This window comes from Nocardia sp. NPDC051052, assembly GCF_044456045.1.
Classification (GTDB): Bacteria; Actinomycetota; Actinomycetes; order Mycobacteriales; family Mycobacteriaceae; genus Nocardia.
In genome coordinates, this window is sequence record NZ_JBITFL010000020.1 from 1 (window position 1) to 115343 (window position 115343).

Here is a 115343-nt window from a genome sequence, read left to right on the forward strand (position 1 = left end):
ACTGCAGGTGGGCAGCCGATTTGGGAGCTTCTCACTGGGCACCTGGACCCGATCCTGGCCGGGATCGAGTCCTACCGCCAGTGTTAAGTAGCCGATTTACAGGATTTCGCTGCGGATGGACTGCGCGGTAGCGTCGCCCGCGGAGAGGTCGGTCAGATAGGGCGGAGGCATGATGGTGTCGCTGAGGCGGTGGTGGCGCTCCGTCACCTGCTGGCGCGTGTTGACCCTGGTCCTGGTCGCATTACCGCAGGTGCTCAATACGAACTTCCCGGAGCTGCCGGGCAGTGACGCGGGGGCGATCCACAGCGAGGCCACGGGGTTCGAAGTGGCGGCGGTCTCGCTGCCGTCGCCGCCGCTGCTCGAGCAATGGCTCGAATATGTCGCAGATTCCGGCCTCGTGGTGCTGCTGCCCGCAGTCGTATTCGTGCTGCCGCGCAGCTATGCACGGCTCGGAACGCGCTGGGCCGCAAGTATTCTGGCCGCCCTCGGCGCAGTAGGCGGGATGTCGGTGCTCGAGCACAGCGCCACTGAGGTATCGGGTTTGCTGTTCATGTCGCCGTTCTACCTGCTGGCGGCGGGCGCGCTCGTGCTGAGTGCACGGCAGCGCCGGCCCGAGACGAAGTGAAGCCCGCGACGGGCTAGCGTTGCAATGACTGAACACGCGGATATCCCGTCTTCGTCGGCCAGCACGCCACCGCGACATGCTGTCGCACCTGTCGCGCGCGCTGGCACGGCATTTCCGCCGAGCACGCCCTCGATGACGCCGAGCGAGCCTACGTCGTGGAGCGATCTGGCGGTGGATCGTCACGCAGTACGCACCTGCCCAACCGCCTCCGTGACGACACGGCGGGTCAGTTATTCGACTGTCTCGGTGGACATTCGCCGATCCAGGTGCCAGAGGCGGCCGCGGATCCACGGATTGGCACGCCGGAAGCGATCCTGCTTAGGATGCGCTGCCAGGTCGTCGCGCAGTTCCCGGCCGTAGCCGAGGCAGACCGCGACGCGATCGGCGACGATAACGCTGTACAGCCCCAGAAACTCCTTCCCGTAGGAGTCCAGCACACACACGATCGTGATCACCACGGCACCTGGCAGGCCGACCACGAGCAGCAACGCCCCGGCGATGGCCCCGACCGTCAGGGTTTGCGCAACCACGAAGTGCACTTTGGACACGCCGCCCTCCATGTTGGCCCTGCCACGAGCTGTCACGGCCGAGGCCACGACTGTCACCGCCGCTACCACCGCCGCGACCAACCACGCCATGACCGAGGCAGGCCTGCTATACAGGGCCGGCAGCCGACGGGTGAACCACGGGCCGATCAGGAGCAGGCCCAGTCCCCAGGCACATCGCATGGACAGGCCACGAGGCGCCGGTTCGATCAAGTCCCTGCCGGGCACTTCGATCTCCGCCCGCGGGCGAAAAACCGGACCCAGTCTCATGAAATCGCTCAGCACCACCAACGGATACTTCGCGCCGTCCACCCCAGCCGCACGCGCGACGGTCGTCCATACCGGAGTGAGCAACGCGGCCTCCTCGGCTGTCGGTGAGCGCATCCGCGAGACGAACCGAACCCGGACAGGCCGGTAGCGGGCGATGAGGCACCAGATCAGCCAGGCCGCCGGAAGGATCCACTGCGGCCACCCCAACTTTCGGTCGAGCCACCCCAGCAGCAGTACCGTCACCACCACCAGCGGCAGGCTGACCAGCAGTTGCGCCACGAAGATCACGCTGCGCGATCGCCGCAGCCACGACAGGTCCGCCGGCGTGGCAACCCCTCCCTCTGTGCTCACCCGTCGATCATCCGGCGAACACGCGCGCGCCGCAACACTTTTCGCTGATCAATCCTCCGATTTCGTACCTGTTCGGATACGAGCTGCCGAGGAAATGACGAGTAGGTCATCTCCTCGGCAGCGCCCATTCCACACCATCAACCACCACGCGATGACGCCGTGAACGCTGTTCCAGCTAGCGCCGAGCCGGTGCGGGGCGGGACAGGAGCAGATCCGCGGGACGCCAACGCACGAAAATCAGCGTAAGTCGTTTGGTGTCAAGCAATTCGGTCGGTGCCGACGAGTGAGCGGACGTGGGTGACGGCCGCTTGACGGGTGGTCGGGCCGGGAGATCCCCGGCCTGGGGCTTGCGCAGGTCGAGGATCCTGCTGGCGGGCGGCTGTCTGGAGAAACCCCACCACTGTGCGCCGCCCGTCTCCGCTCAGACTGGGGACCGTTTGGGGACCAAACGCTACGTGGGCACGAACACCGTCATACCGCGGCCCTGGCGGTCGGCCCCCGATCGCGGCTGGCGTTCATGAGGCGTCGAACAGCTGGCGGACGTCGGTTACCTCCCCTGCCTCGGGGCCGCTGATCTCGAAATATTCGGCGGGCGAAACATGGTGCAAAGAAGCGACGGCGGCGGCGGGCACGGATCCGATCTTTGTGTTCAACGCCCGCACATTGCCGTTGTACAACCGCCGCGCCGCGGCGATCCGGTCTTCGATATCGGCCAGGTCGCTTTGCAACGCTCGGTAGTTTCGCACGGTGCCCATGGTGGGGTACTGCTCGGCGAGTGCCCGCAAGCTGCCCAATGCCGTGGTGAGAGCGTTTTCCGCAGTCGCAACCTCCGACACGTCCGCGGCGCGGTGTGCCTGGGCGGGCGTCGATGTCGAAGTGCCGGCGACGTGTGCACGATTGCGCGCCTCGACTACTGCTTTCAAACTTCCGCGTTCGAAGGCCGCTGCCTGCTCGACTGTTGCGACCAAATTCGGCACCAGGTCGTGGCGGCGTTGCAATTCGACTCCGACCTGCTGCCAAGATTCGGCCACCAGGTTCCGCAACCGCACAAAATCGTTGTAGATCGAGAAGTACCAGAGAATCAGGATCAGCGTTCCCGCCAGGGCTACGAGGATGCCGACGGTGCTGCTCATGCCACGTTCCTTTCCGGAGTGGTCGCTGTCGTAGTGCTGTCGGACCACACAAACCGCGGGATGCCTTCGGCGATTATCCGCATCGCGTCGAAGACCGAGGTGATCTCCCAGGGACGATTGCCGAGTGTGGTTACGCCGACCAAGCGATTCCCGGTGATCTCGAATTTGGTCAGCCGCACCGCTGGTTCGCGTCGGCCGAGGTCGATCAGCCGGTCGATGGTGCGCGGGGTGAAAACCGCATGCGCGAAAGCCGGATCCGAGGAGTACACCGCGAATTTGTCGTTGAAGTCGGCGGATTCGAACTCCACCTGAGTCCCGGCGGTGGTGTCGAGGTTGGGGCCCATCGTCAACCGGGGCAGTGCCGTGGGAAGTTCCAGAACGAAAACATTCCGGTAATGGGTGCTCACGTTGATTTTGTTGTTGTTGAGCCAGGTGAGGTGGAAGAAGCTCGCCGGGTAGGCGCCGACTCTGCCTTGCATAGCGTCCCGAACCCGCATGCGTCGCGCCCGGCGGATGGTGAACGGCGGGAAGTCCCAGGCCGGTACCGCCCAGCCGGCAGCACGGTGATAGCTGAACCCGTGTTGCTCGGCCCACCGCGCGGTCCACCGTTTCCGGAACGACTTGACGATCAGCCCCGAGGGCAGGAAGGCCAGCAACGGCGTGGCGGGCAACAGTATCCACGAGAACGGTTTCCCATGATCGCGCCACCAGATGCCCTGCACGATCACCAGGGCCAAGAACGTAATGAACGTCAACGTGTTGAGAAAGCGAGGCCGCGCCCAGATCGGACCCCTCGCACTCTGATCATCGGCCATGCCACCCACTGCTTCTCCTTGTGTCACACCGCGGGCGCGGATGCCTCAATGATCTTCACGAGCCTTGCGATGTTCTTACAAACGGCTGATGGTCGGGGCCGAAGCAATCCAAGGCCCTGTTCGAGGGGGCGCGAGAGGGGACTCGATCGAGTCATCGACCGCTCGCCGTTCCGGGCGTTCGATCGCCCACAACCGTCGTCTCGCAGGCGATCTCGCAAACACGCCGCAATGCCGAATTATGTGATGTGTGCGTGATCTGATGTACCGGGACCCATCCGTATTCCCGTCCGGTACGAATCGGTGTGGTGGTCCGATAGCGGTTCTTGGAGGAGGAAGTGTGAACGCTTCACGTAGCTTCAAGGCTCTTGCTCTGGCCGGCGCGTGCGGGGCTGGGCTGGCCCTCGCCCTCGGCGCACCGCAGGCGCAAGCTGGTCCGTCAGATGCCTGGTCCCAGGTCGATCCCGCCGACGACCATGTCCAAGAGCTAGCGCGCTTCGCGATGGACTATTTCAACCAACGCTCCAACGACTCTATGCAGCACAGGCTGATCAAAGTCCTCGATGCCAGAACGCGGGTACTCGCCGGGATCGCCTACAAGATCGACCTCCTCGAGGGCGAGACCGAGTGCGGCAAGAACACGACAACCAAGGAGGAAAGCCGACGATGCCCGTTGAAGGAGGGAGGCACAAGGCGTCGGTGTACTGCGGAGGTGTGGGAAAGGAGTTGGGAGAACTTCACGGAGGTACGGTCGTTCGACTGTTAGTAAGCCTGCTTGCCGCGGGCGCAAACGGTTGAACAGCCGGTAAGGCAGCTGCGCGGAGGCGAGTTGTGTGCAGTCGATCTCGCGCACGTCAGTAGCTGTCAGTGACGGATGGCTAGACGTGCCGGCTCGATATTCTGGTGCGCGGGTCAAGAGCATATGGCAGGTTTGCCCCATGTCTCACGGGCAGGTCGCAGCGGATAAACGGCGTTCTTTGCCGAATGTGCACATAACGCACTTGAACCGCCAAACCTTCGAAGCGCTCGCGGCAGGCGATCTTGCGGCGGCGAATGCGGCCAGCCCGGTCCCTCTGACGGCTCACTTCGCGGGCCCCGCGTGGCGACGGCTGTGGCTGATGCGTAGCGCACAAGTCGAGAAGGAACCGGCCAGCGCGGGATGGGTCACCGGTGTCATCTGGGACGAACAAGAGCAACTTGCGGTGGGCAGGGCAGGCTTTCACGGGCTTCCCGACGCATCGGGGATGGTGGAGATCGGGTATGCCGTCGACCCGGCGTACCGGCGACGCGGCTACGCCCGCGCCGCACTCGAGTGCTTGTTGCGGCGCGCTGCTCGCGAGCCCCACGTGAGAACCGTTCGAGTCACCATCAGCCCCGACAACCTAGCTTCGTATCGGTTGGCATCTCAGTACGGCTTCGTCGAGGTCGGAGAGCAATGCGACGACGAGGACGGCCTCGAGATCATCTATGAAATCGCCGCAGACAAGTTGTGAGTCCTCGCAAGACTCGCTCATGGTCGAATTGAGGACAGTTTTGGTCGGCCCAGCCTGTGCGGCGACCGCTGACTCAGGGATGCATCTGAACGACAGACAAGCTCTCCGTGGATTGACCGAACTCGCATCCGTGAACGACAACCCCGACATCAGAGAAGTTGGCGAAAACTACTCGGATTGAACCAGGCGGGCTTCGGAACGAGTCGCGCCAATGGTGTGCAGTAGCTCCGCCGCGCGGGTTGGGGCGCTGTCGCACATCGGATGCAGTGGTGCCAGCTGATAGTCGTGCAGCGTCAGTTGCGAATTGCCCCTTGCCAATTCGACTTTCCCCGGTCGGCCGTCTGGATCGAAGACATGAGCGTCCTTGGCGCGCCGTCGCATCTGATCGCTTCGACCATTCTAGTGCGGTGCGGGGCAGGCGGCCCGCGACGGAGCTGGTGGTCTGATGTTGGACATCTGTGGCCGATAGCAGGGCAGCGAGTCCGTCGCGCGGTGCTCGAAAATTCGATCATGAGTGACGCACTGACCACGATCGGTACCGCACCCGTACCCGGACCAACTGCTCATCGCCACCAAAGTCGGACAGGTGCAACCGCGGCCGATCGAATGGGTGCCGATCGGCCACCCGGCCTTCCTGCGCCACCAGTGCGAGATGAGCCTGCGTCGGCTGGGCGTGGACCGGATCGACTGATCGCGATAGCTTGACACGAACTAAGTTCGTTCTATAGAACTTAGTTCGTCATGAAGAACTGAGTTATTTCGATGTCGTGGAGGTCAGTGATGCGAGTTTCCATTGCCGGAGCCGGTCTGGGAGGTCTGGCTCTCGCGCAGGGCCTGCGCGGTGCCGGGATCGAGGCCGACGTATTCGAGCGCGACCCGGGGATCGTCGCACGATTTCAGGGCTACCGGCTGGTGCTGAACCCGACCGGTTTCGAGGCGGTGCGCAACTGCTTGCCGGCCCGATGGCACCCGCTGCTGGACGAGATCGTCATGGATGCCTCCGCCGAGCAGTTGATCCTGGATCCGCAGCTCAACGAGATCGGCAAGCTCGGCGCGAGCCGGACCGGCATCGTGGTCGACCGCCAAGTGCTCCGACACCTGCTGCTGACCGGCCTCACCGTGCACACCGACGCCGCACTCACCGGCTACGACGTCCTGGCCGACGGCCAAGTCCGAGCCCAGTTCGCCCACCGCGACTCGGCCACCGCCGACCTGCTCGTCGGCGCGGACGGCGTCACTTCGGCGGTCCGCGGATTGCTGTCGCCGCAGACCACCCCGACCGACACCGGCGTCCGGTTCGTCATCGGCCGCACCCCGCTGACCGACGAGTTCGCGGGCCTGTCCAAGGCATACGGCTCGAAGATCGCCGGCGACGGCGTCAGCCTGCTGCTCGGCGCGATGCGCTTCCGCACCCCGCCGAAGCAGGCCGCCGAACAACTGGCCCCCGAAGTCGTGCTGCCCGGCACCGGTGACTACGTGCGCTGGGCCATGATCTTGCCGCCGAACGGTTCGCTCGCGGACCTGACCGCGCAGGATGCCGTGCTGTCCAGGGTGCAAGGTTGGCACCCGCTACTGCGCGCGCTGATCGAGCAAGCCGACCCGGACAACAGCGCACTGCTGTCCATCCGGGTAGTCGAGCCGGGTGAGCGTTGGACGCCAGGTCCGGTCACCCTGCTCGGCGACGCGATCCACGCCACCTCGCCGACCGGCGGCAACGGCGCGAACACCGCGCTGCGCGACGCCGACCTGCTGCGCCACTGCCTGATCGAGGCCAACGAAGGCCGCCAAGATCTGCTTGGCGCGGTCGACGAGTACGAGCGGCAGATGTTCGACTACGGCGCCGAAGCCGTGCGCAGCAGTCTCGAAAAACTGCCCGCCTTCGCCCCCACCGCGAAACTGTCCTGACGCCAGGCGGAGGACTTCAGCGCGTGGGCCGGGCACGCGGGATCCCCCCGCGTCCCTGGGTTGTGATCCAACCGTTGTCTTCGGCGTAGCGGTAGACACAGCGCTGCGCGCTGATGACGTGCTCGACGGCGCTCGTGCCGCCACGGAGGCGCGGTTGACCCGGGCGCCGGACTGAATGGCAAGCCGGCCGCGAGAAGCTCATCGACGGCTGCCGGGGGATATGCGAGAAGTCGGCGGTGCTGCGTCGCCCGAGCAGCAGGCACCGGAATTGGTGGTGGCTACTTCCAGGCGAATGCAGGGGCGGCACCATAGCGTGGTCGGTAGATGCTTGTCAGCGATTCGGCCACCATCGATCACCGACGACACGCCGTAGATGAGATCGCCGTCAGCTACCCGGACAATCTGGTCAGTAGGTACTGGACCATGGATCAACTCTTGGAGATGACCTTGGGGTGGGATGAGTGCGGGGATCGTGCGCACCCGATCCAGCAAACCCCTCGCGTGCCATCGATCGGGTTGATTGTGGCCGATAGGCCAAATATATGCGCAGGTCAGAATGGATTGTCACAGCTCGCCCGCCAGGTGCTCGAGAGCGCTTGGACACCCGGTGTGACGATCCGGCAGATATGCCGGTCAAAGGTGCGCGAGAGGGGACTTGAACCCCTACGTCCGTGGACACCAGAACCTAAATCTGGCGCGTCTGCCAATTTCGCCACTCGCGCGTGATGGTACGACCGTGCAAACTCTACCGGGCTTGACCGACTTCGCGAAGCTTCGGGCGGGCGTGGCGTACTGGTGGGTAACCCTACCAGGGATTATAACGATTAGATAACCATCAACATGAGGAGCGCTCATGTTTCCTACGTGTTAGTAACCCGATGGACCAGCGTGTTCAAACATGAGGAAGGGTCATGTTTGGCATGATTCTGGTACGGACGTACATGAATACTCGGCAGTATGCGGTCTAGCCGCCGAGTAAACGTGAGGATTTCCTCATGATTTTGGCTATCCTCGCCGGTATCAGGCCCCAACGCTGAGGAACACCTGCGCACCGGAGGGAGCGGCGTGTCTTGCCAGGGCGCGTCGCCAAGAGAAGGAAGTCGAATCGTCTTGACGATCAACGAGAGCACCGAGACCGGTACCGGACAGAGCGCGAAGGTCGGCGCGGCCAAGGGGGCTGGGACCCGATCGCCACTGCTGGATCGCCTGCTGAGCGGGACGCCGTACGCGCTCGCCTTCGGCGGGCAGGGCGCCCAGTGGCTCGATGAACTGGAAGAGATCGGCCGCGACAGCGCGCTGGAGCCCGAATTGACCGCATTGGTCAACGAGGCGGAAGCGCTGCTGGAACCCGTTGCGGCACAGTTGCTTGTGGTCCGTCCCGTCGGCTTCGACCCGATCGGGTGGATGCTCGAGGACGAACTGGTCGACACCGACCAGGGTGAGGTTTCCGAGGCGCCGTCGGCGCAGGAGTTGCGTTCGGCGGCCGTGTCGATGCCCGGCGTGCTGCTCTCTCAGGTGGCCGCGATGCGCGCGCTGCGACTGCAGGGACTCGATCCCACCGAACAGGCGCCGGTGGCGATCGTGGGCCACTCGCAGGGCCGCCTGGCGGCGACCGCGGTGGAGTCCGGCGGGCAGCGCGACGCCGAGATCCTGGCGCTGGCGCAATTGATCGGCGCGGCCGCCGGTTTGGTGGCCCGGCGGCGTGGGCTGATGCCGGTCGGCGAGCGCTCGCCGATGGTCGCGGTGTCCAATGTCGATCCCGAGCAGCTGCGCGATGTGGTTGCCCAGGTGGCCGAGGGCGTCGACCCGGCGGCGGCCGCGGTGGTGTCCATTCGCAACGGGCGCAGGCGCGCGGTGCTCTCCGGCACGCCGGCGCAGCTGGAGCGAGTTCGCCAGCGCTGCGCGCAGATTCACAACGAGCAGTCGCGTGAGCGCGACACCAAGGTTCGCGGCGGCGCCATCTTCGCGCCGGTCTTCGAGGACGTGGCCGTCGATGTCGCGTTCCATCACCCGGCGCTGGCCGACACGGTGGATCTGGTGACCTCGTGGGCCAACCAGTGCGGATTGGACGCGGCGCTGGCCGGTTCGCTCGCGCAGGAGATCCTGGTCGATCCGATCGACTGGGTGGAGATCGTCGACGGCGTGGTTGCCGCTGGCGCGCAATGGATTCTGGATCTCGGCCCCGGCGATCTGCTGTCCAGGGTGACTGGCGGTTCGCTGAAGGGCACCGGCGTCGGTATGGTCGCCGCCGCGACACGGGCGGGGCAGCGCAGCCTGCTCACCCCGGGTGCCGCGCCGGAGACGGCCGCACCGTGGACGGCGTTCGCGCCGCGTCCGGTTCGGCTGCCGAACGGCCGGATCGTGGTGGAGACCGCGTTCACCAAGCTGACCGGCCGGTCGCCAATTCTGTTGGCGGGCATGACACCTACCACCGTCGACGCGAAAATCGTTGCGGCGGCGGCGAATGCGGGGCACTGGGCGGAGCTGGCCGGTGGCGGCCAGGTGACCGAGCAGATCTTCGCCGATCGAGTGGCCGAGCTGAAGACGCTGCTGCAGCCCGGTCGCACGGTGCAGTTCAACTCGCTGTTCCTCGACCCGTACCTGTGGAAGCTGCAGCTGGGTGGCAAGCGACTGGTGCAGAAGGCACGCACCGCGGGCGCCCCGTTCGACGGCGTGATCGTCACGGCGGGCATCCCCGAGCTCGACGAATCCGTCGCGCTCATCAAGGAACTCACCGAGGTCGGCATCTCCCATGTCGCGTTCAAGCCGGGCACCGTCGCGCAGATCCGCGCGGTGCTGCGGATCGCGGCCGAGGTGCCGGATTACCCGGTGATCATGCACATCGAGGGCGGCCGGGCCGGTGGCCACCACTCCTGGGAAGACCTCGACGACCTGCTGCTGGAGACCTACGCCGAGCTGCGCGCCCACGAGAACGTGGTGGTCTGCGTCGGTGGCGGCATCGGAACCCCCGAGCGCGCAACGGAATACCTGACCGGTGAGTGGGCGACCCCGCACGGCTACCCGGTGATGCCGCTGGACGGCGTGCTGGTCGGCACGGCCGCCATGGCCACGCTGGAGGCGACCACCGCGCCTGAGGTCAAGCAGCTGCTCGTCGACACACCCGGCACCCCCGACTGGGTCGGCGCGGGCACCGCGTCCGGCGGAATGGCCTCGGGCCGTAGCCAATTGGGCGCCGACATCCACGAGATCGACAACGCCGCCTCGCGCACCGGGCGCCTGCTCGACGAGGTCGCCGGTGACGCCGACGCCGTCGCCGCCCGCCGCGAGGAGATCATCGAGGCGCTGAACGCCACGGCCAAGCCGTATTTCGGCGATGTGGCCTCGATGACCTACCTGGACTGGCTGGAGCGCTACGTCGAGCTCGCCGTCGGGCTGGACCGCCGCAAGGACTTCGACTGCGGCAGCGACATCGGTGACGCGATCACCGACGCCACCCGCTCGGTGTGGCTCGACATCACCTGGCGTGACCGTTTCGCGGAAATGATGCGGCGCACCGAGTCTCGGCTCAACGCGGCCGATCGTGGCGAGATCCCGACGCTGTTCGCCTCCGACGCGGAATTCGAGAATCCGGTCGGCGCGCTGTGCGCGCTCAAAGCGCGGTACCCCGTCGCCGAGCAGACGCTGCTGCACCCGGCCGACGTCCCGTTCTTCGTGACGCTGTGCAAGACCCCGGGCAAGCCGGTCAACTTCGTGCCGGTCGTCGATGGCGACGTGCGTCGCTGGTGGCGCTCGGATTCCCTGTGGCAGGCCCATGATCCGCGCTACTCGGCCGACCAGGTGTGCGTCATCCCCGGCACCGTCGCCGTCGCGGGCATCACCCGCGTCGACGAGCCGGTCGGCGAACTGCTCGACAGGTTCGAGCAGGACACGGCGTACTCGCTGGTGCGCGCCGGTGTGGTGCCGGTCGCCATCGACGCGCGCCGCGTCGCGAGCGTCACCACCGGCCCGATCGACACGGTGCTCGCCGCGCCGGACATCGAATGGTCCGGCCGCACCACCGTCAACCCGGTACACCGGCTCGGCGATCTCGCCGACTGGACCGTGGACGGCAAGGGCGCCGTGCACCCGCCGAGCGGTGCCACGCTCACCGAGACCACCGGACCCGAGGCCGACAGCTCCTATGTCGAGCTGACCGTTCCGCTGTCGGGCGGCAAGGCGGTTCGCATCCGCGTCACCGTGCCGGCCACCACCTACAACGGTGGCGCTCCGGTCGTCACCGAGGCCGACGCGCACGAGGCCATGGCCGCACTGCTCGCCGTCGCCGCCGGGCAGGAGCTGCCCGAGGTGAAGGGCAAGGTCGCCCATCTCAACATCGCGTGGTCGCCGGACCTGGTCGCCGACCATGCCGGGGTGACCGGTTCGGGTCTGCCCTCGGCACTGAGCACGCTCGGCCGCACTGTTCCCGACGTGCTGGTCGGTGCTTGCTGGCCCGCCGTGTTCGCCGTGCTCGGCTCGTCGCGTGCCGCTGATGGCGCGAGCGTTATCGAAGGCATGCTGGACCTGGTTCACCTGGACCACCAGATCGAGCTGGCGGGCGAACTGCCCAGCAGCCCAAGCGTTCTCGCGGTGCGGGCGGAGGCGGGCGAGACGCTCGACACCGACCTCGGCCGCGTCGTCGAGGTTAGGGTGCACATCGCGGGCCTGCTGGACCGGCCGGAAACCGGGCTGTCCATGCCGACCGTCGCCACCCTCACCGAGCGGTTCGCCATCCGCGGCCGCAACGGGGCGGGCGAACTCACCGATCCGCCGCGCGCGGCGGGCACGGTGTCCGACGAGGCCACCGACACCCCGCGCCGCCGACGCCGTGATGTCACGGTCGTCGCGCCGCGCACCATGCACGCGTTCGCCGCCGTTTCCGGCGACCACAACCCCATCCACACCAGCGATTCCGCCGCGAAGCTCGCCGGTCTCGGCAGCCCGATCGTGCACGGCATGTGGCTCTCGGCCGCCGCGCAGCACGCGGTCTCGGCGGTCGACCCGGAGAGTGCGATTCCGGCCCGCACCGTGACGGCGTGGACCACCCGTTTCCTCGGCATGGTCCGCCCGGGCGCGGAGATCGACGTGCGCGTCGAGCGGGTCGCGGTCGACGCGGGCAGCGAGATCGTCGAGGTGTCCTGCCGGGCCGCGGGCGATCTGGTGATGACCGCGACCGGTCGCACCGCCGCGCCGAAGACCGTCTACGCGTTCCCGGGCCAGGGTATTCAGCGCAAGGGCATGGGCCTGGACGCGCGTACCCGCTCGAAGGCCGCCAAGGCGATCTGGGACCGTGCCGACAAGCACACCCGCGACGCGCTCGGCTTCTCGATTCTCGCTGTGGTGCGCGACAACCCGACCTTCCTCAAGGCGCGCGGTGTCGAACACCGGCACCCGGACGGCGTGCTGCATCTGACCCAGTTCACTCAGGTCGCCATGGCGGTCCTCGGTGTCGCCCAGGTGGCCGAGCTGCGCGAGGCCGGTGCGTTCGTCGAGGGCGCGATGCTGGCCGGCCACTCGGTCGGTGAGTACAACGCGCTCGCCGCGGCGGCCGGGGTGCTGCCGCTGGAGGCGGTGCTCGAGGTGGTGTTCCAGCGCGGATCGGCGATGCACGAGCTGGTGCCGCGTGATGCCCAGGGCCGCAGCGACTACCGGTTGGCGGCTATCCGCCCCTCGCAGATCGGGCTGCCCGACGACGAGGTGATCGACTTCGTCACCGGCATCGGCGCGGCGACGGGCGAGTTCCTCGAGGTCGTCAACCTGAACCTGCGCGGTTCGCAGTACGCCATCGCGGGCACGGTCGCCGGACTGGAGGCACTCGAGACCGAGATCGACCGACGCCGTGCGGAATTCGGTGGCAAGCGGGCGTTCATCGTGGTGCCCGGCATCGACGTGCCGTTCCACTCCACCGTGCTGCGCAAGGGCGTGCCGGAGTTCCGGCACAAGCTCGAGCAGCTGCTGCCCGCGGACCTGCACCCGGAAATCCTGATCGGCCGCTACATCCCGAACTTGGTGCCGAAGCCGTTCTCGCTGGAACGTGAATTCGTCCAGGAGATCGCGGATCTGGTGCCCTCGGAGCCGCTCGCCGCGGTCCTCGCCGACTTCGAGGGTTGGTCGGCACGACCCGTCGAGCTGTGCCGCGTCGTGCTGGTCGAGCTGCTCGCGTGGCAGTTCGCCAGCCCGGTGCGCTGGATCGAGACCCAGGACCTGCTGTTCACCGACACCGCGCACGGCGGCCTCGGTGTCGAGCGGTTCGTCGAAATCGGTTTGGGCGCAACGCCTACCGTGGCGAACCTGGCCACCCAGACGCTGAAGCTGCCCGCGTTCAGCGGCGCGACGGTGGAGGTGCTCAACATCGAGCGCGAGGCCGGGGTTGTCTACTCGACCGACACCGATCCCGCGCCGGTCGACGAGGCCGCCGACGAGACCGTCGAAACCGCTTCCGCCGCAACGCCCGCCGCGGCTCCCGCGGTGGCCGCCGCACCGGTGGCCAGCTCGGGCGGACCGCGTCCGGACGACATCACGTTCACCGCCGCCGACGCCACCCGCGTGCTCATCGCGCTGTGGACCAAGCTTCGGCTGGACCAGATCGGTCCGGTCGACACCATCGAGGGCCTGTGCGACGGCGTCTCCTCGCGCCGCAACCAGCTGCTGGTCGACCTCGGTTCCGAGCTCTCGCTCGGCGCCATCGACGGCGCCGCCGACGCGGACATGGGTGCGCTGTCGGTCACCGTCGAGCGGCTCGCCCGCACATACCGTGCCTTCGGATCAGTATTGTCCGATTCGATCGGTGACCACCTGCGCAAGGTCTTCGGACCCTCGGGCAAGCGGCCTGCCGCGATCGCCGAGCGGGTGAAGAAGGTCTGGGAGCTCGGCGACGGCTGGGCCAACCATGTCACCGCCGAGGTCTCCCTCGGCACCAGGGAAGGCGCCAGCGTCCGCGGCGGCGACCTCGGCGGGCTGGTCTCCGGCGCGCTGGGCGATGCCGCCTCGGTAGACGCCGCGATCGACACCGCCGTGCAGGCGGTCGCCGCTCGCCGCGGCGTCGCGGTATCGCTGCCTTCCACCGGTGGCGGCGGCGGTGGCACCGTCGACGCGGCCGCGCTCGGTGAGTTCACCGAGCAGATCACCGGCCGCGACGGCGTGCTCGCCACGGCCGCCAGGGTGGTGCTCGAACAGCTCGGCCTGGCCGAGCAGGTGACCGCGCCGGAGGCAACCGACAACTCCCTCGTCGACCTGGTCTCGGCCGAATTGGGTTCGGACTGGCCGCGTTTGGTCGCGCCCGCCTTCGATCCCCGCAAGGCCGTACTGCTCGACGACCGATGGGCCACCGCCCGTGAGGATCTGGCTCGGCTCTGGCTCGGCGACGACGCCGAGACCGCGGAGCTGCCGGTCAACGGCTACCTCGGTGCGGGCGAAGCCGTTGCCGCGCAGGCCAACTGGTGGCGCGAGCGGGCCAAGCACGAGGCCCGTTCGGTGCTGGCCGGTGTGTACGAGCGCATCGCGCAGGCCGCGCTGAGCACCGATGACCGCGGCATCTGGTCCGCGGATATCGCGGTGATCACCGGTGCCAGCAAGGGTTCCATCGCGGCGGCGGTCACCGGGCGGCTGCTCGGCGGCGGCGCGACCGTGGTGGTCACCACGTCGAGCCTCAACGACGACCGCCTCAGCTTCTACCGGAAGCTGTACCGGGACAACGCCCGGCACGGTGCCGCCCTCTGGGTGGTCCCCGCGAACATGGCGTCGTACCAGGACATCGACGCGCTGATCGAGTGGGTCGGCACCGAGCAGGTCGACAACGCCGGTGGCGCGAAGATCAAGACCAAGGACGCGATGACGCCGACCCTGCTGCTGCCGTTCGCGGCGCCGCGGGTGGCCGGTGTCCTCGCCGACGCGGGTGCCCGCGCGGAAATGGAAATGCGCGTGCTGCTCTGGTCGGTGGAGCGGCTGATCGGTGGCCTGTCCACCGTCGGCGCCGATCACGACGTCGATGCGAAACTGCATGTGGTGCTGCCGGGTTCGCCCAACCGCGGACTCTTCGGCGGCGACGGTGCCTACGGCGAATCGAAGGCCGCGCTCGACGCGGTGGTCACCAAGTGGCGGGTCGAGAAGTCGTGGTCGACCCGGGTCACCCTGGTGCACGCGATGATCGGCTGGGTGCGTGGCACCGGGCTGATGGGCCACAACGACCCGATGGTCGAGGCCGTGGAGAAGGCGGGCGTGACCACCTGGTCCACCACCGAGATGGCCGACGAACTGCTCAAGTGGTGCACCTCGCGCGCTCGCCAGGTCACCGCGACCGGTCCGCAGCAGATCGACCTGACCGGCGGACTGGCCAGGGCCAAGCTCGATCTGCCCGCGCTGGCCAAGCAGGCCGCCGAGCGCGCCGCCGAGGATGACGTGGAAGCCGATGCGGCGGTCACGATTTCGGCCCTGCCCGGGCCGCCGACCATGTCCTCCGTGCTGCCGGTGCCCGAATGGGGCACGGTCACCACCGATCTCGCCGACATGGTGGTGATCGTCGGTGCCGGTGAGCTCGGCCCGTACGGCTCGGCGCGCACCCGGTTCGAGATGGAGGTCGAAGACCAGCTCTCGGCGGCGGGCGTGCTCGAGCTCGCCTGGACCACCGGCCTGGTCACCTGGGAGAACGACCCCAAGCCCGGCTGGTACGACGCCGAATCCGGTGACTACGTCGCCGAAGCCGAGCTGGCCGACAAGTACCACGACGCGGTGGTCGCCCGCTGTGGCGTGCGCCGCTACGGCGACGACGGCGCCATGGTGGATAACAGCGCGCCCCTGATGACCTCGGTGTTCCTCGATCAGGACCTGACGTTCACGGTCGGCGGCGAGACGGAGGCCCGCGCTTTCCACGCGGCCGACCCCGAACACACGGTCATTGTGCCGGTGGCGGATTCGGCCGACTGGACGGTGACGCGCAAGGCGGGCACCGAGATTCGGGTGCCGCGCCGGGCCAAGCTGTCGCGCACCGTTGGCGGCCAGATCCCGACCGGCTGGGATCCGACCATCTGGGGCATCTCCGCGGAGATGGCGAATTCCGTTGACCGCGTTGCCCTCTGGAACGTCGTCTGCACGGTGGACGCGTTCGTCAGCTCCGGCTTCAGTCCGGCCGAGCTGATGAGCTGGGTGCACCCGAGCCTGGTCGCCAACACCCAGGGCACCGGCATGGGCGGCATGTCCTCGATGCGCTCGCTCTACGTCGACAACCTGCTCGGCGAGTCGCGGGCCAACGACATCCTGCAGGAGGCGCTGCCGAACGTGGCGCTCGCCCACGTGGTGCAGTCCTACGTCGGCAGCTACGGCGCGATGGTGCATCCGGTGGCCGCCTGCGCCACCGCCGCGGTGTCGGTGGAAGAGGGCGTCGACAAGATCCGTCTCGGCAAGGCCGAGCTGGTCGTGGCCGGCGGCTTCGACGACCTCGGCATCGAGGGCATCGTCGGCTTCGGTGACATGTCGGCTACGGCGGACTCGGCGGCGATGAGCGCCAAGGGCATCAGCGACCGGTACTTCTCCCGCGCCAACGACCGCCGTCGCGGCGGATTCGTGGAGTCGCAGGGCGGCGGCACCGTGCTGCTGGCCCGCGGCGACGTGGCGGTGGAGATGGGCCTGCCGGTGCTCGGCGTGGTCGCTTTCGCGCAGTCCTTCGCCGACGGCGTGCACACCTCCATCCCGGCGCCCGGCCTCGGCGCGCTCGGTGCGGGACGCGGCGGGCGCGAATCCCGGTTCGCCGCCGAGCTGCGCAAGCTCGGTGTCGGCCCGGACGACATCGCGGTCGTCTCCAAGCACGACACGTCGACGGCGGCCAACGACCCGAACGAGTCCGAGCTGCACACCAGGCTGGCCACGGCCGTCGGCCGCTCCGACGGCGCGCCGCTGTTCGTCGTCTCGCAGAAGAGCCTGACCGGGCACGCCAAGGGCGGCGCGGCCGCGTTCCAGCTGATCGGCCTGTGCCAGGTGCTGGAAAACGGTGTGGTGCCGCCGAACCGGAGCCTGGACTGTGTCGACGAGAAGATGCAGGCGTACCCGCACCTGGTGTGGGCGCGCGAGCCGCTGCGCTTCGGCGAGAAGTTCTCGCTCAAGGCCGGCCTGCTGACCTCGCTCGGCTTCGGGCATGTCAACGGGCTGCTCGCGGTGGTGCATCCGGAGGCTTTCATCCAGGCGATCGACCCGGAGCGACGCGAGGCCTACCAGGAGCGGGCGCAGCAGCGTCAGCTCGCCGGGCGGCAGCGCTTCACCGAGGCGATGTGCGGCGGGGCACCGCTGTACGAGCGGCCGGCGGACCGGCGCATGGGTGGTGACGGCACGCCTGCCAAGCAGTCGCGTCAGCTGGAAGCGGACGTGCTGCTGTCGGCCGAGGCTCGCCTCGGTGGCGACGGCGCGTACCGGGCCGAGGGCTTCGGTTGCGGCGCTGGCCACACTGCGGACAGTTCGCGCACCGACCGCCAGACCAGGTCGTAGGCTCCCGGCCTATGACGATTCTCGGTATCGGCCTGGACTTGGTGACCATCTCCGAGTTCGCCGAACAGCTCGAACGCGCCGGAACAACCATGATCCGGGAGAGTTTCACCGCGGGCGAGCGACGCTACTGTCAGAGCAAGGCGACCGATCCGGCGCGCAGTTACGCGGTGCGGTGGGCGGCGAAGGAAGCGGTGATCAAGGCTTGGGCCTCATCTCGCTTCGCCCGCCGCCCGCAGATCGGCGACAATCCTTATCCGCTGATCGAGGTGGTCAACGACGCGTGGGGCAGGCCGAGCATCAAGCTGCACGGCCTCGCCGCCGAATTCCTGCCGCGGGTAAGGGTGCACCTGTCGTTGACGCACGACGGTGATACCGCCGCCGCCATGGTGGTCCTGGAAGATCCGGGCGAAATGGTCGACCTGATCGAGGGCCGCGAAGGGTAAGGCGGACAATCACTCTCGGTGCGCGCGCCGCAGCCGCCTGCGCTGCAGCGCCCACCACGCTTCCAGGGCGCGGTCGGGATCGGCGAGATCGATCCCGACCAGCTCTTGGTAGCGGCGCAGCCGGTAGCGCACCGTGTTGGTGTGCAACTGCATCGCCTCGGCGACATGGTCCACTCGCATGCCGTTACTCAAATACTGCTGGGCGGTATCGAGTAGCGCTGTGGCGCCGTCACTTTCGCCGAGCGGCGTGATGTAGCGGTGGAACAGCTCCTCGCCGACTTCGGTGTCGGCCAATACCGCGGGCAACAGGCCGAGGTCGGCCAGATCGTGCACGCCGGTCAGTTCGAAGGCGTCGGCGGTCGCCATCGCCCGGGTAGCGCGGCGGAACGACGGCTCCATCCGGTCCAGCCGGGCGGCCGGGCCGATGCCGACCGCCGTCTCCATGTCGGCCGATGGGACGGCGTCCACGATGCCCGCGACGTCGCCGTCGACGACCGCGAGCAGCCCGTGCGGCCGGTCGCCGCCGACCGGCTCGAGCAGCTTGGCCAGCGGGTCGGCGGGTAGGTCGGCGCTCGGCCTGGCCCGTACCGCGTGGAACTCCCGGTAGGAGTCCAAGCCGTAGCGTTCGACCTGCAGGCGGATCTCGCCGGGACCGAGCGTGCCGAACAGGATGCCGCGCACCAGGTCGGTGCGGTGCTGCTGGTCGTGCCTGGTCTGCTGGAATTCGGCGTCGAGGTGACCGCGAGCCACCGCCAGGATCGCGGTATCGGTGAGCGCGAGGATGTCGTTGGTCAGTTCCAGCAGTTCGCCGTCCGAGACGCCGAGGCGCCGGCCCGTCGTGACTACCTCGTCGATCGCGGTCCGGACCGCGAGCCGCCAGCCGCGCAACATCTCGGTCACCGGAATGCCTTGGCGGCCACGGGTTTCGCCGTGCGCGGTGAAGACGGCCAACTCGCTGTCGGTCAGATCGCGCTCCGCGGCGAGTGTCCGCAACAGCTGCTGGACGGTGCGAACCGCGTCCGGCAGCAGCACCGTCGGATCGATCCGCGCGTAGGTCGGAATCTCGGCACGCATCTTGTCGATCGTCCTGGCGGTCAGTTCGGTGGCGTGCGAGAACAACCGAGCCAACAGGGCACGGCGGTCGGCGGGTGGTGGGCGGCTGACCATTACTGAGCAGGGTAACTCCAGTTGGACTCAGCAACAAAAGACGTGCGAGTAATTCGACTGCCGCACTATAGCCGGCCAGCATTTTCCCGCGTAATACTGGAGAGTCGGCAACGATGCCTAGCCGTGCGGTTGTATTTTCGGACAAACGCGGCGGTCGTGGCCGAGTAGCGCAGGCGGATCGCGGCTTTGCCCGATCGCACGACGAAGGGGATTGCCGATGACCGAATGGAATCGCATCGAACGCGGCGAAGGCCGTCCGCTGGTGCTGCTGCACGGCGGCGGCGCGTCGGCGCGGTGCTGGCTGCCCGTGCTGGACCGGCTGAGCGCGCAGCGCCGGGTCATCGCGTTGGACTTCCCGGGCTTCGGACAGACCCCGGCACCGGGGCCGGACGTGCACGTCAGCATGGACTGGATCGTCGACGGGCTGGCCGCCGAGCTACCGCGCCTCGGGATCAACGGCCCGGTCGATCTGGTCGGCAACTCGATGGGCGGCCTGATCGGCCTGGAGGCGACCAAGCGCGGCCTGGCGAGCTCGTTCGTCGGTCTTGCGCCGGTCGCGTTGTGGCACAAGCAGATGCCGTTGGCGCTGCGGGCGCAGTTCCAGGTAGGACTCGCCGCCGCGCTGCTGACCAGGACTGCCGCGCGTTCGGTGGTCGGCAAGACCAGGTCGGTGGGCCTGTGGTTCCCGGTCGGCCACCCCGATCGGATGACGGCCGTCGAGGCCGTTGATTTCGTGCGCGACTTCGACCACTCCGGGCCGACGTTACGTCGCGCGCTGAAGATCGCGAAAAAGCTGCGCTTCGAGGGCGGGCAGGGGATCACCGTGCCGGTCACCATCGCGTTCGGCACCCTGGACCGGATGCTGCCGCCGAGCACCAGTCAGGTGCGCGATCAACTACCCGCGCACACCAAGTGGGTCACGCTGCCGGACTGCGGCCACATGCCCATGTGGGACAACCCGGAGCTGGTCGCGAACACCATTCTGGACGGCGTCTCGACCACCCGATCGGCCGGGGAGCAGACCGCCTAGCGCCCGCTGGCCGTGCGCGACTCCTTCTCCGCGACCAGCAGATACGCCACCATCAGGCGCTTGAGCTCGGACACCGCCTCGGCGTTGCTCTGCTCGTCCTGGACGGAGAAGTTCAGCATCGAATAGACCACGTGCACCAGCACCTCGGCCATCATGGTGCGTCGCGGCCGCGGTGTGCGCGGCGTGAGCGGCCGCAGCATCTGCGCGACGACCTCCGCGAACTCCTTCTCGTGGATCGCGCCGGTCGCCCGGGTCGACGGGGTGGACTGCATAGCCAGCCACACCTCGCGCCGGGACGGGTCGGTCATCCACAGGTTCGCCATGTGGTCGACGAACTGGTTCATGTGCCGCAGCCAGTCCAGCGACGGGATCTCGCCGTGGAAATCGGCGAGCTCCCGCGAAACGGCAACGAGGTCTTGCCGATTCAATTCGCAGACGATGACGTACTTGTTGGCGAAGAACTGGTAGAGCGTGCCGATCGGAACCTCGGCACGTGCCGCCACTTCTTCACAGGTGAACGACTCGAACCCCACCTCGACGAGTAGTTCCCTGGACGCCTGCAATAGCGCGTCGAACTTCTTTTTGCTGCGTTCCTGCGTCGGCCGTCGCCGCGGCATGAGCTCCTGTGGGTCGTCCTGCAGCTCCAACGCAGGGTCCAGCCGTTGCTTCGACCTGGCCTCCGCGCGTACTTCCACCCATCCAGGCTAACGGTATGGACACACCCACGACACGCGCACGGCTTCTGCGTGTTCATCTTCTGTCCGAATTCACCACCCATCCGGATCGAATGTGGCACCGAACACATACCGAGCGCGCGTGGCTTCTGACACGCGCACGGACCAGGAAGGCGCGACCAGTGGTAGCTCGATCAGTGGTAACTCTCGGCGTTTCCACCGAACGCGGCGCCGTGCACGCGGTAGCTTTCGCCGATACCGGCGCCCGGCTACCCGAGCGCGTGCTGCTGCATCGGGTGAAACGGACGCTCGGCGACAGCAAGGCGGACTTGGCCGAAGCGGTCGAGCTGGCGATGGACGAACTCGCCACCGAACTCGGCCCCGAGCATGAGATCGCCGGTGCGGCGGTCGTTTACCGGGATGCCGCCGAGCGGCGCGCCATCGTCACCCGGCTGGCGTCCGGCCGCTGGCACACCGCGTCGCTGGTGTCGTCCAAATCGGCCCACCTCAGCGTGGCCGGAATGATGACCTGGCTCGACGAATTCGACGATCTGCTGATCTGTGAGGTGGTGCCCGGGCATCAGGCGTTCACCCTGATCGATCACGGCCGTCGCCGGATCCTCGGCGCGACCAGTCAGTCGGGCGGCGCCACGGCGGAGTCGATGGGTGCCGCGGTGACGGCGGCCTGGGATCAGTTCGAGGCGGCGGCGGTCCGGCCGGACGCGGTGGTGCTGATCGGCTCGGCCGCGGGCAAGCCCGCGGTCGTCGCGGCGGTGGACGCGTTCGGCGCCCCGGTGATCCCGTGCAAGACCTCGGCCGCCGCGTCCGCGGCCGGTGCCGCGCTGTACGCCATGGCCGACGTGGACGGCGTCGGCGAGACCGAGGAACGGGTGCGCCGGGTGCGTGGCGGTGCCGCGGTGTTCGCCGCGGCCAGCGTGCTCGCGGGCGGGCTGGTGGTCGGTGGTGTCTACGTGTCGGGCGGTTCGGCGCGGACGCTGCCGGATGCGGCGCTCAAAGACGCGCACGTCACGGCCGACTCGAAGGTCGTTCGTGGCGACGCTGCCGCGGGCAGGCCCGAGCGGGTGCGCAACGATCCGCACAGCGTCGACGGCCCGGTGCTGGACCGCCCCGTTCCGATCGCCATACCGGAGCCCGAGATATCGGTCGTCACCATCGATCCGGCCGACGCCAAGCCGCAGTACTCCGCGCAGCGATGGGGCAGTGGCCAGCAGGATCGGCCGGAGTCGCTGGTGCCCGCCGAGCCCGCGCACGAGGCCGAGACGAATGTCGCGACCTCGCTGCTGTCCGGATCGGGCATACCGGCCGCCACCACCAAGGTCGGCGCCCCGAACGGCGCGCTGCTCTTCCCGGGCGAGCTGCCGCCACCGGAGGCCTTCACCACGGAGTCCTACAACTGGTGGGACAACCACTTCCGGATGATGTTGCAGTGGGCGGCCCAGCAGATCATGCCTGTCTGAGCAGGATTCGCACGACGTAAGGCCCGGCGCTCCCCTCTAGCGCCGGGCCCATACGTAGGTTGCGAAATCAGTCCCTTGTCTTGCGCCGGAACAGCACGCCCGCGACGAGATACCCCGCCAGCGCGATGCCGCCGCACCAGAGCACCGCCAATAGCGCACTGTTGCCGATCGGTGTGCCCATCAGCAGACCGCGCATGGTTTCGATCACCGGCGTGACCGGCTGGTTCTCGGCGAACCAGTGCAAGGCGCTCGGCATCGACTCCGTCGGAACGAACGCGCTGCTCACGTATGGCAGGAACATGAAGAAGAACAGGCACGAATTCGCCGCTTCCGGATTGTTCACCAGCACTCCGAACGCGGCCGCGAGCCAGGACATCGCGAGCACGAACATCGCGATGATGCCGTAGGCGGCCAGCCAGCGCAGCGGGTCGCCGGTCGGCCGGAAGCCGATCGCCGTGGCCACCAGGATCACCACGGTGGTGGTGATCAGGTTGCGCAGCAGGCTCTCCACTACATGCCCGGTCATCACCGAAGACCGGGCGACGGCCATGCTGCGGAATCGATCGATGATGCCGTTGGTCAGATCGGTGGACAGGCTCACCGCCGTTGTCGCGGAACCGAATCCGGCACACAGCAGGATGATGCCCGGCACCACATAGTCGATATACGCGCCGCCGACGTTCATCGCGCCGCCGAACACGTAGACGAACATCAACAGGATCATGACCGGCAACAGGATGGACATGAGCATGGTGTCCGGACTGCGCACGGTGTGGCGCAGGTTGCGGCTCAGCATGGTGGCCGAATCCTGCACGGCCAGGCGGGAATTCGTGATCGTGATGGTCACAGCGCCGCTGCTTTCTGCGTGGTGGGGTGTCCGGTGAGTGCGAAGAACACGTCATCGAGGTCGGGGGTGTGGATCGCGAGTTGGTCGATGGTGATCGCCTGATCGTCGAACTGATCCAGCAGCTGTTTGAGGGCGCCGACGCTGCCGTCCGAGGGGACCATCAGCGCCAGCTGCTCGGCATCGATCTCGGCGTCCGGTATGGCGAGCGCGGCGGCGGCCAGCCCCTGCGCGTCGGCGAACCGCAGCTGGATATGCCCGCCGGGGGCGAGCTGCTTCAAGTCGCCCGGCGTGCCTTCGGCGACGATCTTGCCGTGGTGCAGCACCGCGATCCGGTCGGCCAGCTGATCGGCCTCCTCCAGGTATTGCGTGGTGAGGAAGATCGTCACACCGTCGGCCACCAGGTTCCGGATCACCTGCCAGAGTTCGCGGCGGCTGCGCGGATCCAGGCCGGTGGTCGGTTCGTCGAGGAAGATGATCCGTGGCTCACCGATCAGGCTCATGGCCAGATCGAGTCGTCGGCGCATGCCGCCGGAGTAGGTCGCGACGCGGGCATCGCCGGCCTCGGTGAGCTCGAATTGCGCGAGCAGGCGGGTGGTGCGGTGGGCGATCGCCGGCTTGTCCAGGTGCAGCAGCCGACCCATCAGGCGCAGATTCTCCGCACCGGTCAAGATCTCGTCCACCGCTGAGTATTGACCGGTGACGCCGATGAGGCGGCGCACGGTGTCTGATTCGTACGCGAGATCGTGACCGGCCACCCGGATCTCGCCGCTGTCGGCGGCTGCCAAGGTGGCCAGGATGCGCACCATGGTCGTCTTGCCTGCCCCGTTCGGGCCGAGTAGCGAAAAGACCGTTCCCGCCGCGACTTCCAGGTCTATGCCGGCCAGCACGGTCCGGTCGCCGAAGGCTTTGGTCAACCCGCTGATGCTGACGGCGGGGGTGGATGGGACTGTCATGGGGTTCCTCGAATCGAAACTGTGTATGGGTTAAACTTAGTTTAGACGGTACACAGTTTTTGACGTGAGGGAAGAGGGCATCGAGAAAAGGGGTCGAAAGTGGTGGACACGCCGGAAACGGACATCGGCACGTCGGCGGTAGCCAAGTCCTTCGCGTTGATGTGGGGCCTGGACGAGCCGGGAACTCGCGGACCGAAGCGCGGGCTGAGTCTGGATCAGGTCATCGACGCGGCGATCGAGGTGGCCGACGCCGAGGGCGCCGGCGCGTTGTCGATGAGTCGGGTGGCCAAGCATCTCGGCTTCACCACGATGTCGCTCTACCGATACGTAGACAGCAAGGACACGCTGATCACCCTGGTGTCGGACCGGGCGATGGGGCTACCGCCGCAGTTGCCGGTCGGCGACTGGCGGGCGGGGATAGAGGCATGGGGATGGGGGGTGTCGGCGGCGATCAAACAGCACGTGTGGTTCCTGGATCTGCCCTTGGCCGCGCCGCCTATGGGCCCGTACAACATGGCCTGGCTGGAAGCCGGCCTGGCCATGTTCGCCGAGACCGCCGTGCCCGAGTCGATCAAACTGCAACTCGTACTGAACGTTTCGTTGTACATGATCGGCCGGATGCGCGTCGCCAAGGAGATGGCGGCAGGCGGGGACACCGATGAGTACCCGGCCCTGTTGGGCCAGGTACTCGATCCGCAGCGTTTCCCCGCGCTGACGCGCGCGTTCACCGCCCAGGCCTTCGAGGACGACGACGTGGACTGGGACGACGCCGACCTGCGGTTCGGTCTCGATCGGCTGCTGGACGGCTACGACCAGTTCGTCCGCTCGTTCGAGAAGCAGCCTTAGACCGACAGGTCGCGGCGCAGCTTGGCGACGTGGCCGGTGGCGCGCACGTTGTACTGGGCGACCTCGATCTTGCCCGCCTCGTCCACCAGGAAGGTGGAGCGGATGACGCCGGTAACCGTCTTGCCGTACATCATCTTCTCGCCGAAGGCGCCCCACGCGGTGAGCACGGCCCGGTCCGGATCCGACAGCAGCGGGAAGGTGAGCTGCTCGGCGTCGCGGAACTTGGCCAGCTTCGCGGGCTTGTCGGGCGAGATGCCCAGCACGTCGATGCCCGCGCCGTCGAGGTCGGCGAGATTGTCGCGGAAGTCGCAGGCCTCTTTGGTGCAGCCGGGGGTGCTCGCGGCGGGGTAGAAGTACACGATCACCTTGCGGCCGCGGTAGTCGGCGAGCGACACGTCCTTGCCGTCGGCGTCGGGCAGCGTGAAATCGGGGGCGGCATCGCCGGGGGAGAGTCGTTGGTTGTCGGTCACGTCCTGCACCGTAACCGAAGGCTCGGACATAGCGCGGATAGACCGAACGACACTGTATGGACCGACAAGATCGACCCCGCGCACCAGCCGGGAGCACTGTGTGGAATGACAGAACACCGCGCGCCCCGGGGTAACGCGGCCTCGCGCATACGCACTCGCAAGCGCTCCGATCCGCGCGGACCGATAGACTCGTCCGGGAGCTGAGGGTGACCCGCGAAGGCCGAGCACGCACCGCGATTCGAGCCCTGGCGCGGCACATCAAACACAGGAGGCCTGAACGTGGCGAAGGATACCGAGCGGATCGAGCAGGAGATCGAGGCCGCGCGCACGCGGCTGGCGAGCACGCTCGACGAACTCGCGGTGCGCGCGGATCCGCAGCGGATCGCGAGCGACAGCAAGCAGATCGTGCTGCGGAAGCTGAACGAGCCGAAGGTCAAGTACAGCCTGGTCGGCGCGGCCGCCCTGGTAGTCGGGCTGGTCTTGCTCAAGATCTTCCGCTAGATCGTCGCCGAACAGCAGAACACCCGGTGTGCCTGGCACACCGGGTGTTTCTGTTTACGAATATCAGACCGTGGGGCAGGCGAACCCGTCGCCATCCGGATCCAGGTGCGGACCGTAGCCCGGCTCTCCGCGAAAGAGCGGAGCCCGTCCGGCCGCGCGAGCGTCGTCGCAATTAGCGAAAGCGCCGCCCGCCGAACCGGTCTGCGTCAGACCGGCCGAACCGGTTGCGGCGGAGCCGGTATCGACGGCGGACGAACCGGTCCCTGAGGAACCTGAGGGGGGCTGGGCCAGCGCGGTCGGCGCCGCAAGGAGGGTCAGTCCCGCGACGGCAGCGCTGAAGGTAAGCCGACGAACGTTCATGTATTCCTCTAGATAGTTGCTGCGGTGGATAGGGCGTCCGACCGGACGCCGCATCCACTGTCGTGACGCCTCGCCCGCTTGTCAACCGGATCGCCGGAGAACTAGGGCATTAGGGGATATCCGCGCGGCCGGGTTCACTCGCCCAAACGATGGCCCGCCAGGTGCTCGGCGGGGATGTTTCCCATGCGTCCTGCCTGGTAGTCGTCCATTGCCTGGATGATTTCGGCGCGAGTGTTCATAACGAATGGCCCGTATTGGACGACGGGTTCCTGAATCGGTTGTCCGCCGAGCAACAACACCTCCAAGTCGCCGCTCCGATTGTCTTGGCGCACATCGGCACTCACTGTGATCGCGTCGCCGGGGCCGAAAACCGCCAGCTGTCCCTCGCGCAGCGGCCTGCGCTCGGCGCCGACCGTCCCGCTGCCGGACAGCACGTACACCATCGCCGTGAAGTGTTGCGGCCATGGCGTTTCCAGCTGGCCGCCGGGGCTGATCGAGGCGTGCGCGTAGGCGATCGGCGTGTAAGTCGACCCCGGCCCCTCGAAGCCGCCGACCGCGCCCGCGATCAGCCGGACCAGTGCGCCGCCGTCGTGCGAGCTGACCAGGGTCAGTTCGCTGCTCCGCAGATCCTGGTAGCGGGGCGCGGCGAACTTGAGCGCGCGCGGCAGGTTCACCCACAGCTGGATGCCATGGAACCAGCCGCCCGTCATGACCAGTTGCTCGGTCGGCAGCTCGTCGTGCAGGATGCCGGAGCCCGCGGTCATCCACTGGGTGTCGCCCTCGCCGATCACGCCACCGCCGCCATTGGAATCGTGGTGCACCATGGCGCCGTCCATGACATAGGTGACGGTCTCGAACCCGCGGTGCGGATGCCACGGCGCGCCCTTCGCCTCGTGCGGCTCGTAGGCGACCGGGCCCATCTGGTCTAGCAGGATGAACGGGTCGGCGGTGCGCAGGTCCACGCTCGGGAACGGCCTGCGTACTTCGAAGCCCGCGCCCTCGCGCTGTTTCGGCGCGCTGACCACGCTGCGCACCGGGCGGTCGCGCATGGTCTCGGTGGGCTTGGGCAGGCGTGGCAGCACCATGAGGTCGGGGACGGTGATGGCTGGCATCGAAACCTCCTGGAAGGGGAGTTGGTGTCCATGTCAACCAAACGCGGGTAGACTTCATTCCCATGGAGTGGCTCAGTGACGACGAACAGGCGACCTGGTCGGCCTACATCCGCCTGCGCCAGCGATTGGACGCGGCGATCGCCGCGGGATTGACCAAAGACGGCCTGTCCGCCGCGGATTACGAGCTGATGGTCGCCTTGTCCGCCGCACCGGGTGACTGCCTGCGAGCCAAGGATCTGGCGGCCGAGGTCTGCTGGGAGAAGAGCAGGTTGTCGAAGCATCTCGCCCGGATGGACGCGCGCGGACTCGTCGACCGGCAGCCGGTGGCGGAGGACGCCCGCGGGGTACTGGTCCAGCTGACCACCGCAGGCCGTCGTCTACTCGAACGCGCCGCCCCGAATCATGTCCGGCTGGTGCGCGAGGTATTCATCGATTGCATCACCCCCGCGGAAGCGCACGCGATGCAGGCATTGTCCGACAAAGTCGTTGTCGCAGTAGAGGAATCAACCCAGCCCGCCATCGGCGCCTAACCCACAGACCGTCCAGCTGCGCAGGCACGCGGCGCGTGCTGGTTGCTCGAGGCGAGTCAAATGGCTGCCGTCGAAGATCATCTAGCGACCTTCCGACTCGCCTCGATGCAGCTAACCGGGCTGCAGACCAGGTGGGCGGCTACGACGTCTGACCCCGCAGGTCGGGCTGGTCTCACAGACCGTCCGTACTACTCACAGAGTCCGCACGCCCGCGCACCTCTTGTGAAAGGTGTGGGCGGTCTGTGGATCAGGTGGACGTGGGGCGGTGTCGGCGGAAGATGGTGCGCCATCGCCCGGCGGTTCGAGGGGGGCGCGCGGGGTTGGTGGGTCTTGGCGGCGCTGACGGGTTCCGTTGCCGCTCGGCGTGCCACTGGGCGACGATGTCGTCGGTATCGACCGGCGCGATCCGGACGTACGGGCCGTGCGGTAAGCGTAGCCAGTCGACCACACGTTTGTTGAGTTCGCGTACCGTCTCGCGGACCGCACGCTCGGAGCTGAGCTTGCGCACGGTGTCCGGAAGGCGCTCGATATCCCGGCGTAGCAGCAGTGAGGGCGGCAGCAGTGCGTCGCCGCTCACCCCTTCTTTCCGGAGGTAGCCGTTGAGCCACCAGTTCTCGTCGTCGCTGCCGCGCGGAATGGGTTTGCCCGCGCCGGGCAGATTCTTGAATTCACCACGATCGGTTGCCTCGCGGATCTGCTTGTCGATCCACGATTCGAAGTCCAGGTTCGCTGGTTTGCGCTCGGTCATCTCGTCACCTTTGACGGGCGGGTGCAGTACCACCATGCTACCGAAAGCGCCGAACCCGCTGTCCGGCAACAGGTCACGACCAAGGCGTGATCGGCGGCTTCACCCACGTCAGCTTTTCGTCGGTGTGCGCGCGTCGCGCCGCGGGATGATCGGGGTGTTCGTCGGCCCAGTCGGCCTTCTCGGTGAGCAGGTCCGCCACCGTCACCCAGGTCTCCTCGGTGCTCGGTGGGTTCGTGTCGGCGGCCCTGGCGAGCTTGCGCCGCGTCGCAGCGGGCATCGCCAGCAGCTCGGGCCCGGAGATGCCCAGGTGCCAGACGTAGCTAGCAAGGCGCCGGGCCTTCTCGGCGCGGCTCTTGGCCGCCGTATCGCTGTGCGCGTAATCGGTCATCGCGGAAGTCCAAAGGTCGGTGGTGCACGACCCTAGCCGGAGGGCGGGCCGGACGCGACGACGCCTCCCCGCGGGCAGGCGGGGAGGCGTCGTGGCGAGGGTGGCTCAGTACGCGCTGTTGACGTTGTCCATCGAGCCGTAGGTCCGCGCGGCGTAGTTGCAGGCGGCGGCGATGTTGGCGACCGGGTCGTAGATGTCCCAGGAGGTGCCCTCGACGTGGTACGCGCGGAAGGTCGGGTCGATCACCTGCAGCAGGCCCTTGGACGGGATGCCCGCGGCGGCGTTGGAGTCCCACAGATTGATCGCGTGCGGGTTACCGGTCGACTCGCGCATGACATTGCGGTGGATGCCGTCGTAGCTGCCGGGGATGTTGTTGGACTGCATGATGTCGAGGGCCTGGTGGATCCAGCCGTCGAGGTTGTCCGGGTAGGCGGGGGCCGGGGCAGGTGTCGGCTCCGGGATCGGCACGGGAATCGGCAGCGGCAGCGGCGCCGGGGCGGCCACCTCGGCGGCGGGCGCTGCGGCCTTGTGTACCTCGGCCACCATCGCGATGCGAGACGGAACGCTGTCGTCGGCCACCGATACCGCCGAAGAAGCGGCAACGGCCACGACGCCCGCGGCGGCGATGGCGAAAGTTACGCCCTCGCGAAGCGTCGAGCGGCGGAGAGAAGAAAAGCGTCTGTCAGGCATGACGAAATCGGTTCCTTTGTCGGGGACTGGTTTCGATCCGGGCGCGCGCAGGCAGCACGGATCCAGGGCGGGCGCGTGGTTGGCGCTCGCCGGTGCGGGCTGATGTGCTGTTGTGGGGTTTTGTTGTGGGGGACGCTCTGGGTCCCCGGAGCGCGACAGTTCAGTGCCGGGGCGCTCTACTGCGAGCCCGGCCGCGATGTCGCGCGGGACTCCGCATCGCGATGCGGAGAAAAACGGCCTCTCGGCGCGTCCATTCGGCGGAGGTTAGGGTTAGCGGGTCCTTTGCCGGATCCCGATCCGCCGACCGCAGCGGACGTAGAGCCTGCCATTGCGGTCGTTTTCCGAATGTGGGTAGAAATCTCCTCGGTGTAACCAAACTCCAGGTCGCTTTATGACCTGATCGCAGAATGGTCACACCAGGTGAACGGACGGTAAACGAATCGTGAATGAACAGTGCTACCGATCTTGGAACACCACCCTCACCGTTGCCGAACCGTTACCTACGCAGGGAGTTTGCTGCTAAACCGAATGTGCGTCACGTCACAGAATTTTTCGGGTAACGCACCGCACTCCTGTTGGCGGACTGCGGTGTTGGTCCGGATTGGGATTCCTGAGACGGCCCCGAGCAGGCGGTTTTCGCCAGGAAACGATCCGACCGGTCCGCAGGACCGAATACAGGGAGCAGCCAGCCGCCGACGCCCCGCATCGGGGAGACAGGGACTCCCGACCATGAACTCGAACAGCCTGGTGCGTCGTTCCGGCGCCCTCGCCGCCGGAACCGTGATCGCGGTCCTGCCATCCCTGGGCGTAGCGGCCTTCACGCTCGGCACCCTGGCCGCCGTTGACCTACCCGACGGGACCGGACGCGACATCGCCGCCCGCCAATACGCCGTCATCCCCATCGCGGCCCCCTCCGACTTCTGCCACAGCAAGGACGAGGGCTACTACGCCGACCCCCACGACCGGGCCGTCTTCTACCGCTGCCTGACTTCCCGAACCCGCCAGATGACCACTTATCAATTCCGCTGCACCGACAACGCGTGGTACGACCACGAACGCTTGGTGTGCGTCGCACGAGATGTCCACTGATGGAAACCGGCCGATTCCGGGCAATCCAACGCAGTTTCGATGTGAATGATGTTCCGGTACCGGCCTATTGAGCTACGGCCTACCGCACGATTCCGCCTGGACTTCAGGTTCGGCCGGCGTCATCCTCGACGCTAGCGGAACCTGTGGATGGCACGGCCGGGCTCGTCGGTCGAACAGTGGATACCGGGTCAGGCTTGGGTGCGGCAATAATGTTCGCAGGAATCAGCACCACCGGCTGGAGTCGGAAATGGTATCGCCGCCCGATCTGATCGGCTTGAAAGACTGGATCCATCGTGCGTCCAGCGATTTCGAGGAACGCGTCGCGCAGCATTCCGGCTTGACGTGGCGCGAGCGACGCCGGTTCCGAAACGAAGTCGAGTCGCTACGTCGGACATGTGATGGATCGCCACACGGGCGGGCCGAGAATTCCGTGCGGCAACTGCTCGCGGCCGGCGCGGCTCGGTATCGTGCCGTGTCGTCGTCGAACCAGTCGGGTGGTACTGCGGAACACGCTGTCCTCGATTTCGCGGTATTTGCGATCTGGCCGGTGGTGATCGCTCCCGATCTGCACAAAGACTGGTTCGAAGCGGTCGCCAAAATCACTTCTCCGGACATAGCAAAACTTGTCGTCCACTGCCGTCTTTATCGAATTTCGGGGAATCCGATGAGTCCGAGCGAGTTATTGGCCGCACTGAGTAAGATCAGGTTCTCGCCAGGAATCGTCAATCTTATGGATGATCTCTCGAACCCGAATCGTGGTGGCGGGGCGCTGACCGCACTGGCTATTGCCACCGAGGTCGAGCTGCCTCCGGCCGATCGGTCGGGCAAGAAGCTGGCGGCCTGGGTCTTCGGTGGAGTAGGCGCTGTCGCGGGCGCCGCCGGTGCCGGAGTGATCGGGAACCGTGCTGACGCCGCCGCGCTCGATCTATGGGATTGGCTGATACACGACAGCGCCGATGGTGGGTCGAGTGGTTCGGGAAATTCTGACTTCGATCCGTTCGGTTCCAGCAGTCATGGGCCGTCGTCGAACGCGGCGGGAAACCACGGTGGGAGTCTGGTGGCGATGATAGAGAGCATATTCAACTAGCTTCAAAAGTGGAGTGCCGATGATACAGACCGCCTGGCAGCATATTTTACATTACGGAATAGCAGCGTTAATTCTCGGAGTCGCAACCGCGGTCATCAACTTGATTCTCCTGCTGCTATGGTTCGGAAATATCAGGCGCGTATACTTTCTGCGCCGACTGCGTGCCGCATTACATGGCATACCCGACCAGATGCTGCTCTCCTGCGAGTCCGGCACAGTATCGGTGCTGACATTCGACCGGGCGGCAGGCCGAGAAGAATCTCGGCGCGTGTATACCGGGATTCTGACGTGGCGAGGTAATCCGCGTCCGGCCGAGCGGGTGAAGTCACGCGCGGACCGGCAATATCGCTTCGGCGTCACCATGATTGTGTTGGTATTGATTCCACTGGTGACCATTTCGATCTGGATGACGCTGTTCGATGATTGGCGCCTGATCGGTATCACTACGATCCTGGTCGTACATCAGTTCGTGCCGTTCTACATCTGGGAGTATCCAGGATTCAGCGAGCTGTTCGATCGAGGTTGAGAATGTGTTCAGTCAACTCGATCTGGAACTCCGCTCGCAGGCCGCCGGAGGGCGAGCAGTTCCAGCTTGGTGGGCAGCATCGTCCAACCGACGGCTAGGAGCACGGCGGCGCCGAGGGCGGCGACGGCCAGTGGCAGGTAGGTGAGGCGGACGAAGAGGAAGGTTTCGTCGACCATCGCGTGGTCGGGATCATCGGGGTCGTAGCGGACCGAAACCTGTTCGCCCAGAGAGGTATATCGCGATACCGAGCCGCCGTCGAAGCGGACTGTCTGCCCGCCCGCGGTGGTGAACTCGATGATCGCGGAGGTGCCGTCCGGACGGCTGCCTTTGGTGTTGTCGCAGACTTCCTGTCCGTGTTCGACCGCGGTGCCGCTCGCGAGCCGCGAGTTCGCCAGGAACAGCGCGTTGTATCCGATCGGTGCTGCGGCGAACAGGATTACGACCGCTGCCATCAAGGAGATCGCGAGGCTGTTGGACTTGACGTGAGTGGTGAGCGAACGTTGCACGACAGTCCTTCCCCGAGCCCGCATCAGCAATCCTACTGGGCGCCCGGATCGGCCGCAGGCGGCTTGGGCGACAACACTTTCCAGCGCACCCTCGGGATGTGCTGCGCTTCAGTTCCCACCGATCGCGGCACGGCGCTGGGGCGGGCGACGCGCGAGCAACTATGGCCGGGCAGGCTTGGTACCGAACGGGCGCTCACATTACTGTGCTCGGTGCTCGGCGAGCAGGGATTCGAACCGGCCCGCGTCGCCCCAGATCATGTCCGGTTGCGCAACTGCCCGTTCCACCCCTTGGCCGCGCAAGCCCCGGAACTGGTCTGCGGCCTCAACCACGCCTACCTATCCGGGATCCTCATCGGACTCCGAGCCGACACGGTGTCGGCCGTGCTCGCTCCACAGGCCGGCCAATGTTGCGTGGAACTACGCCCCGCCACCTGATCGCTGCGCCAACGAGCTTCGCGTGTTCGCCTCGGCGGGGGAGCCGAACCCGCTGATCGTGTTTGGCGGCTGCGGTATTCAGGTCGCAATGGTGGTCTGACAGAAGATCAGCAACAGCGAGCCGAATACGTCGAAAGTTTGTGCTCGGCGGCGAAGTAGCCGATGAAATATTGCCGGCTACGGCGTTCTCCGTGCATCAAAACCCGGCAGGGTTCAGTTCCGGGCCGCTTTCCGTGACCTTGCCGGTGCGGTTCAGTCGGGAATGCCTTACGCCGTAGGCGAAGTACCACAGCAGCGCGACGGTGACCCAAAGGAGGAAGACGTATATGGTCGCCCGGCGCAGGTCTTTGATGATCCATATGCAGCCGATCACTGACAGCACCGGAGTTATGGGGTAGCCGGGAAGCTTGAAGGTGCGAGGCAGATCCGGCGCGGTTCGCCGCAGCACGATCACCCCGATCGATACGACGAGGAAGGCCACCAATGTTCCGATGCTGGTCATCTCGGCGAGGAAGTTGATCGGGATCAGGCCTGCGAGCATAGCGATGACCACACAGGCGATGACGGTGTTGTGCGCTGGGGACAGCGTGCCCGAGTTCACCTGGTGGAACACCTCGGGGAGCATCCCGTCCCGCGACATGGCGAACAAGATCCTGGTCTGGCCGTAGATGACGACCAGCGTGACACTGAAGATCGACGCCACCGCCCCCACCGCCAGCAGCGTGCCCGGCCAGGTCGCCCCGGTCACGCGTTCCAGGATTGCCGCCAATCCGGCCTTCTGCTCGCGGAAGTCCGATGGCGACTGTGCGCCGATGGCGACCACGACAACTACGAGGTAGATGCCCGTGACGGAGCATAATGCGATAAAGATCGCCAGCGGCATGTTCCGGTGGGGGTTCTTCACCTCTTCACCAGCGGTCGATATGGCGTCTAGGCCGATGTAGGAGAAGAAGACGATCCCTGCGGCGGACATGATGCCGCCGACGCCGAACGGGGCGAAATCAGCGAAATGATCGCTGTGCCAACCCGTCATACCTACGACGCCGAACACCACCAGGATCGCCAGCTTGATGGCGACCATGGTGGCGTTGACCCGTGCGGATTCGCTGACGCCACGGACGAGAAGAAGGCCGCACAGCGCGACGAGCGCAACTGCCGGAAGATTGACGACTCCGCCCTCTTCGGGGGACTGCGACACCGCATCCGGCAACCGGAAGCCGAACACGTTGTGTAGCAGTGCGTTCAGATACTCCGACCAACCGACCGCGACGGCCGCCGCCGAGACTCCGTATTCGAGCAAGAGGCATGCACCGACCGCCACCGCAGGGAGCTCGCCGAGAGTGGCGTACGCGTAAGAATACGAAGATCCGGAAACCGGCATCGCTCCGGCCAGTTCGGCGTAGCACATCGCAGTGAGGCCAGCGACAACACCGGCCACGACGAACGAAATAATCGCCGCCGGGCCGGCGACCGGAACAGCCTGCGAGAGAACGAAAAAGATGCCGGTGCCGACCGTCGCGCCGATGCCGAGCATCGACAGCTGGACCAATCCGATGGAGCGTGACAGCTCGCCGACATCGGCGCCGGTCTCGTCCGCCGGCTGCCGTACAGGCTTGCGCCGCAACAGCTGCTGAATCAACGCCACTCCGCGCTCCCCGATGATCCGCCACCTATTGTCCGACTGTCCGTCATCCACCGACGTTACGGGTCGAAGTGTCGGCTTCCTTGCTCGGCGCACTCACCTCATTCTTCGTATGACGCTGAGACTTCGCATGTTGCAGTCCCTGCCATATAAGTATGGAGACGAAAACTGCACCAGCTAAGATCAGGTCGCGCCACGAGGCGACAAGCGTTACGAGCCCACCGCCCAGGGCGACTATCGAAATCGTCCGCTCATGCACCGATCGACTGAGGCGCAATAATGAACCACACGCCAGCAGATAGATCAGAAGGAAATTTACGCCGGCTATCGAAAACAGAACTGAGGCCGCATCTTTACGGAACACGCCGAGCAGGCTGACGGTTGATATTATTCCGATACCCATCGGTAGCGCGGCTACGGCGCTACCGCGGAATATAGGTCTAGAGAGTATGTGCGGCAGCGTTCTTTCGGTGGAGAACGTTGAGATGAGTGAGATGTATCCGTACAGGTTCGCAAAAAGGCTTGCCAGCATGATCAGCGAGGCAAGAGCGTAGATGGCGGTCGTGTCGATGCCAAGTACCGATGCCGGAGCCGCGAGCGACAACGCATCATCGGTGCCCGACGATGCGCCATCGCTCACTACCAGCAGCAGGTATAGACCGACGACAATGAACCAGCTGGCCGCGAGGACAGCGCGATAGGCGCCACGGCCGCCCCGCATGTCCCGGCTGAGGAAAGTAACCAATTCCCAACCGGCAAAAGCAAAGAAGGCAATGCCGACCGCGCTGACCGACGCGGCGGATGGAGCTCCCACGTTGGTCAGATTGTCGGCGCTACCGTTCTTGCACAACGCGCCCGCCACGATACAAACGACGACGAGTAACGAAAACAGGCTTGTGACTGTTTGAAACCGGGATGACGATTTCGTGCCCAGCCACATCACCATGCCGGAACCGACGATAGCAGCGATCGTGACCAACGGGATCGGACTCGTCCAGTTGAATATCGTGCTGATGTACCCGCCAGTGACCAGCGCTATACCAGGTATGCCGACACTGAATGTCGAGATCAGCAGAACCTTTACATAGCCGGACAGGTGGCTACCGAGACCGGCTTGTACCAGCTCGTGGATTCCGGAACTCCCATCGACATAAGTTTCCAGACGGTACAAGCACCACAGAATGGCGGCCATGAGGGCAGATCCTATGATCCAGGTCCACAGCGCGCCGTGCCCGGCGACGAGCCGTACTTGTCCTGGCAAGGCGAGCAGGCCACTGCCGGTAACGATCGAAACAGCGAAGGCAAGTGTCGCCGGGGTGCCCAGTTTCTTGCTTCCCGAATCACCCATGTGCCGGGCATCCCTGCGGTGCGATCTGTGCGTCTCGCATCAGAAAGTTCGGGCGCAGAGTGAAATTCGGACTATCATACGACCGGTGAAATGTTGGGGTAGTGGACGCGGAGATCGGCGGGTTTATCCAGGACCAGTCCGTGGGCACTTTTCGCTTACTCTGCGATTCGCGTTCCACATGCCTGATGAACTGTTTCGCGGCGGTATGGTGGTCGACGATGTGAACTCCGGCCTCGCTGTAGCTCCATTGCACAGCGTAGGTAAGCTCAACTGCCGCACGATCTTTCCATAATGTCGCGTCCCGCCGGGTATCCAGACCCATAGCGCGGGCAACGTAGGGCAGCATATTGTACCGGCTCTCATCCGAGAGGTTCCGAGCGCCGATCTCGGATGATACATACCATCCGCTGAACGGCGCGGCGCGGAAATCTAGACCACCGATCGACAGTATCTTGTCGCTGATAGCTGGATTGACGTGCCATCTCAAACCCAACGCCCCGATATCCGGGTAGTCCGGATGTTCGATCCGCACTTCCATGATGTATTGCGGCGGAATCTCGCACATGGTGACCTGACCGGATGGAGATTTGATCAACAGTGGCAGCACATCGAACGCTGTTCGAGCGGGGGCCCAACCCAACCCGAGAGCTGAATCGGTCAGCTCGAGGTGCAGCGGATCGCCGAGTATCGAGCCGTCCGCTTGCCGATACCCCGCATACCTGATCAGTTGAGGATTCAGAATCTCGAACCCCGTACCGTTGCTCGACTGCGGAAACACGGAGACCACGGCCCGAAGAGCACCGTTGTTGGTCGAGTACTCCAGGTGCTCCAGGCATCCCTCGAAGACGTCATTAACAGTATCGGCGCGACGGAAATCGAGAACCTTCAGTGTGCGCCAATGCATTCTGCCATTGCACCGTGCATGGTTGCGCCAAGCGAGCATCGCGCCGAACCTGAGCTCGTCTCCGGTAAGCTCGTATGAACCGCCTTCTGCTATTTCCTGATCGACATTAGATATCCTGGAATCAGGGACCGTGACGAACTCCTTCAGTGCCGTACAGAACCGCTGATATTCGTCGAAAAGTGAGGATTCTGTGGTAATGTGCGGCGGGCCGGGAGACGCAATATGGGCGTCCTGATGATCCAAATAATTCGTGCAAGAGTTGTTGCCGTTTGATAATTGGCTACTCACTGGTGCATCCCCCGATCGTATTCATGGTGTCGACAAGAAAGCGCAATTCAGTACTTGCCCCGCATCGTCCCGGAAGTGGTCTTCGATGTGACGAGAATTCCCTCGCCTGCGGGCATCGAAGTACTGAGGAGGCGAGGGTCGAATCAGCTCACCTCGTCAGGCAATGCAATTCCGGAAGGCGATATCGGTTTGTCATCAAGACGCTGGCTTCGCGTCGATGTCATGGCAAACGTTAAGAGGGATTGCCGCATCGCGCAACCTTTCGATTATCGATTGAGCAGAATGCGCAACTTCGGGCCGCTCTGCGTGTGCGCTCTGCGCACTGTGACAGATTTACGAAGTAAAATCTGCTCCGCACGCCTTCCTCGAAGGCTATTCGGACCCGGACTGCTCAGTCAAACTTGCTCGCCTTTAATTCTTTGCTAATTTGTTCCATCTTGTTCTGGAACTGTTAATCTGCAACGGGCTACTCACGGGTGTCCGTCAACCGCACACCGGGGTGAGAGCCGATCTTCCCGCGCGTGGAGTTGTTGGCGCGCTTACTATTTCGGGCAGCGGACGAACGGTGCGCCGGGCATGATCGACGAACGCGTCGACCTCGGGGCGACGGCTCGCCCTCCAGATCAGGGACGAGATCACCACCGGAGCCTGCTGCAGCGGTATGTAGGCGACGGCGGGGTGCTGGTAGAAGTCGGCAGTGGACACAGGGGTCACCCCGAAGACCGACTGCGTCGTGGCGATCGTGGTGACCCAATCTTTTGTCCGTCACGTGGTAGTGACGGCGACGAGGGGGGCCTCGCTGCAGCCTGCCGCGATTGCTGCCGCTGCGACCGCGAACAAGTGAACAACTCAGGTGGATTTCGACTTGATGGTCGGGTGCATGCCAGGCCCAGGCCCCTCCCCACATCGTTTGGTGAACCACCCCGGTGAGCCCGGAGACTTTCTGGTTTGAGAGAGCTGTTCGCGTCGATCCTGCCCAGCCGAGACAAACCAGGGATTGAATACCTCGTGCACGAGCACCCGCGCTCGGTTGGAGAATTCGATTTCGTAGATGCGACCCGGAGATCCAGTGGGCAGGAGCCCGAAACTATCCGTGGTGACTCCGGCAACCAGGATTTGGCGCCGTTCGAGCAAACCGAGATTGCGGGTGTGTAATCCGAAAGGAATATCGCCTTTCGGTATTAGCAGATCGCGGTCGCGCAACCGGAAGGTGACGATATTCTCGCTCACCACCGCGGCGGTGTCGTCGCGCAGCCGCGAGCGGCGGATACCGAGATCATCGTGTCCGTCGACACCGAAGACGTGAAAGAGTCGGATGTCGGAAGGTACCGGGCTGACGTCGATTTCCGGCAACACCTCGGCCGCCAACGCCGAGCCCACGAGTGATTGCAGCAGCACGGTGGTTGATCCGTCGTTGTCCAGTATCATCCTGGTCAATGGCGGCATGTTCGACATAGTCGTAAATTCGGGATACAAATCCATTCGCAATATCCTTGTGTTATTATCGATTCTCAGTATTTGTTCAGCTTCTTTCCGGCATCAACACGGCTTGAATGGTGATAAACCCTTCGTCGGTCGTGTCCGACGGGGCATCGAATTGCCGGGAGAAACCTCCGTCACGGCTCTGGTGGTGGGCCAACCAGTCGAAGCATGCCGTCGGCGGGCTCAACATCGAGCAGGTACAGCGTGGCCACGGCGTGATACCCAGGGAAATTGCCGAAACCACCATGCGGGTGCCGGCATCGTCGCAGAAATTTATGGCAGCGCTCGATATCGAAGTCCCGGCGGTTCAGGAAGTAGGTGGCGGGCGCCACGCAATAGGTCGTGAACAGTTCCGACGGCAGCCCAGGCGCTTCACCGAATCCGCCGTAGCGGTTCTGTGACGTGAACAGATAGCTGGTCCGACGCGTGGCCTCGGCGTTGTCGAGCGGCAGGCCGAGCGCCTGGGTGCCTTAAAAGCGCCGGATCTGGTGGATCGCCAGTTCCGGGTCGAGGCGCCGAACATGCTGCTGGTGGCCGATTTCACCGGTGTGCCGTTGTGTCGGGATCGTTCGTCTATATTGCGTTTGTCATTTCCTGCGCCATCGGAGTCGTCGCGCTGCCCAGGAGCCGTAATGCCGCTTCCGACGGTGAGCCGGGCTCGGCTGTATAGGCGATCAGGCGCTGGCCTGAGGCGCTGGGGATGACGAGATTCTCGAAGCTGAGCTCTATCGCACCGACCAGCGGGTGATGCAGGTGCTTCACTCCGGAGGTGCACGTCCGCACCGGGTGCCGGGCCCAGCGAGAGGCGAACTCGGCACAGTTCATGGTGAGTTGACCGACGAGCTCAGCCAGGGAGCGGTCGTCGGGGTGGCGACCGGCGACTTGGCGCAGGGACGCAACGGCGAGTTGTGCCTGGTCGTTCCAGTCTGTGTACAGCTCCCGGTACTGCTCGTCCAGGAAGAGCATCCAGGTCAGGTTGGGGCGGGTGGCGGGTGTGTCAGGGCTATCGGGTGCCAGGTGTCCGGCGAGCAGCGCGTGGCCCAGTTGGTTCCATGCGAGGACGTCGTTGCGTCGGTCCATAATGAGGGCCGGTATGTCAGTCATAGCCGCCAGGAGCTGTCGGGCCGAGGCGCTGGCGTGCGCCACCCGGGGCGGTACGGGGCGGGACGACGCGGCAGCGGGGCGGGCGAGGTCTTTCAGGTGGGCCGTCTCGTCGTCGGTAAGGCGCAGGGTGCGCGCGAGCGCCTCCAATAAGCCGTCAGAGGCACTGGTGACGCGGCCTTGTTCGAGGCGGGTGTAGTGGGTGATGCTGACGGTGGCGAGCATCGCCAGCTCCTCGCGGCGCAGCCCGGTGACGCGGCGGCGGGTCGGGTGCGGGGTGATGCCGACATCCTCGGGGCGCAGTGCAGCGCGGCGCGACTTGAGGAAGTCCCCCAGCTCGGACGGGGCGTCCATTCATACCTCCAGGTTGGCGGACAGTGACAGGCTGTGGCCACTGGCTTCCCGTGACGGCCGCCGGTTCCGAAGGCCGGTAGCCGTAAGAGTGGTCCTGTGATGACTACCCTCGTGCAGGTCGGCGGACTGCGACAGGCTGTGGTCACTTACCTCCCATGATGCCCGCCGGTTCCGAAGGCCGGTAGCCGTAAGGGTAGTCATGTAATGACTACCCTCGTGCTGACTGTGCAAGGCAGGGTTCTAGCTGGGAATCCGGACGCCGACGATCCTTTCGGTAACCGCGTGTGACGCCACCGAGCGCACCGCGTGTCAAGAACCACGAGGAAAGGACTCGACGTCATGTCTGTCACTGATACGGAGGCGACCGGCCCCACGGCCGGCCTTACCGTCGGCACGGCGCCAGCCGTGCTCACCCCCCGGCACCGGCTGGTGCTGGTGTTGCTGCTCGCAGTGCAGTTCATGCTGGCCGTGGACTTCGCCATTCTGAACGTGGCGCTGCCGGTGATCGGTAAGAGCCTGGGCTTCTCGTTGACGAACCTGCAATGGATCGCCACCTCGTTCGCGCTGTGTGCGGCGGGCTTCACCCTGCTCTTCGGCCGGATCGCGGACATGTTCGGCCGCCGCCGGCTGTTCCTCGGCGGCCTCGTGGTCCTGGGCGCGGCCTCGCTCGTGGGCGGACTGGCGCAGAACCCGGAGATGCTGATTACGGCCCGCGTATTCCAGGGACTGGCCACCGCCGCCGTGACTCCTGCCGCGCTGGCGCTGATGACAACCTCGTTCCCGGAAGGCCCGCTGCGCCAGAAGGCGCTTGGACTCAACGGGGCACTCATGTCCAGCGGATTCGTTACCGGTGCCATCCTCGGCGGCGTGCTGACCGACCTGCTGTCGTGGCGATGGGCGTTCTTCATCAACGTGCCCGTCGCCCTCGCCGTGCTGATCATTGCCCCGAGGGTTATCAAAGAGTCCCGGCCTGACGAGCGCCCCAAGCTGGACGTGCCCGGTGCCCTCAGCGTCACGCTCGGTCTGTTGGCCATCATCTACGGGCTTACCCAGGCGGGGGAGAAGGGCTGGAGCTCGGCAGGCACCCTGGTCTCGCTGGCGGCGGGCGCGGTGCTGCTGCTGGTGTTCTACGCCGTCGAGCGCAAGGTGTCCGCGCCGCTTGTGCCGCTCGCCGTGCTCCGCAAGCGGTCGGTGGCCTGGGGGAACTTCGCCGGTCTGCTCGCGTTCCTCACCTTTACCTCCCTAGTCTTCCCGCTGACCCTCTACCTCCAGGAAGTGCTCGGCTTCTCCCCGTTTATCGCCGGCCTGTCCTTCGGCTTTCTCGGCTTGGGAACGGTACTAGGCGGCACCACGGCCTCGAAGGTCATCGGGAAGATCGGTACCAAGCAGACGCTGATCGTCGGCGGCATCCTGCAGACCGTGTTCACTGCGGCCCTGGTCGGCCTCGGCGACGACCACTCGTGGATGTGGCTGATGCTGGGTGCCAGCTTCCTCGGCGGCATCGGAAACATGCTCGCTATCGTGGGTTTCATGGTCACCGCCACTTCGGGGCTCCCCGACCGCGAACAGGGACTGGCTACCGGCCTCGCCACCATGACCCAGCAGGTCGGCATCACGATGGGCACGCCGATCATGAGCGCTGTCGTCACCGCCGCCATGGCCGGTACCGGAGCTGCGGCCATCCTGGGCGGTCTGAAGGTCGCGATCGCGGTGAACGCTGTCATTGTGCTCTTCGGCGTCTTTACCAGCGCCGTGTTCCTGCGAAGTGACCGGCCGACTGTGCAGTAACGGCGGGCGGGCCGAGCCGCTGGGTGCCGCTGCCGGCCGCGACGACCGGCAGCGCGAGGAGGCCCGCTGGGAAGCCCAGGATGCTCGACCCGTACCGGGCGCACCGCGTCCCGGTACGGGTCTTACCGGCTCTTCACCGAACCCGTACGGCTGGCTGGCTGGTCGGGGCGCACGGCGGCAGCCGGCAGGCGGGTCCGTGAAGTACTGACACGAACAGGTCATGGACTTGCTTCGGCGTCCTTTGCAGTGGCCTGAGCCTGAGCACACTATCGACTATGAGGACAATTCGATGAATAGCATGAAAGCCCTCGAGCTCGGGGCCTTCGGTATCTACACCTTCGATTTCGAGAATCAGCCCGCCGCGCAGATGCGCGATTCGATCCAGGAATTAGAGGAGCGAGGATGGCGGTCGTTCTGGTTTCCTGAGTTGCTCGGCCGTGACGGATTGACCCACGCCGCTTTCCTTCTCTCCTGCACCGAGCGGATCCGCATCGTCAACGCCATCGCACAGATCTGGTCCCGGGAGGCCAGGTGGGCCTACGGCGCCGCAGCGCTCCTGGCCGACGCGTACCCCGACCGGCACGCGCTGGGTCTGGGCTTCGGCGGCGTGAGTCGACCGGGGACAACACCCTTGACGGCGATGATCAAATATCTCGACGAGATGGACGAACTCGAAACACCCAACCCTGCCCCGCGGGCCCCGATGCGGCGCTTTCTGGCCGCGTACGGACCCAAGATGATCGCCCTGGCCCGCGACCGCTCGGACGGCGTTCAGGTTTATCACGCCAATATCGCCCACACCGGGCGCGCCAGGGAGATCGCCGGGCCGGACACGTTCCTCGCCATCGAACAGCCCGTGCTGTTCGAATCCGACCCGGATACCGCGCGTGCCATCGCGCGGGAACATATGTACCCCTACCTGGCCAGTGAGTACAACATCGCGAGATTCCGCCGGCTGGGGTATTCAGATGCTGACATCAGCGGCGGCGGTAGTGACCGCATCATCGACGACTACGTCTTCTGGGGTGATCTGCCGACCATCGTCGAGAAGCTGCACGGTCACCTCGATGTCGGCGCCGACCACGTTGGCGTGCAGGTGATCGGGATCGGGCCGGGGCAGTCCGCTATGCGGTACTGGCGCATGCTCGGTGACGCACTGCTACCGCACGGCTCTGTTGTGTGAAACCGCCATCAGCGCACCTTCTGAACCGGCCGCACCGCGCCGGATGGGGCAGCCCAACGTTTCGGGTTTCGAAACATATTGTGGTATGGGCGATTTCGTGTTGACCGAGGCGGAGCTTGCAGTGAAGTTCGAGGTGGTGCTCCCGCATCTGGACGAGCGGCAGCGCCGGCTGGTGTTGGGTGCCGAGGCGCGGACGCTCGGCCGCGGTGGCGGCCGGGTGGTGGCGCGGGCGGCGGGGGTGCGGGAGGCGACGGTGTCTCGTGGGGTGACCGAGTTGGAATCCGGTGCGGCTGCGCTGGGTCGGGTTCGCCGTGGCGGGCGCAAACGAGCCGCCGATCTCGAGCCCGGGCTGGTGCCGGCGTTGCTGGCGCTGGTCGAACCCGATGAGCGGAGCGATCCGATGTCACCGTTCGCCAGGACCGGGCGCGAATGGCGGCCGAGGGGCGATCCGGTGCCGGCGGATCACCGTCTGCCACATCCCGCCCGGCACACAATGCTGTTGCTTGAAGCAGCGAGTACTTCGTCACAGGCGTGGTGACATGTTGGTGATGTGACCTTGTATCGGTCGTGCATCCTTGTATCGGGTTGTCGGATCATGTGCACAGTGTCGGGGCTCCCACCTGGGCGCGCCGATCTAGAGGCGTTGTTCGACTCACGCTCACGCTCCCGATCGGACGGTGACCGGGAGGCCAAGCTCAGGCCGCTTCGCGGTCTGTCGACAGGAGGGAGCGCAGCAGGCTCAACTGATCGTCGAGCGCTCGGGTGCTCGGGCGGATCGGGCGTGGCGCACCGGCGCCCTGTGCGGCCGATGTCGGCGTGATGTACTCGCTCAGGTCCGAGAGGATGTGGCTGACCGCGTCCTGCGAATGTCCTTGCCGGTCTTTCCCTTCCGTTGGGGAGACGCCCAGCAGCAGGAGGGCGTCCTGGCATTCGATCGCGCGACGGTACTTCCGGTACGGGATGTCGATGCGGTCGCGCAGCCCGGACGGGCCGCGTCCGGGTGGAAGTATCACGTCCGGGAATGCCGCGGTGAGCAGGCGCCAGATCGGGCCCAGGCTGCGAAAGGCGCGAAAGTCGTAGTAGCACCGGCGAATTGCGGCCGAGATGTTCCACAGCGACGTGAAATGTAAGCCGAGCACGCAGGCGATCACAGCGGCCTGGGTGAAGATGAAGTTGAGGACGCTGTACCAGGCGAACCAGTTGCTCACCATGAGCTGCGCGGCCACGAGGGCCAAGCGGTTGATACAGGTAATCGCATACGCGGTCATGCCGATCGCGCCCATGCCGACGCCGATCGCGACATACCCCCGCACGACGCGGGTGATACGGAAGCACGCGAGCGCTGCGGTGCCGGAACAGTAGAGGAAGAACAGATTTCCGACAATGTAGATGCCGACGATCTTCCAATCGCCGGTGTACTGGTTCTGCAGCGGATTGGTGCGCTGCGCCGCGGGCGTCGTCACCATCAGTGTGGCCATAATCGCACTGGCCACACACGCGGAGGCGAAAAACGGGCTGCGCCACCACACGTCGTTGAGGCCGCGCCCTAACGGCCGCAGCAGATAGGCCGCCAGCAACGCCAGGCTTATGGACACTCCGGTATCCATAATGATTGCCGCGACCCCCGGAATGTTCGTGAACGGAACGTATTTCCGCAACGGGGGAATGCCGGCCAAGCCAGCGATGGTGAAACTGAGTAGCGAGACGATCAGCATCGTGGTGCGCTGGTCCCGCCGGGCGCTCAGCGCCAATTCGACGATCTTGATCATCAGGGCGATACAGAGAAATCCCGACAGCAGATACTGAAGTTTGGTCGCCATGTCGTATCAGCCCCCCGCGAAGTACCGGTACACATGCCGGGCAATCGGTGAATCGGTATAGTCGTCGGTCATGGATTCGGCGAAAGCCGCCGCCAAAAGCTCAGCCTCCCGCTCGGAGGTGGTGTCGTAGGCCGACCGAAAGCGCACCGTCGCATCGCCGGGGGCGACGCGATCGAGCAGCGAAAGATTCGGTTCGTATCCCGGCAGCTTTTCGCCCTCGTGTTCGCAGAGGATGTGCGCGATCTCGTGCAGGACGATGTGGTCGCGGTGGCCGCCAGTGGCCAACTCCTGCACTACCACGATGTCGTCGCGCTCGCGCGAGATCCATACTCCCATCGGACCCGGAATCGGCAGCGGCCATTCGATTACCCGGATCGGCCGGTTGCGCAGCGAACTCAGCTGATCGCACAGCTCGTAGGCGCTCGCATACGAATCGAGGGACAGCGAGCGCGCATATCTTCGGCAGGCGTGGACATTGCGGAATCGAGTTGATTTCACTTTTGGTCGTCCAACATGTCGAGAATGGCGATGAGCTGGTTGCGCAGTTCCGGTGTCATTTTTCCCGCGCGCATCGCGATGTGCCGCACCTGTTGGTACTCCACGGGCGAGAGCTCTTCGTCCACGGGTGTGGATTCCTTAGCGGCGGACGCTCCCGACGCGAGCCAGTCGACTCCGATCTCCGGAGTTCCCTCCGCCCGATGATCGTTGAAGAAGCGAACCAGTGCGATGACCATCGCGATGGACGGATTCGAATAGCGTCCGGACCGGAGCATGCCGAGATAGCTGCGGGACATCTTGACGCGATAGCGGTCATTGTCCTGGGTGATGAGGTCGGCGACCTCGCCGGTGGTGAACGTGCGCCACCGGCTGTCGGCATCGCGATACCTGACCGTCGAGAAGAGGTACTCGAGCCGGTCCGCGAATGTCTCGCCGCTACCTGGTACTCCCACGCTGTCGCTCCGTTCACCGAGACATTCTCGAGGATCGGTTGAGGCTAGTATGCCAGCGGCCTTGGTCATCGCCGGACCCGGGAGGTGTGGAACGAGCGGGCATACCGGGCGACCTCAGCCGCCTCGTCCGGCCCCAGCGGACCCGCACAGGCCGCAGCGACGTTGTCGCGGAAGTGCTCCGGGCGCGATGTCGCGGTGAGGGTGGAGGTGACCTGCGGATGGGCCAGCACCCAGCGCAGCAGGGCCTCGGTCCAGGTGGCGCAGCCGAGTTCGCGCAGCCATTCTGTCGGCGGTGGTGAGGCGAGCAGTTCACCTTCGCCGAACGGGCGCATCACCAGCACTCCGATCCCGTTCTCGGCGGCCGCGGGCAGAATGTCTTCGGCCAGTTCGATTTCCGCCGCGTTGAGGTTGATCTGGACGAAATCGACCAGACTCTCGGTGACGATGTGCAGGAGATCCGCGCGAGTGCCGCCGAGTCCGAAGGCGCAGTCGAATTGGTACGTCGCACCGGTGAATTCGACCCGACCGGCCGCCTTCTGCCGGTCCAGCCAAGCTAGATTGCGTCGCCAGCCGTTCAGATTGTGTACCTGCAGCAGATCGATCGACGACCGCCCGTAGGCCCGCAGCTGATCGGCGAAGACGGCGTCGACCGCCTCCGGGTCGCTCTCCCAGATCTTGGTCGCGACGAAGAACCGTCGGTCGCCGTGGATCAGGGCCGCGAGATTGGTCTCCGAGGTGCGGTAGACGGGGGCGGTGTCGACGAGATCGGCGCCGGACTCGAGCGCGGTGCGCAGCACCTGTCTTAGTGTGTCCAGATCTGATCCTTCGAACGTCCGCCAGGTGCCGAGCCCTACCACCGGGAGGTCGATTCCGGCCTTGTGTGCCTTGCGTCGTGGCACCGTTAAGGTCATCAGTGATCTTCCGTCCTGGAATCTATAGGAATAGTGTTCAGTCCCAATGAATTCCGTACAGGAGTTCCAGATCGACGAGGACCACCACGCGCTGTTCCTTGCGCATCGCCGCGTCGTACTGCGTCCAGTCGGGGTGCTCGCCGCCGCCCGCCTTGCGATAGATCGTGCGCATCAGTTCGGCGTATCGATCGTCGTCGAGTCGCAGATCGGGATTGTTGGTGGCGAAGCGGTCGTCCCACGGTCCGAAGACGAGCTGGGTGCGGCCCTCCGTCGTCAGCCACTTGCGGTCGTGGTGCACGGTTAGCGATGCCTGCTGTGTGACCGCCAGGCGGGCGACCCGCCGGGAATCGCCGTAGGCCACGTGCGCCATGCTCGGTGCACCCGACACCGGATGCTCGATCAACCCGGCGTTGATCACACTGGTCGGTACCCGGCCCTCCGCGGCGTTGGCAAACACCATCAGTCCGCCGGTCGTGTCGATCAGCGATCGCAGCGTCGCGACGAGTGGATCGCTCCAGCCGGGGCGAACGGCACGCTTCTGCAACGACATGAGTTACCTTCCTTGCGGCTCGGCCGCGTCGTTTGTCTGCTGACTGGTCTTTTCTACCGCCTTCGACGCTCTGCCGCGCTCCCGGTCGGAGACCAGCGACAACGTCATGAGGACGACCACGACCGCCGAAATGCCGTGGTACCCGGCGAAGTGGGTGATCAGGACGCCCCCGATCACACCGCCGATGGTGGTGCCCAGATACATCGTCGAGTTGGTCAGCGCCGACACGGTACCGCGCGCGGTGGTGGTCAATCCCTGCATGGTCGCCATGAACACCGGGAACACGAAACCCCCTGTCATGAAGATCCCGCAGAACAAGGCAACGGCCACAACGAGATTCGGAGCGGACGGCAGCGCCGCGTAGAGCACGATCAGCACCGCGATCGCGGTACGACGCGAGTTCTGCAGTCCGAGGCGGTTGGACAACCGCGAACCAAATAGCGAGCCAACGGCATTCGCGGAGCCGAGGGCGATGATCGCCGCACCGACCTGGGTCACGGTCAGGCCGAATCCGTTGGTGAACCAGGTGCCGATGAACGAGAACGAGGTGAAGTTAGCCGTCTGGAACAGCAGGTAGGCAATGAAAAGTGCTGGTGCGGTTGGCGTTCCGAGGAGATCGCGGTAGGTGCGCGCCAGTCCGGTCAGCGAACCGCTGCCCAGTTGGGGCACCTGCGGGAAGTGCAGCCGCACCACACCCGCGAGTACCAGTGCGACCGCGCCGACGACGAGAAACGGTGAATGCCAAGTCCACCCGGCCAGCGCGCTGCCGATCGGTACGCCGATCATCTGCGCGATCGACAGGCCCGACGTCGCATATCCCATGGTGCGCAGAATGTTCTGTGGCGGCACCAGCACTGGGATCGAGGCCCAGATCTGTGGCGTCACGAAGGCCGCCGCCACCCCGGTCGCGAAACGCAAGGACACCATGGCCCAAAACGTGGGGGCGAACGCGCACGCGGCGGTCAGCACTGCGAACGCCACCAGCCCTCGGACCAGCATGGTCTTGCGGTCGAGCCGATCGGATATCGGCCCGGCGACCAGGGCGAGCAGCGCATATCCGATCGCGTACGCCGACACCATCCAACCGGACCAGGCCGGATCGTTGTGATAGGCGTGAGTGAGAGTGGGCAACAGTGGCGCCACAAGGAAGGTGTCGGTCCCGATCGTCAGCATGACCAGGAACGACAACCAGGAGACGCGTCCGGCGGACCGATTCGACGGCATGTCCGGCAGACTACCGTAGGCCTCATGTCATGGCAGGTGCACGAGATACGTTGCGGCGCATAAGATCAGGGTGGTACTGCGGCAACAGGGTGTTGGTGCAGTACCGGGCGGTTTCACGGCGCTGGCATGGTGAGTGATGTCCGTCACGCGCATGTATCGGGAACTGCCGGTAGCGATGATGCCAGTATACTGTCAGTGGAGCTGGTAAACAATTTCAGACTCCAGGGGGCTGGTACGTGAGTGATCTGTTTTGCGGCGATTCTTGGGTCAGGCACGGCGCGATTATCGACGAATCCACTGTCGGGCGAGGGGTTTTCGTTGGCTTCCGGGCGATCGTCCGACATGCCACTGTGGGGGACGGTGCCCAGATCGCCGCTCGCGCAAGCATTCTAGGTTCACGCGAGCGACCGGTCCGGATCGGCGACGGCGCCTGGATCGGAGTCGGAGCGTTCATCGGGTCCGGCGTCAAAGTCGGTGCGCACGCCATCGTCGGCGCGGGTTCGCAAGTGTACGAAGATATTCCGGAGCTGGCGATCAGCTACGGGCGGCCCGCCGTGATCAGGGGCGAGGCCATGACACGATTCGACGAGGGCGACGGTATCGCGAGTGTGTTGTCGATGGTGCGAAAGAGGGGATCGCGCAATACGACAAGCCTTTTCGACGGAGCACCCGTCGACCGTGACGCCTTCCTCGATTGCGCCGCAACGCTGGGCGCGGACGTCAGTATCGGTCGCGGCGCGATCATGATCGGCCGCCCCGACGGTCCGAGCCCCGACGGTGGAATCACGGTAGGGGATCGGGCCAGGCTGGGAGACTATCTGATCGCCGAGGGCGGTGGGGGATTGACGATCGAGCCGGATGTCGTTGTCGGCAGGGCGGTCACGATCACCACGTCCACACACGACCATCGCAGGCCGGGACGGCCGTGGACGCCCGCGCCCGTGCACATCGATGCCGGCGCCGTGATCGGTGACGACGCGACCATCGCCGGGCCGATCCGGGTCGGCGCGAGCGCGACTGTCGGGTGCGGCGCCGTCGTGACCGGATCCGTTGCCGCGGGCAGCATCTCGAAAGGCATCTTCCGATGAAGGTTCTGTACCTGCCCGCCGAAACCGGCACCGGACACAACATGCGCGCCTTCGCGATGGCCACGAAGCTGCGCGAACTCGTCCCGGACGTCGAGCAGCACGTCTACCTCGGCTCCAAGAGTCCGATCTTCAGCCCGCTGTTCGAATCGCTCGGAACGCGGGTGCATGTGGCGCCGGTCGAACGCGATCACGCCAACATCTCGCAGCTGGGAACGAGTTTCGACTGGACCACCTACGTCACCGGCTATCTGGACCGGACCTTCATCAGCGGTGACAAGATGCTCAATGCGGTCGCCCTGATCGGTGCGACCGTGCCCGATGTGGTCGTCAGCGACTACAACATCGCGGCCAGTCTGGCCGCCGAGGTCTCGGGTGTGCCGCACGTACTCGTCACCGAGCGCTACGACTTCACCCTGGGCCAACTGGAGAACGACACGCTTGTCGGCGCCGGTTTCGTCGTCAAGAACCCGGCTGAGGTCGACATGATCCGCACTGCCCTTACGACCCTGTTCGACTGGGTGACGCGTAGGGCCCGAGCGGTGATCACTGACAAGCCCCCGATCGATGAACTCGACCGCGACACTCCGGTATTCCGCGCTATGGCCGCCGGCCATGGCCATTTCCTCGGCCCGATCGTGCGCGACGAGTGCAGTGCCGCCCCGGTGCCGCGCAGCGCGGTCGACGAACGGTTCGGGCTGGCCGGCTCGGAGTACATCGTCGCCGGGTTTGGCGGTACCACGATGTTTGCCGAGAACAAGCAGCGGCTGCTGGACACCTATCTCAGTGCCTTCCGACGATTTCGGACTACACATCCGCGGGCCCGCCTGGTCGTCATCGGGCGGCAGGAATTCTCCGAGGAGGTCGATGGCGTCGTCTTCCTCAACTACGTCACCGACTGGCATTCGCTCATCAAGCACGCGAAAATCGTGCTGTCGCCACCGGGCTGGATCTCGGTGACAGAACTGGCGGTGATGAACGCCCCGGTCGCCTATGCGCTCAGTGGTCGCAACGAATACCACGAACTAGAGGCCATGCGCCGACTGGCGTTGCTCGGCTATCGGGTGGTGACGGAACCGGATGTGTCGGCGCTGCTGCGCATCCTGGACGAGGCGTTCTCCGCGCCGGATTCGTTCGTGCGCGCGGCCGCGATGGCGGCCGGAGCGATCGCACCGCTCGGCAACGGCGCCAAGGTAGCCGCCGAACTGATTGCCCGAGCGGCCGTCGAACCCGATGCGCGGCGCCGCGCGGACCTGCTGGAGTGCGAGTGACAGAACAGATTTCTCTTGCGGCACGCCTGGTTTCGGCTGGCGAACCACCGTCCGCCGTCTTCTCCTACGACGAACGTATCGTCACGCAGGAGAGCCTGCTCGCCGATGCGGCGCTGGCGGATCTGATCGCACTGCGCTCCGGCGGCGCACCGGGTTTCGTCGAGCGCTTCCGAGACCATGCCGACGGCGGATTCCACGAGATACTGGAACAGTACGGTGTGGTATCGGCGGCCGGTCGTCATCGCCGATTGGGCTCGCAGGCGCTGGCGTACGTCGCGGCTGTCCGCTGTGCTGTTGCGGACGGAGAGGCCGCGAGCGCGGCTCGGTTGCGCGCCGAACTCGGCGCATTTCTGGAACGGGTCACCGAATCGAATGTCGCCACGGTGTATCTCCCGGGTTCGGCTCAGCCGATCGATCGGCAGCGCCGGCTGGCGGATGTTGCGCTGGCGATTCTCGCTTGTCACGGTGCCGGGCTCGATTCGGCGGCGGCGTGGGAACTTGTAGGCGCCCTGTTCGACTTCTTCGACCATGACAAGGGCGTGTTTTGGGAGGTGCTGGAGCCCACCGGCGAACCCGATCGGCTGGAGGGACATCAGGTCGCCGGAAACGCCCTGGCGCTGTTGGCGCTTCGCGGCCTGGACCGGGCCGGGCATGCCATCGACCACGACACCTACGTCCGGCGGCCGCTGCGCTATCTGGACGCCAATCACCGGCACGTGCTGTCCGGTGGGTTCTGGAACCGCAGCGATGGATCCGGAAAAGTCAGCGTCGCGGTCGATCTCGCGTTGTTCAAGGGCACCGCATCACCGTTTCCGAAGAAGGATCTCGGCGATCACGGTCTGCTGTTCGGCGCGGCCCGGGCTTGGTCGAGCCGCTACCCGGACGAGACCGCACCGCTGCTCGCGACCTGTCTGGAGCAGGTCGTCACCTACTCCGACGGCTCGGGAATATTTCAGGGACAGGGCAATTGGTTCTCCACCCCCGTGGACCCGACCGTGCCCCTGGGGCGGCACGTGATGGTGCCGCCACGGACCCCCGGCGGTTTCCACGTCGGCAATTCCTCGTACGTGCTCTTCGGTACCAAATTCGCCGGTACACAACTGATCTGGGAGTTCTTCGATCCGGACGGCACGCTTCGGTCCGGCGTGCGTCCGGTCGAGAACGGTGCGTCCGCGGATGTGGCGACGTTGTCTCGGACGCCCTACGTGCCGGACCTGAGCTTCGTGGCGACGGGCCCGATCGCCACACCCCTGCTGCGCGTCGACGACTACCTAGCCTGGTTGGACTCCACTCGGGTCGGACCCGCCTACGGGCTGACGCCCTACACCTCACCGCTGTCGTTCCGCGCCGACAACACCCCGCAGAACTTCTCCGCACTGCACGTCGTCTCCGATCGGCTGGCATTGGGTCTGCCTCTCGACGACGTCGAAGCCGCGCGTCTGACGAATTATCTGTTCGCGGCGCAGAATTCGGACGGCGGCTTCGGCGAGGCGCCCGGGCTGCCTTCGGAATTGTTTACTACCTATTGCGTCGTGTTGGTCGCGTACGTGCTGAACCGCTGGGAGTTCGATGTCGAGTGCTGCCGCGAATTCCTGCGGCGGTGTCGACATCCGCGCGGTGGATTCGGCAACTTCCCCGGATATCCGGCCGACTCGTGGCACACCAATCTCGCGGTGCTCGCACTGCATGCGATCGGCGAACCGGCGTCGTCACACGAGCATGCGGCATCGTTCGTGCTCGGCTGCCGTAACGACGACGGCGGCTATTCGAGTGTCCCGAACGGGCCCTCGGAGACGTTTTCGACCTTCCGGGCCGTGGACAGCCTGATTCCGCTGGGATTCCGGCCGCCGGATCCGGATGCGACCATCGAATATCTGCGCGGCCTGCAGACTGCGGACGGCGGATTCCGGTATGGCCACGGCCGTGCGGTGAGTTTCGTCGGGACGTATCACGCGGTGGCCGCCCTATACCTGCTCGACGCCGAACCTGCGGATCCGGCAGCGTGTATTGATTGGATCGCTCGACACCAGAGCCGAGACGGCGGTTTCTCTCGACAATTCGACGCCCCGTCCGATACTACCGACGAAGGATTCATCGCCGTGCAGGCGATATTGATGCTGGAGCGGAAGCTCAACAAATACTGGGCATCGATTATGACATGAGGACGACAAGGCGATGACAGAGCACTACCCAGCAAGAGGTTCGATCGTTATCGGCGCGTGGCCATCCGGAGAAACGTCCTGTGGACAGCGTCCGATCGTCATGTTCTCGCCCGGCATCGGCATGTCGCGTGAACACCGCACAGTCGAAGACCTTCCCGGTGACGGCTTCATCGTGACTACCCCCAGCTGCACCTACGAAACCTTCGCGTCGGAATTCCTCGACGGACGGATCGGGAAGGGTATGGTGCCGCCGACCGCCGATCCGACAAAGTCCAGTCCGAGATCGCTGCCGCGTTTTCGACCCGGGTACGGATGCCGACCGGCATTCGCTGCCCGCCAACCTCGTCCACATACTCAATGTGTCGAAAGCCACGTTGTTCGGACATTCCTGCGCGGCGCTATTGCCGCGGCGCCACCACCTAGCTCAAGCTGAATTCTGATAACTATGGGGGGGATTTACTACATGAAGGCCGACAACAGCGTGCCGCGCCCGGTCAGACATATCTGGCGGGTAGAGGGTTCTTGTTCACTAGAGAGCAGTTCGAAGACATGGCTACCCGATCGGGAATCTGCTGGGCGGCAACCCAGACCGACGTCGGCGGTTGTACCGATCAGTTCCTTGTTTCCCGCCGATTCACCGCGACGCGAAGGAATAGACAGTGAGCACGTGCGCGCGCTCGCCGATACGGACGCCGCCCTGCCTCCAATATTGGTCCACCGCGGCACGATGCGAGTGATCGATGGTATGCATCGGCTCCGTGCCGCCCAACTGCGTGGCAACGACACTATCGAGGTCCAGCTTTTCGACGGCAGCCAGGACGACGCGTTTGTTCGAGCCGTCGAGGCCAACGTCGCACACGGACTACCGCTGTCGCTGGCCGATCGCAAAGCGGCTGCGGGTCGTATCCTCGCCGTACACCCCGACTGGTCCGATCGGATCGTCGCCACGATCGCCGGGCTCGCCGACACCACTGTCGGCGCCATTCGCCGCCGTCCAACGTCGGGATTGCAGCAGTCGGACACGAGGGTGGGCGCAGACGGTCGAACCCGCCCACTCAACAGCGCCGCGGGGCGACTGAAAGCCCGTGACGTCATCATCGCTCGGCCCGAAGCCACTCTCCGAGAAATCGCAAAGACAGCCGGCATCTCGCCAGAAACTGCGCGGGACGTACGCGAGCGAATACGCCGGGGCGACGACCCGGTCCCAGCGAAAGCCAGCGTTACACAGCCGGGATCGGTCCCATCACATCCCAAGCCTCCCGGACGTCCCGATCGGCACGCGCGGTCAATGGATCTCGAGGTTGCCTTGCACAAGCTCCGCAGAGACCCTTCTCTAAGGTTTTCAGAAACGGGACGATATCTGCTGCAATGGCTCGGCGTGTTTCAGGTCGACTCTGACGACTCGAGAGACATCATTCGAACAATTCCACCTCACTGTGCAGCCATTGTTGCCGAGCTGGCCCGTGGCTGCGCAGAAAAGTGGAAGCAGATCGCCGACGAACTCGACAAAAATCCGTAGGTCCAAGACCTGTGATCGACTGCACACCAGCCGACGTCGATCCGATAGGGGCCACCGGCCGGGATACTCAGGCAGGCAGGTTGCGCATTCATCGCACGTGCGAATTGGAAGGATTCGGCCGATAGGGAGTTTGTCCAACATTCGGGCCAACTGTCATTGACGCCGTCCGCCTGCTCACCGAAGATGAATACAACGAATACCGGTCGCGGCCGTATTGTAGGAGTGCTTGCTATGTCGGATTAAATCGAGGTGACGGTTGACGCCGAGGATGTCCTCGGCGATAATTGGGTCGCAATTCAATTCTTCGTAGGTGTGGGGCGAGCATCATCGCCCGCACCTCCGGATGACTTCACCATCCGTACCGGACGCGACATGCTCAAACCGGCGGAGTCGCAACAGAACCCGCGGGCATGGCCCGGGCTGGTATTTTTACTTCGGCGCGAGCCGATATTCTTGATTGCCGATGAGATAATCGTATCTCCAATACTTGCTTTCCTGTGCGTGAGGGCCGTTGAACGGGAATGTTGCCAATCGGGCTAATCTAACGCCTTCTGCCTTCTGCCTTCTGATCTCATTGCTATATATCTTCGCTTACTCTTTCGCCTTGCAATGCAGGAGAGGGTTGTGCAGAATCCGTTGAAACTTATCCGATAATCGGACGAATCTTGTTTTCGGTCGACATCATCGAGAAGCTGGAAAACAGAATGAACATTCCCTACTTCCTCTCAAATTTGACTGCCGCTCCGGAAACCGTCGATCAGCCTCCGATAGCGGGGAACGACATGTTCGCCGAAAAATCCGTCAGCGTTGCCGGCTTCTTTCCCGGTCTGGGTAGCCGGACTTTCTACCAAAACCTGGGCTGGTCCCTGCTGGACTCCGGCATCGCAAGCGTCACCGGCATCTATCAGGAAGCGGCTCGGGTGCTCGGTTTTCCGAACCGGCCCCACCTGCTGCTGATGGCACCCGAGAACCTTCCCGAAGGAAGGATGGAGCGACAGGGCTTCATCGGCGCCGTTCTACTGGTGCACAGCCTTGCTTTGGACGCCTACCTGCGGATCCAGATCGAAAAGAACGAGTCTCCCCTTCGGTTCGTCACGTATACCGGTGAAAGCTTTGGCATCCTCGCGGCCGCCGTGGCGAGCGGATCCCTGTCCGTGTCCGATGGAGTCCAAATCGCTCGGGCGTTCACGCCGCTGATGCTGCTGGCCGCCGAGGGCGACCGCAGCGACGAGCCATTCGCCCGAGACATGGCGACCTACCTGCCCGAGGCAATCCGGCACACGCCACTGGTTCCCGAGCCCTCTCACGTCACTGCGGTGCAGGCGCGCAGCCCCGAAGAGCTGGCCGTAGTCCTGGGCAGCTTGGGCGAGACCTACCCGATTACCGATGTCGAGCTGCACAAGACCTATTCGCCGACACAAGCGAATGTCTACGTCCGCGCCGGAATCAAGTCCGATTTCGACATGTACATGACCGCCTTTCCGGATGTGACCACCCGGAGATTGAAAGATCCGACGGTTTTTCTGGCTCACTCCGCTCGCATGTGGCCGGCCCGCCACGCACTGGATCAATTCATGGACGCCAACGAGATCCGCTTCGACGATCCTCGCATTCCGGTGGTGTCGAACCATGATGTCTCACTGCTTACCGGTGCGGCCGATATCCGTCGAGCGGTGCTGGCCATGACCGATCAAGTCATGGCATCCCGGGATACCTGCGAGATGCTCGGCACCCTCGATATCGACATCGTGCTGGAGCTGGGACTGGGCAAGAAATCTGTCCAGTTGTTGCACGACAACAATATTGCCCCCTCCGTCGCGGCCTACACGGGAAGCTGGCTCGACACCGACCGACTCCTGCGTGCCGTCGATGGAGTACATAGTCTGACAACGCAATTGGCAGAGCTTCATACCATTGCGGACAGGCTGGAGAAAAAGCACTATGACATCCTCCGAGACCTGTTCCGGCTTGCCGCATCCAGCGAATTCTGCGACGACTATCTCGCCCGCACACTTGGGCGCGTGATCATCACGCAGATGCTGCCATCCGATCGAGCCGGGGCGCCCGCGTTCTATCGATTCTTGGAAGTCTTTCAGCACACGCGGAAATACCGCCGACACATCTCCGCCGAGCGGGGTGAGTTGATCACCAAAGCTCGACTGAAGAAGCGGATTACGGGCGGCGATCCCGCGCTACTCGGCAAGGCCTACCTCGAACTCGAGGTCATCGATGACGATGGCTACACCGAGGTGCGGGCCGTCGACTCCGCCCACCCAGAGGTGATCGTCGTTCACTTCGACAGCCTGCCGGATCTCGACGGGAAGGATTTGGCCAGCAGGATCCAACTGCTGCTCGACGCCCAGCCGACTGCGCTTCGGGCCTACCACGAGGTGCTATTCCTGCTGGAGGGCGAGTACCTCGATGACGATGATGTTTTCGATGCGGGCAGTCGAATTGCCTACCAGTACCTATTGTTTCACGCCCTCGACGAGCACCGGCCCGCTTTGTTCGCGCAGAGCGACTTCTATCTGGAAGGTAGCGATCCACTGGGATGGCTGGCCGCTCTGGCGGTCTCCGGCGCGATCTCCCTGCACGATGCGATCATTCTGAGCGCAGCGCAAGTTCGAGCGGAGTCCTGCGAACCGATGATGTCCGGCATCGTCGAGGCCGAAATTCCCCTGGTATCGCCCGAGGGTGTGCTGATTCAGTCCGAGAAGGACCTCGTGCATGCCACCCAGGTCGTGCTCCGGCGCAGCGCGCCGAGCATCGACGTGCGACGGATCCGTCTCAACGGCAATCGCCAGATCATCACCTTCGGCTCGAACCTGGCCGACGCGGACATCGACGAGGGTCCATATGAAACGGACATCGTCGCCATATCCGAACCGGCCGAGGTGTGGAAGACACGTCTCAATCTTGCCCTGGACGAATTCGAATACGCCTGCGTGCTCGCCCTGACCGACGAGCACATCCGGGTCTGTGAGAGCGCCCGCAGCCGCAGAATCCTCCCCAGTACGGTATATGCCTATATCGACATCGACGAGTCGATCGTCGGCTTCGGCAGGGGCGGAAGCGAGTCCATGACGATCTTTGTCAGAAAAGCCCGCGGGGATAATGTTGTGGTCCGGAAGATCCTGAGCGAAACGTTGACGACCGCGCCATGGGATCCGGACGGTACCGGCGTCATGCTGCCGCCGTTCGAGAAGGCCAAGAAACAGGCCGAATTCCTGCAGGCACTACCGGATTCGGTACGCAGCTACTTCCCGGAGGTCTATTCCATTCTGGAACGGGAACTTCCGCTCCCGCCCCATCTGCACCGGGACGGCCGGGCGTTCGGCCGCGAAGTCATCTACGAGATGGAGTATATTGCCGGAGAAGAGGTCAGTCGGTTCGTCGAGAAGCAGGCACCGCCGCCGGCGGTTGTTGCCCGCCTCTACGAGCAGATCATCTCCGTGCTGCACCGCGACGTCCACAGCGTGGGCCGCGTACCAGCTCCGGGCGAGACGCTGGAAGTCTCCTATTTCAAGAAGATCGAAGATCGTCTGAATCTGTGCCGTCGCACCGCACCGCAGACCTTCAACGCATATCTGCTCGACACTGAACGAATTATTATCAATAATATGTCCTACCTCAATTCGTCGGCCCTGCTGCGGCGCTTCCGGGAATCCTCGGTGTTCCTCAAAATTCTTGAGCCTGCCTTCCATTCACTCGTCATGGGTGATACAAACACGGAGAACATCAAGATAGTTGATACCGCGCCGCTGTTGCACGCCCAGCGAGCGATCGAATCCGAAGCGTCACAGTTGGATATCGATACGGCGCTGGCGGCCATCGCATCGGTGAAGATCAAGTTTCTGGATCCACGGGCCATCGGCTTCAAGACCGAGGGAATGGACACTCGCGACGACGCGATGTACGATAATAAGCCTTGGCACAATTCCATCGGACATTACGATGAGATTCACTTCGAACAATTCACGATAAACGTAACAGCAGGTGTGGGTAAGACCCCTGACATTGATATCTCGTTTCTGGCGGGCAACCCGTACCAGAAGGCATACCGGGTGCGGGATGTGGTCGCCACGGGCGGTTTCGTCGATACCAAGGCGCCTATCGGTATCGAGGACTATTTCGCCCCGGTGATGACGGCCGCGCTCGGGCTGGACGATCCGGAATCGGCGTTTTTGCGAGACGACCCGTACTGGTTGATCCGATTCGTCTTCATGATGGGACAGCATTTTACGGCCATGCCGCCGTTTCATTTTCAGAAAGAGCTGGACGGCACGCTCATGGATGAGTATCAGACACAACGCCGTCCGGTCGCGATCTATTGCGAGGGCATTAAGTGGCTCAACTGGGCTCTGCAGATGCTTGAAGGAACCAGGACCGAATTCCTGGGCATCGAAGTACCCTCACTGAACCACCTGAGCCGCTGAGGATCTGCCGTTTACAATCTCGGAAAGATAGCCTGCAACAGCTGGCCAGGGGCCCATATGATCGGTACCCAGGGAGCCGCATGGTGTGCGGCATATGCGCAAGACATACATCCCTTTGGAGGATTGAATTCATGAACTCTGTTCCGCGCTCACTTCCCATTTCCGGGCTGAGCGATATGCCCAATGAATCCCGGATGATCGCGACCCCGTGGAGCAGAATGCTTCGCGGCCTCGGCCTCGGCCAGTATCCCATCGACTATGACCCGACTGTCGCCGGACACATCCGGGACGCCTTCGACCAGTTGGCGAAGAAAGTGTCACAGTCCGACGGCTACACCCTGTTCTGCCGCGAAATGGCGGACTTCACGCTGAAGGTCGCCGACTCCCGCCGCGACCGCGCCTGGATAGCATCGGCTGTGGGGCCGCTGCTGGAAGCTGTCCGGTCAGTGCCTAACCCCTACTACCGAGCCACGGCCGGAAGCATTCTCATGGACGCCTTCGCCAAGCTCAATCTCGACCTGTCGCTGTTGGTCCACGACGAACTGGACTTTCCGGCAGAGGTGCTCGGCATGCTTGACGAGATCGCTCCGGATCAGATCGCGGACGAGAACCAGGGGCGGCATGGAGAGTATGAGCGGGTGTCCGCCTGCTGCACGGTCTTCCTCGCCCTGGGACAACTGGGACTGCGAGACCGCTTGGTCACCGCTGAGCGAAACCACATCATCGAGGCGCTGAACCTGCTGGAGCACTTCCCCATTCCCTACTTCTGCGGGCGAGTGGGTGGGATGCTGATGTCTGTGATCGCGCTGCTCAACTACAGCGAGCACATCTTTGACGGTGAGCGCGACTACATGGCGGAAGTTCTCGAGTATCTGACGCGGGCCGACGAGGTGGGGAACTGGCCGGCCTTCCCCAACCCCATGCCGACCCCTTGGCTGAAGGTCTATCCGCTGCTAACGATGCTCAACGCGGTCGCCATGTGCGGCAGGGCGGAGTATCTGACTCGGCCGATCGACGCCCTGGCTGAGGCCAAGAACCTGATGGGCCAGATCCCCTGGGACACCCGAGTCCACATGTCGCAGTACTACGTCGTCGCCTTGCACAACCTGGGGCGCCTGCAGGACGAGCTGCCTGACCTGGACGCCTTTATGCAAGACGTCGCGGCGGTCCTGGACACCCTCGACCCCGGGGAGAACTTCTCGCCCCGAGGCAACGCCTATCCCTACATCATCGAGCTGTCGATGATGACTGGCCGGATGGATCTAATTCCGGACGAGGCGCTGGTGCGCATGGCCGATTCGTTCCCCGATCTGGACCGTAGCGGCGACTGGGCAAACCGCATCGACGACAATCGGGCAAATCGCGCGTTCCCGGTCAGCTACGCACTCAACGTTCTCGGCGAGATCGGTGCCGCGGAGCTGATCTTCGCTCCGCGGGACCGCTACGAGGGCCGCTCGGCCATCGCCTGGGTCGTCGAGAACCTGTCCGAAGGCGCCAAGGAAGAGGGCGATCGGATCTCGATGATCGATCATTCCCTGGTCAGCTACGCCCTACGGATGCGCGGCGCCGACACGGGGGAGACCGAGCTGTTCGAGACCTTCGTGTTTCCCTTCTCGGGATGAACTAGCAGCGTGAACGCGGGGTAGCGACGGACCATGATCCCTGCTATCGCTAGTGACCTGAGTTGGCCGCGACGACCGGCAGCGCGAGGAGTCCCGGCTGGGAAGCCCTGGATGCTCGACGGTGCTGTTTGCGATGGCGAGCGGTAAGAAGGATTCGACCGCCGCTTCGAATATCGGAATCTCGACGCGCACGTACCGTCGCCACGTCGTGGTCGCGATAGTAGCACTGAGAGCTGAAAGCAGATTTCAGGCAGGAATGGTGTGCCGAGATGTTTACAGCCCTGTATCCACGCTGTGGAAGCATTCTAAACGGCGGCAAGTTGCCGTCCCATTGACAGGTGGGGACACCGCTCGGATACTTATCAATAGTCGCCGATTGAATGAGGTTCAGTAAAATGAATAAACGTGGAATGGCGATTGTCACCGGAGGCTCGAAGGGGATCGGACGCGCCGTCGCGATTCAACTCGCATCCGATGGATACGATATAGCATTCTGCTACCGCAGTGATTCGAATGCTGCTGGAAGTGTCGAGAAGGAGATATCGAGACTCGGCGTCGGTTGTTTTCATGAAAAATGTGATGTCTCTGATCTGGATGCCGTAAAATCGTTCGTTGCGGCAGCCGAAGCAGAGCTCGGCGACACAGTGGTGCTGGTGAATTCGGCCGGGATTGTCCGAGACAACCCCATGGTATTGTTGTCAGCGGAGCACTGGAATGAGGTTATCGATACCAACCTGACCGGCACATTCAATTTATGTCGAACTGTCGTCTTCGGACTCATGAAGCGCAGGTGTGGCGCTATTGTCAACATCTCCTCGGTTGCGGGGGTGTTCGGGAATGCTACCCAGGCAAACTATTCGGCGGCGAAATCAGGTATCCACGGTCTAAGTCGCTCGTTGGCGAAGGAAGTGGCCGGTTACGGCGTACGAGTAAATGTCGTTGCGCCAGGATTTATCGAGACCGATATGACATCGGGAATGCCCGAGAAGAAACTAGCTGCCATTCTGGAAAAGATACCCATGAAAGTTGTGGGGCAGCCTGAGCATGTTTCCGGACTAGTATCATTCTTGGTCTCCGGCCGTGCATCATATATTACGGGTCAGGTTATACAGGTAGATGGCGGAATAGTTTTGTAGACCGCAGTCGAAGAGCCCGAAGGTTTGTTAGATGTCAAATTCAGGTACCCGAAGTACTCCATTGCGTGCGATCGATGGCCATGTTCGATTAGACGGACGCGAGATCGTCGCTGAGAAGATGGTGAAAAGCGATGACCCGTATCTTTCTGGACATTTTCCAGACTTCACGCTGTACCCTGCTGTATTCCTGATAGAAGGTGTCAGTCAAATGCTTGACGAGCATCTAGCTGCGGTGCACGGAGGAAATGATATGGTCAACCTTGTCGAAGTGCGAACGGCGCGTTTCACCGCACCCATGCTGGTCGGCGACATGATCGAAATACGAGGTCGCCTGGAGCTCGGTGAAAATATTGCCGATATCAAGGCAGTATGCACCAACAGCACTGGCGTGAAGGTCGGCAGAATAGATGCCGAATTCTCGATCGTGAGACGGAGTCCCGGTGCTGGATCATAGCGCAATCAGGGCTATCATGCCGCACGGTCATCCGATCCTTTTGATCGATGCTGTCGATGAATTGGATCCCTTCCGGAGAATCGTCGCGCGAAAGGCTATATCCGGCTGTGAGCCGTGTTTCGCTGGACTGAAGAGTGATCTCTCCATGGAAGCGCTCGCCTACCCGAGGCCGCTGTTGATCGAGTCCTTCGGGCAGGCCGGCGGGATCTTGTGGCTGGAGAGCCTCAGGCGAGAAGGCGACCGGCAGGCTGGGCAGTTGGTTTTCGCGGCATTGCGGAATGTGCGGTTCCACCGTTCCGTATTTCCCGGCGATGTCATTCGTCAGACGGTCGAGGTCGACCACATCATCGGGAACAACTTCTTCGTGTCCGGCGCGGCCAGCGTTCGCGACGACCCGGTAGTGACGTTCGGGGAAGCGATCGTGTCGATTCGTCCGCAGGCCGAGTTGATTTCCGCTCGTTGAGCGGTGGAAGCCCAAACGGCGGGTCCGGGGCGTTATGGGTTTGAAGCACTTTATTTCCGGACGTCAACGAGAGAGAGAACGACAATGTCTGTATCGGTCAATACTGAAATCCTGGAAGACCTCCGCGAGATGATCGCCGAGATATTGGAGGAGGAGCCGGCGGATATCACCGAGACCAGCCTGTTCGTCGAGGACCACGAGGCCGACTCGTTGCGCGCGATCGAGATTCTCGCGCGCATCGAGAAGAAGTACAAGGTATCGATCCCCCAGGAACGCCTGGCTGACATGATCAACTTGCGGGCGGTTTACGACGCCTTGATCGATGCCGCCGACGGTCGGGTCTGACATGCGGAACCGGGTAGTTGTCACCGGGATCGGCCCGATCGCCCCAATCGGTGTCGGTATTGCCGCCTTCTCGGCCGCGCTACGGGCGGGATCGAGCAAGGTCGGGCCGGCCCGCCGGGTCGACGCTTCGGGAATACCGCACAATTCCGTATCCGAATTCGGTGACATCGACCCGGCCGAGTACGTGCGGTCGATCGATCGTGATTCCTGGGGTCCGTCGAGCGTTGCCGCTGCCGCGGCGGCGCGCCTGGCCGTAGAAGACGCCGGGCTCAACCGGAATCTCCTACGCCGCGGGCGCGCCGGATCGGTGATCGGAACCACCTGCGGTGAGGCCAGATTGCTCGAAGCCGCAGTGCGGCAGCGTGCGGTGGGTGGGTACGAGTCGATCCATGGAGATCTGATTCGCAAGGTGCCGACCTACCGGCTCGGCGTCGCGGTAAATCGTGAACTCGGGATCAATGGTGAAGCAATTACGCTGACGAGTGCCTGCGCCGCAAGCAATTTCGCGGTCGGCTATGCATACGATGTGGTCGGTTCGGGAGATTCCGAGATGATGATCGCGGGGGGTGTCGACCTCGCCACGCTCTACACGATGGCCGGTTTCTACCGGGTCGGCACGTTGTCCAAGAATTACTGTGCTCCGTTCGATCGGGACCGGCAGGGCATCATCCTCGGTGAGGGTGCTTGTGCATTGGTGCTGGAATCACTGGACTCCGCGCTCGAGCGTGGTGCCCGGATCCACGCCGAGGTGCTCGGCTACGGCGTCAACTGTGATGCGAAGAGCCCGATTTCACCGGATCCCGGAGGGATCGCCGAATGCATGCGCCGCGCTCACCGCAATGCTGGGGTGAAGGCGGAGGAGATCGACTACATCTGCGCGCATGGCACCGGCACGCCCGCGAACGATGTGGCCGAAATCGCTGCCCTGCGCATGGTGTTCGGTGACACGATGCCATCGGTCAGCGCTATCAAGTCCATGCTCGGTCACACCCTCGGGGCGGCGAGCGGATTCGGCGTCATTGCATCTTGTCTGGCGGTGCGCGACGGTTTTCTGCCGCCGACGATCAACCTCGCCGCCGTCGATCCGGCATTCGCGGATCTGGATCTGGTGGCCAACGAATCCCGTGACGCTGATGTACGGATCGCTCAGAACAACGGGTTCGCCTTCGGCGGGAACAATGCCATCACAATTATCGGGAGATATGAATGAACACGATCGTCATCACCGGGTTGGGTGTTGTGTCGGCGATCGGGGTGGGTGCCGATGCGTTCACCACGGGGTGGACTCAGCGTCGCAGCGGCATTACCGACGCTTCTGGAATGTACGACGAGAAGTTGCCCTATGAACGAGCTGGCGTGGTCGCGGGTTTCGATGTGGTCGCGTATCTCGGCAAGAAGGGAACCAGTTCCTACGATCGAACCACGGCGATGACAGTGGTCGCCGTCAAGCTGGCGCTCGAGGACGCCGGCCGTTATCGCGCGCCGGAGCGGGACGACGAGATGAGCGTCATTCTCGGCGCCACCACCGGTGCCCTACAGGCGACGGTGGACTTCATGCATGAGACCTGTGTGAGCGATCCGCCGTATCTGGTGAACCCGATGAAGTTCCCGTATGCCGTGATGAACGGCCCGGCGAGTGCGGCCGCGATCCGGCATCGCCTCGGCGGCGCCAATGTGACGATTTCCGGCGGGCAGGTGGCCATGCATTCGGCACTCGGTTACGCGCGCCGCCACTTGGCCAGCGGCCACGGGCCTGTTGCGGCAGTGGGCGTGGTCGACGAATTCACTCCGGCGCGGGCGTGGGCATCGAAGCTCGCGCGTGACGACGTCTCCGGCCGGGCTCCGATCGGTGAGGCGGCCGTGTTCTTCGTGGTCGAGGACGTCGCAGCGGCACGAGCAGCCGGCCGTCGGGTCGACGCCGAGATCCTCGCCGTCGTCAGTGGCCTGTATGGATATCCAGGTTCTGTTGACGACTCGGTCTCGGGTTTCGTCGCCTGTATTCGCACCGCTCTCGAGCGGGCGGGTGTGGCGCCGGACGAGGTGTGGGCGGTGGCGTCGTCGCTGGGCGGCTCGCCTCGGCGCGACGCTATTGAACAGGCCTCGCTCGCAACGGTTTTCGGCACCGACATGCCGATCGTGCTGCCGGTGAAAGAATTGCTCGGCGAGACGTACACGGCAGCTGGTGGTCTGCAGCTCGCCGCGTTGCTCGCCGAGCACCGCTGCGATCCCGCGCGAGACGGCGCGATCTCATTGGTCACGTCGGTGACCTCGGAGGGAATGGTCGGGGTAGCGGTAGTGCGGGGGTGGAGCCGTGCGGCTGGCCATTAACGGATATGCGGCGCGGACCTGCCTCGGTGACGCCGAACAGACCTTTTCTGCTATGTGCCGCAATGTCATCGGAGCCTCGCCGTTGCGACAGGACCGTGGGGATGCGGCGCGCCTGGGCATCGGTCGCGCCTTCCAAGTGCCGGGAAGCCCCAGCACCCGGCGGGCAAGCACCTGGCTGGCCGAGGTCGTGACGGCCGCCGTCGCCGATGCCGGGTTGGACGTCGCAAGCCGGAGAGTGGCGGTGGTAGTCGGCACCGGGCTGCGGGAATTGCCGACGTTGGAACGCTGGAGCCGCGACGGTGCGGACATGAGAGTGCATGAGCTGCATTTCGCCGAAGCGGTTCGTAACGCGTTGCCCGGGGTCGTCGAAGTACTGACCCTCTGCAATGCGTGTTCGGCGGGCAACCATGCGTTGGCGGTGGCTACCGACATGATCGCGGCCGGGGAAGCCGACGCGGCGGTGGTCGCCGCATGCGACGCGATGTCGGAGAGCATGCTTGCGGCCATCGCCCGTACGGTTGGCGAACAACAGACCGGGGTGGTGCGCCCCTTCGACGTCGCCCGGACCGGCCCGCTCCTGGGTGAGGGCGCCGCCGCAGTGGTTCTGGAACCAAATGTGGAACAGGCACGGTACGGGTGGCTGCGATCGGTCGGATTGTCTTGCGACGCACACCATCCGACGGCGCCACACGCCGACGGAATGGCACGCAGCATGGTCGATGCCCACCGGCGCGCCGGAATCGATGCCGGCGAGGTCGATCTCGTCGTCATGCACGCCACGTCCACCGTGCTCAACGATCTCACCGAATCCGCATCGCATCACACGGTTTTCGGCGACGCCGCTGGTCGACCGCTGGTGACCGGGCTAAAGGGGTATATCGGGCATACCTCCGGCTCGGCGTCGCTGATGAGTCTTATCGTGGCCCTGCAGGCCATGCAGCAGCGGTGCGTCCCGGCGATCGCGGGGTTGACCGACCCGATTCCGGAAGTTCGTGATCTGTCGCTGGTCATCGGTGAGGCTGTGACGGCGGAACCGGCGATCGCACAGATCAACGGTTTCGGCTTCGGGGGAGTCAACGCTGTGGCCGTGATCGCCCGCGCCGATGCTGATCGGGACAGTGCCGTCGAACCGGTTCGCCGAACCGTCGCTATCAGCAGTTATAGTGTCCATGTTCCGGGGGCGGGCGGCGATCAAGTATTCGGTTCGGCCACGGCGGCCGACATGGTCGAATTGACCGATATCGCATCCGTGCTCGGGCGAAAGGGGCTGCTGTATTCCGATCCTGCAACCCTCCTCGCCTGGTGCGCGGTGCAGCGCGCCCTCGGATGCCCGGACGGAGGGCGGCCACGAGAACCGTTGCCGCAAGCGGATCGAACCGCGGTCGTCGTCAGTTCGAATCTCGGCAACGTCCACACCGTTTGCGACATCGTTGCGCGGGTTGCGCGGGAGTCGTATCGGGCGGTGAGCCCGCTGGAGTTGCCGAATGCGTCCAGCAATGTGATCGCCGCGGCCATCGCCCTGCGATTCGGCTTCACCGGTCCCAATCTCATGCTGTGCAACGGAGCGACCTCGGGCGTCGACGCGGTGCGGGCCGGCGCCCGGCTGATCGGATCCGGTCGCGCAGATCGCGTTGTGGTGGTGGGAGTCGAACCGGCCGACGACACGGCAACCGCCGTGATGGTTGCAAGCGGAGCCGATCAGCCTGGTGCTGTCGCCCTACGAGCCGCCGCCGCGTGTGTGGTGCTCGAACCCGCACGCGGTACGGGCGTCCTCGTCGGCCACGGAGGTCTCGAGAGATCGTGGGACGAGTTGGCGGAAAACGCGATTCGCCCATCCCTGTGCATGGTTCCGCACGGGCGCGACCTCGTGGCGAGGCAGCAGGTAGATCTGACCGCACGACTGGGTGAGACCTACGGGGCACACGGCGTGCTCCAGGCCGCGATCGCCGCGCACCTGCTCGGCACTGGGGAGCATCGGCAAGCGCTGATCGTCGCGGGGGATCGTCCGGACGGTTACGCCTGGCTGCGACTGGACGCGGAACGAGGCCGACAATGACCAGCGTTCCACCGAAGGCCGAAACGTCTCAGGGCGCCGGTCATGCCTGGCAGTCGGTGGGCCGGACGGAGGTCGGCGCCGGGCGTCTGGAAATGTTCGGCCGGTCCGAACGGCCGGCACTGGTAATGCTGCATGGCCTGGAGGACCATTGGCAGAGTTGGCGCCCGCTGGCCGACCGGCTCGCTGATCGTTTCCGCTGTTACGCACCGGACCTGCCTTGGCATGCGGGCAGTGAATACCGCTGGGGCACTTGGGCAACCGCGGCGCAATGGATCGATGAGGCACTTGCTCTGGTGCCCGACGTCTCCGTGGTGGTTGCACATTCACTCGGAGCTGTGGCGTTGCTGCGGTGGCTGGCCGCCGATCCGAGTCACGGTTTGGGCGCGATCGTCCTGCTGGCCCCGTTCTATCGGACGCAGTCCACCACGATCCAACCGCTCGAGCAGACGATCGTGGACATCCGGTCCGCCGCCCGCGGAGCCATACGCGGGCGCCTCGGCGACCGGGTCGATCATATCGAGCCGGACGTACTTGATCTCATGGTGGCGAAGATGTTCGAACGGATGGGACCGCACGGGCTGCTCGCGATCAGCGATATCTTCCTGTCCACCAGCGGGGCGGATCTGACCGGCAATTCGACACCGATTTTTGTGCTGGCAGGGACGGATGACGAAGGAATACGTCGAGACCGAGCCGACGCGCTTGCCAAGGATATCCCGAACACTGAGATCGTCCTGCGGGACGACCTCAGTCACTTCTGCCACAGCCAACAGCCCGATCGCGTTCACGACCTGATCGTGGAATTTCTGAACCGGGCGCTGCCGGAACACAATTCGAAGGAGATTCGATGACCTCGATGCCCGCGGCAACGACGCATGTCGGACGCCCGCGCTTCAACGGCGCCAATATCCACAAGTACATCGGTTTCAAGAACTTCATGTTCCTTGCCGAAGATGCAGTGCTGCAACACTTTCGGGAGGGTGGAATCGCACCAGGCCGAATGTTCGACGACTACGGGCTCGGTCTCGAGATTGTCGACATCTCCACTCGACTGATCAATATCATGTCGATCGACGACGAGATCGAAGCAGTCGTCGAGACGGTGTCACAGGCACGGGGACCGGGGATGGTCGTGAAGGTGAGATTGGATGCGATTCGGCCGGACGGCCGAGTACAGGTCCTCGGCGGCAAGCTTCGCGTTGTCTTCGTCTCGGAACGGGACGGGACACCGGTGCGGCAGACGCCGGAGGGATTGGCCGAGTTGACCGTTCCCGAAGTGTCGGCGATCTCGGGTGCCAGTGCGGTGATCGAATTTCCGGACGATCCGGTCGCCACGCTCGCACCTGAGAACGGATTTCTCTGGGAACTGCAGATCCCGTACTACTTTTGCCACTGGTACACGCGGATGCAGAGCAATGGGTACATTCGGCTTCTCGAAGAGGGTACCGATCGATTCCTGCGTCATGCCGGCCTCGGCATCACCGAATTACTGGCGCAGCGTGACTGGATTCCTCTGGTGTCACGGGCTCGGGTGCAGATGCATGCCGACGCGTATATGGGCGAGACGATGTACATCACCTACGTTGTCGACGACATTCTCAAGAACACCGTCTACGACTCCACCATGACCTGCTGGGTTCGTCGTGACGATCACCTGATCAAAGTGGCGACCTGCACGATCCTGCATGGCTGGATGATCGCTCGCGGGCCGTCGAAGTTCGAAGGTTTGATAGCCATCGACGAGCAGACCGCCGAACTCCTGCTTGGCGGTGCTACGAAGGCGGGGCTGTCATGAGTTGTCGCGCTCCCCGCCCGAAGTTCTATTTCTCACTGCAGAGCCCATACAGCTGGTTCGCCAGCGTGCTCCTGCAACGGCATTTCCCGGATGTTCTGGCCGGTGTTGAGATGATCCCCATGTTCCGGCCGGACGAGCAGGCGCGCCAGGCGATGCGAGAGCGCGGGGTCGAACTGCTCTACGCCGAGATGACCAAGGCGAAGCATATGTACATCCTGCAGGACACGAAACGGCTTGCGGCACAACTCGATCTACCGATTGTGTGGCCGATCGACCGTGACCCGTGGTGGGTGCTGCCGCATCATGCGTGGTTAGCTGCCAAGCGCACCGGCGATGCGGATCGGCTGTACTGGGCACTGGTGGCAGCTCGTTGGGAGCGGGGGGAGAACATCTGCGATCCGCACACGGTGCAGCGGATTGCCCATGGCATCGGTCTTGACGGCGCGGCTGTGGCGGCGGCCGCGGATGATCCGGCCATCCGCGAGGAGGGCATGGCCTGTATCGAGGCCGCGTATCTCGACGATATTTTCGGAATGCCGTACTTCAAGGTCGGTCCGCACCGCTTCTGGGGTGTCGACCGGATTTCCGACTTCGTCGCAGCGTTTCGGCGACAACAGGAGAAGGTGGCGACGAAGTGAGCATCGCACAGTTGGAATTCGGTATCGCTGCTGCGGTGCTGCATTCTCATATGATCGAGCCGGATTCGGATCCGCTGGACGGGATTCCGGTGGAGGTGCGAGAAGCAGTCGGCTGCTTCGACCTCGATACTGCAGGTGGCTGTGGCTGACATCTGTTTCATCGAAACCGGAATTGAGGACCTGCTCGTCTCGTTTCGTGAAATCAATTGGTGGTCGAGGGTCGCCACGAAGTCTGTTTTCGGTTTGTCGGTCATCTTCGTAGATCGCGCGATTTCCCAACTGGCCGAGCCGGAGGTTCGGCGGCTCTACTCGGAGGCACTGCAAACGGTGAGCGTACAGGTTTTGGTGCGCAGTGAGATCGACGCCGTGCAGGCGCGCGTATCGACGACTGCCTGCAGTTTTCAGGTGATCGGTATCGACGAGTTCGCGGAAATACTGATGGATAAGGGAAGGCATAGTGTCTGGCATTGACAGCGTCGATCGTCCGTCGATTCTGATCGTATCCGAGTTCGCTCCATATCAGACGAATCTGTTCGCACTGGTAGCGGAAACAACCTGTGCGCTGGTCAGTGCCGGCGCCTCGGTCACGTTGTGGATGTGTGGATTTTCCACGATGGCGTGCAGCTCGACGACAGGGACCGAGACCTCACCGTTGCTGAGCCTGGACAAGAGCCGGCCGCCGACAATGAAGGGTCTGCTCGTCGCGCTACGGAAACAATTCCTGGGGTGTCTGCGGGTCGTCTGTTGCGCAGAATGCAGCGGGGAACGCGGTTATTCGGTCGACCGCGAGCACTTCACCGTCGGATATCTGGCCCATTATTCGCGGTACGTCGAGGAAGCCGATAAAATCTACTATTTGGGCAGAGCATGAGCAGGCGGCAACTCGTCATAGTCCCCCGTCTGGATCGAGGTCTGCTCGAGCGTGCCGGGAAGGGCCTGTTCGACGCACTGATACTGCATCAGCGCATCGGACCGGTCGATGTGTTGATACGGCGGCGTGCGCTCGAAGATGTTGTGCTCCGGCATGCGGTACACCAGGTCCCGTCTTCAGTGGCACATAGTTATACGGCTATGTCCGAGATCATGGAGAGCACCTGTGAACTGGGCATTCATTATTTCACCGACACCTCTATCGATGTTCTTATCGATGATCTGGCCGATGATGTCGTGAGGGAAACGGCTGCAAAGGTGCTGCGGCGCTGTGTCATCGAGGTCGATGACACAGCGGCGGCGGCTCTTATTCAGTCCGCAGACCACATCTATTATCAATAGATCGCTACGGCGATCACTGTCTGGAGCTAAGTATGCAGGACCAATAAAGATAACTGGTCAGGTCACGCGGGCAGCCATGGCTGCCTCTCGGCGAACATGACGAGGGGCGTGGCAACTGTGGGCACGCTGGGCTGTGGCGACGGCGCCTCCTCGGATAGGCGGGCGGTCGCCGTTGTGTGTCTTCGTACGTAGAGGGTGCATCCCGCTGGTGGTCTGCTGTACATATGAAGATTCGTACGAGTCGGCGCCGTCAGGCCGACGATCTGAACGCGGCGCTTTGCGCTGTCTCGGAGTTCAATCGCATTATTGTGGCGGCCGATACAAAGGTCGGGTTCTTGCTGACCACGAACGGCTTTGCCTTGATGGGGCTGGTGACCAGCACTCGAACGTCGAGGAATGTGCTGGTCAGCGTGATCGCAACTGTGCTCGAGATTGTTCTGCTGGTGTGTATGGGCTACCTTGCCGCCACATTGCGGCCGAGCTTGCAGAGCGCAGGCACCACGAACTGGTTCAGTTTCCCGAGTTTCCCGGTCGAGACGAATGAGCGCCCTGCGGAGCCGTTGCTGGCCGATCAGGCATGGCGGCAAGCCGCCACCCTTGCTCAGATCGCCCGGCGCAAGTATCGGCGGTTCAGGGTGGCGCTGCGATGGAGCGCGCTCAGTCTGGTCGTGTTTCTGTGCTGGTTCACCGCCGTGCTATTCAGCACCACGAATGTATAATCAAAGCCTCTTCAGGTCCGCGGTAACCTGCACCCATTGTTGCACCGGCGAAACGCACGGTGCGGTGTGGTCTACGCAGGTTCCGCTATTCCACGACAGAAATCCGAGTACGAGAAGTACAGCGGCGATCGACCGAGGAACCCTCCCGGTGGATCGGATTAGCCGCAATACGGCTGTCGCTACTACCCGCGTGCCGTCTGCGAACACCAGCACACCATCACCGTAGCTGTATGCAATTGGCCCGGGTGGGCGCCCGAGCTTGCGGAGGAATCTGGTGATCAGCCATTCCGGTGCCAACAGCACGGCCGGTACCGCGATGATCCACTGGTCAGCCGATTCGAGCAGCGCGGTGGCAAGCCACGGAATCAGTCGGCCAAAGGCGACTACCAGTGTGAGGAAGAGGCCGACCACCAGAACCAGGAATTCGATGGTTTCGGCCCAGCCCATGGAGAATCGGAGATCGAGGAGAAACTTGTCCAGTGATTCGAAAACGCCCCCGAGCAAGGGAAGGGCGGTCAACGGATTCCCGGTGGCTGATGGACTAGTCATGATCGGACTCGTCCTCATCCAGACCTTCGGATTCTTCCACCTGACCGACCGGACCCACCGGTGGCGCTGCCAACTCGGGTAACGGCTCGCGGTGTGCGAGGGAGGCTGTCGGATTCAGGCGATCTGCGATGACCTTGGATATGGGTGCCATGACGTCCTGGACGTCTCTTCTGGTGATCAAACGCTGCTCCATCAGTGTATTGAGTACATCGCGAGCGCTTTCGAGATCCAGCTGTTTCTGGTGCAGCATGATCTGGACCACTTCGCTCACATCCGCAGGGCTGGACGCCAGTTGGAGGGCGAGCACGCCGATACCGCCGGTCTGCAGCGCGCTGGTGTAGTGGGCGATTCGTTGCTGCTCCAGTTCTTCACGGTGCCGTTGCTCGACTGCCGCGGTCTCCTGCCCGTGCGCGAGGCTCTGCATAGCCAGCCCGTGCGCCGTCGTGTTCCAGTCGTGTTGCAGTTCTGCGCCGTGCAGGTGAGCCTTGTGTTCGGCATTCCGCCGTTCGGCCTTGTGGCGGTCGAAGGTGCGTTGCTGAATGTGGTTGCGGGCGCTGTCCTCTGGTGCCAGCTTCACTATGCACCGCACCATGGCGACGCCGCTGGGGAGATCGACCGCGCGGTCCGCGAAGTAGGTATTGATATGACGCTCGGCGTCGGCGAAGCTGCCGACCTCGAATTCCTGGCTCATATCACGCAGCTTCCGCTCCAGAAACGGGCGGTAGATAGGTTCGCATAGTTTGACCCCGTCTTTGACCGCCCGCACCGGATCACTGATCCGCCACGCCACATCGATCGCGGCGCGAAATGCGAAAACACCTTCTGCGGTGGGTAATTCGAGGTGCAACATGGCGTGGTGCACCGAGACGTCCACCCAGTACACTCCTGCAGGCGGCCGATAGTAGATCTCCGAGGGGGAAGGCCGCCGATCCATCAGGGCAAGCTGGCTACGGCGGTCGACCGATACGGCCGCGACGTGCCCATCCGTCGTCGGGCGGAACTGTCTCCAGGATGCGCGAGTCATCTCTTGGTAGCAGATCAAAGGGGTTTGATCACCGGTTTTCATGGTCGAATGTCTTTCTGCTCGATCATCGTCAGCAAGTCGTCGACGGCGTGTACCGGGCCGTTGCGTTCCGCGGCCCAGTCACGCAGGTAGAAGGGGATCATCTCGGTGTCGGCGATGGCATGCCCGAGATCGATCAGCAGTCGCCCGAGCGGGCCACGCAGTTGGGTATCTTTCTCGGCGACCCGAACCCAGCGACCGATCTCCTCGTAGGCGGTGGGCATGTGAATCGGCGCCTCCATCAAGCGTGCGAAGAGTGTGACGATGTGGTCGTGGTTTTCGGGTGACTTGTCCGCTAGCCACACCATTACAGGCCAGGTCCGAGCACCGCGGGGTGTGTCGACGTCCAGGCCGGCGCTCAGTTCCAAGGCGCATCGGAAGCCGGTGTCGCGCAGAGTGATTCGTCTCGATCCGGTCCAACTTCGTAACTCCGTGAGCACCCGTTCGGTCAGTTCGCTGACGCTGAACAGTTGGAGCATGGCGTGGCAGACGGCTGCAACGAGCGACAGCTCGGTGCTGCGGGCCGCGCGGCGTAGCAACTCGAGGGCGCGGTTCGGCATGGTCTGGCCGACGGTGCTGCCCAATGCCACGGCGGCGGTCTCTCGCCTCGGCAACGGCTGGTCTTTGCGCAACCATGCCGCCAGCATCCGTGCGATCACCGGTGCGAATTCGGGTTGCAGGCTCGGGAATTGCAGCGCACCGATGGCGGCGAATCGGAGATGCCATTCGCCACTGTCGGCCCATGGTTCGATCACCAGCTTCCTGGCGTGCTCGAACTCGAACGTGGACAGCATCCCCACCGCGACCCCTGTGCGTGTGCACACTTCGAGATCGGCGGTATCGCCGAGCTCCCGCAACCAGTCTCGGAGCGCCTGGTGCGAGGCGTGGTACTCGTGCCACGCATGCTCCAGAACACGGCGAGGATACTGATCGTCGGTGAATCTCACGGACTGGACCGGGATGCGACCGTACTCGGTGTTCGCGATGGATTGGTACAACTCCGCCTTCACGTCGCTGAGCACTGTGGCGCGGCGCGTACTGAACACCGGCCACGGGTAGCCGTTTTCGTTAGGTATCTCCTCGTCTGCGATGAGCCGGGCGAGCCTGCGGCCGGCATCGGAGACGAAATGTGACGGCATCCCGTTGAACACCGCCAGAGCTATGGCGAACGAGCGAGTCTGGACGTTCAGTTCGTCGTCGAACCACTGCTGGAACCTTTCGTCGGCCACCGCGGAGTACCGTTCGATGACGTCTGCAAGTTCGATTCGGCCGCTAGCCACATCGGCGAGTTGCCTGGCCAGCAGTGCGAGATCGCGGGCCGATGGGTGGCTTTGTGCCACGTCGGACACCACTTGCGCCATATCTTCCTCCGCGAGGAGGTCGGCCGGTCCGCCCGGTAGGTGCCAGCGCAGATGTTTGCCGACCAGTTCCATCGCATCGGCGGGTTCACCTCCCTCGACAAGGAAGGTGCCGACGTCGGCCGAAAGCTCAACGTGGCTGTCCAGCACGACAATCATCCGAGAATCCCGCTCGCGCAATGCGCGGCTCAGCTCATCGCAATGAAAAGCATGCAGCGTCGTGGTCTGCTCGACTTCCAGCGCCTCCAGCAGATACCCGGTGCCCGTAGCGAAGTCGATCTCCAAGGACCGCAACCGCACATCCGGGTTGAGCTTGTGCACTGCACCGGTGCAGGTCTCGTCGAGCGCTCGAAGGGCCGCTGCAGTTCGTCCCCAACCCCGGGCGGCACGCAGTAGAACCAGCGGCTGCGCGTGCAGCTTACTGCGCATTTCGTGGAAGGCCCGCGGAGGAACAAAAGTGTCTTCGAGCTGCTTCAACAGCGCCGTCTCCACCGGTCCACTTGGGACGAATACCCGCCCCTGCGCGATACCGCTCTGGTCGCGGCCTACCAAAGTCCCGACCGAGGCATCGCCGACAATCACGGTGTGAGCACTGATCGATGCCCCGTGCAGAGAAGTGAGTCCAGCGAGGGTGGCGTTGGCTGCCGTGAACGCGTCACGAAGAAGGGGCGGGTCCGGCTCCGCGGCACGGGTGCTCGTGGCACTACTTTCAGTGTCGGGGGCCACCCCATCGCTCGACTCGCGGCCATCCGGTCCGTCCGGAGACATGTCCTCGGCGGCTGGCTCACTCACGGTGCACCGCCGACGATATCGCGACCGACAATGGTGCGGGCATTCACCTTCCCGACGATCAGGTTGTTGGCGGTAACCGAGCCCGGCAGCCCGGCATTCGACGCGCGGTCTCGGTGTTCTTCCCGGGTGGAAACCGCTTGGCGTCCGGGAAGCGATGGGATCGGATAGCCAGGCACTCGGACCCATGCCTGAATGTCGCCTTGGCTCGTGCCGATCACAACGCCGTCGTAGCCGGCAGGCGTCACAGTCGGCCGGTAGCCGTGGCGAACCACGCCCTGATACACGGCATCGCTGATGATGACCACGCCCTGAGAACGAGCCGCGTGCTTCAGCGCATCCTTCACCACCTGTGTCCCGTTCAGCCGGAAGGTGGCGGTCAGGGCGTCGCTCCTCCACCCGTGCTTGTCCCGGTCGACATAGCCCTCGTGGACCGCGATTCGTATCCGCAGCCAGTCCAATGGATCCACGGTGGTGTTGTACTGGCGTACCTTCTCCAGCAATCCCGTCACGACGTGGTCGAGGACATCCAGTGCGGGAAGGTCGAGTATCACCATGACCCCGTCGCCCCGATCCTCCTTCGCCGCAACAGCTTCGGGGTTGGGGATCGACTCTTCCAGCAGGCGGTACAACATCGAGTCCGTCCGGACGAGCTCGACATTGTCCAGGGCGCTTGAATTTTCGACATCCACCACCAAAAAGGATCGGTGGGCGGGACCGTTCACGATTCCTCCATGACGCTTCGAGTTGCTTCTTGTCTACAGGGGGCCGCCGGGCTCGTCTGCGTCCAAATACACACTCGGAAGACCGTCGGCAAGTTTGGTGAGAAGATCGGGCCGCAGGAGTTCTATACGACGACGTGCGGTCTCGACGGCGCCGAGGTCTCGCAGCCGTTTCAGCGCTTTGGCTACTGCTTCCCTGGACGCACCGGCCGCATGCGCCAACTCGGTTTGCGACAGCGGCAGCGCAATGACAACCCGACCCGCATCGGCCCGCCCGTAACGTCCGGCGTAGTCGAGCAGCAGGCGCGCGATTCGCTCGGTAACGGTAAAGGCTCCGAACTCCAGACGCTGTACGTCCGCTTCTCGCAGCCTGCCGACCACGAGACACAGAAGGCTGAACGCGGCCTTACCGTCGTCGGCCAGCAACGCGCGGAATGCCTTGCCCGGCAACGCCGTCGCAATGACCGACGACAACGCTGTCACGGTGGCGGATCGTGGCCTGCTGTCGATCGCGGAGAACTCACCGAGTAGATCACCGGCCCCCCGGATAGCCAGCAGGACTTGCTTGCCGCTCGCAACTGATGAGGTCACCTTCACCCGACCGGCTTCGATCACCAGGACGTGATCGGACAGTTCACCTTCGCGCATAAGCACCGAACCGACAGGCCAGCGATGTCGCGTACCGGCAGCGAGCAACACCTGCCGGTAAAGCCGTGAAACCTCGTCGGAGTCCAGAGTCTCCCCCTGCACGTGAACCTATCCAGCAGTGCCACCGCCAGCAGGAATCCCCCGCTGGCATCCACTGCCGAACTGCCCGCAAGAAAATCGTGACCGAAGTGCATCCAGAATCAGCAACATACTCCGTATTGCGATGTAACACCGAGCTTTTCGCGCCAACGGCCTCAATTCGTCGGGCGGGAATGATCGCGGTGGCGGTCGCGCCGCGTTGAAGTATCAGCCGTAGCCGCCGATACTCCATATCGCCCACCGGAACTCGCTGGGGGAGAAGGGGTCCCTGGGCTGACACGGCGTAGGCATCACCCCGGCGGGTGGTGGGTGCCCAGCCGCTACCAGGACCGGTGTCGACCGGTAGCGGCTGGGAGCTGGGATCGGTGACACTCGGCGCAGCGCCACACCGCGCCCGTAGGCAATCACGGAACGCGTGCTTTCGGATGGAAGGGGCGGCGGCATGAGGGCAGCGCGGAAGTGGGTAGTTGCGGCGGACGGGCCGGGGCGTCATGACGGCTCACCGCCGCCGGATTCGAGGGCATCGGCCAGCACGCGCAGCTTGGCTACAGCCAGAGCTACCGGCGGCGCGGCCGGGCCGTCGTCGGCCTGGAACGTGTGAGCCACGACATGGTCAGGACGGTCGGGATCGCGGCCGATCGTGAGGACGGTGAAGGGGTAATAGACCGCATCCAGCAGTTCTGCGGGCGTAGCGTGCCCGCTCACGACAAAGCCCCCTTGTCCCAGGTAGGAAAGGGGGCTCTCGTTAGGTCACGCGACGTGTGCAGGGCCGTTAGGATGCCAGCATGACTCTTAACAACCACGCGCACACGAGTGAGGCGAGCAATAGCAAAATTGCATCGCCGAGCTTGTTTGAGTGCGCCATCAGGGACTCGAACCCCGAACCCGCTGATTAAGAGTCAGCTGCTCTGCCAATTGAGCTAATGGCGCTTGCTCCGTGTTCCGGTGCGGGACAAACTTTAACAGGCCGAGGCGGCAGTTGTGAAATCGCCTCCTGACCGGCGCTGATGCGCGTGTCGGGCGGGGTGTTAACGCCGAACCCGGCAGTTCGGATCTATCCCGTGTAACACGTCTGTGTCGACGCGGCATTCGCGTTGGTGCGAGCACCTCGCGCTGGCAGAATGACCGAACGTGGTTTCGATCACGCCGCGGGCACGGCGAGTTGAGCTGTAAAGCGGTTGGGATCCGAAGCCATCGGTGTGCTTCTGGTGCGCCGGGACTTGAAACGGGGTTTGAGATGAGCGTTGGTCGAGGTCGGCGTCGGTGGATACGACATATCGCCGGACCTGTCGTCGTGTTCGGGGTGGCCGCGCTGGCGTTGTCGGGGTGCTCGTCGTCGAAGGCGCCGGATACGTCGTCGGTCGTCATCGACCGTAACCCACTGCTCGAGCTGATCAAGCCAAAGCTGTTGTCTCCCATCAAGGATGGCGATATCGGGGTGTCGCCGGGAGTGCCGCTGGCGGTCCGGGTCGAGGACGGCAGGTTCACGAACGTCTCGCTGGTGAACGCGCAGAACCAGCCGGTGGGCGGCAGGCTGGCCGCGGACGGGCAGTCGTGGGAGACCGCCGAGGTGCTCGGGTACGGCAAGGTCTACCGGTTGCGGGCGGACGCGATCGGTCTCGGCGGTGCGAGCTCGGCCACGCTGGCCTTCACCACCAGCTCGCCGGACAGCCAAACCCATCCCTACCTGTTGCCTGGCGAGGGTGAGGTGGTCGGTATCGGTCAGCCGGTCGCGGTCTCGTTCGACGAGACCATTCCCGATCGCAAGGCCGCCCAGGATGCGATCAAGATCACCACGGAGCCGCCGGTGCAGGGCGCGTTCTACTGGGTGAACAATCGCGAGGTCCGGTGGCGTCCCGAGCACTTCTGGGCTCCTGGGACCAAGGTCACCATCGATGTGAACGTGTATGGCCGTGATCTCGGTAACGGACTGTTCGGCCAGGACAATCTGCGATCGTTCTTCACCGTCGGCGACGCCACGGTCTTCACCGCCGACGACAACACCAAAGAGGTGGTCGTCGAGCAGAACGGTCAGGTGGTGCGGACCATGCCCACCTCGATGGGCAAGGACAGCACGCCCACCGACAACGGCGTCTACATCGTCAGCGACCGGTTCGACAAGATCATCATGGATTCCTCGACGTACGGTGTGCCGGTGAGCTCGGCGTCCGGATACAAGACGCCGGTCGACTACGCCACTCGAATCTCCTACAGCGGCATCTTCTTTCACTCCGCACCGTGGTCGGTGGGGCAGCAGGGCTACAGCAACACCAGTCACGGTTGCCTGAACCTCAGCCCGGCGAACGCGCTGTGGGTCTATCAGAACGCCAAGCGCGGCGACGTCACCATCATCAAGAACACCGTCGGCGGAACCCTGTCGGGCGTAGACGGTTTGGGGGACTGGAACATCCCGTGGGATCAATGGAAGGCCGGTAACTCCGACAATCGTTGAGTCACCACAAAGCGAACGGTCCACCGTATCCACCGGTGGGCCGTTCGCTTTTTTCGTACCCACCCGCGCTTACTGGGCTGGAGTTCGGTGGCGCGAAAGATTGGTTCCAATCCGTAGTAGCGAGCACAACGAAGATGTATCGAGGAGTCCATCGACGGTGGTCACCAACCACAACACGCCGATGTCGCGGTGGACCTCAGTCGTGGACGACTGAATACGATGGAGGTGTCCACCGGGCGCCTGCTGGTTGTCAGACTGCTTCGTTCGACTGACCAATGAAAGGGTTCTTCGGCAAAGAATCTGCTATAGAAATGTCCGAGTGGATCCGCGATCATAACGAACTGCGACCTCGTGCACAATTTCTGAAAAAGATCTGCCCGGTCCGATCCGCCAGTTCCTGGTCGTTGCCGTCACAAGTTAGATCAGCCTCTGTCATCAAGCCTGTGAGGGAGGCTGACTCGGTGGTTGACGGCGCATCGAGCAGATTGTGGTAGTTCGGTGGTACCCATATCGTCTGCCACGGACGGACTCCACCGCCGGATGGGACGACACGCGAAATTGGGGCCAGTCCGTGCGGACGAGCGCGCCGAAGCACTACCGGTGAGCTCTCTTCGTGAGCTGGGAGTTGCGGCGCGCTGCCGGGTCCAACTGAATAATCCACTGGACGGCACGAAGTTGTACTTGCGCTGTTGAATGCAATGAAGGACGCACACCCACACCCTTATGGCTTTCGTCGACCGATTTCGACCGACCACCGAAAGGATGCTTCTAGTGTTCAGAATCGCTGATGGCCGCAGGACGGTGGCCATGCTTCTCTGTGTCGGATCAGCTCTAACCCTGCTTTTCGCTGGAGCCACTGCGTATGCCGACCCAGACGACGATGCCGACGCGGCCGAGGTCGAAGCCGCCGACGACGCCGCCATCAAAGCCGCCGAAGCCGCCAAGGCCGAAGCCGTCAGGGCCGAAGCAGCCTATAAAGCCGCCAAAACCAAATCCGACGCCGCCGAAGCCGCCGCCGACGCCGATGATGCCCCCGACGACGCCGACGACGTCGCCGAGGCCGCCAAAGCTGAAACCACCAAAGCAGCGGCAGCCTATGAAGCCGCCAAAACCAAAGCTGAAGCGGCTAAAGCCGCCGCCGCCAACGCAATCGACAAACGCGACGCCGCAGCCGCCGGAGCCGCCGCTGACTACGATGCGTTGAAGAACGGCGACAAAGAGGTTTGGATGGGCATAGCTAAATGGACTTGCAGTGACCGTACCTTCCCTCTTGAAATCCTCGAAGGCATGGACGCCGCATACGCTATAAGTCCACTTGACCGGCGGGAAGATGGAACATGGCCGGGTGAGGACTTCAGGAATGCACGCCCGATAGTCTTCCGAGGTAGTTATCAGGGTCCTGCCACGGGTACAGAGCAGGAACAATTAGAGTTCTATCGCAGAACGCTGTGTGATGTAGCATATATAAAGAACGAATGGGTTAAAACTCTTAAAGATCTTCAACGTGAGGGCGATAAGCTCAAGCCCGGCATGGAGGACCCCGAGAACATAAAAGCACTCTACCGCTGCAAGCTTCTTACCTACCGACTTCTCCAGAAGTGGGAGGAAACGAAGGTCAAGCCTGAAGGCTTCGAACCCGGCACGTGTCCAATTCGGCTGAAGCAGGATAATTAGGCCCACCGGTTCACCGGAAACGATTTCTGAACCGAGTTCGATGCGGCTGGTCGAGTGGAGATAGCGAAATGACAGAGGGGCCGTGCGTTGTACGTACGGCTCCTCTGCGATGGTGATGGTGTCCAGTACGTAATCCATGCTTGGGCCACCGTCCTGCTTACGTTGCCCGCCGCTCTACTCGGCAGGCGCTCGTATGTCGTGTCTGGCCACGGTCAGGGGGCATGTTGCAGCCCAGGTGCGTGTCGCCGAAGATCGCCATCGCGCTTCCGGTCGCCACGCACTCCAGCTTGCCGCCGGACCCACTGCCCGCCGAACCGGTGCCGACGGCCCGCCCGCCGACCCGCTCGACGCCGAGCCGGAGTCCGGCAGCCCGATGCCCGCGGCCGCGGTCCCCGTGGCTCAGGTGAGAAGGGTGGCGCCGAAGAAAGCCGCGATAACCGCGGAACGCGTCACGACCTGTTGTCCCTCTGGTCAAGCCGGGGTGGCGCGCAGCGGCGCCGCCCACGCGCCGGAGTCTGCGGACGGGCTGCTTGATCCGTCCTGTATTTGGAAGAAGAGTATTTCACTTTGTGATGCGCGATCTGATCCAATGAAAAAGCCCAGGTTGGGGATTTCTCCGCAACCTGGGCCTCTCAGGGTGACCGACGGGACTCGAACCCGCGACAGCCAGGATCACAACCTGGTGCTCTACCAACTGAACTACGGTCACCATCACCGGCTGAACACCGGCGCCGTCGATATTAGCGCGTTACCCCTTCGTCTCCCTAATCGGTTTCCGACGCGCCGTTGACCTGGGCCGATGCGGCGGGTGTCGCGGCGTTGCTGATCTCGGCGGCGACCGCGGCGATCTCGGTGGTGGACGGTCCGGGCGGCGCGACGAAGGCGGTGCGGCGGTAGTACTCCAGCTCGCGGATGGATTCCTTGATGTCGGCGAGCGCGCGGTGGGCGAGGCCTTTCTCCGGCTGACCGAAGTAGATGCGCGGGTACCAGCGGCGGCACAGCTCCTTGATCGAGCTCACGTCGATCATCCGGTAGTGCAGGTGGGCGTCCAGCGCGGGCATGTCGCGGGCCAGGAAGCCGCGGTCGGTGGCGATCGAGTTACCGGCCAGCGGCACGGTGCCCGGCGTCGGCACGTACTGCTTGATGTAGTCGAGCACCTGCTGCTCGGCGTCGGCCATGGTGACGGTGGAGCGGCGCACCTCTTCGGTCAGCCCGGAACGCGCGTGCATGTCGACGACGACCTGCGGCATAGCGGCCAGCGCGGCGTCGTCGGCGTGGATCACCACGTCGACGCCCTCACCCATGATGTTGAGGTCGCTGTCGGTCACCAGCACCGCCACCTCGATCAGCTTGTCGCTGTCCAGGCGCAGGCCCGTCATTTCACAATCCATCCACACCACGTATTTATCTGACACGGCAGCAACATTAGCTCTGTTGGATTTGCGGCGCGGGTGGCGTTACGTGTTTGCGGCCCTCTTGCTGGGTCGCAGGCCCACCAGCGGCGTGCGCGGGGATAGAGTTTCTGCAGATCGGCACAGGCGTTTTCGGTACGACAGCAAACACTGCGTTAGCAGTTCGAGTCAGACCCAGACGGAGGACGTGCGATGACTAGCCCCCAGGAGAAAGCGGCCGCGGCGCGTAAGGCCGCGGAGGAGGCGGCCGAGGTCGCGGCAGCGGCGGCAGCGGCCGCGGAAGCCGCGGAACGTGAGCTCGCCGAGCAAGAGGGCGAGAGCGGGGCGAAGGCGAAAGCGAAGGCGGAGAGTGCGGCGGCCAAGGCCGACCAGACCGCCGCTGCCGCCGCCGAAGCCGCGAGCAAGGCCGAGCAGAAGACGGCCGACGCCGACGCGGCGGACAAGCCGAGCGGGGGATCGGCCGCCGCGCAGGAGATCGCCGCAGGGTACGCGTTCGACGGGGTCGCGCTGGAGCTGGGCACCGTTGTGGTCGACGGCGAAGTGGATACCGCTGCGCGCGTCCGTATTCCGATGCGCACCATGAACCGGCACGGTCTGGTGGCAGGCGCGACCGGCACCGGCAAAACGAAGACACTGCAGGGAATCGCGGAACAGCTTTCGGCCGCAGGCGTTCCCGTGGTGCTCGCCGACATCAAGGGCGACCTGTCCGGTCTGTCGCAGCCGGGTGCGGAGAACGACAAGCTGAGTGCGCGTGCCGCCGAAACCGGCGCCGAGAACTGGAAGCCGACCGGCTTCCCGACCGAATTCGTGTCGCTCGGCACCAATGGTATCGGCATCCCGATCCGGGCGACCATCACCTCGTTCGGCCCGGTGCTGCTCAGTAAGGTGCTGGGGCTCAACGAGACTCAGGAATCCACCCTCGGCCTGATCTTCCACTGGGCGGACAAGAACGGCCTGGCGCTGCTCGACCTCAAGGACCTGCGCGCGGTGATCACGCACCTCACCAGTGCCGAGGGCAAGGAGGACCTGAAGGGCATCGGTGGCGTCTCCGCGGCCACCGCCGGCGTCATCCTGCGGTCGCTGGTGAACCTGGAGGCCGACGGCGGCGACACGTTCTTCGGTGAGCCGGAACTGGATCCGAGTGATCTGGTTCGGGTCGCGGGCGGGCAGGGTGTCATCACCTTGTTCGAGCTCGGCGCGCAGGCGGCGCGGCCGGTGATGTTCTCCACCTTCCTGATGTGGGTGCTCGCCGACCTGTTCCAGACGCTGCCCGAGGTGGGCGATGTCGACAAGCCCAAGTTGGTCTTCATCTTCGACGAGGCGCACCTGCTGTTCGCGGACGCGTCGAAGGCGTTCCTGGACCAGGTGGAGCAGACCGTCAAGCTGATCCGCTCCAAGGGTGTCGGTGTGTTCTTCTGCACCCAGCTGCCCACCGACATCCCGAATCCGGTGCTGTCCCAACTGGGTGCACGCATTCAGCACGCGCTGCGCGCCTTCACCCCGGACGATCAGAAGGCGCTGTCCAAGACGGTGCGCACCTACCCCAAGACCAGCACCTACGACCTGGAGAAGGCGCTCACCTCGCTCGGCACCGGTGAGGCCGTGGTGACGGTGCTTTCGGAGAAGGGCGCGCCGACTCCGGTGGCGTGGACCAGGATTCAGCCGCCGCGGTCGCTGATGGACACGATCGGCGATGACGCGATCAAGTCGCGGGCGCTGTCGAGTTCGTTGCACAGCAAGTACGGCCAGACTATCGACAGGGAGTCGGCTTACGAGATCCTGGCGGCGAAAGTCGCTGCGGCAGACCAAGGTCCGCAGTCCGCCCCGGCGCCGGGGCGCTCATCGAAGGGCGACGACGATTCGACCGCCGAGCGCATCATGAAGAACCCCGCGGTCAAGAGCTTCCTGCGTTCCGCGGCGACCGCCGCGGGCCGGGAGATCAGCCGCAGCATCTTCGGCACGCGAAAGCGCTGACGGCCGCGCACTACTCGATGTCCCGCACGGGGATCGCAGGCGATTCCCGTGCGGGACATCCGCAGTTGTGCGGCGGTCAGCTCGCGTCGCGGTCGAGCAGGGTCGGCTCGCGACGCACGAGCTGCGCGTAGTGGCCCTCGCGGACCGCGATGACGCGGGTGCGCGGGGAACCGTGCTGGTAGGCCCCGGTGCACGGCACGGCGAGCAGCTCGCCCGGTCGCAGGTCGGCGGGCAGCCTGGCGTCGGTGGCGAGGATGACATCCCCCGCCCGCCCCGCGACGGTCGCGGTCACCAGCGGGCCGCTCGCCCGCCGGTTCGCCACCACCACGCCCGCGAAACCGCCTGTCCTGGTGCGGGTCTCGCTGTCGATGACGACGCAGACGTGGCCGCCGTCGCTGTACTTGACCGACAACACCCGATACAGCGACACCCCGGCCCGCGCCACGATCCCGCGCCCCGGTTCGAGCGCGATATTCGGTCGCGGGAAGTGCTGACGGGCGCAGGCCGCGTCGAGGGCGTCCTCGATGATGGCGGACAGTTCGGTGAGGTTCATCTCGGCGTCGCCGTTGCGGTAGGCGATCGCGTGCCCGCCGCCGAGATCGAGATCGGTCAGGATGCGGTCGTGATCGTGCCGTACCAGGGCCATCTCGGCGACCATCCGGCGGATCGCCTCGCCGTAGTGGTCGGGGTTGTAGATCTGCGAGCCGAGGTGGCAGTGCAGGCCGATCAGATCGAGCATCGGCGCGTCCAATACCCGCGCCACCGCCGCAGCGGTGGCCGCGCCGAGCGGGAAGCCGGCGGGTTCTTCCGGCGCCGAGTCCTGGTCGATGCCGGGCACAACCCGTATCAGCACGCGCTGCGATCGGGTGGCGGCGGCCGCGAGCAGGTCGATCTCGGCGAGCGAGCCGACCACGATCCGGCCGACCCGCCTGGCGACCGCGACCTCCAGCGTATCGCGGGATACGCCGTTGGCGTGCAGGATGATTCGCTTCGGGTCGACTCCCGCGTCGAACGCGGCGATCAGCTCGCCTGCCGAGCACACGGCCACCGAAAGCCCCTCGTTGGTGATCCAATCGGCTACCGCGCCGATCAGCAAGGCCGTTGCGGCGTAGGCGATCTCGGCCTCGGGGAAGGCCTTGCGATATGCGCGGCAGCGCTGTCGCACCTCCCGCTCGTCGAGCACTCGCGCGGCGGTGCCATAGGTTTCGGCGATGTCGGCCAGCGCGACGCCACCGACGACGATCCTGCCCTCGGCGTCATAGCGCGCGTCGGAGGGCCATACCGCGGAATCCAGGTGCGCGGCCGCTTCCGACCGCGTCAGCGCGAAGAAATCCACAAGCGTCACGGGTGCTCTCCTGATCCGCTCCCCGCTTTCTCCATCTGCGGGGCCTACCAAGAACTACGCCGCGGGACCGGGCGCGGGAAGGCTGCTTAGCGCAACGTTGACCACCCCCGACCTGATCTTGACGAATCGCTGACACGCCCGACCGCGCGGCGGGAACTGCCACGCGGTCCGGGGTGTCTCGGTCAGCTCAGCAGCCGACGTCGCGGCACATCAGGTCCGCGATGGTCTCCCGGCGCACCAGTTCCCGGCACTGCCCGTGCCGCACCGCGACGATCGGCGGGCGGCCGACGCTGTTGTACGACGAGGCCAGGCTGTGGTGGTAGGCGCCCGTGCACGGCACCGCGAGCACCTCGCCCGGGCGCAGGTCCACCGGCAGCTGCACGTCGGTGGCCAGGATGTCGCCCGCCTCGCAGAAGCGTCCGGCGACGGTCGCGGTCATGCTCGCGCAGGTGGGGTGCCGGTTCGCGACGACGACGCTGTAGCGCGCGCCGTACAGCGCGACGCGCGGGTTGTCGCTCATCCCGCCGTCGACGGTGACATAGGTGTGGCCGCCCTCGATGTGCTTGACCGACAGCACCCGATACAGCGTCACACCCGCGTGCGCGACGATGGCCCGGCCCGGCTCGAGCGAGATGCTGGGGCGCGGGAAGTGCTGCCGCGCGCAGGCCGCGTCGAGCGCGTCCTCGATGATGGCGGCGAGTTCGGTGAGGTTCATCTCGCTGTCGCCGGTGCGGTAGGCGACCGCGTGGCCGCCGCCGAGGTCGAGCTCGGTGAGCAGGTGCCCGTGGTCCTGCCGGACCCGCGCCATCTCGGCGACCACCCGGCGCACGGCCTCGCCGTAATAGTCCGGGTCGCTGATCTGCGACCCGAGGTGGCAGTGGAAGCCGACCAGGTTCAGCTTGGGCTGACGCAGAATCCGGGCCACCGCCTCCGCGGCCGTGTCGCCGCCGAGCGGGAAGCCGAACTTCTGATCGGTGACGCCGGTGCGCACCGCGGGGTGCCCGTGCACGTCGATGCCGGGGGACAGGCGAAGCAGCACGTTCTGCGAGTCGGTGACCAGCGCCGAGAGCAGGGTGATCTCGGCCAGCGAGTCGACCACGATCCGGCCGACGCCGGCCTTGATCGCGGCGGTGAGTTCATCGAACGATTTTCCGTTGCCGTGCATGATGATTCGGCGCGGGGCGACGCCTGCGGCCAGCGCGATGGCCAGCTCGCCGGACGAGCACACGTCCACCGACAGCCCCTCCTGGGCAACCCAGTTGGCGACCGCGCGGATCATCAATGCCTTACCCGCGTAGATGATTTCGGCCTCGGGGAAAGCCTTGCGGTAGGCCCGGCAGTGCTCCCTGACCTCGCGCTCGTCCAGGACATAGGTCGGAGTGCCGTACTGATCCGCGATGTCGGCCAGGGCTACCCCGCCGATCGTGATCCGGCCCGCGTCGTCGTAATGCGTGTCGCGCGGCCATACGGCCGAGTCGAGGCGTGAGGGCATCCCCGACTTCAGCGACGGGAAGATTTCCAGCAGCGTCACGGTGTCTCCTGTGTGCGCCCCCGCTATTCCGTATGCGGGGCCGTTGTCAGGACTACGCCGCTTTCCTCTTGGGCAAACGTTCAGCTTACGGGTGCTTGACGACCGGGAGCCCGATCTTGACGGATCCCTGACCCCGCGGTGACGGGGGTCTCCCTACCCGCCGAGCTTCTTGTAGAAGGCGCCCGCGATCGGCGCGGTCATGGCGCGCGGACCGTATTGGCCCGCCACGCTCATCCCCTTGCTGATCAGGCCGGGAACTATGCGCATCTTGTTGCGGGCCAGCGCGTCGATGGACACCTTCGCGGTGTACTCCGAGGACACCCACATGAAGTCGGGCACCAGCCGGTCGACGATCGACGCCTCGGCCGGATCCGGCACGTCGGTGCGCACCGGGCCCGGTGCCAGCAGGGTGACGTTGACGCCGGATCCCTTCAGCTCGCCGCGCAGCGACTCGGAGAAGGTGTTGGCGAATGCCTTGCTGGCCGCGTAGGTGGCGTTGTTCGGAATAGGCATGTTCCCCGCCGCCGATCCGCTGATCAGGATGCCGCCGCCCTTGCGAGCGATCATCCCAGGTAGCACCGCGAGCGTAAGGTCGTGCACCGCAACGGCATTCAGCTCCATCTGGGCACGCTCGTAATTCAGGTCCAGCTCGGCGACCGCCCCGAACGTGGCGATCCCCGCGTTGTTGCACAGAATCGCGATGTCGCGCGCCGTCAACTCCTCCACCAGCGCCGCGCGCTGCGCCCGATCGGCGAGGTCCACCGCCCGTACCTCGGCGGCGATCCCATGCGCCAGCGTCAACCGCTGCGCCAACTCGGTGAGCACCTCACCGCGCCGGGCAACCAGAATCAGCGAATAGCCGCGCGCGGCAAGTTCGGCGGCCAGCGCGGTGCCGATGCCAGCGGAGGCACCGGTGACAACCGCGCGATTCTCAGAAGTAGGGGAGGGCAAGCTCACGCCAGGAGCCTATGCGACGCGACCACGTCGCTGGGCACGCACGCCCTGGGATTCGGCGATGTCGAGGGGGAACTGGTGCTGGTAACGCGCGAGAACCGACTTACCTCAGTTCCCCCTCGATCGGATGCTCGGCTAGTTGGGGCGGGGTGTGGTGGCGATTTCGGTGGGGTCGGGGGAGCGGACCGGGAGTAGAGCCAGCAGTCCGACTGCGAGAACGAGGATGATGCCGATGATGCCCGCGCGGTCGTTGTCGAAGAACCAGACGAAGAGACCGAAGAAGGTGGGGGCCAGGAAGGAGACCGCGCGGCCGGTGGTGGTGTAAAGGCCGAAGAGCTGGCCTTCGCGGCCGGGTGGGGCTAGGCGGGCGAGGAAGGAGCGGGCCGCGGATTGGGCGGGGCCGACGAAGACGGTGAGCAGCAGGCCGAAGATCCAGAACATCAGTGGGCCGGAGACGACGAGCAGGGCGAGACCGCAGATGACCATCGAGACGAGCGAGACCACGATGACGATCTTCGGGCCGCCGCGGTCGTCGAAGCGGCCCGCGACGATCGCGCCAAGTGCGGCAACGACATTGGCGGCGATGCCGAAAAGCAGCACGTCGGAGTCGGCGATGCCGTACACCCGAACCGCAAGTACCGCACCGAAAGTGAACACCCCGGCGAGTCCGTCGCGGAAGATCGCGCTGGCGATCAGGAAGCCGGCCGTGCGCCGGTCGGCCGCCCACAGCTCGCGCAGATCGCGCGCCAGTACTCGATAGGACCTGAAGAACCCGGCGCTGGCCGCACCGGGATCGGCGTCGGTGCGCGGCAATTCGGGCACCGCGAACAGCACCGGTAGCGCGAACGCGGCGAACCAGACCGCCGCCACGATGGCTACCAGGCGGATATTGAGCCCGTCGTCGGTGGGGATGCCGAGCAGTCCGCGACTGTCACCGCTGCCGGAGATGAAGCCGAAGTAGCAGATCAGCAGCAAGAAGATGCCGCCGAAATAGCCCATCGCCCAGCCGAACCCGGACACGCGGCCGACCGTCGCCGGAGTCGACACCTGCCGCAGCATGGCGTTGTAGGGCACGCTGGCCAGCTCGAAGAACGCCGAGCCGAACCCGAGCAGCACCAGCCCGAGCCACAGATAGTGGTAGTCGTCGTGCACGAAGAACATCAGGGTCATCGACCCGATGCAGAGCCCGGTCAAAACGGCAAGGGAGCGTTTACGTTTCGCGGACGCGTCGAACCGTTGCCCGCTGACCGGTGCCGTCACCGCGACCACCAGGCCCACGAGCCCGAGTGCCCACCCCAGCCAGGCACTCGGCGAGATCCCGCCGGGCAGATCGTCACCGACCTTGTCGGTCAGATAGACCGAGAACACGAACGTCAGAATCACCGCGTTGAACGCCGACGATCCCCAATCCCAGAACCCCCACGCCACCACGTGCCCGCGCCCGGCGGCCTGCCCCACCGTCGCCCGCGCGTCCACCTCACTCATGACTGCTCCTCGCCGGCGCCGCGCTCCGCTGTCCGCGATGCGCGCGATAACTCGCGTCGCTCACTCATTGCCGCGCAGCCTAGTGCGATTTCGCCCACACAACGGGGGCAACACCCGACACCAAACCCAGGGTATGCACTCAGTTGCATAGTACCGTGTGTCACGGCTACTCTTGCCGCATGGCCCTCGAGCACGCGTTGCTGGTTTCGCTGACCGAGCGGGCCGGCTCGGGGTATGAGCTGGCCCGCCGCTTCGACAAGTCCATCGGGTACTTCTGGAGCGCGACGCATCAGCAGATCTACCGCGTGCTCAAGCGCATGGAGGAATCCGGCTGGCTGAACAGTGAGTCGGTGACCCAGGAGGGCAGGCCGGACAAGAAGGTGTACGCGGTGAGCGCGGCGGGCCGCGCCGAGCTGGCCCGCTGGATCGCCGAGCCGTCCGATACCAGCACCCCGCGCAACGAACTCGCGGTCAAGATCCGCGCCGCCGCGTACGGCGATATCGGTGCGCTGCGCGCCGAGGTCGCCCGGCACCGCGACGAACACTCCCAACGCCTCGACGTGTATCACCTCATCGAGAAACGCGACTTTCCGGCACCGGATCAGCTCTCCGGTACGGCTCTGCACCAGTACCTCGTCCTGCGCGCGGGCGTCCGCGTGGAGGCGGGGTTCGTCGAATGGTGCGACGAAGTTCTACACGCCCTGCACCCGCGCGCGACAGCCCCGCGCGCGGAATGACCAACGGAGAAAGGTGAGACTCGCCGATGAGCGCCTACCCTCATTTATTCGAGCCTCTTGATCTCGGCCACACCACCCTGCGTAATCGCGTGGTGATGGGGTCGATGCATACCGGCCTGGAAGACCGCGCCTGGGATACGAACAGGCTGGCCGCCTACTTCGCCGAACGCGCCCGCGGCGGTGTCGGCCTCATCATCACCGGCGGTTACGCGCCCAACCGCACCGGTTGGCTGCTGCCGTTCGGCGCCAAGCTGACCAACAAGTCCGAGGCCTACCGGCATCGCGCGATCACCAAGGCAGTGCACAAGGAGGGCGGCAAGATCGCCATCCAGATCCTGCACGCCGGCCGCTACTCCTACATGCCGGGCAGCGTCTCCGCTTCGTCGATCAAGGCGCCGATCAACCCGTTCCGGCCGCGCAAGCTCTCGGCCAAGGGTGTCGAGCAGACCATCGACGATTACGCGCGCTGCGCGAAGCTTGCCCAGTTCGCCGGGTACGACGGCTGCGAAATCATGGGTGGTGAAGGCTATTTCATCAACCAGTTCCTCGCGCCGCGCACCAACAAGCGCACCGACAAGTGGGGCGGCTCGCCGGAGAACCGGCGCCGTATCGCGGTGGAGATCGTGCGCCGCACCCGCGCCGCGGTCGGCCCCGACTTCATCATCGTGTTCCGGCTGTCCATGGCCGAACTGGTCGAGAAGGGTCAGACGTTCGACGAGATCGTCGCGCTGGCAAAGGAACTCGAAGCCGCGGGCGCGGACATCCTGAACACCGACATCGGCTGGCACGAGGCGCGGGTGCCCACCATCGTGACCTCGGTGCCGCGTGCGGCTTTCGTCGAGTTCACCGCGAAAATCACCCAGCAGGTGAACATTCCGGTCTGCGCGTCCAACCGGATCAACATGCCGGAGATCGCCGAGGAGATCCTGACTCGCGGTGACGCGCAACTGGTTTCGCTGGCTCGCCCGTTCCTCACCGACCCCGAATGGGTCAACAAGGCCAAGCAGGACCGGGTCGATGAGATCAACACCTGCATCGCCTGCAACCAGGCCTGCCTGGACCACGCCTTCGTGCACAAGACCGTGTCCTGCCTGCTGAACCCGCGCGCCGGACACGAGACCGAGCTGAAGCTGCTGCCCACCCGGCGCACCAAGCGGGTCGCGGTGGTCGGCGCGGGCCCGGCCGGGCTGTCCGCGGCGGTGAACCTCGCCGAGCGCGGGCACCACGTCGATCTGTTCGAGGCCGACGACAAGATCGGCGGCCAGTTCGACATCGCCCGCCGCATTCCGGGCAAGGAAGAATTCAACGAGTCGATCCGGTACTACCGCCGTAAGCTCGAAATCACTGGCGTGACGGTGCATTTGAACAAGCGGGTGACCGCCGCCGAACTCATCGCCGCCCGCTACGACGAGGTGGTGCTCGCCACCGGCGTAAAGCCGCGCATCCCGAACATCCCCGGCATCGACCATCCGATGGTGCTGTCCTACGCCGAGCTGGTCCGCGAGGAGCGCCCGGTCGGCAAGCGCGTCGCGGTGATCGGCGCGGGTGGCATCGGCTACGACGTCAGCGAATTCCTCACCGTCGAAGGACATCCCACGCTGAAGCTCGACGAGTGGAAGGAAGAGTGGGGCGTCAACGCCGAGGACGAGCAGGTCCGCGGTCAGCTCGCCAAGCCGAAGCCGTCGCCCGCCGCCCGCGAAGTCGTGCTGCTGCAACGCAAGTCGACCCCGTTCGGCAAGGACCTAGGCAAGACCACCGGCTGGGTGCACCGCGCCGCACTGAAGGCCAAGGGCGTCGATCACATCGGCGGCGTGAACTACGAGCGCATCGACGACAACGGCCTGCACATCAGCTTCGGCGAGAAACGGCAACGCCCGCAACTGATCCCGGTCGATAATGTGATCATCTGCGCAGGCCAGGAATCCGTCCGCGACCTGGAGGAGGAGCTGCGCGCCGCGGGCATGAACCTCTACCTCATCGGCGGCGCCGACCTCGCCTCCGAGCTGGACGCCAAGCGCGCCATCGACCAGGGCACCCGCCTGGCCGCCCGCCTCTGACCCGGACTTGGTGTCGCTCAGGGACGGTGCCAGCGTTGCACCACCAAGACCATCTCCCGGCCGAGGTAGTCGAGATATCGGCTGATCTCGTCCAGCCGGGCGCCCGCGGGCGTCGTCACGCCGAGGAGTTCAGCTCCGCGGCGGGCCGCCTCGACTCGTACGCCGGCGGCGCGGGCGAGGTTGAGAGTGGTGCGGTACCAGGTGGTGTCGTCGATGCAGTATCGTTCGCGGCGCGAATCACGTTCCCGGCGAACGAGATCGCGCTGCTCCAGCGCGGCGATGGCGGTGGAGACGGAGGCCGGGCTCACGTCGAGCCGGTGGACCAATTCGGCGGCGGTGAGGCTGCCGGAATCGGTGAGATGCAGGCACGTCATTATCCGGGCTTGCATCCTTGGCATGCCGTCGTAGACGAACAACTCGGTGAAGTGTGCCGCGAAATCGCGTATCGCCGCGGTGTCGGCCGTGAAGTCCGGCGAGGCTGCTGACTGCGGCGCGGGCGCTTTGCTTCGGCGCGCCCGCGCCGCGGTGGCCCGATGGGCTCGGTCGGCGCGGTAACGGCCGGGTCCGCCGTTGCGGGTCACCTCGCGGCTGATCGTCGAGGCCGGGCGTTCGAGCTGGCGGGCGATCTGGGTGTATCCCAGCCCGTCGGCCAGTCCGGCCGCGATGCATTCCCGCTCCCGCAGGGTGAGCCTGCCTCCTGGCATCGGTTCTCCTTCGTCATGCGTTCAGCGACATCTCATTGCATGTCGGGCACGCGGCGGTTGCGTTCGACGGCAAGGTCATTGCACGGATGAAACCGAATTTACCTGTGGTGATCCGGAATTGCAGCGCGATGTCTGTTGAGTAATCACTGAACGCAACCTAGCGTTCGAACCCTACTGAACTCGTGCGACAGTGAGGAATTCGACATGACCGAGCCGCTGACCGCCGCCGTCTCGTTGCCTACCACCCGTCCCGCGGGCTGCCCCTTCGATCCACCCGCTGAACTGGCGCAGATCCGTGAGCGGAACCCGTTGACCCGCATGGTTTTTCCGGACGGCCACCGGGGGTGGCTGGCGACCGGGCATGCCACGGTGCGCGCCATCCTTGCCGATCCGCGCTTCAGCGTGCGCCCCGAGCTCGGGCACTCCGCGCTGGCCGATCTCGGCCAACTGCCCCCGGCGCCGCCCGGTGCCTTTCTCAACCTCGACGCTCCCGAGCACACCCGCTATCGAAAGCTTTTGGCCGGCAAATTCACCGTTCGGCGGATGCGACTGCTCACCGAGCGGGTAGCGCGGATCAGCACAGACTATCTCGACGCTATGGCACGAGCCGGTGGCCCGGTGGATCTGGTGACCGCATTCGTCCGTCCGATTCCGGCGCTGATGATCTGTGAACTGCTCGGTGTGCCCGAAGCCGATCGAGATCGGTTCCAGCGCTTGGTGACCGATCTGGTCGTCCAGCTGAACGACCTGGCGGTGGCCGCGGAAGAGCATGTCGAACAAGGCCTCATCGTCCTCGAGGAGGCCCAGGAATACCTGCGCGACCTCGTCGCCGCCAAACGCGCCGACCCGACCGACGACCTGCTCAGTGATCTGACCAGCACCGATCTCGCGGACGTCGAACTCGCCGGAGTTGCCGTGCTGCTGCTGATCGGCGGCTTCGAGACCACCGCGAATACGCTGGCACTCAGCACTTTCGCGCTGCTGTGCCACCCAGAGCAGCTGACCGCACTGCGCGCCGATCCCGATCGGGCGGTCGAGGAGTTGCTGCGCTACGTGTCTGTCGTGCACACCATGACCCGCTCCGCCCTCGCGAATGTGGAACTGGCCGGGCAGGTGATCAAAGCCGGTGAAACGGTGGCGCTTTCGGTGCAGGCCGCCAATCGCGATCCGGCCGGGTTCGACGATCCGGACAGTCTCGATCTGCGCCGTAATGCGGTGGGACATGTGGGTTTCGGACACGGCATCCACCAGTGCCTCGGTCAGCAGCTGGCCAGGGTCGAGTTACGCACCGCGTTGCCCGCGTTGGTATCCCGGTTTCCGAATCTGCGGCTAGCGGTGCCCGCGGACGAGGTTCGGATGCGGCCAGACGGTCTCGGTGTTTATGGTGTGCAACAACTTCCGGTCACCTGGTAAGCCTTGCCCGCGCCAGGCGTCAAGGGATGCCCTGGTACGCCACTATGGTGGACCGATGGCACCGGTCAAGCAGGTTCAAATCACCTTCGACTGCGCGGAACCCGAGCGCGTCGCTCTTTTCTGGAGCGCGGTGCTCGGATACGAGCATCAGGGTTCGGCAGCCGTTGATCCCACGGGTGTTGGCCCACGCCTGTACTTTCAGCGCGTTCCGGAAGAAAAGGTTGTCAAGAATCGGGTACATCTCGACGTACGGGTCGGCACCGGGCTCGCGGGTGCAGAACGCCTGGCCGCACTCGAGGCCGAGTGCGTACGACTGGTCGCACTCGGCGCGGTACGCGGGCAATTACTGCGTGCTGATGGGGTGAACGAGTCGTGCCAGTTGATGCAGGACATCGAGGGCAACGAGTTCTGCCTCGACTGAAGGGCTAGCGCTTTGGGATGCCGCGGTGCTCCGCGCCGACCATGACGGCGACGAGAACCGACGGTTCGTCGCCGTCGTTGCGCCAGCTGTGCACCACGCCGTTGATCACCAGCCAGTCGCCCGGACTCAGGCGAACCTCGTTGTCCGCCAACACGAATACCGATTCGCCGGACAACTGCATCACGCAGTCGACGGTCGCGCTGGCGTGCATGCCCGCGACGCCGGGCCGCGAGCCATAGCTGCCTGGCGGGTTCGGGTCGACCAGGAATCCGAGCTGCGCCAGGAGTTCCGGGTCGTGTAGCTCCTCGGACAACGTGTCAGGGTCGTACCTGGGCGGGAGGGCCAACTGGAGCACCTTGAGTCCGCTTTGCGGCGGGACCTGCGAGTCGGCTACCGCCGGTGCGGTGCCGTCGTCCGGGAGGGTCACGGTGTCGTCGGCCGACCAGATCGCCCATCGCCCACCGAATTCCGGTGGCGCCATGGACGGCACCTGCTCGTCGCCGACCACGATGGCCTTGCCGGTGCCGTCGTGGCCGGTGACGACCCGGCGAACAGTTTCGTAATCAGTCATAGGCCCCACCTTGCTCGCTGGCTGATCCGTACGCAAGGGAATATTGACCGCCGGTCCAGTTAATCTATTGGGAAGCGGGTGGGCCACCGCCGCGCAGGAAGGCCCGTGCCCGACGCGGTCTCAGCGTTTCCACAGCGTGCCCCGCACAGACTGGCGCCATGTCCGCCGTCGTCGAATTGCTCGATACCTTCGTGACCGAAGTATCCACCGAAGCCGCCACCGCCGAGATCGCGATCACCGTCGCCGCGATTGCCGCGGTAGTCCTGGTTGGTTCGCTGCTCGCCAACCGCTATCAGCTCACCAGGGCCAGACCCGAGTATTGGCGGATCGTGCGAGCGGTGGCGCTCGCGATCGTGTTCGCGACGCTGGCGGTGCAGGTGGCTCGGTCGGGATGGTTGACCGGTGCGGACGCGGTGACGCTGGAGTGGTTTCGCACCCACCGCAACCCCGCGCTCACCACCGTGGCGTTGGTCATCACCGACGCAGGCAGTCCGGTCGGGCTGGCGGTGGTCGGAGTCCTGCTCGCGGGTGTGGCCGGGTGGCGTCTTCGCACCTCGGGCGCCGCGGTGCTGGTGTTGGGCGTCGTCGCGGTGAGCTTCGGGGCAAGCACGCTGACCAAGCTCGCAGTCGCGCGCGCACGTCCACCGGCCGCGGTTGCGCTGGTGAGCGAAACCGACTTCTCCTTCCCGTCAGGGCACGTGACCGGAACAACCGCACTGGCCGGGGCCGTGCTGCTGGCGTATCTGAGCGGGCGACCCAGCATTGTGCGCCGGGTAGCAGCGGTATTGCTGTCCAGCACCGTAGTTGTGCTGGTCGCGGCGACCCGGCTGTATTTGGGCGTGCATTGGCTCACCGACGTAATCGGTGGTGCCTTGCTCGGCGTCACGATGGTGTTGTTCGGGGCGGTGATAGCGCCGCGGCTGCTTTCGCGTGCCGTGCGACCGGCCGCTGCGGCTGCTGCGGTCGGCCACGACGATGCGATTCCAACGCATGGAATGTCTCGTGCGGCAACATGATTCACTGCCGTAGCGCGCCTGCCCGCCTCGACGGGTCGTCGCCGCGTTGCGGCGTCGTGTGCTCGCCGGCATTGTCGATCCGTGCGTTCGGCGATGCACGGAGAAGGGCAGCCGCGGGTTCGGTCCGGATTGATCGCGGTGTTCTGCTGCCCGTGCCGCGGCAATGTCGGGGAGGGGCTGCATGATGGCGGTCATGGTTGATCTGTCGATCCTGGTGCGACCCGCCCGCTGGGGTCTGCGGGTGCGCTCGGCGGTCCTGAGCACCGCGGTCCTCGCGGTCGTGTTCGGCCTGGGCGCGCTGGCGGCGCTGTGGCTGATGTATCAGTCGCTGCTCGAATCGGTGGATTCCACTGCCGCTGGGCGAGCGAGCGAACTGGCCGGGCAACTGGCCCAACGCTCGCCCGCGCAAGCAGACGACGCACTGTTCGCCCGCGACCGTGCCGTGGTCGCCGTGCAGGTGATCGACTCCGCGGGCGTCGTCGTGCGTGCGTCCTCGGACACCGCGACGACCCCGCTCGTCACGCCGCTGCCGGAAGCGGTGACCGGGTTCGAGGCCCTCGGCCAAGACGATGTCCGCGCCGCGACGCGCACGGCGACGGGACTATCCGGGCGCTTCACGGTGCTGGTCGCGGTCAGCAACGAGGAGTCCGAGGAGACGGTCCGCAATGTCGCGGCGGTGGTGGGTGTCGTGGCTCCGCTGGTGCTGCTTGCCTCCGCAGCGGCGACCTACGCCCTGGTGGGCCGGTCACTGACATCGGTGGAGGCAATCCGGCGACAGGTCGCCGCGATCGATGCCGACCGGCTCGGCGACCGGGTACCGGTCCCGCAGGCCGACGATGAGATCGCCGGGTTGGCGGTGACGATGAACGCGATGCTCGACCGTATCCAGGCCGCCGATACCGCGCAGCGGCGCTTCATCGCCGACGCCTCCCATGAGCTGCGCAGCCCGCTGGCCACGGTCATCGCCGCGCTCGAACTCGGCCGTGACAACCCCGGCATGCTCGACACCGACATGATCGACCGGACCGCGCTGCCCGAAGCCCACCGGATCAAACACCTCATCGAGGACATGCTGACTCTCGCGGCGGCCGACGAGAACGCGCTCACACTGGCCCGCGTCGATGTCGATCTCGACGATATCGCCGCCGCGGTCGTGGTCACCGCCCGGCACGACCACCCGCTGCTGTCGGTGCACGCCGACCTCGCTCCTGCCCGGGTGGTCGGCGATCCGGGCGCGCTGCAGCGCGTGATCCGCAACCTCACCGACAATGCCGCCGCGCACGCGCGCACCCGCATCGATGTGCGCGTGGATGGCACCGACACGATCGCGCGCGTCGTCGTAGAGGATGACGGGCCGGGAATTCCTGTCCCCGAACGTGACCGGGTCTTCCAGCGCTTCGTCCGGCTCCAAGATGATCGAGCCCGCAACTCCGGCGGCACCGGGCTCGGATTGGCGATTGTCGCCGAAATTGTTCGCGCACACCATGGTTCGATCGAGATCGGTGAATCACCAACCGGCGGGGCGCGATTGGTCGCCGAATTCCCGACAGCGGGGGCGGCTCAGCCGGATTCGCTGAGTACGTAGCCGACGCCTCGGCGCGTTTCGATGCTCGACCGGCCGAAGGGGACGTCGATCTTGCGCCGCAGGTAGCCGACATAGACCTCGACCACGTTCTCCGGGCCGTCGTAGTGGGCATCCCACACGTTGTGCAGGATCTCGGCCTTGGTCACCACGATCTCCTTGCGGCTCATCAAATACTCGAGCAAGCCGAACTCGCGGGGCGTCAACCCGATCTCCACGTCACCGCGATACACGGTGCGCCGCGCCGGATCCAAGGCCAGATCACCGGCCTGCAAAATCGTCTGCTGCTGCGGGGTCCGCCGCCGCAGCAAGGCCCGCAGCCGAGCAGTCAGGACTACGAACGAGAACGGCTTGCTCAGGTAGTCGTCGGCCCCTAAGTCCAGAGCATCGGCCACCTCGTGGTCCCCGTCCTTGGCGGTCAGCATCAGCACCGGTGTGCGCACATCGCGCGTCCGAATCGCGCGCAGCACCTGATAGCCACTCGCGCCCGGCAGCATGATGTCGAGGATGATCACGTCGAAGTCCTCGTGCAGCGCCCGCTCGATGCCCTCGGGACCGGTCGCGGCCACCGAGACGACGAATCGCTCCAACGCCAGCCCGCGCACGATGGTCTCGGCCAGGCGCGCTTCGTCCTCCACCAGCAACACCCTCATCGGGGCTCGATCTCCTCTCCTCGGGTCACGATCGGAAACGGGCTCCCCGCCAACTCTGGCAGGTTACGAGGCCGGACCGGGGGCGTTGATCGCAGTGCGGGTTTCTCAGCGTGGTCACAGCGGCTGATGGTTACCGTCGCTGGCTGTGGAGCAGAGGACGCAATGCAAGCAGACTCGACCCGCGCACCGAATTACAGGCACTGACCATCTTGCTCACCATGCTCGGCCAGCAACGATCACCGATTTCACCAGCACTTCCAATGCCCCTGGCGTACACCGTATCTCGATGCGAACAAGTCACCGGACAAGGAACCCCACATGGCAACGGCACCGTCGAGCGACTACAAGCTTCCCCAAATCACCGCAGGTTTCTGGATCCTGAAAATCGCCGCGACCACCCTCGGTGAAACCGGCGGTGATCTGCTTGCCCAAACGTTGGGCCTGGGCTATGCCGCCGCGTCGGTGCTGTTCCTCGCGATCTTCACGCTCAGCCTGCTCACCCAGTTGGGCGCCCGCCGCTTCCATCCCGCCCTGTATTGGACGGTCATCGCCGCCACCAGTACCGCAGGTACAACCATTTCAGATCTGCTCAACCGCGGCCCCGGATCGGGCACCTCCACCGACGGCGGCCTCGGATACGGTGGCGGCGCCGCGATCCTGATCGCCGGTCTCGCCATCGTTTTCCTCATCTGGAAACTGAGCGGGCAAACCTACGACGTCTCCGCCATCACCAGCCTGCGCGGCGAAATCCTTTACTGGTCAGCGATTCTGCTGTCCAACACCCTCGGCACGTCGGTGGGCGACTACCTCTCCGACAGCTCCGGACTGGGCTACTGGGGCAGCGCGGTACTCATCGCTGCCGTGATGGCCCTCATCCTCGTCGCGCACTACCGCACCCGCATTTCTGGTGTGTTGCTCTTCTGGATGGCGTTCGTGCTCACCCGGCCTCTCGGTGCGACCGTGGGGGACCTGCTGTCCAAGCCACATGCCAAGGGCGGGTTGGGATTCGGCACCTGGGGTACCAGCGCGGTGCTGCTACTGATCCTGGTCCTCGGCGTCGGACTACACCACAACCGACGCCGGACGCCCGCGCCTGCCGAACGCGTCGAGGACCTCGAGGGCGTGTAACCGGCCCTGCCAGGGGAACACGAGCCCGCGTGAATCGGTGAGAGCGCGGTGAAACTCGCGTGAGACTGCCGGCGCCGACACTTCGATGTGTACTTATCCATCGGTCACATATCTGGGGGCACCCATGAAATCCCTGAATACCACCTTTTCCGCGGCACGGACGGCCGCAACGGCTTTGCTCGTCTCGGCCGTCGCCGCGACCACGGTGGGCGCGGCTGGTCCCGCGCACGCCGAGTTCGCGTACTGGCTCATGTACAACCGGGGTACCGGCCAGTGCATGACCACCGAGAACGACCCGCACAACGGGATCGGCGGCACCGCCCGATTCGCTCCATGCAACTCCGGTGATCGACGTCAGTGGTGGCTGCGCGCGACGACCGGGCAGGACACGGTCGCGTTCAGCACCCATGATCTGACGTCGCGTGGCAAACATCAGTGCCTCGAAAATGCCCCGGGTGGTTGGGGTTTGGCCTTCCTCGGTGTCTGTGACATCGGGAACTTCCGGCAGAACTTCACCCTCGAATACGTCTTCTTGCCCGACGGCACCGCCACCATTGTCTACAAGGCTGCGTTGGACACCCGCCGCCTCAGCGTCCCCTACGCCGCGGGCACGTCCTATGTCACGATCCGCAATGACTTCCCGAACGAAGATCCGCGGATGCAATGGGACCAGCTCGGCACGCCGTGACATTCGAGGGTGCGCGATCGGCACCGCGGGGTGTGTCGATCGCATCGAGTAAGTGACTGATGGTTATCGATGCTCATGACTTGCGGTCATGGTGTGGGATGGCTACCAACTCGATGGCTCATCTGTTGTAGTCCTGTTGCTACGAAGCTGAGTACATCGTGAAATATCCAGCCAGCTCGGGCTTTTGGCCTCGAAAAGCTGGCGCAATGACCGCGCAGTGAGAGAGATTTTGTGTCAGTTTCTCAAACTCGATACATAGGGCCCGCCTGCTTGCTAAGTTAATGACTATTCTTCCATCGAATGGCGCGAATCGGCACTACCCGCCGTCCCTGCGCCGTCCCGATGGCGTCAGGACTCGGCGAGGAGTAGCGACATGGATGGATTCAGCAGACGCAACGCATTGAAGGCGGGCGGGGCGTTGAGCGCGTTCGGCGCACTGGCGGTGGTGTCCCCGGCCAGGGCGGAGCCGTGGACATGGTCACCGGGTGGCTCGGTGGCGGGCAGCGGTTCCGGAGTCGATCCGCTGACGGTGTGGGATGCCGAGGCGGACCCGCTGGTTGCGGCACTGATCGACCGTGGCGACGTACCGAGGGTGAACGAGCTCTTGCGCACGTGGACCAGAAACGGTCAGCCGTTGCCTGCCGGATTGCCCACGGAGCTAAGGGATTTCATGGAGTACGCCCGTCAGCTCCCGCAGTGGACAGACCAGGGCGAACTGGCCACCGCGGTCCAGTTCAACAAGAAGCGCGGCCTGTATCTCGGTGTGTTGTACGGATTGGCCAGCGGCATGATGAGCACCGTCATTCCGAAGGAGGCGCGGGCGGTCTACTACTCCAAGGGTGGTCAGGACCTGAAAGACCGCATCTCCAAGACCGCGAAACTCGGCTACGACATCGGGACCGCGAATGCCTATGCCCCCGATGGTGAAATGGTCGTGACATGCGTCAAGACCCGGCTGGTGCATGCCGCGGTTCGCCACCTGCTGCCGCAGTCGCCGCATTGGGTGCACTCCGCCGAGGAGGACATTCCGATCAGCCAGAACGACATCATGGTTACCTGGCACAGCCTGCCGACGACCGTCATGAAGCAGCTGACCGCGTGGCAGGTGCCCATCCCGGGCAATGAGTCGGACGCGTTCCTGCATTCGTGGCAGGTGTGTGCGCACCTGCTCGGCGTCCGCGACGAATACATCCCCAATTCGTGGTCCGAGGCCAATGCGCAGGCCGCGCAGGTGCTCGATCCGATTCTGCAGCCGACTCCCGAGGGCGTCGCGCTGGCCGACCGGCTGCTGCGGCTCGGCGTGAACATCGACCTCACCGTGCTGAGTAAGCCGGTCCTCGGCGCGTTCACCCGATTCCTGCTCGGCGACAAGATCGCCGACGGGTTGGCCATTCCGAGGGAGCCGGTCTGGGATCCGCTGCTCCGGGTGAGCTGGGGACCGTTCATCGCGGTGCGCGAGGGCTTGCTGCCCGTCGTCCCACTAGCGCCGGACGCTTACTGGCTGTTCGACGAGTTCCTGCGCCAAGCCGCACTGATCTACCTGGCCGAACTGCGCCTGCCGATCAGCATCGAGATCCCGCAGCTGAACCGGGACATGAGCCAGCCACCGCGCTGACCGGGACCCGCCGGAAACAATCGGCGATCGGACCAAACCGCCGCCGCAACCAACGCGAATCCCCTTGCAATGCCGTACCAGGACAGCGGCGTCCTGGTACGTCACCGCAATGCCGCTCCAGGACAGCGACGTCCCGGTGCGTCATCGGCCACCGTGGCCGGACGGTAAGCAAGCGAGAGGGGCTGCGACTTGAGAACACGGCGATCGACACGGAGGAGAACGCTGCACTGGGTGCTTGCCGGTGCGGTGGCCGCCGCGGGCCTGGTCGGCGCGGCAGGCACCGCCACCGCGGCACCGGGCGTGGTTTCGGTGCAGGACGTGAACGACCGGCAACAGGTGGTCACGGTCTTTTCACCCGCGATGAATCGGCCGATCCCGGTGCAGATCATCCGCGCCGCGGACCGGGCTACGCCACGGCCGACGCTGTATCTGCTCAACGGCTCCGGCGGCGAGCCGAACGAGAGCGGTTGGGACGTGCAGACCGACGCGGTGAGCTTCTTGAGCGGCAAAGACATCAACGTGGTGACGCCGTTCGGTGGCGCCAATTCGTATTACACCGACTGGATTCGCCCGGACGCCGTGCTCGGCTACAACAAGTGGCAGACGTTCCTCAATGACGAACTGCCGCCGGTCATCGAGGGGTTCTTGGGTGCCAATGGCAATCGCGCGCTGGCGGGCGTGTCGATGAGTGGCACCTCGGTGCTGAACCTGGCGATCGCCAAGCCCGGCTTCTGGAACAGCGTGGCGTCCTACAGCGGGTGCGCGCAGACCTCGGACCCGGTCGGGCACGAGTTCGTCCGGCTCACCGTGGAGAACTGGGGTGGCGGGCAAAGCGTCGAGAACATGTGGGGCCCCGCCGACGGGCCGCTGTGGCGCGCCAATGATCCGCTGGTCAACGCGGAACGCCTGCGCGGAACCTCCGTCTATTTGAGTGCGGGCAGCGGCATCGCGGCCGCTCCGCACGACACCCCGTTCGATCGACGCGTGCAGGAGGGGCGGATTCCGCTGCCGGTACAGATCGCGTTCGGCGGGCCGATCGAGGCGGCCATCCATTTCTGCACGGTGAATCTGACGAACCGGCTGCACGAATTGAACATCCCGGTAACCTTCGACGATCGCCCAGTCGGTACCCATTCGTGGGGCTACTGGGAGGACGACCTGCGCACCTCATGGCCGTTCCTCGCGCAAGCGCTCGGCAGCCAGTGACCTGAGATCGTCACCGTTTCGGGCTTGTCATCGTCGCCATGCTCGATTCGGTGTTCAGCTACCCACTCACGGCCGGATACAGCACCGTCACCGCCAGCCACAGAGCGGGATTGCGGGGCGGCAGATCGAAAAGGTGCGGCCGCCAGAGCAGCGCCACATCCCACTACCTAGGGCGCACAACAGTCGACCGCCCGGTGAGAGCTGGCAGGGTGACATCGTCCGTTTTCCGCCAGCTTCTCAGTCGAATATTTGTAGCGTCGACGAGGTGACTCGAGACAACAAAGCCGTCGTGCGGAACGCGTGGAAAGCATTCGCGACACACGACTTCGACGCGATTTCCGCATGCTTCACCGAAGACGCCGAATGGCTCGCGCCCCCGAACAACGCCACTGCCGCCTTTCTGGACGGCCCGAGCCACCTGATCGGCCGGGCGGTCATCGCGGACTTCCTCGCCCACGGCTTCCCGAAGCTGTTCGTCAAGGACGTCGCCATCGCCTTCCGCGGCTTCTATGCCGACGGCGACTGCGTCATCGTCGAGGAAACGATGAGTGCCACCCTCATCAACGGCAACGCCTACGAAAACGACTACTGCTTGATCTTCGAACTCCGTGACGGCCTGATCCACCGCGTCCGCGAATACATGGACACCGCCCGCGGCCACCGGATGATCTTCGGGTAGCCGCTTGCTGCCGAGGAAAGCCCGGCCGACCGCATGTCTCGGCCCGGTTGTCTAGCATCGGGCGTATGGCGCTTTCGTATGTGGTGACCGGTGGCGGACGGGGGATCGGGCGGGGGATCGTGGAGCGGCTGCTCGGCCAGGAGAATGTTGTAGTCGCCGTCGAACGGGATGCCGAGGCGCTGGAATGGGCTGGGGGCCGGGTGATTCCGTTGCTCGGTGATGCGTCGGCCGAAGCGATTGCCGAGGAGGCCGCGGATCTCGCGCAGCAGGCGGGCACGTTGACGGGCTGGGTGAACAACGCGGCCGTATTCCGTGACGCCTCAGTGCATTCCGATTCCGCAGAATGTGTCGTCAATCTGATCACGGCCAACCTGGCTCCGGCGGTCGTCGGCTGCACCACCGCCGTTCGCCGGTTCTTGAACGCCGCCACCCCCGGTGCGATCGTGAATATCACCTCGCATCAAGCGCAACGGGCGGTGCCGGGTGCGCTGCCCTATAGCACCGCGAAAGCCGCGATCGAGGGACTCACCCGTGCGCTAGCAGTCGAGTACGGCCCGAAGGGGATTCGAGTGAACGCGGTGGCGCCCGGGTCGGTCGCGACCGAGCGTTATGCCGAATTCCTTGCGGCCCTTGATCCTTCGGTGGCGGGCAAGGTGGAGCGGGAGCTGGCGGAGCTGCATCCGATCGGCCGGGTCGCGACCACCGGGGAGGTGGCCGCGGCCGTGGCGTATTTGCTGTCGGCGGACGCGAGCTTTGTCACCGGTGTGGTGTTGCCGGTGGATGGTGGGCGCTCGGTGCTGGCATTTGATCCCGAGGCGCGCTGAGTATCAGCGCTCTTTTGGCGGCCACCAGGCGCCCATGCCGAGCGAGATCAATCGCATTTGCTGCACGGTGCGGTCGATGATGTTGTCCTGCTCGCGCGGCAGCGCCGAGATGTAGGCGACGATGCCGTCGGTGACCGTCGCGACCAGTAGGTCGGCGGCGATCTCGAGATCGGCGGGCGCCCAGGAGTCGAGGGCTGGGATGCGGGAGAGGTCCGCGACCAGTTCGCGGACGATCAGTTGGAGTTCCAGCGCGATGGATTTGCGCAGTGCGGCGGATCCGCCGTGGCGTTCGCGGGTCAGGAAGCCGAACAGTTCGCGCTTCGGGCCGACCTGAGCGAACACGAATCGCACCGTGTCGGACAGGCTCGCGTCCGGCTTGCGGCGCACCTCGCGCAGCGCGAGCCGTAGCGCGGTGATGCCGTCGTCGACCAACTGCGCGCCGAGATCGTCCAGCGACGCGAAGTGCCGGTAGAACGCGGTCGGCACGATGCCCGCCGAGCGGGCGATCTCACGCAGGCTCAGTGCGGCGAACCCACGGTCGGCGGCCAGCGCCAGAGTGCCGTCCAAAAGGGCCTGTCGCGTGCGCTCCTTGCGCTCGCCTCGAGTTGCTGCCTGCTCGCTCATCACGGTGAGCATACATCCGTTCACCATTCCATCATTCCCAAGATGTTGTTCGTGTCACATGTTTTGCCGGTTGACACCGGACCCCGGTCATCCGTCACACTAGTTGAGTGTACATACGTGCACTGAAATTGGAACGCAACGTCGCGGGTCCTCACCCAGTCGAACAGCCCCGACCTGAGGCACCCCGACACGAGGCACGGAGAACAGATGGTGGATCTCATCAACCTGGTGCAGACCCTGACCACGCCACATCCGCTGGATCGATACCTGGAACTCGTGCGCCCCACGCTCACCGCGCGGGAGATGCGCGCCGAGATTCTCCGGGTAGACCGCTCGGTCCCCGGCTCGGTGACGCTCACCCTGCGCCCGACCAGGCAATGGAAAGGCCACGCCGCCGGGCAGTATGTCCAGATCGGCGTGGTGATCAACGGTGTCCGCCACGCCCGCTGCTATTCGCCGGTCAACCCGGCGGGCGGCCGGAGCAGGCATATCCAGCTCACCGTCAAGGCGCACCCCGAAGGCTTGGTATCGCAGTTCCTCGCGCGCAACGCCGCGCCGGGCATGGTGGTCGATCTGGAGCCGGCCGCCGGGGTGTTCAAGCTGCCCGACCTGCGCCCGGACCGGGTGCTGCTGATCAGCGGCGGTAGCGGCATCACGCCGGTGCTGTCGATGCTGCGCACGCTGGCCGACGAGGGTTACCCGGGTGAGGTCGTCTTCCTGCACTACGCGAAATCGCCCGAGGTAGTGCCGCACCGCGCGGAGATCGACGCGATTGCCAAGCGGCACAAGAACTTCCGCATCGAACTGCGTCATCCGTGGCGGTCCGACACCACCCGGGTCGACGCGGCCGCACCCTGGGTCGACGTGGCACCCGCACACCCGAGCGGGTACTTAGACTACGACGAGCTGGAGCGGGTGGCACCGTGGTTCGCCGACGCGCACACCTACGTCTGCGGCCCGCAGCCGCTGATGGACGCGGTGCGCAAGATCTACGAGGCCGAGCAGCTCGACGATCGGCTGCACACCGAGGAATTCACCCTCTCGCTCACGCCGGTCAATGCCGACGACGTGTTCGGCACGGTGAACTTCTCCGCCAGCGGCATCGCCGCGGACAACGACGGCGCGCCCCTGCTGGAGCAGGCCGAAGCCGCCGGACTCACTCCCGAATTCGGCTGCCGGATGGGTATCTGCTTCTCCTGCACCGCGGTTCGCCGCACCGGTTGCACCCGCAACCTGCGCACCGGCGAAACCGACAGTGACCCAGATCAACCCATCCAGCTCTGCATCAACGCCCCCGTGGGCGACGTCGACATCGACATCTAGACCAAGCAAAGGATTCCTCTGATGACAATCCTGACCGAAACCAAAGACGGCCCGCTGGTACTGAGCCCGGACCAGATCGAAGAACTCGGCAAGGCGCTCGACGAGCTGCGTGCCAAGACCGTCGCCGACCTCGGCGATCGCGATCGCGAATACCTCTACTCGATCATCAAGGCGCAGCGCGGTTTCGAGATCGCCGGACGCGGCCTCATGTACCTCGGCTTCCTGCCGCCGGTCTGGCTGGCCGCAGTGGCCGCGCTGAGTGTGTCGAAGATCCTGGACAACATGGAGATCGGCCACAACGTCATGCACGGCCAGTACGACTGGATGCGTGAGCCAGGCCTGAATTCCCGTGTCTTCGAATGGGATACGGTCTGCCCGGCGGACCAGTGGAAGCACTCGCACAACTACATCCACCACACCTTTACCAACATCCACAACAAGGACCGCGACATCGGCTACTCCATCCTGCGGATGGACGAGAGCCAGTCGTGGAACCCGCTGCGCCTGGGCCAGCCGCTCTACGCCTTCGCGCTGATGATGCTGTTCGAGTGGGGCGTGATGGCGCACGACCTCGAGATCGAGAACGTGGTGCGCGGCAAGCGATCCTGGGCCGACATCAAGCGCACCGTACTCGGCCAGGTCAAGAAGGCGAGCAAGCAGGCGCTCAAGGACTACCTGATCTTCCCGGCGCTGACCGGCCCGCTGTTCGTCAGCACGCTCGCGGGCAACGTGACCGCGAACCTGGTCCGCAACGTGTGGGCCTACTCGATCATCTTCTGCGGCCATTTCCCCACCGGCGTACAGACGTTCACCGAAGAGGAGACCGCCGACGAGACCCGCGGCGAGTGGTACATCCGGCAGATGCTCGGCTCGGCCAACATCACCGGCAGCAAGCTGTTCCACATCATGTCCGGCAATTTGTCGCACCAGATCGAACACCACCTGTTCCCGGACATCCCGGCCGCGCGCTATCCGGAGATTGCGCCTGAGGTCCGCGCATTGTGCGAAAAATACGGACTGCCGTACAACACGGGATCGTTCAGCAAGCAGATCGGTTCGGTGTGGTGGAAGATTTGCAAGCTCGCGTTGCCGCCGAGCTTCGTCAAGAGCGAGTCATCTCCCGGTGTTATTGTGATGCGTCAGCGAAAGGCAAGCGAAGTGGGCGTGTGAATGATCGGGAAATTCGAAAGCAACAAGGATCTCATTCAAGAATTGACCTCCTCGGGTGCCAAGCATGTCGGCAATATCGCAGGCATCATCGCGGGCACCGTCGCGGAGGTCACCAAGGAGATCGGTGAGTGGTTCACCGACGCGATCGAGATGAAGGAAGCCGCCGAGGCCGCCAGGCGTGATGCCGAGGCGCGGCAGGGTCTTGATCTCGAGCGCGACGACGACCTGGAGCCTGCGGCACCGAAGCCGACGGTGACCACCGAGGCGTCGTTCGTCGACGCCGAGGTGGTCGAGCCGGGAGTCGACGAGACCCGCTGATCACCACACCGGCAGCCTGCGCCGGTGCTCGATGACATCGGTGATCAGATCCCGGTATCCGTCGGTCAGTTCGGCGAGCCTGCACCACTGCAGGTGGGCTTCCCCGTCCACCTGCACCGGGTGCGTCCGCTGCTGCGGTGTTCGACGCAAAGCTCGTTGTGCCGCAATCCATTTCGCCGCTAGTCGATCGATCACCGCGCCGAGCGTCTCGGTATGCAACGAGGCGCCGCCGCGGTGCTCGACATTGTCGGCCACCCAGGTGTCGATGCGCCCGACCAGTTCGGCCCGATACCCGTCGATGTCCTCGACCAGCAGGCTGCACGCCGCGACCCGCCCCGCGGGGGCGTCCGGCGCGTGTGCCGCGTCGATCGCCGTGTTTCTTCGTTCGTGACATTCGACGAGTTCCCGTGCGGCACTGAGCACGCCGTGCCGGTGGCGGTTCGGGTCGTCGGGTTCGCGGAAGGCGCGCAATAGTTCGGCAGGCGGTGGTAACTGTTGTTCGGTCCCGTTACGGACGCCTGCGTATTCGGTCGGCATGTGCGTACACCCCTGCGGTAACGATCCCATTCTGGATGCGCCAGGGCCGAGGGGGATTTCGGGGAGGGGCACCCCTCGGCTCCGGCGCAGCCCCGCGCTCGGACGCCACCCCCACAGTCCACCAGCACGGCAAAGTAACCGGGAAATCCGCGACGATGCGATGAGGAAGACGCCCCGAGAAATCGGGACTCTTTCAGGAAAGCGCGGTTGCCGAATCGGCGCAATAGTATGGTGTACAAATCTGAAAGCAGCTTGTAAATCGTTATGATCCGTTACGGGCAGGTCACGCGAGTGCACCGTCGGCATTACCGACCAGGGTGCGTGGGCTCACCGGCAGCTACCGGGTTGGGCGCGGCGGCTGCGCGGGGTCGTTCGATCGGCTAGCCTCGACATTCGTGCCCGCCTACGTGTCATCACCCGAGCTGACATTCGGGTTCATGTTCGCGCTGGAAGACCCCGAGCGAATCGGAGAGGTCGTGCGCACACTCATCGTTCGCAAGACGGTCTCGGTCTTCCGCCTCGCCAGGCTCTCCGACGACGACGGACCGCCCGAGCGATACGTGGTGAACTGGGCCGCGATACCGCAGATTTCGATCACCACCGAGGCGCCGGAACCCGACGAACTCCAGGCGCAACGCATCATGCTGGTCAACGCATTCCTTAGTGAGGATGGCGAAGTGAGCCTGTATTCGGCACAGGGGAACGGTCCGGGCTAAGCGTCCCATTCCGGAACGCCGAACAGTGCCATGGTGATTTGGTACAGATGCGCACCGAGCGCCGGTAATGCCTGCGGGCCAGGGCCTTCCAGGCAATCGCGGATGCGATCGTCGACGGCGCCGATGAGCGCGTCGAAGATATCCGGCGGAATGTCGGCCGGGATATCGCCCTCGCCGCGGCCGATTCGGAAGGCCGCGCGCATGCGGTGCGCGAGCAGCGTTTTCATCTGCCTGCGCTGCTCGGCGACGATCGGCCCGGCGACCAGGCATTCGATGTGCAGCGCGCGGGCGTAGATGCCGTTGTCGGACAGGACCTGCAGATAGGTCTCCAGCGTTGTCCGGATGAGCGCGCGCCACTCCGAGCGCGGCATGGCCTGCACGCTGGTGTCGAGTTCGCCGAGTACGAGGTCGACCGCGGCCTCGAAGGCCTCGGTGAAGCAGTCGTCCCGGCCGCGGAACAGCTGGTAGAAGGTGCGCCGCGAGACGTTCGCGCGGGCCACGATATCGCCGACGGTCGTTTCGCCGTAACCTCTTTCGGCAACGGCCTCCAGTACCCCCAGATACATCCGCATGCGCTGCGAGTGGGCCACCGCCTCCGGCGTCATGCCATGCGTGCCGCGTGGCAGACGGCCGCGATCGACGCCGGCTTCTAATCCCATCTCCTGACAATAGTCGTTCCGCGAGAGTGACCGGGGTCATACTTGCCCATCCGATGTGGTCCCCGTTACTCTCACATCGACCATAGGTACGCCAGTGTTTTTAAGTAAAAGCTAGAGGGGTCGAGGTCGATGGGGATATTTCGCCGTGCAGTGAGTCGGGCCGGGATTTTGGCGATCGCGACCGCCACGGCCGCGCTATGGGTGGTGCCGAGCACGGCCTCCGCCGAATCACCGCCGGACGGCGGCGACCTCGGCCGGGCGTGGACGGCCGCGCACGACGGCCCGGCGCGGTATCCGGGACCGGTACACATCGACTTCGACGTGCCGATCACCATGAGCGATGGCACGGTCCTCAAAGCCAACATCTATCGGCCGGTCGACGCCGCGGGCCGGATCGTGGACGAGCCGCTGCCCACCATCATCAACCTGACCCCCTACACGAAATTCGCGTCGCTGATCGCCGACCTCGCCCTCAACATCCCGGTCTTGTCGGACGCGCTGATGCAGCTGGTCAACCGGTTCGACCTCAGCGGAACGCCATTCGACTCGATCACCGATCTGACCAAGGCGCTGGCCGGTGGCGCCCCGCGCACCTTCGGCGCGGATCGCACGCTGGTGCAGCACGGCTACACCTACATCGTGGCCGACGTGCGCGGCACCGGGTACTCGCAGGGGGCCTGGCAGTTCTTCCAGGCCAGGGAGAACCAGGACACCCTGGAAATGATCGACTGGGCGAGTAGGCAGCCGTGGTCGGACGGCAATATCGGAATGTCGGGCATCTCCTACTCCGGCATCAACCAATTCAAGGCGGCCGAGCAGAATCCGCCCGCGCTCAAGGCGATCTTCCCGGTCGAAGGCAGCACGGACACGCTGACCGATGTCGCCTTTCCCGGCGGTGGACTCGGCTTGTTCGGGCCGCTGTATATCGCGGCGGTCGACCTGATCTCGAACTTCCCGGACCCGGTCGGCATCGCGCTCGGCCACCTCGACTACCAATGGCTGCTGGATCGGGTGGCCACGCCGCTGGAATTCTTCGATTACATCCTGATGGCGTTGTCGCTCAACGTGGATTCGGTGCCGAAGCCGTTGAAGGACCAGCTGCTGCCTGGCAGTTCGCTGCGGTCGGCGTTCACCGACGGCCATCCGGAGCGGATCCAGGTGCCGACCTTCGCCTACGGCGGCTGGCAGGACATCTTCGCCTCGTCCAGTGCGCGCTCGTTCTCCGACATTCCGCTGCCGCCGGAGCGCAAGAAGCTGATCATGGGCGACACCTATCACTTCAATCCCGGCTCCGGCTTGGGCGATCCAGGCAAGCCGCCGCGCTTGGACGTACTCCAAATGGCTTGGTACGACAAGTGGCTCAAGGGCATCGACAACGGCATCGACCAGTACGGTCCGGTCGCGCTGTGGCAGCAGGGCGGCGGCTGGACCACCGCGTCGTCGTTCCCGCGTCCGGACCTGGATTACCAGCGGATGTACCTGTCACCCGCCATCAGCGGCACCGCGACCAGCGTGTACGACGGTTCGCTGAGCGCGCAAAAACCCGATGCCGCAGCGCAATTGACGGTGTCGCCGATCGCCGGGCTCACCTCGCTGTGCTCCCGCGATGCCGCGGTGGAATCCATCGGCGTCATCGGCCTTGCCAATTTCTGCGGCCGCGACGATCGCATCCACGAGCTGGGCGGCCTCACCTTCACCGGTGCGCCGGTCACCGAACCCACGATGCTGTCGGGTCCGATCAACGTGCACCTCAACACGATGTACGACAACATCGAGGGCTACTGGGCGGTGACCGTGAATGATGTTGCGCCGAACGGACAGTCGACGGTGCTGGCCAGCGGCCAGCTCGCCGCCTCGCTGCGCGCGGTGGACGAGGACCGGAGCACCAAGGACGCCGACGGCGACTACACGCACACCGTCTACAAGCTGACCCTCGCCGATCGCCAAACCCTGGTGCCGGGCCAGCCGACCACGCTCGACGTAGCGGTCAACCCGGTCGACGCGGTGCTGCAGCCGGGACATCGGTTGCGGGTGAACGTCTTCGCCAGCAACTTCCCGCGCGGCATCCTGCCGCCGCCGCTGCTCTTCGACGGCGGCATCCTGAATTCGGTTGCACCGCAACACCTTGTGCTCGACCCGTCGGCGCCCAGCTTCGTGAACGTGCCGTCGAGCAGGCCGCTGGGTTAACCGCGCATGACGGCCAGGAGCAGATGCGGGCCGGGGCGCTCCGGAGTTTCCGCCGGAGCGCCCAAGTAGCGGCTCGCGGGGGATCGCGCCTACCGGGCGATTACGGCGGAGTTTGCGACACACCAACCCGGTGCGCTGCTATTTGTTGGCGTGTCGGTACCCGATCGGGGCGTCGGTGACCACGGAATACGCGAGAATCACCGTATTCCGCACCTGGTTTGTGGCGTGGATCGAAAGGCACCCGAAAAGGAGCGTCGATCATGGAACCCGAAAACCCTGACTACACCGCGCAACTGGCTTATCCGGTCACTCCGGTTCGTGTTCGAGGCGATCTGGATCCCGCGTTGTCACGGTGGATGTGGCTGGTCAAGTGGCTGTTGGCCATCCCGCACTACATTGTGCTGTTCTTTCTGCACATCGCCTACTTCGTCCTCACGGTGGTCGCGTTCTTCGTGATTCTGTTCACCGGTAAATACCCGCGGGCGATGTTCGATTTCAATGTCGGCGTGATGCGCTGGACGTGGCGGGTGGAGTTCTACGCGCTGTCGGTGCTCGGCACCGACAAGTATCCGCCATTCAGTCTGGCGCCGAACGCGGAGTATCCGGCCGATCTCGAGGTTGATTATCCCGAACGGCTGCACCGTGGTCTGGTGCTGATCAAATGGTGGCTGCTGGTCATCCCGCACGGCCTGATCCTCGGCGCGCTGTTCGGCGGTGGCGCGACACTCGTCATGCAGAGCGACGACAATTGGGCGAGCTGGGCAACGGTGCCGCTGATCTTCTTCTTGCTGCTGGTCGCACTGATCGCCCTGCTGTTCACCGCGCGGTACCCGCAGGGCCTGTACGACTTCGTCGTCGGCATCAACCGGTGGAGTATCCGGGTGCAGGCCTACGCCACGCTGATGCGCGACGAGTACCCGCCGTTCCGGCTCGACCAGGGTGCCCGAGAGCCCGAAACCCGGTGAGTCGCACTGCAACACCGAATCCGCCCGCTGACTCAGCGGGCGGATTCGTATATGCGGCGGACCACGTCCTCGATCTCCGGCTCCTCGATGGACAGATCCCGCACCTCGGCTCGCTCGGAGACCTGCGCGAGCAGCTGTGCGGCCGTGGTTTTTTCCGGATCGAAGGCCAACCGCTGCCGCATGCCACCGGCCTCGGACGCCAGCAGTTGCGCGCAGGGTAGATCGTCGATGTCCGGAGTCGGCTCGGCCAGATCGACGACCAGCACGCGCCGCGCGCCCACCGTGGCCGCCAGCCCGGTCAGCGACCCGTCGTAGACCAGCCGCCCGTGATCCACCACGAGCACACGGCCGCACAGCCTTTCGATGTCGCCCATGTCGTGGGTGGTGAGCAGCAGCGTGGTGCCGCGATCGGCGCGTTCGGCCCGCAGGAACTCACGCAGGCGCTGCTTGGACAGCACGTCGAGGCCGATGGTCGGTTCGTCGAGGATCACCAATTCTGGGGAGTGCAGCAGCGCCGCCGCCACTTCCGCGCGCATGCGCTGGCCGAGCGAGAGCTGGCGCACCGGGGTGTCCAGCGTCTCGGCCATCTCCAGCTGCTCGATGAGCTCGTGCTTGCGCTTGCGCGCGTCGTCCGGGTCCAGCCGATGGATGGCCGCCAGGATCGAAAACGATTCGCGCAGCGGCAGATCCCACCAGAGCTGGGAGCGCTGTCCGAACACCACGCCGATCCGCGCGGCCAGTTCGCGGCGCTGCCGGACCGGTTCCAGCCCGCAGGTGCGCACGCTGCCCGAGGTCGGCACCAGGATGCCGGTGAGCATCTTGATGGTGGTCGACTTGCCCGCTCCGTTGGCGCCGATATAGCCGACCGCCGCGCCCCGTTCGATCCGGAAGGACATCCGATCCACCGCGGTGAGCGTCTCGCGGCGCCGGCGCCAGTGCCGGCCGACCTTGCGGGACAGCACGAATTGCCTTGTCAGGTCCTCGATGTCGATGATCGCGTCCGATGAGCTGGAATTCGCCATGTTATCCGCCGCCTCCCTGATAGTGCCGAGTACCGCATCGCCAGAAACTCAATGCCAGCAACCACACCCAGAGCACCGCAACTGGCGCCAGCCAGGCCAGCCACCCGGGCAGCAGCGGCGGGCCAGGCAGCCCGAGCAAGGCG

At 64.7% G+C, this 115343-nt stretch carries 106 protein-coding genes, 3 tRNA genes and 1 pseudogene (1 of these 110 running past the window's edge); 60 read left to right on the forward strand and 50 right to left on the reverse strand.

What is annotated here, in order from left to right; all coding sequences use genetic code 11:
* The first annotated feature begins 169 nt into the window (after positions 1-169).
* A complete protein-coding gene (locus ACIBCN_RS41095; protein WP_396997846.1) occupies positions 170-625 on the forward strand; it encodes a hypothetical protein in 456 nt (151 codons plus the stop codon).
* A 230-nt stretch (positions 626-855) separates the two neighbouring features.
* Here ACIBCN_RS41095 and ACIBCN_RS41100 read toward each other — a convergent pair whose 3' ends face one another.
* The 3 genes from ACIBCN_RS41100 to ACIBCN_RS41110 form a co-directional block, all read right to left on the reverse strand.
* The gene (locus ACIBCN_RS41100) at positions 856-1791 is read right to left on the reverse strand and encodes a hypothetical protein (protein ID WP_396997848.1); all 936 of its coding nucleotides are present in this window, start codon (positions 1789-1791) and stop codon (positions 856-858) included.
* Positions 1792-2306: 515 nt separating this feature from the next.
* A complete protein-coding gene (locus ACIBCN_RS41105) occupies positions 2307-2924 on the reverse strand; it encodes a LemA family protein (protein ID WP_396997850.1) in 618 nt (205 codons plus the stop codon).
* Entirely contained in the window at positions 2921-3739 is an 819-nt protein-coding gene (locus ACIBCN_RS41110) for a DUF3137 domain-containing protein (RefSeq protein WP_396997852.1), read from the reverse strand. The genes ACIBCN_RS41105 and ACIBCN_RS41110 overlap by 4 nt, the downstream gene beginning before the upstream one ends.
* Positions 3740-4076: 337 nt before the next feature.
* On the opposite strand from ACIBCN_RS41110, the gene ACIBCN_RS41115 reads away from it, so the two are divergent.
* The 3 genes from ACIBCN_RS41115 (at position 4077) to ACIBCN_RS41125 (ending at position 7134) form a co-directional block, all read left to right on the forward strand.
* Positions 4077-4502, forward strand: coding sequence for a cystatin family protein (locus ACIBCN_RS41115; RefSeq protein WP_396997854.1), 426 nt, complete (start codon positions 4077-4079; stop codon positions 4500-4502).
* A gap of 172 nt (positions 4503-4674) precedes the next feature.
* Positions 4675-5229, forward strand: coding sequence for a GNAT family N-acetyltransferase (locus ACIBCN_RS41120; RefSeq protein WP_396997856.1), 555 nt, complete (start codon positions 4675-4677; stop codon positions 5227-5229).
* Positions 5230-6009: 780 nt separating this feature from the next.
* Positions 6010-7134 (forward strand): FAD-dependent oxidoreductase, encoded by a 1125-nt coding sequence (locus ACIBCN_RS41125; protein ID WP_396997858.1) that lies wholly within the window; start codon positions 6010-6012, stop codon positions 7132-7134.
* Positions 7135-7774: 640 nt separating this feature from the next.
* On the opposite strand, the gene ACIBCN_RS41130 is transcribed toward ACIBCN_RS41125, so the two are convergent.
* Positions 7775-7856, reverse strand: a tRNA-Leu gene (locus ACIBCN_RS41130).
* Positions 7857-8244: 388 nt separating this feature from the next.
* On the opposite strand from ACIBCN_RS41130, the gene ACIBCN_RS41135 reads away from it, so the two are divergent.
* Together ACIBCN_RS41135 and ACIBCN_RS41140 are read left to right on the forward strand one after the other, a co-directional pair.
* Positions 8245-17604 (forward strand): fatty acid synthase subunit beta domain-containing protein, encoded by a 9360-nt coding sequence (locus ACIBCN_RS41135; protein ID WP_396997860.1) that lies wholly within the window; start codon positions 8245-8247, stop codon positions 17602-17604.
* Between the two features lie 11 nt (positions 17605-17615).
* Complete coding sequence (locus ACIBCN_RS41140; RefSeq protein ID WP_396997862.1) at positions 17616-18047, forward strand: holo-ACP synthase; 432 nt, start codon at positions 17616-17618, stop codon at positions 18045-18047.
* A 9-nt stretch (positions 18048-18056) separates the two neighbouring features.
* Here ACIBCN_RS41140 and ACIBCN_RS41145 read toward each other — a convergent pair whose 3' ends face one another.
* Positions 18057-19214 (reverse strand): PucR family transcriptional regulator, encoded by a 1158-nt coding sequence (locus ACIBCN_RS41145; RefSeq protein WP_396997863.1) that lies wholly within the window; start codon positions 19212-19214, stop codon positions 18057-18059.
* Positions 19215-19431: 217 nt separating this feature from the next.
* On the opposite strand from ACIBCN_RS41145, the gene ACIBCN_RS41150 reads away from it, so the two are divergent.
* Complete coding sequence (locus ACIBCN_RS41150) at positions 19432-20244, forward strand: alpha/beta fold hydrolase (RefSeq protein ID WP_396997864.1); 813 nt, start codon at positions 19432-19434, stop codon at positions 20242-20244.
* On the opposite strand, the gene ACIBCN_RS41155 is transcribed toward ACIBCN_RS41150, so the two are convergent.
* Positions 20241-20861 (reverse strand): TetR family transcriptional regulator, encoded by a 621-nt coding sequence (locus ACIBCN_RS41155; RefSeq protein WP_396998050.1) that lies wholly within the window; start codon positions 20859-20861, stop codon positions 20241-20243. The two genes, ACIBCN_RS41150 and ACIBCN_RS41155, sit on opposite strands and share 4 nt — an antisense overlap.
* Before the next feature lie 239 nt (positions 20862-21100).
* On the opposite strand from ACIBCN_RS41155, the gene ACIBCN_RS41160 reads away from it, so the two are divergent.
* Positions 21101-22396: a hypothetical protein gene (locus ACIBCN_RS41160; RefSeq protein ID WP_396997865.1), complete on the forward strand. Its 1296-nt coding sequence runs from the start codon at positions 21101-21103 to the stop codon at positions 22394-22396.
* A gap of 67 nt (positions 22397-22463) precedes the next feature.
* On the opposite strand, the gene ACIBCN_RS41165 is transcribed toward ACIBCN_RS41160, so the two are convergent.
* Together ACIBCN_RS41165 and ACIBCN_RS41170 are read right to left on the reverse strand one after the other, a co-directional pair.
* Complete coding sequence (locus tag ACIBCN_RS41165) at positions 22464-23192, reverse strand: ABC transporter permease (protein WP_396998052.1); 729 nt, start codon at positions 23190-23192, stop codon at positions 22464-22466.
* Positions 23193-23239: 47 nt separating this feature from the next.
* Positions 23240-24196: an ATP-binding cassette domain-containing protein gene (locus ACIBCN_RS41170; RefSeq protein WP_396997866.1), complete on the reverse strand. Its 957-nt coding sequence runs from the start codon at positions 24194-24196 to the stop codon at positions 23240-23242.
* A gap of 99 nt (positions 24197-24295) precedes the next feature.
* Here ACIBCN_RS41170 and ACIBCN_RS41175 point away from each other — a divergent pair, with 99 nt between their 5' ends.
* Positions 24296-25042 (forward strand): TetR/AcrR family transcriptional regulator, encoded by a 747-nt coding sequence (locus ACIBCN_RS41175; protein ID WP_396997867.1) that lies wholly within the window; start codon positions 24296-24298, stop codon positions 25040-25042.
* On the opposite strand, the gene bcp is transcribed toward ACIBCN_RS41175, so the two are convergent.
* Positions 25039-25512, reverse strand: coding sequence for a thioredoxin-dependent thiol peroxidase (bcp, locus tag ACIBCN_RS41180; RefSeq protein WP_396997868.1), 474 nt, complete (start codon positions 25510-25512; stop codon positions 25039-25041). The genes ACIBCN_RS41175 and bcp overlap by 4 nt on opposite strands.
* Positions 25513-25791: 279 nt before the next feature.
* On the opposite strand from bcp, the gene ACIBCN_RS41185 reads away from it, so the two are divergent.
* Positions 25792-26013: a DUF3618 domain-containing protein gene (locus ACIBCN_RS41185; protein ID WP_396997869.1), complete on the forward strand. Its 222-nt coding sequence runs from the start codon at positions 25792-25794 to the stop codon at positions 26011-26013.
* A gap of 63 nt (positions 26014-26076) precedes the next feature.
* Here the strand turns inward: ACIBCN_RS41185 and ACIBCN_RS41190 are convergent, their stop codons facing one another.
* Positions 26077-26427, reverse strand: a complete 351-nt coding sequence (locus tag ACIBCN_RS41190) for an excalibur calcium-binding domain-containing protein (protein WP_396997870.1) — start codon at positions 26425-26427, stop codon at positions 26077-26079.
* An 80-nt stretch (positions 26428-26507) separates the two neighbouring features.
* Positions 26508-27485 carry a pirin family protein gene (locus ACIBCN_RS41195; RefSeq protein WP_396997871.1) on the reverse strand — a complete coding sequence of 326 codons (978 nt, stop codon included), beginning with the start codon at positions 27483-27485 and terminating at the stop codon, positions 26508-26510.
* A gap of 62 nt (positions 27486-27547) precedes the next feature.
* Here ACIBCN_RS41195 and ACIBCN_RS41200 point away from each other — a divergent pair, with 62 nt between their 5' ends.
* The gene (locus ACIBCN_RS41200) at positions 27548-28015 is read left to right on the forward strand and encodes a MarR family winged helix-turn-helix transcriptional regulator (protein ID WP_396997872.1); all 468 of its coding nucleotides are present in this window, start codon (positions 27548-27550) and stop codon (positions 28013-28015) included.
* A gap of 247 nt (positions 28016-28262) precedes the next feature.
* Here the strand turns inward: ACIBCN_RS41200 and ACIBCN_RS41205 are convergent, their stop codons facing one another.
* The 3 genes from ACIBCN_RS41205 to ACIBCN_RS41215 all read right to left on the reverse strand — a co-directional run bounded on the left by ACIBCN_RS41205 (position 28263) and on the right by ACIBCN_RS41215 (position 29841).
* The gene (locus ACIBCN_RS41205; protein ID WP_396997873.1) at positions 28263-28763 is read right to left on the reverse strand and encodes a DUF1992 domain-containing protein; all 501 of its coding nucleotides are present in this window, start codon (positions 28761-28763) and stop codon (positions 28263-28265) included.
* 73 nt (positions 28764-28836) lie between these two features.
* Entirely contained in the window at positions 28837-29151 is a 315-nt protein-coding gene (locus ACIBCN_RS41210) for a hypothetical protein (RefSeq protein ID WP_396997875.1), read from the reverse strand.
* 105 nt (positions 29152-29256) lie between these two features.
* Complete coding sequence (locus ACIBCN_RS41215) at positions 29257-29841, reverse strand: transglycosylase SLT domain-containing protein (protein ID WP_396997876.1); 585 nt, start codon at positions 29839-29841, stop codon at positions 29257-29259.
* Between the two features lie 729 nt (positions 29842-30570).
* Here ACIBCN_RS41215 and ACIBCN_RS41220 point away from each other — a divergent pair.
* From ACIBCN_RS41220 to ACIBCN_RS41230, 3 genes are all read left to right on the forward strand, one after another.
* Positions 30571-30930, forward strand: a complete 360-nt coding sequence (locus tag ACIBCN_RS41220) for a chitin binding peritrophin-A domain-containing protein (protein ID WP_396997877.1) — start codon at positions 30571-30573, stop codon at positions 30928-30930.
* Positions 30931-31177: 247 nt separating this feature from the next.
* Positions 31178-32017, forward strand: a complete 840-nt coding sequence (locus tag ACIBCN_RS41225; RefSeq protein WP_396997879.1) for a hypothetical protein — start codon at positions 31178-31180, stop codon at positions 32015-32017.
* Positions 32018-32036: 19 nt separating this feature from the next.
* Positions 32037-32543 (forward strand): hypothetical protein, encoded by a 507-nt coding sequence (locus ACIBCN_RS41230; protein ID WP_396997881.1) that lies wholly within the window; start codon positions 32037-32039, stop codon positions 32541-32543.
* A gap of 8 nt (positions 32544-32551) precedes the next feature.
* Here the strand turns inward: ACIBCN_RS41230 and ACIBCN_RS41235 are convergent, their stop codons facing one another.
* On the reverse strand, positions 32552-33073 hold the full coding sequence (locus tag ACIBCN_RS41235; RefSeq protein WP_396997883.1) for a DUF3592 domain-containing protein: 522 nt from the start codon (positions 33071-33073) through the stop codon (positions 32552-32554).
* Here ACIBCN_RS41235 and ACIBCN_RS41240 point away from each other — a divergent pair.
* Positions 33026-33484, forward strand: coding sequence for a hypothetical protein (locus tag ACIBCN_RS41240; RefSeq protein ID WP_396998062.1), 459 nt, complete (start codon positions 33026-33028; stop codon positions 33482-33484). The genes ACIBCN_RS41235 and ACIBCN_RS41240 overlap by 48 nt on opposite strands.
* 196 nt (positions 33485-33680) lie before the next feature.
* Here the strand turns inward: ACIBCN_RS41240 and ACIBCN_RS41245 are convergent, their stop codons facing one another.
* The 7 genes from ACIBCN_RS41245 to ACIBCN_RS41275 form a co-directional block, all read right to left on the reverse strand.
* A complete protein-coding gene (locus ACIBCN_RS41245; RefSeq protein ID WP_396998054.1) occupies positions 33681-35144 on the reverse strand; it encodes an amino acid permease in 1464 nt (487 codons plus the stop codon).
* A gap of 28 nt (positions 35145-35172) precedes the next feature.
* On the reverse strand, positions 35173-36474 hold the full coding sequence (locus tag ACIBCN_RS41250) for an APC family permease (RefSeq protein WP_396997885.1): 1302 nt from the start codon (positions 36472-36474) through the stop codon (positions 35173-35175).
* On the reverse strand, positions 36467-37666 hold the full coding sequence (locus ACIBCN_RS41255) for a nitric oxide synthase oxygenase (protein ID WP_396997886.1): 1200 nt from the start codon (positions 37664-37666) through the stop codon (positions 36467-36469). The genes ACIBCN_RS41250 and ACIBCN_RS41255 overlap by 8 nt, the downstream gene beginning before the upstream one ends.
* A 483-nt stretch (positions 37667-38149) precedes the next feature.
* Positions 38150-38371 (reverse strand): hypothetical protein, encoded by a 222-nt coding sequence (locus ACIBCN_RS41260; RefSeq protein WP_396997887.1) that lies wholly within the window; start codon positions 38369-38371, stop codon positions 38150-38152.
* 144 nt (positions 38372-38515) lie between these two features.
* Entirely contained in the window at positions 38516-39034 is a 519-nt protein-coding gene (locus tag ACIBCN_RS41265; RefSeq protein WP_396997888.1) for a hypothetical protein, read from the reverse strand.
* Positions 39035-39282: 248 nt separating this feature from the next.
* Positions 39283-39600, reverse strand: coding sequence for a prenyltransferase/squalene oxidase repeat-containing protein (locus ACIBCN_RS41270; protein WP_396998056.1), 318 nt, complete (start codon positions 39598-39600; stop codon positions 39283-39285).
* A 121-nt stretch (positions 39601-39721) separates the two neighbouring features.
* Positions 39722-40603 (reverse strand): helix-turn-helix transcriptional regulator, encoded by an 882-nt coding sequence (locus tag ACIBCN_RS41275; RefSeq protein WP_396997890.1) that lies wholly within the window; start codon positions 40601-40603, stop codon positions 39722-39724.
* 339 nt (positions 40604-40942) lie between these two features.
* On the opposite strand from ACIBCN_RS41275, the gene ACIBCN_RS41280 reads away from it, so the two are divergent.
* The 3 genes and pseudogenes from ACIBCN_RS41280 to ACIBCN_RS41290 form a co-directional block, all read left to right on the forward strand.
* Positions 40943-42391 carry an MFS transporter gene (locus ACIBCN_RS41280; RefSeq protein ID WP_396997892.1) on the forward strand — a complete coding sequence of 483 codons (1449 nt, stop codon included), beginning with the start codon at positions 40943-40945 and terminating at the stop codon, positions 42389-42391.
* A gap of 289 nt (positions 42392-42680) precedes the next feature.
* On the forward strand, positions 42681-43574 hold the full coding sequence (locus ACIBCN_RS41285) for a TIGR03620 family F420-dependent LLM class oxidoreductase (protein ID WP_396997893.1): 894 nt from the start codon (positions 42681-42683) through the stop codon (positions 43572-43574).
* An 85-nt stretch (positions 43575-43659) separates the two neighbouring features.
* Positions 43660-44010: pseudogene (locus tag ACIBCN_RS41290) on the forward strand (ISAzo13 family transposase); the annotation flags it as partial.
* A gap of 259 nt (positions 44011-44269) precedes the next feature.
* Here ACIBCN_RS41290 and ACIBCN_RS41295 read toward each other — a convergent pair.
* The 6 genes from ACIBCN_RS41295 to ACIBCN_RS41320 all read right to left on the reverse strand — a co-directional run bounded on the left by ACIBCN_RS41295 (position 44270) and on the right by ACIBCN_RS41320 (position 49029).
* On the reverse strand, positions 44270-45394 hold the full coding sequence (locus tag ACIBCN_RS41295; RefSeq protein WP_396997895.1) for an MAB_1171c family putative transporter: 1125 nt from the start codon (positions 45392-45394) through the stop codon (positions 44270-44272).
* Positions 45395-45400: 6 nt separating this feature from the next.
* Positions 45401-45892, reverse strand: a complete 492-nt coding sequence (locus ACIBCN_RS41300; RefSeq protein ID WP_396997897.1) for a hypothetical protein — start codon at positions 45890-45892, stop codon at positions 45401-45403.
* The gene (locus ACIBCN_RS41305) at positions 45889-46344 is read right to left on the reverse strand and encodes a hypothetical protein (protein WP_396997898.1); all 456 of its coding nucleotides are present in this window, start codon (positions 46342-46344) and stop codon (positions 45889-45891) included. Before ACIBCN_RS41305 ends, ACIBCN_RS41300 begins: the two co-directional genes overlap by 4 nt.
* 65 nt (positions 46345-46409) lie before the next feature.
* Positions 46410-47255, reverse strand: coding sequence for an aldo/keto reductase (locus ACIBCN_RS41310; protein WP_396997899.1), 846 nt, complete (start codon positions 47253-47255; stop codon positions 46410-46412).
* Positions 47256-47292: 37 nt separating this feature from the next.
* Positions 47293-47805: a pyridoxamine 5'-phosphate oxidase gene (locus tag ACIBCN_RS41315; protein ID WP_396997900.1), complete on the reverse strand. Its 513-nt coding sequence runs from the start codon at positions 47803-47805 to the stop codon at positions 47293-47295.
* Positions 47806-47808: 3 nt separating this feature from the next.
* Positions 47809-49029 carry an MFS transporter gene (locus ACIBCN_RS41320; RefSeq protein WP_396997901.1) on the reverse strand — a complete coding sequence of 407 codons (1221 nt, stop codon included), beginning with the start codon at positions 49027-49029 and terminating at the stop codon, positions 47809-47811.
* A 350-nt stretch (positions 49030-49379) separates the two neighbouring features.
* Between ACIBCN_RS41320 and ACIBCN_RS41325 the strand changes: the two genes are divergently transcribed.
* The 19 genes from ACIBCN_RS41325 to ACIBCN_RS41415 all read left to right on the forward strand — a co-directional run bounded on the left by ACIBCN_RS41325 (position 49380) and on the right by ACIBCN_RS41415 (position 71210).
* A complete protein-coding gene (locus ACIBCN_RS41325) occupies positions 49380-50117 on the forward strand; it encodes an acyltransferase (protein ID WP_396997902.1) in 738 nt (245 codons plus the stop codon).
* On the forward strand, positions 50114-51385 hold the full coding sequence (locus tag ACIBCN_RS41330) for a hypothetical protein (RefSeq protein ID WP_396997903.1): 1272 nt from the start codon (positions 50114-50116) through the stop codon (positions 51383-51385). The genes ACIBCN_RS41325 and ACIBCN_RS41330 overlap by 4 nt, the downstream gene beginning before the upstream one ends.
* The gene (locus tag ACIBCN_RS41335; RefSeq protein ID WP_396997905.1) at positions 51382-53547 is read left to right on the forward strand and encodes a prenyltransferase/squalene oxidase repeat-containing protein; all 2166 of its coding nucleotides are present in this window, start codon (positions 51382-51384) and stop codon (positions 53545-53547) included. The genes ACIBCN_RS41330 and ACIBCN_RS41335 overlap by 4 nt, the downstream gene beginning before the upstream one ends.
* A 463-nt stretch (positions 53548-54010) precedes the next feature.
* Complete coding sequence (locus ACIBCN_RS41340) at positions 54011-55066, forward strand: ParB/RepB/Spo0J family partition protein (protein ID WP_396997907.1); 1056 nt, start codon at positions 54011-54013, stop codon at positions 55064-55066.
* Positions 55067-55731: 665 nt separating this feature from the next.
* Positions 55732-59502 (forward strand): hypothetical protein, encoded by a 3771-nt coding sequence (locus ACIBCN_RS41345; RefSeq protein ID WP_396997908.1) that lies wholly within the window; start codon positions 55732-55734, stop codon positions 59500-59502.
* Between the two features lie 131 nt (positions 59503-59633).
* Positions 59634-61124 carry a hypothetical protein gene (locus tag ACIBCN_RS41350; RefSeq protein ID WP_396997909.1) on the forward strand — a complete coding sequence of 497 codons (1491 nt, stop codon included), beginning with the start codon at positions 59634-59636 and terminating at the stop codon, positions 61122-61124.
* Positions 61125-61519: 395 nt separating this feature from the next.
* Positions 61520-62260, forward strand: coding sequence for a 3-oxoacyl-ACP reductase FabG (fabG, locus tag ACIBCN_RS41355; protein ID WP_396997910.1), 741 nt, complete (start codon positions 61520-61522; stop codon positions 62258-62260).
* A gap of 31 nt (positions 62261-62291) precedes the next feature.
* Positions 62292-62714, forward strand: a complete 423-nt coding sequence (locus ACIBCN_RS41360) for a hypothetical protein (RefSeq protein ID WP_396997911.1) — start codon at positions 62292-62294, stop codon at positions 62712-62714.
* Complete coding sequence (locus tag ACIBCN_RS41365; protein ID WP_396997912.1) at positions 62701-63177, forward strand: 3-hydroxyacyl-ACP dehydratase FabZ family protein; 477 nt, start codon at positions 62701-62703, stop codon at positions 63175-63177. Before ACIBCN_RS41360 ends, ACIBCN_RS41365 begins: the two co-directional genes overlap by 14 nt.
* Positions 63178-63261: 84 nt before the next feature.
* Positions 63262-63522, forward strand: coding sequence for an acyl carrier protein (locus ACIBCN_RS41370; protein ID WP_396997914.1), 261 nt, complete (start codon positions 63262-63264; stop codon positions 63520-63522).
* 1 nt (position 63523) lies between these two features.
* Positions 63524-64732, forward strand: coding sequence for a beta-ketoacyl-[acyl-carrier-protein] synthase family protein (locus ACIBCN_RS41375; RefSeq protein WP_396997915.1), 1209 nt, complete (start codon positions 63524-63526; stop codon positions 64730-64732).
* A complete protein-coding gene (locus tag ACIBCN_RS41380; RefSeq protein WP_396997916.1) occupies positions 64729-65850 on the forward strand; it encodes a beta-ketoacyl synthase N-terminal-like domain-containing protein in 1122 nt (373 codons plus the stop codon). Before ACIBCN_RS41375 ends, ACIBCN_RS41380 begins: the two co-directional genes overlap by 4 nt.
* On the forward strand, positions 65834-67906 hold the full coding sequence (locus ACIBCN_RS41385; protein ID WP_396997917.1) for a beta-ketoacyl synthase N-terminal-like domain-containing protein: 2073 nt from the start codon (positions 65834-65836) through the stop codon (positions 67904-67906). The genes ACIBCN_RS41380 and ACIBCN_RS41385 overlap by 17 nt, the downstream gene beginning before the upstream one ends.
* A 92-nt stretch (positions 67907-67998) precedes the next feature.
* Positions 67999-68757 (forward strand): alpha/beta fold hydrolase, encoded by a 759-nt coding sequence (locus ACIBCN_RS41390; RefSeq protein WP_396998058.1) that lies wholly within the window; start codon positions 67999-68001, stop codon positions 68755-68757.
* On the forward strand, positions 68754-69701 hold the full coding sequence (locus ACIBCN_RS41395) for a thioesterase family protein (RefSeq protein WP_396997918.1): 948 nt from the start codon (positions 68754-68756) through the stop codon (positions 69699-69701). Before ACIBCN_RS41390 ends, ACIBCN_RS41395 begins: the two co-directional genes overlap by 4 nt.
* On the forward strand, positions 69698-70339 hold the full coding sequence (locus tag ACIBCN_RS41400; protein ID WP_396997920.1) for a DsbA family protein: 642 nt from the start codon (positions 69698-69700) through the stop codon (positions 70337-70339). Before ACIBCN_RS41395 ends, ACIBCN_RS41400 begins: the two co-directional genes overlap by 4 nt.
* Positions 70336-70488: a hypothetical protein gene (locus ACIBCN_RS41405; protein ID WP_396997921.1), complete on the forward strand. Its 153-nt coding sequence runs from the start codon at positions 70336-70338 to the stop codon at positions 70486-70488. The genes ACIBCN_RS41400 and ACIBCN_RS41405 overlap by 4 nt, the downstream gene beginning before the upstream one ends.
* Positions 70475-70810, forward strand: coding sequence for a hypothetical protein (locus tag ACIBCN_RS41410; RefSeq protein WP_396997922.1), 336 nt, complete (start codon positions 70475-70477; stop codon positions 70808-70810). The genes ACIBCN_RS41405 and ACIBCN_RS41410 overlap by 14 nt, the downstream gene beginning before the upstream one ends.
* On the forward strand, positions 70797-71210 hold the full coding sequence (locus ACIBCN_RS41415) for a hypothetical protein (RefSeq protein ID WP_396997923.1): 414 nt from the start codon (positions 70797-70799) through the stop codon (positions 71208-71210). Before ACIBCN_RS41410 ends, ACIBCN_RS41415 begins: the two co-directional genes overlap by 14 nt.
* Here the strand turns inward: ACIBCN_RS41415 and ACIBCN_RS41420 are convergent.
* The gene (locus ACIBCN_RS41420) at positions 71192-71365 is read right to left on the reverse strand and encodes a hypothetical protein (protein WP_396997925.1); all 174 of its coding nucleotides are present in this window, start codon (positions 71363-71365) and stop codon (positions 71192-71194) included. The two genes, ACIBCN_RS41415 and ACIBCN_RS41420, sit on opposite strands and share 19 nt — an antisense overlap.
* Before the next feature lie 45 nt (positions 71366-71410).
* Between ACIBCN_RS41420 and ACIBCN_RS41425 the strand changes: the two genes are divergently transcribed.
* Both ACIBCN_RS41425 and ACIBCN_RS41430 read left to right on the forward strand, forming a co-directional pair.
* Positions 71411-71611, forward strand: coding sequence for a hypothetical protein (locus ACIBCN_RS41425; protein WP_396997927.1), 201 nt, complete (start codon positions 71411-71413; stop codon positions 71609-71611).
* Positions 71612-71835: 224 nt separating this feature from the next.
* On the forward strand, positions 71836-72330 hold the full coding sequence (locus ACIBCN_RS41430) for a Pycsar system effector family protein (RefSeq protein WP_396997929.1): 495 nt from the start codon (positions 71836-71838) through the stop codon (positions 72328-72330).
* Here the strand turns inward: ACIBCN_RS41430 and ACIBCN_RS41435 are convergent, their stop codons facing one another.
* The 7 genes from ACIBCN_RS41435 to ACIBCN_RS41465 form a co-directional block, all read right to left on the reverse strand.
* The gene (locus ACIBCN_RS41435) at positions 72331-72849 is read right to left on the reverse strand and encodes a hypothetical protein (protein ID WP_396997931.1); all 519 of its coding nucleotides are present in this window, start codon (positions 72847-72849) and stop codon (positions 72331-72333) included. It abuts the gene before it with no gap.
* Positions 72850-72871: 22 nt separating this feature from the next.
* Entirely contained in the window at positions 72872-73945 is a 1074-nt protein-coding gene (locus ACIBCN_RS41440; RefSeq protein WP_396997933.1) for a hypothetical protein, read from the reverse strand.
* Positions 73942-76092, reverse strand: coding sequence for a hypothetical protein (locus ACIBCN_RS41445; protein ID WP_396997935.1), 2151 nt, complete (start codon positions 76090-76092; stop codon positions 73942-73944). Before ACIBCN_RS41445 ends, ACIBCN_RS41440 begins: the two co-directional genes overlap by 4 nt.
* Entirely contained in the window at positions 76089-76814 is a 726-nt protein-coding gene (locus tag ACIBCN_RS41450; RefSeq protein ID WP_396997937.1) for a hypothetical protein, read from the reverse strand. Before ACIBCN_RS41450 ends, ACIBCN_RS41445 begins: the two co-directional genes overlap by 4 nt.
* Before the next feature lie 33 nt (positions 76815-76847).
* Positions 76848-77561 carry a Crp/Fnr family transcriptional regulator gene (locus tag ACIBCN_RS41455; RefSeq protein WP_396997939.1) on the reverse strand — a complete coding sequence of 238 codons (714 nt, stop codon included), beginning with the start codon at positions 77559-77561 and terminating at the stop codon, positions 76848-76850.
* 486 nt (positions 77562-78047) lie between these two features.
* Entirely contained in the window at positions 78048-78263 is a 216-nt protein-coding gene (locus ACIBCN_RS41460; RefSeq protein ID WP_396997940.1) for a hypothetical protein, read from the reverse strand.
* Between the two features lie 152 nt (positions 78264-78415).
* Positions 78416-78488: transfer RNA gene (locus tag ACIBCN_RS41465), tRNA-Lys, on the reverse strand.
* 307 nt (positions 78489-78795) lie between these two features.
* On the opposite strand from ACIBCN_RS41465, the gene ACIBCN_RS41470 reads away from it, so the two are divergent.
* Positions 78796-80010 carry an Ig-like domain-containing protein gene (locus ACIBCN_RS41470; protein ID WP_396997942.1) on the forward strand — a complete coding sequence of 405 codons (1215 nt, stop codon included), beginning with the start codon at positions 78796-78798 and terminating at the stop codon, positions 80008-80010.
* A gap of 723 nt (positions 80011-80733) precedes the next feature.
* A complete protein-coding gene (locus ACIBCN_RS41475; RefSeq protein WP_396997944.1) occupies positions 80734-81684 on the forward strand; it encodes a hypothetical protein in 951 nt (316 codons plus the stop codon).
* A gap of 636 nt (positions 81685-82320) precedes the next feature.
* Here the strand turns inward: ACIBCN_RS41475 and ACIBCN_RS41480 are convergent.
* Together ACIBCN_RS41480 and orn are read right to left on the reverse strand one after the other, a co-directional pair.
* Positions 82321-82393: transfer RNA gene (locus ACIBCN_RS41480), tRNA-His, on the reverse strand.
* 55 nt (positions 82394-82448) lie between these two features.
* Positions 82449-83099: an oligoribonuclease gene (orn, locus tag ACIBCN_RS41485; protein ID WP_396997946.1), complete on the reverse strand. Its 651-nt coding sequence runs from the start codon at positions 83097-83099 to the stop codon at positions 82449-82451.
* A gap of 189 nt (positions 83100-83288) precedes the next feature.
* On the opposite strand from orn, the gene ACIBCN_RS41490 reads away from it, so the two are divergent.
* Positions 83289-85070 (forward strand): helicase HerA-like domain-containing protein, encoded by a 1782-nt coding sequence (locus ACIBCN_RS41490; protein ID WP_396997948.1) that lies wholly within the window; start codon positions 83289-83291, stop codon positions 85068-85070.
* Between the two features lie 76 nt (positions 85071-85146).
* Here ACIBCN_RS41490 and ACIBCN_RS41495 read toward each other — a convergent pair whose 3' ends face one another.
* From ACIBCN_RS41495 to ACIBCN_RS41510, 4 genes are all read right to left on the reverse strand, one after another.
* Positions 85147-86415, reverse strand: coding sequence for a diaminopimelate decarboxylase family protein (locus ACIBCN_RS41495; RefSeq protein ID WP_396997950.1), 1269 nt, complete (start codon positions 86413-86415; stop codon positions 85147-85149).
* Between the two features lie 187 nt (positions 86416-86602).
* A complete protein-coding gene (lysA, locus tag ACIBCN_RS41500) occupies positions 86603-87946 on the reverse strand; it encodes a diaminopimelate decarboxylase (protein WP_396997952.1) in 1344 nt (447 codons plus the stop codon).
* 153 nt (positions 87947-88099) lie between these two features.
* Positions 88100-88903, reverse strand: coding sequence for a mycolate reductase (gene cmrA, locus ACIBCN_RS41505; protein ID WP_396997954.1), 804 nt, complete (start codon positions 88901-88903; stop codon positions 88100-88102).
* Positions 88904-89035: 132 nt separating this feature from the next.
* Positions 89036-90385: an MFS transporter gene (locus tag ACIBCN_RS41510; protein WP_396997956.1), complete on the reverse strand. Its 1350-nt coding sequence runs from the start codon at positions 90383-90385 to the stop codon at positions 89036-89038.
* A gap of 179 nt (positions 90386-90564) precedes the next feature.
* On the opposite strand from ACIBCN_RS41510, the gene ACIBCN_RS41515 reads away from it, so the two are divergent.
* Both ACIBCN_RS41515 and ACIBCN_RS41520 read left to right on the forward strand, forming a co-directional pair.
* The gene (locus ACIBCN_RS41515; protein WP_396997958.1) at positions 90565-91122 is read left to right on the forward strand and encodes a PadR family transcriptional regulator; all 558 of its coding nucleotides are present in this window, start codon (positions 90565-90567) and stop codon (positions 91120-91122) included.
* Positions 91123-91148: 26 nt separating this feature from the next.
* On the forward strand, positions 91149-93179 hold the full coding sequence (locus tag ACIBCN_RS41520) for an FAD-dependent oxidoreductase (protein ID WP_396997960.1): 2031 nt from the start codon (positions 91149-91151) through the stop codon (positions 93177-93179).
* Between the two features lie 17 nt (positions 93180-93196).
* Here the strand turns inward: ACIBCN_RS41520 and ACIBCN_RS41525 are convergent, their stop codons facing one another.
* Positions 93197-93883 (reverse strand): helix-turn-helix domain-containing protein, encoded by a 687-nt coding sequence (locus ACIBCN_RS41525; RefSeq protein ID WP_396997962.1) that lies wholly within the window; start codon positions 93881-93883, stop codon positions 93197-93199.
* A 204-nt stretch (positions 93884-94087) separates the two neighbouring features.
* Here ACIBCN_RS41525 and ACIBCN_RS41530 point away from each other — a divergent pair, with 204 nt between their 5' ends.
* On the forward strand, positions 94088-95296 hold the full coding sequence (locus ACIBCN_RS41530) for a cytochrome P450 (RefSeq protein WP_396997964.1): 1209 nt from the start codon (positions 94088-94090) through the stop codon (positions 95294-95296).
* A 55-nt stretch (positions 95297-95351) separates the two neighbouring features.
* Positions 95352-95717 (forward strand): VOC family protein, encoded by a 366-nt coding sequence (locus ACIBCN_RS41535; RefSeq protein WP_396997966.1) that lies wholly within the window; start codon positions 95352-95354, stop codon positions 95715-95717.
* A 4-nt stretch (positions 95718-95721) separates the two neighbouring features.
* On the opposite strand, the gene ACIBCN_RS41540 is transcribed toward ACIBCN_RS41535, so the two are convergent.
* Complete coding sequence (locus ACIBCN_RS41540) at positions 95722-96288, reverse strand: cupin domain-containing protein (RefSeq protein WP_396997968.1); 567 nt, start codon at positions 96286-96288, stop codon at positions 95722-95724.
* A gap of 158 nt (positions 96289-96446) precedes the next feature.
* On the opposite strand from ACIBCN_RS41540, the gene ACIBCN_RS41545 reads away from it, so the two are divergent.
* Both ACIBCN_RS41545 and ACIBCN_RS41550 read left to right on the forward strand, forming a co-directional pair.
* Positions 96447-97304 carry a phosphatase PAP2 family protein gene (locus ACIBCN_RS41545; RefSeq protein ID WP_396997970.1) on the forward strand — a complete coding sequence of 286 codons (858 nt, stop codon included), beginning with the start codon at positions 96447-96449 and terminating at the stop codon, positions 97302-97304.
* Between the two features lie 193 nt (positions 97305-97497).
* The gene (locus ACIBCN_RS41550; RefSeq protein ID WP_396997972.1) at positions 97498-98889 is read left to right on the forward strand and encodes an ATP-binding protein; all 1392 of its coding nucleotides are present in this window, start codon (positions 97498-97500) and stop codon (positions 98887-98889) included.
* On the opposite strand, the gene ACIBCN_RS41555 is transcribed toward ACIBCN_RS41550, so the two are convergent.
* A complete protein-coding gene (locus tag ACIBCN_RS41555; protein WP_396997974.1) occupies positions 98865-99539 on the reverse strand; it encodes a response regulator transcription factor in 675 nt (224 codons plus the stop codon). The two genes, ACIBCN_RS41550 and ACIBCN_RS41555, sit on opposite strands and share 25 nt — an antisense overlap.
* A gap of 318 nt (positions 99540-99857) precedes the next feature.
* Between ACIBCN_RS41555 and ACIBCN_RS41560 the strand changes: the two genes are divergently transcribed.
* The 6 genes from ACIBCN_RS41560 to ACIBCN_RS41585 all read left to right on the forward strand — a co-directional run bounded on the left by ACIBCN_RS41560 (position 99858) and on the right by ACIBCN_RS41585 (position 105679).
* The gene (locus tag ACIBCN_RS41560; RefSeq protein WP_396997976.1) at positions 99858-100667 is read left to right on the forward strand and encodes a hypothetical protein; all 810 of its coding nucleotides are present in this window, start codon (positions 99858-99860) and stop codon (positions 100665-100667) included.
* A gap of 124 nt (positions 100668-100791) precedes the next feature.
* Complete coding sequence (locus ACIBCN_RS41565; protein WP_396997978.1) at positions 100792-101355, forward strand: hypothetical protein; 564 nt, start codon at positions 100792-100794, stop codon at positions 101353-101355.
* A 373-nt stretch (positions 101356-101728) separates the two neighbouring features.
* Entirely contained in the window at positions 101729-102970 is a 1242-nt protein-coding gene (locus ACIBCN_RS41570) for an oxygenase MpaB family protein (protein WP_396997980.1), read from the forward strand.
* A 222-nt stretch (positions 102971-103192) separates the two neighbouring features.
* Positions 103193-104176 (forward strand): alpha/beta hydrolase, encoded by a 984-nt coding sequence (locus tag ACIBCN_RS41575; protein ID WP_396998060.1) that lies wholly within the window; start codon positions 103193-103195, stop codon positions 104174-104176.
* Between the two features lie 265 nt (positions 104177-104441).
* A complete protein-coding gene (locus ACIBCN_RS41580) occupies positions 104442-104855 on the forward strand; it encodes a nuclear transport factor 2 family protein (protein WP_396997982.1) in 414 nt (137 codons plus the stop codon).
* A 65-nt stretch (positions 104856-104920) separates the two neighbouring features.
* Positions 104921-105679, forward strand: a complete 759-nt coding sequence (locus tag ACIBCN_RS41585; protein WP_396997984.1) for an SDR family NAD(P)-dependent oxidoreductase — start codon at positions 104921-104923, stop codon at positions 105677-105679.
* A 3-nt stretch (positions 105680-105682) separates the two neighbouring features.
* On the opposite strand, the gene ACIBCN_RS41590 is transcribed toward ACIBCN_RS41585, so the two are convergent.
* Positions 105683-106303, reverse strand: a complete 621-nt coding sequence (locus tag ACIBCN_RS41590) for a TetR family transcriptional regulator (protein ID WP_396997986.1) — start codon at positions 106301-106303, stop codon at positions 105683-105685.
* Positions 106304-106510: 207 nt separating this feature from the next.
* On the opposite strand from ACIBCN_RS41590, the gene ACIBCN_RS41595 reads away from it, so the two are divergent.
* From ACIBCN_RS41595 to ACIBCN_RS41605, 3 genes are read left to right on the forward strand one after another with little or no spacing between them, the layout of a single operon-like run.
* Entirely contained in the window at positions 106511-107626 is a 1116-nt protein-coding gene (locus tag ACIBCN_RS41595; RefSeq protein ID WP_396997988.1) for a ferredoxin reductase, read from the forward strand.
* A gap of 21 nt (positions 107627-107647) precedes the next feature.
* Positions 107648-108796, forward strand: coding sequence for a fatty acid desaturase family protein (locus tag ACIBCN_RS41600; protein ID WP_396997990.1), 1149 nt, complete (start codon positions 107648-107650; stop codon positions 108794-108796).
* Complete coding sequence (locus ACIBCN_RS41605) at positions 108797-109114, forward strand: hypothetical protein (RefSeq protein ID WP_396997992.1); 318 nt, start codon at positions 108797-108799, stop codon at positions 109112-109114. It abuts the gene before it with no gap.
* Here ACIBCN_RS41605 and ACIBCN_RS41610 read toward each other — a convergent pair whose 3' ends face one another.
* The gene (locus tag ACIBCN_RS41610; protein ID WP_396997994.1) at positions 109115-109651 is read right to left on the reverse strand and encodes a DUF4254 domain-containing protein; all 537 of its coding nucleotides are present in this window, start codon (positions 109649-109651) and stop codon (positions 109115-109117) included.
* A gap of 395 nt (positions 109652-110046) precedes the next feature.
* On the opposite strand from ACIBCN_RS41610, the gene ACIBCN_RS41615 reads away from it, so the two are divergent.
* The gene (locus ACIBCN_RS41615; RefSeq protein ID WP_396997996.1) at positions 110047-110367 is read left to right on the forward strand and encodes a hypothetical protein; all 321 of its coding nucleotides are present in this window, start codon (positions 110047-110049) and stop codon (positions 110365-110367) included.
* Here the strand turns inward: ACIBCN_RS41615 and ACIBCN_RS41620 are convergent.
* A complete protein-coding gene (locus tag ACIBCN_RS41620) occupies positions 110364-111026 on the reverse strand; it encodes a TetR/AcrR family transcriptional regulator (protein ID WP_396997998.1) in 663 nt (220 codons plus the stop codon). The genes ACIBCN_RS41615 and ACIBCN_RS41620 overlap by 4 nt on opposite strands.
* A 129-nt stretch (positions 111027-111155) precedes the next feature.
* On the opposite strand from ACIBCN_RS41620, the gene ACIBCN_RS41625 reads away from it, so the two are divergent.
* Together ACIBCN_RS41625 and ACIBCN_RS41630 are read left to right on the forward strand one after the other, a co-directional pair.
* Positions 111156-113213 (forward strand): CocE/NonD family hydrolase, encoded by a 2058-nt coding sequence (locus ACIBCN_RS41625; protein ID WP_396998000.1) that lies wholly within the window; start codon positions 111156-111158, stop codon positions 113211-113213.
* 260 nt (positions 113214-113473) lie between these two features.
* Positions 113474-114178 (forward strand): DUF4389 domain-containing protein, encoded by a 705-nt coding sequence (locus ACIBCN_RS41630; protein WP_396998002.1) that lies wholly within the window; start codon positions 113474-113476, stop codon positions 114176-114178.
* A 32-nt stretch (positions 114179-114210) separates the two neighbouring features.
* Here ACIBCN_RS41630 and ACIBCN_RS41635 read toward each other — a convergent pair whose 3' ends face one another.
* Entirely contained in the window at positions 114211-115200 is a 990-nt protein-coding gene (locus ACIBCN_RS41635; protein ID WP_396998004.1) for an ATP-binding cassette domain-containing protein, read from the reverse strand.
* A 1-nt stretch (position 115201) separates the two neighbouring features.
* Positions 115202-115343 carry the 3' portion of an ABC transporter permease gene (locus ACIBCN_RS41640; RefSeq protein ID WP_396998006.1) on the reverse strand. The gene runs 686 nt beyond the window's last position, so the window shows 142 of its 828 coding nt (coding positions 687-828); its start codon lies off the right edge, out of view — the gene reads right to left on this strand; the stop codon is at positions 115202-115204.

Bases quoted from the DNA above. Each gene is read 5' to 3' on its own strand.
- ACIBCN_RS41095 (WP_396997846.1), top strand. From the start codon at position 170: ATGATGGTGTCGCTGAGGCGGTGGTGGCGCTCCGTCACCTGCTGGCGC.
- ACIBCN_RS41105 (WP_396997850.1), bottom strand. From the start codon at position 2,924: ATGAGCAGCACCGTCGGCATCCTCGTAGCCCTGGCGGGAACGCTGATC.
- ACIBCN_RS41110 (WP_396997852.1), bottom strand. From the start codon at position 3,739: ATGGCCGATGATCAGAGTGCGAGGGGTCCGATCTGGGCGCGGCCTCGC.
- ACIBCN_RS41120 (WP_396997856.1), top strand. From the start codon at position 4,675: ATGTCTCACGGGCAGGTCGCAGCGGATAAACGGCGTTCTTTGCCGAAT.
- ACIBCN_RS41125 (WP_396997858.1), top strand. From the start codon at position 6,010: ATGCGAGTTTCCATTGCCGGAGCCGGTCTGGGAGGTCTGGCTCTCGCG.
- ACIBCN_RS41140 (WP_396997862.1), top strand. From the start codon at position 17,616: ATGACGATTCTCGGTATCGGCCTGGACTTGGTGACCATCTCCGAGTTC.
- ACIBCN_RS41145 (WP_396997863.1), bottom strand. From the start codon at position 19,214: ATGGTCAGCCGCCCACCACCCGCCGACCGCCGTGCCCTGTTGGCTCGG.
- ACIBCN_RS41150 (WP_396997864.1), top strand. From the start codon at position 19,432: ATGACCGAATGGAATCGCATCGAACGCGGCGAAGGCCGTCCGCTGGTG.
- ACIBCN_RS41155 (WP_396998050.1), bottom strand. From the start codon at position 20,861: ATGCCGCGGCGACGGCCGACGCAGGAACGCAGCAAAAAGAAGTTCGAC.
- ACIBCN_RS41165 (WP_396998052.1), bottom strand. From the start codon at position 23,192: ATGCTGAGCCGCAACCTGCGCCACACCGTGCGCAGTCCGGACACCATG.
- ACIBCN_RS41170 (WP_396997866.1), bottom strand. From the start codon at position 24,196: ATGACAGTCCCATCCACCCCCGCCGTCAGCATCAGCGGGTTGACCAAA.
- ACIBCN_RS41190 (WP_396997870.1), bottom strand. From the start codon at position 26,427: ATGCGGCGTCCGGTCGGACGCCCTATCCACCGCAGCAACTATCTAGAG.
- ACIBCN_RS41195 (WP_396997871.1), bottom strand. From the start codon at position 27,485: ATGCCAGCCATCACCGTCCCCGACCTCATGGTGCTGCCACGCCTGCCC.
- ACIBCN_RS41200 (WP_396997872.1), top strand. From the start codon at position 27,548: ATGGAGTGGCTCAGTGACGACGAACAGGCGACCTGGTCGGCCTACATC.
- ACIBCN_RS41205 (WP_396997873.1), bottom strand. From the start codon at position 28,763: ATGACCGAGCGCAAACCAGCGAACCTGGACTTCGAATCGTGGATCGAC.
- ACIBCN_RS41210 (WP_396997875.1), bottom strand. From the start codon at position 29,151: ATGACCGATTACGCGCACAGCGATACGGCGGCCAAGAGCCGCGCCGAG.
- ACIBCN_RS41215 (WP_396997876.1), bottom strand. From the start codon at position 29,841: ATGCCTGACAGACGCTTTTCTTCTCTCCGCCGCTCGACGCTTCGCGAG.
- ACIBCN_RS41220 (WP_396997877.1), top strand. From the start codon at position 30,571: ATGAACTCGAACAGCCTGGTGCGTCGTTCCGGCGCCCTCGCCGCCGGA.
- ACIBCN_RS41225 (WP_396997879.1), top strand. From the start codon at position 31,178: ATGGTATCGCCGCCCGATCTGATCGGCTTGAAAGACTGGATCCATCGT.
- ACIBCN_RS41230 (WP_396997881.1), top strand. From the start codon at position 32,037: ATGATACAGACCGCCTGGCAGCATATTTTACATTACGGAATAGCAGCG.
- ACIBCN_RS41235 (WP_396997883.1), bottom strand. From the start codon at position 33,073: ATGCGGGCTCGGGGAAGGACTGTCGTGCAACGTTCGCTCACCACTCAC.
- ACIBCN_RS41250 (WP_396997885.1), bottom strand. From the start codon at position 36,474: ATGGGTGATTCGGGAAGCAAGAAACTGGGCACCCCGGCGACACTTGCC.
- ACIBCN_RS41275 (WP_396997890.1), bottom strand. From the start codon at position 40,603: ATGGACGCCCCGTCCGAGCTGGGGGACTTCCTCAAGTCGCGCCGCGCT.
- ACIBCN_RS41280 (WP_396997892.1), top strand. From the start codon at position 40,943: ATGTCTGTCACTGATACGGAGGCGACCGGCCCCACGGCCGGCCTTACC.
- ACIBCN_RS41285 (WP_396997893.1), top strand. From the start codon at position 42,681: ATGAATAGCATGAAAGCCCTCGAGCTCGGGGCCTTCGGTATCTACACC.
- ACIBCN_RS41295 (WP_396997895.1), bottom strand. From the start codon at position 45,394: ATGGCGACCAAACTTCAGTATCTGCTGTCGGGATTTCTCTGTATCGCC.
- ACIBCN_RS41310 (WP_396997899.1), bottom strand. From the start codon at position 47,255: ATGACCTTAACGGTGCCACGACGCAAGGCACACAAGGCCGGAATCGAC.
- ACIBCN_RS41315 (WP_396997900.1), bottom strand. From the start codon at position 47,805: ATGTCGTTGCAGAAGCGTGCCGTTCGCCCCGGCTGGAGCGATCCACTC.
- ACIBCN_RS41320 (WP_396997901.1), bottom strand. From the start codon at position 49,029: ATGCCGTCGAATCGGTCCGCCGGACGCGTCTCCTGGTTGTCGTTCCTG.
- ACIBCN_RS41330 (WP_396997903.1), top strand. From the start codon at position 50,114: ATGAAGGTTCTGTACCTGCCCGCCGAAACCGGCACCGGACACAACATG.
- ACIBCN_RS41340 (WP_396997907.1), top strand. From the start codon at position 54,011: ATGAAGGCCGACAACAGCGTGCCGCGCCCGGTCAGACATATCTGGCGG.
- ACIBCN_RS41350 (WP_396997909.1), top strand. From the start codon at position 59,634: ATGAACTCTGTTCCGCGCTCACTTCCCATTTCCGGGCTGAGCGATATG.
- fabG (WP_396997910.1), top strand. From the start codon at position 61,520: ATGAATAAACGTGGAATGGCGATTGTCACCGGAGGCTCGAAGGGGATC.
- ACIBCN_RS41360 (WP_396997911.1), top strand. From the start codon at position 62,292: ATGTCAAATTCAGGTACCCGAAGTACTCCATTGCGTGCGATCGATGGC.
- ACIBCN_RS41370 (WP_396997914.1), top strand. From the start codon at position 63,262: ATGTCTGTATCGGTCAATACTGAAATCCTGGAAGACCTCCGCGAGATG.
- ACIBCN_RS41375 (WP_396997915.1), top strand. From the start codon at position 63,524: ATGCGGAACCGGGTAGTTGTCACCGGGATCGGCCCGATCGCCCCAATC.
- ACIBCN_RS41380 (WP_396997916.1), top strand. From the start codon at position 64,729: ATGAACACGATCGTCATCACCGGGTTGGGTGTTGTGTCGGCGATCGGG.
- ACIBCN_RS41390 (WP_396998058.1), top strand. From the start codon at position 67,999: ATGTTCGGCCGGTCCGAACGGCCGGCACTGGTAATGCTGCATGGCCTG.
- ACIBCN_RS41395 (WP_396997918.1), top strand. From the start codon at position 68,754: ATGACCTCGATGCCCGCGGCAACGACGCATGTCGGACGCCCGCGCTTC.
- ACIBCN_RS41400 (WP_396997920.1), top strand. From the start codon at position 69,698: ATGAGTTGTCGCGCTCCCCGCCCGAAGTTCTATTTCTCACTGCAGAGC.
- ACIBCN_RS41420 (WP_396997925.1), bottom strand. From the start codon at position 71,365: ATGCCGGAGCACAACATCTTCGAGCGCACGCCGCCGTATCAACACATC.
- ACIBCN_RS41425 (WP_396997927.1), top strand. From the start codon at position 71,411: ATGTCCGAGATCATGGAGAGCACCTGTGAACTGGGCATTCATTATTTC.
- ACIBCN_RS41430 (WP_396997929.1), top strand. From the start codon at position 71,836: ATGAAGATTCGTACGAGTCGGCGCCGTCAGGCCGACGATCTGAACGCG.
- ACIBCN_RS41440 (WP_396997933.1), bottom strand. From the start codon at position 73,945: ATGAAAACCGGTGATCAAACCCCTTTGATCTGCTACCAAGAGATGACT.
- ACIBCN_RS41470 (WP_396997942.1), top strand. From the start codon at position 78,796: ATGAGCGTTGGTCGAGGTCGGCGTCGGTGGATACGACATATCGCCGGA.
- ACIBCN_RS41475 (WP_396997944.1), top strand. From the start codon at position 80,734: ATGGCTTTCGTCGACCGATTTCGACCGACCACCGAAAGGATGCTTCTA.
- ACIBCN_RS41490 (WP_396997948.1), top strand. From the start codon at position 83,289: ATGACTAGCCCCCAGGAGAAAGCGGCCGCGGCGCGTAAGGCCGCGGAG.
- ACIBCN_RS41510 (WP_396997956.1), bottom strand. From the start codon at position 90,385: ATGAGTGAGGTGGACGCGCGGGCGACGGTGGGGCAGGCCGCCGGGCGC.
- ACIBCN_RS41515 (WP_396997958.1), top strand. From the start codon at position 90,565: ATGGCCCTCGAGCACGCGTTGCTGGTTTCGCTGACCGAGCGGGCCGGC.
- ACIBCN_RS41520 (WP_396997960.1), top strand. From the start codon at position 91,149: ATGAGCGCCTACCCTCATTTATTCGAGCCTCTTGATCTCGGCCACACC.
- ACIBCN_RS41525 (WP_396997962.1), bottom strand. From the start codon at position 93,883: ATGCCAGGAGGCAGGCTCACCCTGCGGGAGCGGGAATGCATCGCGGCC.
- ACIBCN_RS41530 (WP_396997964.1), top strand. From the start codon at position 94,088: ATGACCGAGCCGCTGACCGCCGCCGTCTCGTTGCCTACCACCCGTCCC.
- ACIBCN_RS41535 (WP_396997966.1), top strand. From the start codon at position 95,352: ATGGCACCGGTCAAGCAGGTTCAAATCACCTTCGACTGCGCGGAACCC.
- ACIBCN_RS41540 (WP_396997968.1), bottom strand. From the start codon at position 96,288: ATGACTGATTACGAAACTGTTCGCCGGGTCGTCACCGGCCACGACGGC.
- ACIBCN_RS41545 (WP_396997970.1), top strand. From the start codon at position 96,447: ATGTCCGCCGTCGTCGAATTGCTCGATACCTTCGTGACCGAAGTATCC.
- ACIBCN_RS41550 (WP_396997972.1), top strand. From the start codon at position 97,498: ATGGTTGATCTGTCGATCCTGGTGCGACCCGCCCGCTGGGGTCTGCGG.
- ACIBCN_RS41555 (WP_396997974.1), bottom strand. From the start codon at position 99,539: ATGAGGGTGTTGCTGGTGGAGGACGAAGCGCGCCTGGCCGAGACCATC.
- ACIBCN_RS41560 (WP_396997976.1), top strand. From the start codon at position 99,858: ATGGCAACGGCACCGTCGAGCGACTACAAGCTTCCCCAAATCACCGCA.
- ACIBCN_RS41565 (WP_396997978.1), top strand. From the start codon at position 100,792: ATGAAATCCCTGAATACCACCTTTTCCGCGGCACGGACGGCCGCAACG.
- ACIBCN_RS41570 (WP_396997980.1), top strand. From the start codon at position 101,729: ATGGATGGATTCAGCAGACGCAACGCATTGAAGGCGGGCGGGGCGTTG.
- ACIBCN_RS41585 (WP_396997984.1), top strand. From the start codon at position 104,921: ATGGCGCTTTCGTATGTGGTGACCGGTGGCGGACGGGGGATCGGGCGG.
- ACIBCN_RS41590 (WP_396997986.1), bottom strand. From the start codon at position 106,303: ATGAGCGAGCAGGCAGCAACTCGAGGCGAGCGCAAGGAGCGCACGCGA.
- ACIBCN_RS41595 (WP_396997988.1), top strand. From the start codon at position 106,511: ATGGTGGATCTCATCAACCTGGTGCAGACCCTGACCACGCCACATCCG.
- ACIBCN_RS41600 (WP_396997990.1), top strand. From the start codon at position 107,648: ATGACAATCCTGACCGAAACCAAAGACGGCCCGCTGGTACTGAGCCCG.
- ACIBCN_RS41605 (WP_396997992.1), top strand. From the start codon at position 108,797: ATGATCGGGAAATTCGAAAGCAACAAGGATCTCATTCAAGAATTGACC.
- ACIBCN_RS41610 (WP_396997994.1), bottom strand. From the start codon at position 109,651: ATGCCGACCGAATACGCAGGCGTCCGTAACGGGACCGAACAACAGTTA.
- ACIBCN_RS41620 (WP_396997998.1), bottom strand. From the start codon at position 111,026: ATGGGATTAGAAGCCGGCGTCGATCGCGGCCGTCTGCCACGCGGCACG.
- ACIBCN_RS41625 (WP_396998000.1), top strand. From the start codon at position 111,156: ATGGGGATATTTCGCCGTGCAGTGAGTCGGGCCGGGATTTTGGCGATC.
- ACIBCN_RS41630 (WP_396998002.1), top strand. From the start codon at position 113,474: ATGGAACCCGAAAACCCTGACTACACCGCGCAACTGGCTTATCCGGTC.
- ACIBCN_RS41635 (WP_396998004.1), bottom strand. From the start codon at position 115,200: ATGGCGAATTCCAGCTCATCGGACGCGATCATCGACATCGAGGACCTG.